The following is a 115,343-nucleotide window of genomic DNA, read 5'->3' on the forward strand; positions in this document are numbered from 1 at the left end:
CTTCAATTTGGTTTATATATTCAATAATAAAATAATAGGAACCATCATTCATCAATGATCCCGAAAAATCGCGACCATCCCAAAGAGCTTTTTGGTCATTTGTTTCATAGATTAAACTACCCCATCGGTTGTAAAAAGAAGATTTTATGATTTGAATATCTGGATTTTCAAAATCAATGAAAAACAAATCATTTTTTAAGTCGTCATTTGGAGTAAATACATTTGGAATTTGTGCAGAAAGATCGCAAGATCGAAAATTGAAATACACACTATCTTTGATTCTCTCACAGCTATTCCAAATTTCTATAGATTTCCACTGTGGCTCCTCAATGAGTAAGAAGCTGTCTTTACTTCCATCATCCCATTGAAAAGAATCTGTAAAGCTGAAATTGTAATTTACAAGATTTAGGATAAAGACCTCTCCATTGCATACTTTAATACTATCTTTTGGAAATGGGAATATAAGGCTATTAGATTGGCTTATAACAATTGAATCTGAATAGGAGCAAAAATCATTAGAGACAGTTAAAATATATGTTCCAGATTTTGAAATAGAAATTTCACTTTGATTTTCACCTGTATTCCATTGGAATTGATATAAGTCTGAAGTGGGGATTCCAATTTCCAACGTTTCCTGTGGACAAATTTCAATAATTGATTCTTCAAATTCAAAAAAAGGAACAGGATGAAAGGTAACGTCAATAGTGTCATAAGCAATTCCACAAGGTTCTGTTGATACCTGAACAAAATACTTTCCCGATTCTGTAACCACAAGAACACTATCTGTAGATCCATCATTCCATAGATAAGAGGCATGTTTCAAACTCACATTTAAAAATAAAGTATCACCTTGACAAAGATTGGTGTCTTCTCCTAATTCTACAGTAGCAAGAGGATTGACTTGCAAATAAATACTATCAGAAAATGTGCAATTGTTTCTAGTAGTATTTAGAATAATAAGCCCTTCTTGGTTGAAAGAATTTGAATATCCAATCGTCCCATCATTCCATTGATATACCACACTATCCTGAAAAGGCATTTTAAAACTAATTTGTTCGCCTTCACAGATAATGGTGTCAGACGATGAAGCATCTAATTGATAAAAGGGTTTTGGGTAGAATCCTACATTAATTGTATCATAAGTAATACAATAATATTGAATCACTTCAACAATATACACTCCTGGTGAATCCACATATCTTGAAACCCCTGTATGACCATCGTTCCATAGGTGAGGAAAAGTACCTTGATGCCCAGTAGAGAGAAATAATTGATCACCGTGGCACAGTATCGTATCATTTCCTAATTCATATTCTTGAATATACAGAGGCACCATAAGTTCAAAAGGAATACTATCTTTTCCGCAGTGATTGGAAATAATTAGGTACTCTGTTCCGAATTCAGAGTATGAGGTAGTATTAGAAGTATCACCATTTGACCACTGGTATGATAGGTTACCACCAGAGGTATTATAAGGAGTGAATGATAAGGTATCGTCTGGACATAGATATTGACCGTTTATAAAGCCTAAAGGACTTTGAAAGTTCTCAACAACAATCGTTTTAATAATTGTATCTGATTCACAAGGGTTGGTTGACGACATAAATACATCATAAATACCTGGAGTATCAAATGCATGGGTTAAGTGTTTGTTTGTCGATACTGGTGTTCCATTGATTTTCCAGATAAAATCTGTTGGATAGTTCGGTGTTGTATTTTCAAAGAAAACACTATCATGGAGACAAAAAATAGTATCAGCTGGAAGATTAAAATCTGAATTTGGATGTTCACAATGTTGTGAGAGCCAAAAGCTATCAACATTATAGTATAGAAAGGCACTGTCACAGGAGTTTGTGAAAGACTCATCATTCGCTTGAATTGTAAAGAAAGCTCTAAACAGAGAGTCTTGAGGTATATAGGTGAACTCAAAAACTTGGTATCCTCCAAATGGGACACTATCTCCGTCAAGTAGTACATCAGGAGTGTCACAAATCAAATATTCACCATCAATTCCTGTGGCAAAAATCGTTACGTCAAAAAAGTCTAGAGCGACATCAAAACAATGACGATAAGAAGTGTCAGAGGTGTATGTACCGTTTTGCTTTGCAACGGAATCAATCATCATGGCAAAACTAAATTTTGTTGGGATTCCAATAGTTAATTTCCTGTCAATTGCTATCCAAATTCCCCCTGTTCTTAATGTGCTAATCCATGTAGTTGGATATCTATTAGAGCCTTCCATACCTAAAGCCCCGCTTCCAGAGTATGGTGTAATCCACCCATTGGAGTCTCCATAATTGTTACAGTTTCCATATCGAACAAGTCCTGTGTGATTAAAAACCCAATCTATACTATCTAAACTCCAAGAAGGGGGAGGATTATTGCAGTCTTGAAAAAAATAATCTTCTAGATTTGGATTTAACATGTAATTTGTGTCATATTGAGCCTTCAGATTAAAAGAGATGAGAAGACTTACAGACCAAATAATAAAATGGAGCTTTGATGGTGTCATAAGATTATTATTGTATTAAAAACTAAGTGTTTGCTGTGAATTTACATATATTTCATTTCTTTTGATGACTTTCTTTTGAAATTTTTTATAAGAATTATTTTGATTCACAGATGTAGTCATTAACAAAATAACAATTGCAATGCTTAATAGAGCTAAACTCACCATGGATTCAAGAAGGCTAAATCCTGAAAAAGTGAAGAGGTGTTTCAACTTTTTTAAAAACTTTGATGATCGATCCATTTTACGATTTTTTTAGTGGATTTAAAATTCGGTAATGACGCTCCAAAAATCTCTTTTCTAATCTTTAACCTATTAATTTCAACATTATAAAGAAGATTAGAATGAATTGATGTCGCATTTTTGTAAAAAAGTTTATTAGTCATTACACTTCCCCATACAGTTCCAGATAGATTCATTTGGAGATTTTCATTGAATATTTGTCCTTGATAGAGGAAGTTTTCATGAAACATCACTTCATTTTCAAGTTTGGAAGTATTATTTGAATTCTTAAAGTAAGCAATCCCCTCCATAGTTCCCTGCCCTAAGCTAGAAAAAGGGACTAGAACTTGATTAGAAGAATTGACATAAATCGATGAAGGGTAGGTTAATTGAACCTCTTGCTGAAGAACAATTTGCTCCGCAATAAGATGAATATCTCCTTGAAAACCTGAGCGAATAACGATTTTGGGGGCTTGAATGATCGCTTGATGAATTTTATTTGACTCTTGAAGTACAATCGTTTGTTTAGATCGTAGAACGATATTTCCTTGTAGTCCCCCTCTAAAAATAGAATCTTCATACATTTCTAAGATTAAGGCAGACTGATCAAAACTTTGATAATAATTTGAGTCGAGATGTACTCTTTCTGAAGAAGTCGTACTCAATTTTTGAACACGTTGACGGAGTTTTTTTTTGAAGGCTAAATTTTGAAAAAAGGTATTTTTACGAAAAGGAATATCAAACACATGACCATCAACCAGATCACTCCCTCCAATATTATTAGAGTTAATATACGCTTTTTGCACCCCTGCTTTTGTAAGATAAGCATTAGGAGCGATAGAAGTCTTTCCAGAGACTTTTAAAGGTTCTCCATTTAAAAAATACAAAGCTGGCATTCGACCTTGATTAATTTCATACCCCACTAAAGCTGTGTATTGTTCTTTTAAATCCGCTGAATAGCCTATAACCGTCAGTTTTTCATAAAGCCCCCAATAATCTGAAGAAATATCAAATTTCATATTTGGAAACTCTTTAAAGCTTACAGATTCGCCTGTTTGAAGGTCTAAATTTTGTTTGAGTAAAACAGATTTAGTGGCTTCTCTTAATGATTGCCGCAGTACCAAACGAGAAGTTCTAATTTGATAATGATAATCCATCCAAATAAAAAGCATCCCCAAAATACTCAATATTGCCAAGATATACAGAGCATAAATCATGGAATAAGCTGGAAGTTTATTTGAAAAACATTTCATACTCAAAAAAATATTTAAGGAAAAATCACCTTTACAGAATCTTTTTGGCGAACCAAAAACGAGTCTTTACAGAGATTATAGACCCATAGGGAGCCGATACTATCACGATTTAATAGCGTATAAGTTTCATTTTTAACCTCGATGAGGTACTTTGTTTTTGATTGAGTTTTAATGGTGCCAATAAATTTAATATCTGGAAAAACGATAGCCTTCTTTTGAGGAGTAATCTTTTTTTTCTCTGAGGTATTTTTATTTTGCTTTTGTAAAGATACGTGTGATTCTTCTGAAAGATTTTCTGTACTTAAATCAAAAGGATTTCGATAGTTTAATTGATAGCGATAGTTGCTCCTTTTTTGAGTTTCCATATCAGTAGGATAGGCCGGTAAATCTTTTGAGAACTCTGGTGAAGAGTTTTCACTTAAATCCATAAACCTCCAGATGACCAATGCCCATACTAAGACCGTTAATCCTAAAAAAAAATAGGTTTTATTACTTTGTTTCATACACTATTGAAATTGAATATGAGCTTTATGCGAACCGGATTCAACACTTTTATTTCCCGCTCGATCTTCCGATTGCACTTTCCAATAATAGGTGCCAGCCTGAGGGATTTTAAATTGATAATTACGATCATTAGCCTCATTAATATCTATAGTAATAGTTTGTGATCCACTGAAGGAACTATTTTGAGAAAAAGTTAAATAATCTCGAATGGGCGCTTGAGAACTTGTCGCAATTTCACCATCCCAAGAGAGATTAAGTAAGGAATCACCGCCAATATTTAAAACATTGATGGTTGTATCTAATGGAATCATATTAGAAGGGGTTGTGGGAACAGTACGATCCACCCAAAGGTTCCTTGTAGGTTCAATAGAAAAAGTTTCACTATTGGCATTAAAAGCTTTTAAAGACCAAGAATAAGCCCCTTCAGGTAGCGTATCAATCACCAAAGAAGTCTGTAAAAGGCTATCATAATTTTGGGTACTTCCGTTTTCCTGCTTTATAGAAAAATAATAGGCAGAAGCATTGTATAAAGCTTCCCAAGAGAAATCTATTGAATTTAATTTAGTGTACGTATCTTTGCTTGGACTAAGGAGAATAGGAGTAATTGCTCTTAAATCAATCGTCGAGTCAATTCTAATAATTCCAGTGATTGCATCGGTCTTGGTAAGTTCATTTTGGGCGTAAATACGCCACTGATACTCCCCTGGTAGTAAGGAAACTGTAAAAGAAGAACCTACGAGATTGGTATCGTAAACTAACTTTTTTGTTTGATTAAAATTAGGACTCACAAGTCTTAAATGATAAGAAGAAGCTTCCTCTAATTCATCCCAAGCAAAATTCACCGTATTTTCACTAGTCACTAAGTTTTGGGAAGGAGCGATAAGCTTAAAGTGGTCATCACTTAAATCTCCCTCAAAGATTTCACTACAAGAAAGCAATGAAAAAATAGAAGCAATTGCTAAAAAGAAATAAGCCTTAGAAAAATAAAAAAATCGTTTCATGATTTGGATTTTAGTTGATGAATATAAATATTGAGCTCTAGGAATTTGGTTTTTTCCATATTCTGTTTAGTTTGGACGATAAATTCAGTAGACAAAACCTCTCCTAGATCAGATCTTTTTTCAATTCTTCTAAGAGATTTTACTAGGTTTTTATAATCACCAATAAGTTTAATGTGATAACTAAAGGAAGTGTAGTTTTGAAATTCTTTGGTTAAAAAAGGTTCAAAAAAACTAATTTCAGTACCTTCCTCTCTCGAAATAATGGTTAATCCTTCCAATAAATTGCGATTAAAAGACTCAATGGATTTACTTGATTCATTTTCGGAAATATTACTGAGTGTTTTTTCAATAAAAACAATTCGGCGTTCAGTATAGGGCTGTTGTTTAAGTTGATTTTGTAATTGATTGATTTCACTTTTATAAAACAAGGTTTTCTTAAAGCCAAAGAGGTAAGCTAAGAAAAAAAGAATCCCTAATCCAAGAAATAAAAACGATATTTTTCGATGATGTCCCATAGATTAGTTTCTAGTAAAAATAATTAAATGAAAACGAGTCTTTTGGTGGGCTTCTACTAAACGGTAATTTTCCGTTTCAATTTTTTCAACCCAAGAAATTTTCTTGATTGCTCCAATCCATTGTTGGTAATAAAAATGAGAATGATGTTGTCCGCTAATTTCAATTTTTTGCGGTGTGATTTGGTACTCAAGACCATCGTCCTTTAAGGGGAAAACCGTAAAACTTTTTAAGGTAATTTTCTTAGGAATCAAAGCACTGATTTGATCTGTGTATTGACTATGTAATCCTCTGTTTTTTAGCTGGGCGATTAAGGTTTTATTCTCTTGAAATTTTTTCTCTAAAGATTCTAATTGCTTTTGTTTAAAGCTCAACTGTGTTTTTTTTCCTTCTAAAGCTTGATATTGTTTAAAATAATAATCGAAGAATAGTGTATTTATTAGTAAGCCAATCAGTAGAACTATTAAAGAGCTAACCCCTATTTTTTTTATAACTGAAGAGACCAATTGATCATCAGAAAACTTTTGAGTAATGTCTTGTGGAAATAATCGAATAATATTGGAGTAATGATACCATTGACCAAGCAATGAACAATAAGCCCAAGCAGCATCGTTTTCAATAGTAGGAGGTAAGGAAAGAAATTCATGATCTTCTTTTGATGATTTTTCTTGAATGAGTATCTGATCATCTTTCCATTCTATTGTCTGATTAGCAAAATAAAAAGTACCCGGAGGATATTGCATTCCTTGTAGATAATTATAGAGCCCACCATTTCCAATATGTAAAAAGCTCGCATTAAGAGCGAATTCATCTAGAAAATCCAAAAGAGGATTTAGAATTTCCTTAGAAATAAATGCAATAGATATATCAGAAGCCGTTCGGGTTGCCTCAAAACAGAATTGATTTTGGTTTCCATAAAAAAAGTCATCTTCGATCCATTTTTCTAATGAAGCAAGACTAAAATCCTTTGAGATTTCATGCTGGAGATCACAAGAAAGTGTTCCAACTTCTTTTCCATGAACTAAAATTCCAAGGTAGGAAGGGGCTGATAATTGATTTTTAAGAGAATCAAAACTAGAATATTCACCAGTTTTCTTTAGTTTAAAAACTTTTTTTAAAGCATGGAATTCAAAACTGTGTAAAATGAGCTTGAGTCCTTTATCTGAAGGAATATATTCCAACACCCATCCTTTTGAGGGAAATAATCGCTGATGTCTATATATTTTTTCTTGCCAAGCCATTAAAGAATGATTGTTGGTTTAATAAAGACCAAAAGTTTAGACTTTCTTTTACTCTTATTTCTAGAACCAAAAATCCATTTAAGTATAGGAATTCTAGAGAGTAAAGGAAGTCCACTAGATGATTCATTTTTAGAAATTTCTTCAAGCCCCCCAAGAAGAATCATATCGTTGTCACGAACTCGAATACTTGAGTTTAGTGAACGGTTTGTTGTACCAGGAGGAGCCGTTGGAGCTATACGTGCTGTAAAGCTTGTTTGATCAAAAGTGATATCGAGGATTACCTCTCTGTTAATGGTAATATGTGGTTTAATTTTAATATTTAAATTAGCCGATACACTTTGCCAATTTTCTGTAGTTTGCACTTGTGGATTTTGTGTTCCAATTGTATTGGTTTGCTGTGTTCGGTAATACTCTTGTCTTCCTACTTTAAAAGAAGCCTCTTTTCCATTGAGAGTGGAGAGCCTAGGAGTAGATTTTATATCTACAATTCCATTGGATTCCAAAGCTTTTAAAGAGAGATAAAAATTCGGAGTTACCCCTCCTAAATTTAAAGTGCTATATCCTGTTATGGATCCTAGAATTTTATTGATAGATTTCGAACCAAAATTATAATCAATTCCAGGGTAGATGCTTCCATTTGAGTTCGTCGGTTTTTCTCCTATTCCTGCTTTGATCCCTGTTTCTAAATCATAGTTATTAGAATAATCAATCACTATAATGTCAATATTAACCACTGGTACAGGAAGATCAATTTCTTTAAGATATTTTTTCAATGCGGCAACATCAACTTTGGATCCACTGACTTGTAAGCTGTTAAGTTCAGTATCTTCTGTGACTTCCAAATTTGCTTTAAGATTTTTTGGAATGAATTTACTAAAACCTTCAGCCTTCCTATAATTAATAGGGATCAATTCATTCTTAACAATCCCTTCCTGTTTTCTTTCTCCAATAATATATACCTCATTTTTTTTGTCATAGTAATATTTTTGGTTGACAAACAATAAAGCAAGGAGCTCTTCTGCAGATCGTTTTTTGGCTTTAAGATTTATCTTCCCTTCTAGGGGAGTATGAACTAAAAAAGGTAAATCTGCTTTTTCTAAAATAGAATAAACAGCATCGTTTAGAGGAGCTTCAGTAATATCTAAAGAAAATTCTTTAGGGTTATTAGGATTAACATCCACAATCACTCCACTATTTTTAATTCGTTTAGAAGATCTTCTTTTAGTGGACTTATTTCCCTTTTGCACTTCTTTAGGACTAAAAACAAAGGTTCCATCCTTTTGTTTGTCGAATTCTAAATGATTTGCAAAAGCCAATTTCTTTAAAGCCTCTTCTGTGGAGAGGTCTTTGACAAATAAATTCACTAATTTTAGATGGATTGACGGATCGACAAGAATGTTATTTCCTGTAAGTTTTGTGATTTGACGGCTCACAGAGAGTAAAGTATCATTCCTTAGATCTAAATCGATTTGCTGATTCAGGTATGTGATACCCCATTCTTTTTCTCGAATGACAACGGGATTTTGATACTTTTTAAGAAACAAGATTCGACCTGATCGTTCAAGGGTTAATTGATATTTTTTACAGAGGTAGAGTAGAATTTCTTGAACAGTAACATTACTGAAATTATTAACGATTTTTTGATCCATTCCTTGCTCGATATCGATATTGACTTTAGATAGATCGGCAAGCTCATTGACAAATAGATCAATAGAGAGATTTCGAAAGTTCAACTGAACCGTATCCAAAAGCCCTGGCTGATCTTTGGCTAAAGAGTCTAGGAGCACCTGAAGTTCATCTATTCGACTCGAGGGTTGAGATTCCTTAATAATGGAACCTGTTTTTACATTTGAAGTAGGCGGTAGATTCTCGGATGCTTTTATTTGACCAATACTTTGTTGGTTAAACAATAAAAAAAGCACTGAGAAAAGGGCTAATATTTTAGTATGAATCGTCATTTAAATAGGGGATATTCTGTATTGTTTTTTATTTATTCCTAAGGATCATTGAATTATAGTCATCTAATGTCTTAGCAAATGTGGGAAAATTTCTTCAAAAGAAGCAAGACCTTGAGCGAATAATTCAAAGGCTTTGTCAGATAAAGTTTGATAAGTAACAGCAATTTTTTGATTATGCTTGATGCTATAAGCCACTTCTTCATTGATTTCTAAGAGCTCAAAAATAGCTTTTCTTCTTTCAATACCTGTATAATTACATTTTGAACAACCTTTAGCTATAAACTGATGTTCCACAGAAGATGGGGGCTTAAAACCTCTTGGATATAAAGACGCATCAAAATCAATCTGCTCTTTACAGGAAGTGCATAAAAGAGCCACTAATCGCTGTGCTAAACTTAAGCGAAGCGTACTGGCTAAAAGATAATCAGGAACTCCCATATCCACCAATCTTCCAATAGTTCCTTGTGCTGAGTTCGTGTGAATCGTGGAAAGAACTAAATGCCCCGTTAAAGCTGCACGGATAGCCATATTAGCTGTTTGAACATCTCGAATTTCCCCAACCATAATAATGTCAGGATCTTGCCTTAGGAAGGTGCGAAGAGCGGTTGAGAAATCCAGTCCGATCTCTTTTTTAAGTTGAACTTGATTCACCCCATCAAGGGTATATTCTATAGGATCTTCAATAGTAAGAATATTACTCGATTCCTCATTAAGTTGCTTTAAAGTAGCATAAAGGGTTGTTGTCTTTCCTGATCCAGTAGGTCCACTAATGAGAAGAATTCCATTATGGTGACTAATATTTTCTCTAAAAACCAAAAGTTGTTCTGAATCCATTCCAACTTTATCAAGTTGTACAACAGCATCATTTTTTACCAGTAGCCTTAAAACAATTTTTTCTCCATAGAGTGTAGGTAGTGTTGAAACTCGAATATCAAAATCAAATTGCTGGTTTACAAAATGAATTCGACCATCTTGTGGTAATCGTCTTTCAGCGATATCGAGTTGAGATTCAATTTTAATTTTATTTACTAATGGAAAATATTCGTCTTCGGTTAGTTTATAACGAGTGTATAAACGACCATTCATTCTCATTCGAATACGATAATGCTCTTTATAAATTTCAATATGGATATCACTACTTCCTATTTGTTGAGCTTCACTCAGAAGTTGGGGAATATATTCGGCGTAATTAGAAAAATCAATTTTTTTATTTTGCATTTGGCTATCAGAGCCCTTTCTATCAAAAAAATGCAAAAAAGCGGGAGTGAAATCTGAAGAGTCTACAACTCTTAAATCAAAAGTTTTTTTTAGAATTTTTTCAGCTTTTCTATGTTCATCATTTTTTTCTTGAACACTATAACAGCTAATGGTATCCCCTGTCTGTTTAAAGGGTAATATTTTTAGCTTCTGAATTAAAGCAGTAGGAAGCACTTCCTTTAATAAATCGTTTGGGTCAATGGTTTGAGTCATATCAAAGATTGTTGAAAAGGAGTGAGAAGATAAATAATTAAAAACAAAGAGAAAAGTCCTGCAAGAGGGATTGTTTTAAAATACTTTTTAAAAATCAAAACCATTAAAATAGAAAAGATTAATCCCGAAAGGTAAATAGCGATAAAAACCTGAAAGGTAAATAAGAAGCATAAACACAGAAAGAAAAAAACATCGCCGATACCAAGCCATTTTTTAAATAGTTGATTTCCTTCTTTATAACGAACCTGTAGATATAAGTACAAGCCAATTAATTGAGTCATCACGAAAATGAGATTATAACCCGTTTCATACAGCCAAAAAGTCCAATCGTATGTTTGAACAGACCACAGTCCTAAGATAAATAAGCTTAGAATACTGAATAGATGAATATAACGTTCTTTAAAGTCTGTCCAGACCATCGATAATAGTATGATAATTAAAACAATTTTTTCCCACATATTTCATTTTAATCTTCTACTAGTTCTTTGAGCTCGTTATCATGATTAATTACCCAAACGTTAAATTGTCCATCTCCATCAAAGTCTACTTGAGCGGTGGCTTTGGCAACATACTGTGTGGTATTGGCTTTTTCGATACTAATAAGATAGTTTGCATTTCCTCCTTGAGTGGTTAATTTGGCTTGCTCAAAACCAATGCTTTTTAATTCTGTGGAATATTTAGAATGTGTATAGCGATACACTTGCTGAAGCTTATGAAGATGCGCTAATTGAGTTTGTGCTTCAACAGATTTTGCTTTGGTTATCATAGGCATTAAAGATGGAAGAGCAATTAAAGCCAAAATTCCTATAATTACTAAAGTAATAAGGACTTCCAGAAGAGATAAGGCCTTTAATTTAAAAATATTGGTAGAGTTTTCCGTTTGTTTCATTTTCGATTTTTGATTATAAATGCATTCCAGCATTGATATTGAATAAAGGAAGGTACATTGAAATGAGTACTAAAGCAACGACCACGCCTAGAAATAAGATGATAAAAGGTTCTAACAACGAAGTTATTAATTTATTTTGATGACTGATTTCTTTTTCTAGCTCTAGAATTAAACTTTCGTAAACTTCTTCAAGTTTATTCCCTTGTTCTCCAACTTTTATTAATGTTTTTATTTTTTTAGAGATAAAATGATCTTCAGTTAAAGCTTCGGAGAGTGATTGACCCTTGATGAGTTGTTGAGAAAGTTGCTGACAAGTATTTTTTAAAGGATAAAAATGGCTACTTTTTTTAATTAACTCAAGGCTTTTTGTTATGGGAACATGAGCTTTTGCCATTAGAAGAAGCAATTGAATAAATCTAAGAAGATTGGTTTTTCTGACTAATAAGCCTATGATGGGAAGTCTTAATAGAATGTGGTCCCAATAGCTCTTTATTTTCGGGATTCTTAAAGCTCTCCAAATAAGGATGACAGACAAGATTAATGCCGAAAAAAGATATAGAAAGTTCTGTGCTAAAAAATCAGAAATAGAAATGACCACTTGAGTAATCATTGGAAGTTCTGAGCCTGTTCTCGAAAACATATCTTGAAACATAGGTACTAAAAAAACCATTAAAAACATCACAACTAAAGAAGTGAAAAGAATAACGATAGCAGGATATGTTAATGAAGAAATAACCAATCTCTTTAATGCTATTTTACTCTGGTAGTATTTTTTTAGATCTTCAAAAACTTCTGAAAGTCTACCACTTTCTTCACCAATTTTGATAGAATAATAATCGAATGGGTGAAATGCCTGAGTTTCTAGAAAACTATCTGAAAGCGTTTTTCCTTCAAGCATAAAACCTGAAACTCGATCAAGAACTTCGATCAAATACTTCTTTTTTTTATCTGAGGTTTCAAGAATTAGTTGAATTCCTGCGTGAATATCTAAGCCTGATTTTAATAAAACAGTTAATTGATTGTAAATTTCTTCAAGATATTTAGGTGAAAGTTTTTTACTTAATCGAATATCTTTATTCAACCAATCACCCCAAGATGAGTCCGATGTTTTTGGCTTTTTAGCATTGAGTTGCTCAATATGTTGTGGGTTAAATGATTTCATTTTCTATAATCTGCTTCATCAATGTAAATAATCTCGAAAGACTCGTCTAAAGCTAGATTTATGACTATACGTAAAGGTGTTTTTTGAATGGAGTTTTCGGGATGGAATGATAAGTCGTTTGCAGTAAAGGTAAATGTAGTTCGATCTTTTTGATGAGTTCTTATTAATTGCTGATCACCAAAGTCATAGGAAATCAATTGATGATTTTTTTCGATAAAGAGAATTTTCTGATCAAGATAAAAAGTATCAGACATAAATAAATCATCGACCATTAATAAGTCGAATAATGCTAGATCTTCGATTTGTTGTTGCGCTTTATTTTTAAGTTTTTGTGTTTGAAGAAAAGAATTGAGAAAAAAAATGACAGCGAAAGCAATAATTGCTGTAATTAAGGAGGCTATTAGCAATTCCAGTAAAGTAAATGCTTTAATTCTGATTTGATAATAGGGGGTTCTTCCCATTTAGGTTTCTTAATTACAGCTGCTGAATCTCAGCAATTGGAGCATTTTCCATTACAGACTGTATTCCATTATCTCTCCCCTGTTTTGTTTCGTACATTTCGCTAGTACCGATAATTTGTCCATTAGTAGCCTTAAGGTTAAAATAATATTTTCCGTTGGAAGATTCCAATCGATCAAAACGATTTTCGTTGGGAGCATTTTTCTTTACAGATTCTATTCCATTTAAAGCTCCAGTTTTATTTACATATCCCTCACTAGCTAAAATGGTTTGTCCATTCTTAGCAGTAAGTCTAAAACGGTATTCTTTAGTTTGATACAATTCAAATTTAGGATGTCTCATAATTCAATTATTTTTGTGAAGGTACGAAAAATTGCCTATTCGAAAATAATTTCAACACAAGTTTTTGGAAATAAGGAAAAATGAGTTCGAGAATCTATAGGAGCTAATATTTACTTTATGAAGCTCTGAATGATGCTGTTTAATTTCGAGTCTAGTCCTAGAGGGGGAGCTTTTTTGGAAAAACCGTCATTTTTGGCGGTTTTTTTTGTTTTTAGACAATTAATTGTTCCTGAGTTAAATAAAAAGATTCTTGTTTATTTGTTGCTTCTCTGTTTTATATTCATGCTGGCTACTAATTAAAAATTGACAGTAGCGATTTTACGGTGTGGTATTCGTTGCGGTAGCTGGGGTATGAGTGTTTACAGGTTTAGCTAATAAAAAACTAATACCATTTATTCCTTTGGTTTTACAAAAATTAGCACACAGCTTTTCAACTTCCTTTAAATACTCCACGGGAAATTCTAATACACTAGTATTTTTACAATCTGCCTTGATTCCAAAACCCATACGATATGTAAAAAATGCATTATTTTTAGGAGATTGATCAATTTTCCTTACATGACTTTTTATAATAGAATACAATTTCTTTCTAAACTCTTGATAATGTTTTCCTCTATAGGCAGAAAAATTATCAAAATGAAATACTGGTGAGCTTAGTATTGTCCATTGCATATCAAATGCTTTTTCAGTATAGGAACATCGGTTAATAATTTTTGCTTGGTAAAGAATACAATTCAAATCATTTATTTGTACTGTATACGTGGAATCAACTATTTCCATTTTAATCAATTCTTTATATTTTGTTAGTTGATGAATTGACCAATCAAAATAGTCATTTAATTTCGTATAATCGGTTTTATAATAATCTTTAGTTATGTTATGAAATTTCAATATCTCTTCGACTGAAGTAGGATGCCGTTTATAGCTATAATAATATGTGTCAATAAATAGACCTAAATTATCAAAATTATATTTTTTATTTTTATATGTATGTTGTTTATTCTCTTCATTTTTACATCCAATATTTATCACAATAAATAGAAGTGTAATAGAGCCCAATAGAAGTAAACCATTTTTCATACTTGTTTAATATAATTTAGTTTCTTGTTTGATGCCATCAATAATGATTTCTGTTCTTGGAATTGGAATCACGCTACCGCCAATTTCTAATTTCCCGCTGCTCGGGACAAGGCGTGGACACACTGATAATCAAACCAAATTTACATGAAATATTGAAAAGAAATGTGTTACTGTTTTGACATTCATACCGGCTACCAAGTCCAACTTCGCGGTAGCGATTTGCGGTGTGTTTTTTTATTCGTGGTAGCTGGGGTTCATGATAGTTTGCATTCCTATCTTGATACTTGATTTATCAATTGAATAGATGTAAAGAAAAGTAGAAATGATAGTAAGTAATGATTTCTAATACAGATACATAATTCATTATACAAAAATAATTATATACTCTATCTAATATTATTAGAAGATAGAAGACCAATGATATCTTAAGGGACTTTTTATATTTCGATCTTCGTATTTCCAAATAGGAACTAAATATGAAAATGTATGATATAAAGAAAATTAAATAATCATTAAACGAAATTGGAAACATAAATAACGTTCCCAATAAATAAAATTCAATTAAAATCCATATTATTGATAATATATATATTGTACTTAAGAAAAATACGATTTTAATAAGCCAAGTAGAAATATTCTCAAAATTCTGTTGCCTCTTTAACCTTTTTAATTTTTCCATTTTTCTTCTTTTTGTATTGAGCCTCATTATATCCATATCCAGGAGTGATAACTTTTGTATTATCTGAACCTTCATTTCTTAATACCAAAGGTCTGTTTATAATAACAAGCTAATATTCGAAATAGGAAACTCTCTCTGTTGTTTTGGTTTTAATAGGTGTGTCCATTTTCCTCGCTACCGCAAATTTCTAATTTTCCGCTGCTCGGGACAAGGTGTAGATACACTGATAATCAACCCAAATTTACATGAATAATCGAAAGGTCATTTAACATATAATGACTAGAAGTTGCTTTTCCTCCTTATTTGCCTGATGCTAGGGAATTTTCCTAGAACCTTTTTTGCTCGAATAGGTTACCTGAGGAAAAAAATACTTGTTATACTTTGTTCATTAGTAACTTACGTATGATTTTGCCTGTTTTCTTGTCAATTTGGTACATGATAGTTTACACCTTCAATTTCCGACTCTATATATTTCCAATAATAAGGCAAGGTGGGTGGTTTTCTTATAGTAAAAACAGGGCTGGGGTGTAATTTATTCAAATAAGAAAACATTCTTACAAATTCAGCAAATTCCCGACTTTCATTCTTGTCTTTATGTTTTGTAATAGGTAATCTACATTGAGCACTATAGAATTTTTCTTTAAAGAAGTCCACAAAAATAATTCTATTATCAAAAGTAGCGGATGAGTTTATATGCTCAACTGTATCAAGATAATTAAGAGATCTATAATCAAAATTTGCTACTTTAGAAAATGACATTGAATCTGTCTGTTTTCTCCAAAATAAACTAATCTTAGCTTTTCCAGCTACATAAGTGTATTTTTTATATTTACCATTTCGAAATAATAGTCCTTTAACAATCGCTCTATTCGTTTTTCTTGACAAAATGAACACAGCAGAATCGCTAGAATTAACTCTCTTATCTTGAGGGATATAATACATTTCTTTTGCCGAGCAGTCTTTTTCTTCCAAAAAAGATTGACCATATAAATTAATCGAAATCATGGACAAAACAATAAATAATTTCATGTATGTGAGTTTAAATTAATTTGCTATATGGTATTTATATGTCATACCTCCTCGCTACCACCAATTTCTAATTTCCCGCTGCTTTGAACAAGGTGTGGACGCACCGATAATCAAACCAAATTTACATGAATAATCGAAAGGTCATTTAACATACAATGACTAGTCGTTGCTTTTCCTCCTTATTTGCCTGAAGCTAGGAAATATTCCTAGAACCTTTTTTGCTCGAATAGGTTACCTGAGAAAAAATCTATTTTATTACGCTCTACTCATTAGTAACTTACGTGTTAAATTACCTGTTTTCTTGTCAATTAGGGACATGATAGTTTGCACTGATATATTACCAACAAAGTTACCAAAAATTGGCAGGAACTGGAGGTGATGGATTATTGCTATTATCTTGTTTAGAGGATCCTAGGTCATCTTTATCAATCAGTATCATTTTAGCTAAAATATCACCTGAAATTCGTCTAACCTCACCCCATGTTATATGTGACAAATCGTCCAAGTCATGAAGACCTAACTCATCTGCTTTATCAATAACAATACATAAATCAACGGTTAATAGTTCGTATATTTCATCTCCATAAATTTTCCATAAATATCGACTATCTTCAAATTCTAATAATAATTCATCAAGATTATGTAATAAGCCATTAAAAAGTTTATTAAGGTATTCTATTTGAAATTCTTTGCTCTGTGATAAGTTGAAAACAACACGTTTTAACTCGTTTTTTTTTCTTCTCATAATTAATAATAATTTGCTGGTACTTCTAGAGCTTGACCTTTACCGTTATTTACTCTCAATATGGTTCACCTCTTTTCTACCAGATTTAGATCCTGGATTAAAACGAATTTGCCTACTAATCCTTTTTCCTGATTAGAAATTTGGAAGAGAGTATATCCACTGCCTTTATTACCTCCTTGTAATAAAGTTCCAACTTGCTAACCTCTGGTAAATTTCTACCCCCGCTACCGCCAATTTCTAATTTCCCGCTGCTCGGGACAAGGCGTGAACACACTGATAATCAAACCAAATTTACCTTTTTGGCTGAAACCTAGAAACAACTTCTTTTTTTGCTGATTATCCAATGGTTGTGGTGTTTTGATATTCATGCTACCAATTAAAAATTGACAGTAGCGATTTACGGTGTGTTTTTTTATTGGTGGTAGCGGGAGCATTAAGACCTAGCTTAGATATTTTGATAAAATTTAGGGTAAAAATATTACCTTAATTGAATCATTAGATTATTATTACCTTTTATACTCGTATTATTTGATCAATAGAATTGTTGCTGCAATTAATACTGGGCTAAATAACTCCCCAAATTTACCTTAGAATTCGTTAGTCCCAATTTCTTTCTCAATCTTGTTCGTGCTTTTTCTAAAGATTCCACTTTTTGACCCGTAAGTTCAGATATGTTTTTAGAAGACATATTCAGTTTTAAAAAGGCACAAAGTCGTTTTTCATTAGGAGTAAGGCTCGGAAATTGCTGATGTAAATTGTTGTGAAAATCGGGATGAACCTCATTGAAATACTTTTCAAAATCGGACCAAATTTGTTTATCCTCGAGTTTTGTAAGCTGCATTGTAATCTGCTTTAACTTGTGTTTCACTTCTGGTTTACTGGCGATTTCTTTAAGTTTTTTAACTTGTTCAGAAAGTTCAGAAATTGAAGACTTTTGTTGCAAAGCACTCAAAATATTTGTAGTAAGTTCTCTATTTTTAAAGTCAAGTTTATTTTGAAGATGATCTAATTTTAGTTTTTTGTATTTTAGTTTTAATCGGTATTTTAAGAATAAAAGCAATAAAATAATAATTCCGGTTACACAACTCAAAATAATAAGATTCGTAAAAAAATTATCTCTTTGTTTTTCTAACCGTGCTTTTTGTTCTTTTTTCTGTAATTGATGTTTAAACTGAAGACTTTTTAGGTTAAGTAAATTACCCGAAATGTTTAAACTATCTTTTGTAGCATGTTCTATAGCTAAGTATTCAAAAGCCTTTGTTGTGTCGGTCTTATTTAGATGAAATTCTTTTAAATAAGAAGAAGATTTATGTAATAATCCCACAAAATTATTGGCTTTAGCTAAGTCGAAAGCTTTTGTCAAGTATAAAAACTCCTTGCTTTCATCTTTTATATCATAATAACAATCAGAAAATTCCAAATAAACCTTAGTAAGCTTTTCAAGTTGATTTAGATCTGTAAAAATTTCTTCGGAAAGGTTTAAATAATAAAATGCCGTATCAAATTTTCCTGCGCGTCCGTTTGCGGAACCTAAATTCAAATAATTTACACCCAGCCAAGACTTTTTATTGAATCTTTTATTAATCAGAATAGCTTTTTTGATGTTCTTTTCAAAATCAATAAATACATTCAAGCTTGCGTAGGCTGCTGCAATATTGTTTAGGTCTCTTGAAATTGAAACAGAATCCTTTATCGATCTTGAAATAGAAATGGCTTCTTCGTACTTCAACAGAGCTTTATCAAAATCTTCTAAATCGAAATAATTAAATCCAATTCGACTTAAAGAAAGACTCATTTTCTTTTTATCCTTAATGTTTTCGGCAATTTGATAAGCTTGATAGTAAATTGAGTTACTCTTTTCAAAATCAGAAACTACAGCAAAAATTCGGGCATAGGCTAAAAGTAAATCGACATGTAATGAAGGATACTCGTCTTTCAGATTTAATTTAATTCCAGCATCAGCATATTTTTTTGCGACTTCATAATTGCTTTTTTGCCAATACAAATTGGTCAAAAGTATAGACGCGTGAAGTTGCGACTTTACATCTTTTTGATCTAAAGATTGTTGATAAGCTTTTTGCGCATAGTTCAAACTTTCGGATGGTGAATTTTGAATTAAACTATCCGCAGAATTCAATAAAAATTGAATGGTGGACGATTGTTTGTTTTGCCCAAATGAATATTGTAATCCGAAAACAATAACGAGGCTAAGTAGATGTAGTTTCATAAAAGAGATATTGAATCCAAGAAACATTTCCTATTCAAAGATAATCAAATTTATTCTACTAAAAATCGGTTCAAAAGTGTATCGTCTATACTTGCAGTGTAAACTTTCTTAAAAAGACTCTTCTCCTTGAGAGTTTTTTAATATGTCTAATTTCAAGCTTTTATGAGGTTTTAGATTCCATTGTCCTAGTTTTGTACTGGTGGTTTTTGGGATCTATACATGTTTTGTCTTGGTGAAAAATATTCGCCGAGATAGTCTTTGTAGGAATTTTGCACCAGACTTCTATATGGTCCAAGTAAATCTTAAACACATAGATTTTATTTTTTTCAAATCGCAAAATATGATTACAAAAACTACAAATTTGGCTTACCTAATAGTATTAGGGCTTTTTACACAATTCAACTCCAACGCTCAAATATTTGGAGATGGAAATATTATTTCTCAAAGTATTTCGACGTCAACTATTGAGCATTTAGAAATACATCCGAGTGTAACCTCATTAATCATAAATGAAGGAAGTACTCAGAATATTTCACTTTCTGGAGATAGTAATATTGTAAATGCATTACTAAATAGTACAAGCGTTGATTCACTCTCTTTAAAGTTTCCAGCGGGAAATACATATTCCAATTATACGCTGAATATCAACATTACTACTCAAAATATTGAGTCCATTCGTTCATTTGGTTCTGGAGAGGTAACCATTAACAATTTTACTAACACAACCTCTTTAGATATTAATAACCTAGGAGCTGCTAACTATAATGTATACGAGTATACAAATGCTTCAAGTTTGCATATAACAAATAATGGTTCAGGAGATATTACGATGAATGAAAATTTTCCGTCCTTGACAAATTATGAAGTGTATAATCATGGTGGAGGAAACTATAACGGATGCGGATTAGAAACAGATTCTGTTTTAGTTCAAAATTTCGGTAGTGGTGATATGAATGTTGGTTCAACAGGATATGTAAATGCGATAATATTCGGATCTGGAAATATTTACTATTACGGAACTCCAAGTTTGTACCAAAATAATTTTGGTATAGGAAGTATTTCTCTAGGTACAAGTACAAATTGTATATCGGGTAATAGTTCAGGAAATGGAGGGAATTCATCAATAAGCTGCATAAATGGTGATGGAAGTTCTGCTACTTCAACAACTTCATTATCGGTTTTTGAGCATATTAAAATATTACCTTCGGTACAAAGTATTACCATTCAACAAGGGACTACTTCAGAAATTTTAGCCACAGGAAATCAAAATATTATTGATAGTTTGGAATATACGATTACCAATGACACTCTATTCATTCACTTCACCGGAGATTCATGTTACGATAATTATGATTTAAATTTAACCGTTACAACTTCCGACATAAAGAATTTTATAATGATGGATTCTGGAAATGCCACCATAGAAGTATTCGATAATTCTTATAGTATTGAAGTCTTTAATTATGGTGCTGGTAATATTTCTGTAAATGAGTTTTCGGATGCCTACTTTTTTAAAGCACATAATTATGGCTCGGGAGATATAACGGTAAATGAGGATTTCTCTTTTGTTTCTTCTTATACTGTTAACAATTACGGATCTGGAAATTATTATGGTTGTCAATTAAACGTAGCATCATGTTATGCTAACAATTTTGGTTCGGGAAATGTTGTAGTGACAGCCTCAGGATATTTGAATGCAGAACTCACAGGAACTGGAAACATTGAGTACTACGAAACACCTACGACTATAGATCAAACCATAACAGGGACGGGGATATTAGTTATTGGAACAGATCCTGATTGTGTAGTTGGTAATCCAATACCAACCAATATTACTGGAGATGGAAATATTATTTCTCAAAGTATTTCGACATCAATAATTGAGCATTTAGATATTGATCTAGAATTTACAAATCTTACCGTAAATGAAGGAAGTACTCAAAGTATTGTAATTTCTGGAGATAGTAATATTGTAACGTCACTTATTAATTCTACTTTGGTGGATACGTTTAGAAGTAATTTTCCAACAGGGTTTATGTATTCGAACTATACTTTAAATATTACAATTACAACACCAAGCATTAAGTCCATTACAACTCACAACAATGGAGAGGTTCTAGTGAATGATTTCTCATCTACCCAACTATTAAATATTAACAATTTAGGAAATGCCAATTATAATGTTTACGCATTTGTTGGTGCTACAGATTTGTATATTAATAACCATGCCGATGGAGATATTAATATGAATGCAAATTTCCCAGCCTTGACAAATTATGAAGTATATAATCATGGTGGAGGAAGTTTTTACGGTTGTGGATTGGAAACAGATTCTGTTTTAGTTCAAAATTTCGGTTCTGGAGATATGTATGTAGCTTCAACCAATTATGTAAATGCGGCAATTTTCGGATCTGGTGATATTTATTATTATGGAAGTCCAGATTTGTATCAAAATACTTTTGGTTCTGGTAGTATAACTTTAGGGTCGGGTACAAATTGTACAACAGGTGGAACTACATTTTCGGATTGTATTCAAGGAGATGGGACAACAACTTCCCACAACTTTAATCTTGGAAGTTTTGATTATATAAATTTGGATCCAGCCGTTACTTCTATTAGTCTAGTGCAGGGTACAACACCTGGAGTTACAGTTTCTGGAGATAATAATATTGTGGATAGTTTACAGGTAGAAGTAATAAACGATACGTTATACATTACTTTCCCTACCGATACATGTTTCGAGAATTATGCTTTGGATTTAAACATAACTGCCACAGGATTTGTTCAATTTGCAATGAGAAATGAAGGAAACAGTACAATATCTGGTTTCGATGGAGAGGAGAATATTGAAATTATTAATTACGGATCAGGAAATATTACAGTAGAATCCTTTCAAGATGTTACAAATTTCTTAATTGAAAATTATGGTTCAGGAGATATTTCAATCGATGGTGATTTTCCAAATTTAGATAGTTATGAAGTTAATAATTATAATTCTGGAAATATTTATGGATGTGAGTTAACTGTAGATAGTTGTTTTGCAAATAATCATTCGGAAGGAACAATTGTTGTGAGTGTTGAAAAGTACTTAAAAGCAACGATTCAGAGTGCAGGAAATATAGAATATTACGGTTCTCCTATTGTTGATGAAACTTTGAATGGAACTGGAAGTGTTAATATGGGTACCGAAGAAAGCTGCATAGCTGCCTTAGATGTTTTTGAACACGAATCGAACGGGATTACTTTTGTTATCTACCCAAACCCTTCTAAAGATATCATTAATCTATCTGGACAATTGGAACAGGGTGGTTTCATTTTCAATACGTTTGGTCAAAAAGTAATGTCGATTTCTGAAAATCAAAATCAAATTGATGTAAGAGGTTTAAATTTTGGTAATTATATTGTGAAAATAGGTCATCAAACCGCTAAGTTTATAAAAACAGAATAGAAAAAAGCATAAACTTACTTTTAAATCCCTTGTTTAGAAAAAGCCAAAGATTTGTTTTTGAGATCTTTGGCTTTTTTTTTCTCATATTTGCAAAACGATGACAATAAGTAGATTACATAAAGACGATTCTATAGCACAAGTTGCGCTAAGCTATGAGCCAAAATACGGTTGTAAAACGCCCCCGTTACCGCCAATTTCTAATTTCCCGCTGCTCGGGACAAGGCGTGGACTCACGATGATCAAACCAAATTTACATGAAATATTGAAAAGAAATGAGTTACTGTTTTGACATACATATCGGCTACCAAGCACAACTTGGTAGTAGCGATTTACGGTGTGCTATTCATTGGCGGTAGCGGGGGCTCATGATAGTTTGCATAGTTTACATTTCAAATCACCTATTTTCTCGTCAATTGGGCTCATGATAGTTTGCAGGGGTAGAATTTGGAACAATTATTTTAGCATATGTGTGTCTTGTTTCATATGTAACTAATGGGGACACTATAGGTTGTCTATTTTTATAAATTAGAATTAATGAAGAGCATTCCGATTTATTATAACTTTCGAATCTTTTGGATGAAAAATTACTCGGTATAAGAAAACAGCTTTGACCTTTCCTATAGTTTAATTCATCAGTTTCACTAGAATATACTTCAATGATCTCATCATTATCTATATTCATTATTAGAAAATGTGAAAAATAAATACAGTTGGTATCGTTTTTTTCTTTCCAGTACGAATAATTTAGAATAACACCCTCCAGGGTATCTTTTAACTCAAAGTAAATATGTGACTCTTTTATTTCAAGATTATAGTACCCCTCTGCAGTGCTTTTTTTTGATAGGAGTCCACAACTGATTGTTAGAGTTGAGAAGATCAGTATACAAATAGTAATAACTTTTTTCATTTTTTTCTTAATTTGGAATAGTCTGTAGAATGATTGGGATGTACACCCCGTTACCGCCAATTTCTAATTTCCCGCTACTCGAGACAAGGTGTGGACACACTGATAATCAAACCAAATTTACATGAAATATTGAAAAGAAATGTGTTACTGTTTTGACATTCATATCGGCTACCAAGTCCAACTTCGCAGTAGCGATTTGCGGGGTGTTTTTCATTGGAGATAGCTGGGGTTACCTGAGAAAAAACCTATTTTATTACGCTCTATTCGTCAGTAACTTACGTATTAAGCCACCTGTTTTCTTGTCAATTGGGCTTATGATAGTTTGCAAGTTTGCACCTTGATTCGCATTATTATTGACGTTTTACGTCTAACTCTATTAATTTTTTCAATATTATTTCAATTTCTTTTTTAACCTCTTGATTAGGTTTACTAATAGAGTTTATCGATTTTAATCGTGCTGCCTTCTCCTCATAGATACTTTGCTGTGGATTTCCCATATAAATACCGCACTCGCAATATTCTAATTCTGCTAACCAAATTTCAATATTATAGGTCACTGTCCCTTCTTTAAAGGAAAAATTAACCGATTTATTCTCACTAAATTTATCTAAGGACAACTCATTTACATATGAGTATTTACTTATTTTTTCTTTAGGTAAATCACCACTAATATTTTCTTCAACAGCTTGTTTCACATCTTCATATTCACAACATCCAAACGTCTCAAAATCAATAAAAGGGTCAATAATAATACTACCTCCATTTGCCGTGATGTTGTACGTAATATTAGGAGGATCAATACTATCGCTACCTACTAATTTAAAATCCTTAATTTTTCCCAAATTCAATAGAGAATATGCTGTAGAAGAATAACCAAAATACTTACTGTTTGTGTGTTCTATTTTAAACACAAGTACCTGATTAGCTTCTCTATTTTGATCAGAACAACTACTGTTAAGAAAAACAATAGCCAACTGTAAAAAATAATATTTCATCTTTCTTAACATTACTATTCCTCTACTGTTCTACTGTTCTACTGTTCAACTCTGGAACTGATTTTAACACTGCGTCAACATTACCTTGATTAACATCTAGTGTAGGACTAATTGTATTTCCGCTTTCATCAACAATTTTATATTTAAATACTCCCCCCGCTACCGCCAATTTCTAATTTCCCGATACTCGGGACAGGTGTGGACACACTGAGAATCAAACCAAATTTACATGAATTATCGAAAAGTCATCCAACATATAATTTCGAGCACTAGAGTATTTCCAATGATATGATTTATTTTGTGAACTAAAATTCGAATAGGTTACCTGAGAAAAAACCCATTTTATTACATTCTATTCATCAGTAACTTACGCGTAAAATCATCTATTTTCTTGTCAATTGGGCTTATGATAGTTTGCAAATTTGCAGCCCTTACTACTCAATGTTTCCAAAAGGCCATAACTGCTTTTCTTCATATAAAATTAAAGGTTCTTCTACCTTAATTTCTTGTTTAGTTAAATCCATTTTAATTATTCTTGAAGAAATAATCCCAAAATTTGGAGCAACTAGAGTTTGCATAAAAAGATAAGGGTTTTTATTATCACCTATATTTTTTGATTCCAAATAATATGAATGAGATGAATTTTCAAAACAATTATTGAGAAAATACGAAATTGTTTTCCCATTATTTAACACTCCTATAACTTGTTTATCCTCGCAATTTAAAAGTGGAACATTTATAATAGAAAAAATTGTATCATTTTTAACATTGATTAAAAGTGAGTCCTTCTGAGAGTCATTGACAAAAAGAGAATACTTCGAATTTTCTTCCTCACCAAAATTATTGCATGAGAATAATAATGCAAACACGATAAATATAATTGAACCTATATTATAACTATAGTTTTTCTGCTGCTTCATTAATTCTTGTTTTCGTTTTTCCAGCTTGAGAATTAGGATTAATATTCTCTAGACTCGGAGAATATCCAGACTTTATTTCTTGTTCAGACAAACCACTAGGGTCATTATCTAAATCAAAATATTCTCTATGTTCTGTTTCTTGGTCTGCTCCAACCCCATTAAGATCATTGCTTAAATGAGCATCAATTTCATGTAGGACTGTTCCAACATTTGATTTCAATCCATTTTTTTCCATATTTTTCTTTGTCACTCCAATGACAAAAACTTGTCGACCTCCATCAACATCACTTATTAATTCTTCTTCAGATAAGCCTACGTTTTTAATTCTCTTACGTGCTATTTTTACATTATTAGCAACACGAGTACCCTGTCTTATTTTCTGATTGTTGGATAGTTTATTCCATTGACTAAGTAACTTACCGTATGATGTGAAATCAGCAGTCGACCCATTTTCACCTCTTCTACTTTTAGCCTGTACTGCTAAATGTACAACATATTTATCAGCTCGTTCGGGATCTTGAATTTCCATTAATGATAAATTTAATACCTGATCAGACTTAATTAGTTCAATTTCTGAGCACATTATTTCACCAAACTCATCAGTAACTTTTAACTCCTCTAAGCCTTCTAGCTCTATATGGGCAATTACTTTATTCCCACTAAACGAATATGGAGTATAATGAGGATATTTTGGTGCCAAAGGATCAACCGCAAAGAACCTACCCAGTCGAGGATCATGCATTCTGAATTTATAATTTACAGAATTACCTTCTCCTTTAATTTCGTTATCAACTTCTTGACCCTGAAATCCGAATCTATACCCATCACCTGATGTGTATTTCCTACCCGGCATCTGCATTCCAAAGACAAAGGCGCTTATACAGTTTTTATCAATTTCTCAAAGAACAGTCAGAAATCCTTTTAATTCCCAAAACAAAGAAACGAAAAACGCAATGATTTTCAAAACCATTGCGTTTATATTTAAATGAGAATATTTTAACCCCTCAAAAATTTAATTCATTCTATAATGTACTTCTTGGGTTTTTCCTTGTTGGAATAATTGACAATATCTGAATACCATTATTTAGACTTTTCTTATAAACTACTTTATAATCCCTAACGATAATTCGCCTATAAGGTTCTCCTAAAAATTCATCAACTTGATACTGATTTATATATTTTATTTCCTTTACTGTAGTTATTATATCTCTAACCACATTTTGAGCTGACCTTTCAGATTTGGTATATCTTTTAATATTTTCAAATATATCTGTTAAGTCTTGATCTGCCATGAATGACCAAGTTATCGATTGAACTAAATTGCTCTTTGTCATTTCTATAAACCACCCAGAAATTTACTTTCTATATCCTGTTGAGTAAGAAAAGCACCATCATCAAGAGATTGCTCCGATTTTTTTATTTTTGCTTTATATGCTTTTATCGTTAAAGGTTGTCCTTTTGGGGTATAACCAACTACATCATCGTCAATTGAAAGCTGAGCCATAAACTGCTCTAGTAATTCGATTTTTTCAGAGTTTCTTATCTTCATAATCTGCTCTATAAATCTATATTTTCGTGTAGTTAAATCCATAATGAGTCTTTGATCTTAAAGCAAATATACGATTTATTACTTGCGGAGAATTTATAAAAGTATGAAATAATCACCGCAAAGGATGAAGCTTCTACACCTCTCGCTACCGCCAATTTCTAATTTCCCGATTGCTCGGGACAAGGTGTGGACACACTGATAATCAAACCAAATTTACATGAAAGATTGAAAAGAAATGTGTTACTGTTTTGACATTCATCCGGCTACCAATTAAAAATTGGCAGTAGCGATTTGCGGGGTGTTTTTTCATTGGCGGTAGCGGGGCATTTGTTCACTTTTGTTTGTTTTACTGGTGTTCACCTGTTCGCTATCGCTCGGGTGCATTCCAAAGACAAAGCCGTTTATGCAATTATTTCAAAGTTCGTGTTACCAAATTACTCTATTTGACTTAAACCACAAAACACCCAACTAAATTGTTGAGTGTTTTTCTTATCTTTTCGAAATGCTTTAGCATTCATGAACTCCGAAAAAACAAACAATTTGTGAACTAAAATTCGAATAGGTTACCTGAGAAAAAACCTATTTTATTACGCTCTACTCATCAGTGACTTACGTGTTGAATTCCTGTTTTCTTGTCAATTGGGGACATGATAGTTTGCAAGTGAACCCTAATTAATACCCTTTTCAGGTTTATAAAAAAGTACATCACCATTTGATCTGACAATCTTACATTGAGATGCAACAATGTAATATTTATTATTATCTTCATCAGTAATGACAAATAAGTTTTCAAATTGCCAATATATAGTTGTACCAATCAATTGTTTATCAATGTAATTAAAATCCTTTTCACAACCAAAGCTAATAATAGGTTCAAATATTGTGCTTGGTATTTGAAGATATGAAACTCCTATAAATACGATTTCTTCGATTTCCATATTTTCATAAGAGGTATTCTTCAATAGTAATTCCTTTAATGAAACAGTGTAATTAGAAATTGTATATGTTCCTGATATTTCCATAATCTATTTTTTTAATGGAGTTGTTGGCTTATAGATTGTTCCTGACCTCACATAAAATGTAGTCCCCGCTACCGCCAATTTCTAATTTCCCGATTGCTCGGGACAAGGTGTGGACACACTGATAATCAAACCAAATTTACATGAATTATCGAAAAGTCATCCAACATATAATTTCGAGCACTGGAGTATTTCCAATGATGTGATTTTTCGACAAATCCTTCGGTAACTGGATTATTATGAACATAGTCAATTTTCTGTTCTAAAACCTTATTACTCCAAAGTTCAATTGGTTTATTGTTGTTTCTCCAAAATTGATAATTCCCTGTTTTGTTATATGTTTTTACGGCTTTTTTAAACATCCATAACATCCATAACATCCATTCTTTTCGGCTTTCTTGGTCGTTTTCTTGTATTGCTTTTATAATTGCCTTGGCAGTACTACTCTTAAAGCTTTGTAGTAATTTTGCAGGTTCTTTCAGTTCCGATGAAAACACCAAATGAACATGATTTGTCATAATGCAATAGGCATATAATATTAATCCTTTTTCTTTCTGTACATATTTCAGATGATCGATGAGAATATTCACATAGGACTCTCGTGTAAAAACACTTATCCAATACACTACCGCAAAACTCACAAAATATAATCCTTCTGGATTATGATATTTATAATTTCTACTCATAGTTCTACCAAATTAATCTTTTTCACTGAAAACCAGAAACTCATTTGAGTTTTTTTTAACTGATTAACTGATGGTTATCGGGGTTTGACATACATACCGGCTACCAAGTACAACTTGGCAGGAGCGATTTACGGTGTGCTATTCATTGGCGGTAGCGGGGGAAATTTTCCTAGAACCTTTTTTTATCAATCAGATGCATGATAGTTTGTTACAAATAATTTATGTCTTTTTAAATCAATATAAGTTCTAAAAAATTCTACATCATCATTCCTATAGTTTAATGACATTATTGAATCTATAATATCCGTATTAACTCCTTTGTCAGCATGAAGTATTATCACATTTGAACCTTTTGAAAAATTTGGGATTTCACTAATTGAAGCTATACGATCATTTAATTGAATTGCAAAACCATTTATTAAATTTGTGCTGTCGACAACAAGGTTATGACTATTTTTTAATTTGCCAATATAAATAATTGCTGAATTAGCATTATGAAAATTTACATAACGTAAATAATTTGACTTTTTGTTGTTAATTGTTTTTGGAACGATTCTGACAGCTAATGCAGCAGATATGTCACTAACAAAAATACTATCTCTATTTGATGATTTAGATCTAATCCATTTATATCCATTTTCAAAGATTATAGAATCTTTTTCTATTTTATATTTAATAGTACCAGGGTTAAAGTTTCCATAATAAGGTAATAAAAGAGATCCATCCGTATATGTTTTTTCAAAAGCCCCACCAACAGATAAATGATTAACAAGTATATCATTTTTATTAACATAATATGTTTCATACACATCTGTATTATAATAATGCCCTTCCCATCTACCTGATATTCGATTATTACTTTTTAAACAAGAGAACAATACAACTATCAGTAAGCATATTCCAAACTTAATAAAACTACTTTTTATTTTTATTCCCATCATGAATCCTTGTTTGTTTCATAGAAGCACCCTTTGACTTCAGAGTATATTTAGATATTTCTATTCCTTTTCGGTAATAAGTTTTTCCAAGTCTTTTTTCGTTTTCTACATTTGCACTATTAAGGTCGAAATGTTCATTTGAAGTATTAGTAGGTGCATATTTCTTTTTATTCTTTAAAGAATAATTCCCGGGATACTTTTCTGATTCAACTAATTTTTTACCAGACACCTTTACTCCATCATAATGAGTTCTCTCATCCAATCCCATTTCTTTTCTTACCTGATTTTCAACCTCTACAGCGTTAACTTCATCTGCTCCTATCCCTCCATTAGGGTAAGCATATCCATTTTCATCTAACAATTGACCGGTTGTTTCACTATTAAAATGAGCTACTTCATGAATTAAAACAGTTTCAGGTGTTTTTTCAACCGCACCGTCTTTATCAGTATAACAACCCTCAGCACTTTCAAAATTTAATGTTAAAACATCATATTCTTGTGTCCCTCTTTTAACAGCGTTTTCTATTGAACCATCTGTCTCTACGATTACTAATGTTCTATCTGAAGCAACAGCATTGCAAATTTGATTTGATGCTGTAGTACTTTTATCACTGAGACTTGAAAGAGTTGCGAGTACTCTTTTTTGAAAAGCTTTACTTCCTATTATTACTATATCCTTACCATCAGGATCTTTTGCAACAGTAGGCATATTCGCCACAAAAGCATAAGTACTCAAACTAGGATATTTATGCTCAAGAGGATCTTTAGCAAACCACCTTCCAAGTCTAGAATCATACATCCTAGCACCAAAATCTACAGAGTTTCCTTCTCCCTTGATTTCGTTATCGTTCTCTTTTCCGTTAAAACCGTACCTATAATCCCCACCATTGAATTTTCTCCCTGGCATTTGTTCACTTTTGTTTGTTTTACTGGTGTTCACCTGTTCGCTATCGCTCGGGTGCATTCCAAAGGGGTAGTAATCTGACAATATAGGTAAATATGAATTCACACACTAAAGATAAGGAAAAATTCCTGATACCGATACTGTGTTTAAGATTGATATTTGATAGATGAAAAGAAGAAGGATAATGATAAAATCTTAGAAAATAGATTGATAATCTAGGTAATAAACTAGGTTTATAGAGAAGATATGTTGTAATTCTTCCCATTTTACTTGGTTTAGCGAGCGGAGATAGTCTTCTGAAGCAATCTTATCTGAGTGAGTAATATTGTTTCTGTATAAAAGCGTGAGAAAACTACCTGGAGCAAAATTCCACTGATATCGTAAATCAAAATTATAAACGGTGTAGTTGATATTTGGGTCTGTGTCTTCTAGGTCGAAGTCACTTTTTTTGAGTGCTCCATTTCCTTGAAGAAGGAAGAAATCGTTGTCATAATAATCTGCCTTAGAATTATAGTGTCTTAGGTTGAGATTAAAAGTGTTTTTTGGGTTGATATTATAAGAAATATTGAGGGTGGAGGTAATATTGGTTCGGTGTCTTTTTCCGAAATACACTTCGGGCGTGCCGGCTGTGTTTGTTTTTTTATCCACCCATCCTAGGTCATTGTAGATTCTGTTATATGTAAAACTCGGGATAATGAGCCATCGATCATTTGGTTGCCATCTTGGGGCTATTCTTGCATTAAATCCGTTGTTTCTAAAGGGCATTTGAAGTTGTTCATTATAACCACCTCTAAAATCAATTGCTAATTTTTTTCGGTAATCTGGGCTCACCCAAAAACTGGTATTGATAAAAGGTTTATAACGGATGTATGCACCTTGAAGTTGCGTGTCAAAATAGTCATAGTTTCCAAAAGGAGTGGTATTAAACCCAAAGCCATAAGAATGAAATTTTTTGGAAGTAAAATTAGCATTTATCCCCGTGTTTAAAGCTGTAAAAATTCCTCTTTTATGATTGATGTCTAAGGGGTTTTCTTGTTCTTTCAGCAAGGCTTCTACATTATACCAATAGCTAATACTTCCGCTATTAAAATTTTTAGTAGGTTTTAATATTCGGTAATTTATAGATCCATAAATAGACTGGATATTGGTTTGAAAATTGTATCCAAAATCATTAATGTCATACTCTTTACTAGAAAAATCATATCCTAAATTAAATTTCCATTCGTCTGCTAATTTTACCAGTTCAATATCTCCATCCCATCCTATTTTATCTTCTGCTTGGTTCACAAAGCTCCTAGTAAGATGTCCGTTGAGGTTGTATTTTCTCGAATTTGAGTTTAGATACCACCACAAGGATCCTACTTGAGCATCTTTAAAGTGCCCTTCTCTAAGAACCAAAGTGTTTAGTAGGGTGATAGAAGAGCTGTTTTTAAGTTGTTTATCAATACTCACCATATTGTATAGAGAGAGCGGATTAAGGAGCGTTTTTCGTTTTGTGCCAGTTTTTTTGTTTTTTATATCGGCATAGGTATTTCCTGTTACTGCGTTTAAAACACCTATACCTATTCCATTTTTTGTTCTACCAGTTATTTTAAAAGCATTAAGAACTTTACTCTTGCTTGGGTTTTCTTCAAATTCTTCCGCTTCTTTAAGGTCTTCTGTGTCTATCGAGACAATGTTGTCTCCACCTATTCTTCTGGAATAAAGAAGATTTCCTTTATTAAAAAGCTCTGTTCCTTCAGTAAAAAACGGTCTTTGATCATTATATATTTGTTCAAATGGACCAAGATTTAAAACGGTATTATCAAAGCCAACTTGCCCGAAATCTGGAATAATGGTCATATCTAGTGTGAAATTTTCACTGATTCCATACTTCAAATCAAGACCTAATTTTAGCTGAGATTCTCGATCTCCATTTTTTTCGGAGTAGTAAGCGGAGGTAAAGGGAAAAAGGCTGAGTCGGAGTGGAGGTTTAATATTTTTAATACCAATTATTTCGCCATGATATTGTCCTATTTCACCTTTGCTTCTGTCTATATAGCTCCAAGAATATTGTTCTCTTTTGGCTCTTATTTGTCTATGAAAATTGATTTTCCAGTTTTGTGTGCCTTCATTGGAGAAACGCAAGGCAGAATAAGGGATTCTGTATTCTATTTGCCATCGATCTTTATGTGTGGTTACGGCAGATTCCCAAACGGCGTTCCAGCTAAAATCTTCTCCAGATGTGGGATTTACAAAAGCATCTCCTTGGTTTCCTGTAATCTGTACAAAGAATTCAAAATCGTTAATATTATCTCCACTAGGGTTTAAGATAACTCCAAAGAAATCTGCATTTCCAAACTGGTCTCTTCCTAAGAGTTGTTTTGGTGCTTTTTCTATTTCAGAATCATAAAGTGTGCAGGCAAAATAAATTGCTTTTTCTGTATAAGCAATTTTTACTTCTGTTTTTTGATTTTTGGGTTCTGGCCCTCCGTCTCCAGGACGAAACATCACAAAATCTTTAGCTTTTGTGGTATTTTGCCATATATTTTCGTCAAAAACTCCATCAATTTTAATTTTGGTATCAGAAAAATACGCTTGAACTTGTTTTGTAGTTTGTGAAAAAGCAGAAAAAGTTAGACAAAGAAATAAAATAAGAAAACGATACATATTAAAGTTAATAAATTTTACAAACCAAATATACAGAAGATATTTTCGATACTGTTATTGAATTTTAAATCTTTAACAAGAATTCTGTGAGATAAATTGCTCCATTTTTTTTTCTTCGAATCATAGCCTGATTCCTCATTTTTAACGAAATTCAAAGTAAAAAATTCCCCTAAAACACCTACTTTTGTAAAAACAAACAACATTCAATGAAAACAATACATCATTTCGATTTTCAAAATAAGAAAGCATTAGTAAGAGTAGATTTCAATGTTCCTTTGAATGCAGATTTCCAAATTACAGACGATACAAGAATTCAAGCAGCATTACCGACAATAAAGAAAATATTGTCAGATGGAGGTTCTGTAGTTTTGATGTCTCATTTGGGAAGACCAAAATCGGGTCCAGAAGAAAAGTTTTCTCTAAAGCACATCGTTGCACATCTTTCAAAAGAATTAGGAACCGAAGTGCAATTTGCTAAGGATTGTGTTTCTAAAGATTCATTTGAACTATCTGCGAATCTAAAAAGTGGAGAGGTGCTCTTGCTGGAAAATCTTAGATTTTATCCTCAAGAAAAAGCAGGAGATAAAACGTTCTCAGAAACACTAGCAAAGCATGGTGATGTTTATGTAAACGATGCATTTGGAACAGCTCATAGAGCTCATGCTTCCACAGCTGTTATTGCCGATTCTTTTAAAGGAAATAAATGCTTTGGAAACGTAATGGCTACAGAGATAGATAATCTTCAAAAGGTACTTTCTGATGGAGAAAAACCTGTTACAGCAATTATGGGTGGAGCTAAAGTATCTAGTAAAATTAGTATTATAGAAAAAATACTCCCAGTAGTAGATCGTTTGATCATAGGTGGGGGTATGAGTTATACTTTTGCAAAAGCACAAGGAGGAAAGATTGGTAAATCTTTAGTAGAAGACGATAAGTTAGAGCTGGCTTTGGAGCTTATGAATAAGGCAAAAGAAAACAATGTAGAGCTTTATTTACCTGTAGATTCATTTAATGGTGATGCTTTCGCAAACGATTGCAAAACGTGTGAAAGTGCCATAGGTGAAGTGCCAGAAGATTGTATGGGGCTAGATATTGCCGCCAAAACAATAGAGCAGTATCAAGAAGTTTTAGCAACATCAAAAACGATTCTTTGGAATGGTCCAATGGGTGTTTTTGAAATGGAAACTTTTTCAAACGGAACCAAAGCAATAGGAGAGGCTGTTGCCAAAGCCACAGAAAACGGTGCCTTTAGCCTTGTGGGCGGAGGAGACTCAGTTGCAGCTGCAAAACAATTTGGGCTTGAAAAACGTGTGAGCTATATTTCTACTGGAGGAGGAGCGATGCTTGAGTATCTTGAAGGTAGAGAATTACCAGGAATAGCAGCTATTTTAAATGACTAAAATTGTTCTTAAATATTTAACAAAAAAGAGAAGCAGAATGCTTCTCTTTTTTTATACAGTTTTCTTATTGTACAGAATGCTGTTTTATGCGTATCCTGGTACAGATAGATTTACTTATCAATATTTTCAATACCAGCTTGTTCCTTTTAAAACACTCATAGAGTTTTTAGGTCCTAATGACCATAAATTTATCACAATAGTGTATAATTTATTAGGTAATATTGTCGTTTTTATCCCAATCGGTTTTTTGTTTTTGTGTACTTATCCACAGTCGAGAAAAAAAATGTGGATAATTTTTTCTGTGAGCTATGTTTTTGTTGTAGAAAGCATCCAGTTTATTTCCAAAAGAGGCGTGTGGGATATCGATGATATTATCCTCAATACAATCGGAATTCTGCTAGGAATACGAATTGCAAAATGGATGGGTTTCTAATAATGTTATTTAGTAATGATTGTTAACGTATCGCAATGAATGTTTTTATTCGAATCGATACATTTTTAAAGCATCCATTTTTATTTTCTCGCCATTATAATACTTGTGAAACATATGCTCTAGTTGGTCATATTTATCGCTCAATTGTGAGAGTTTAAGGATATTGAGTGTTTGGTATTTATTAACTAATTCGTCGTATTCTTTCAAGTTTTTTGCCATATTTTCTAATATATCTCCAAATCTTATTTTTAGGGATTGACAGATATGCATTTGGTGATTGATTTCTTTCTTCGAAAAGGTGTTTATTTTCGTGTCTATATGATTTTTGAGTCGATCTAGGTAATTATGAATTTCGGTAGGATTGGTTTCGTTAAAATAATTATCTTGCATTAAAGAACGTGTTAGTCTAGAGGTTTTTATTACGTCGTTTAAGGCCGTTTTTTGCGTGTTTTCTAGCTGACTAAGTTCATCTGCCAAATCCTGAAATTTTTCGTCTAGAATTTGTTTTTCATTTTCAAATTGTTTTAAGGTAACGATCAATTGAAACATTTTAGCACTTTGGGCTTTTAACCGATTTTTTTTCTTATTGGTTCCCAAAAATTGTATAAACTTTTCTATTGATGATAGAATGACTTCGCTTCCAATAGGGCCTCCTACAATTCCAGATCTTTGAACAATATTTAAAGCGGCATTAAGTAGTACGTCTGTGGAACTTTTTTCATTCAGAAAACTTTTATACTCCTTCATCCATTCTTGATATTCTGTGTAATTGGTAGGGTTGGAAACTTGTTCCAGTAATTTATAATAATTAGTAGCCGAATTATATAAATGTATCGGTTGAATATCTTTTTCTAGAGAAATTAGGTTGATGACAGCTGAGCTATAATTCTCAGATAAAATTTGTTCTCTTTTTTCAATATTATTACTTTCAATTTTTTCTAAAATTTGTACTCTTTCTTTTAAAGCAACAAGTTCTTCTTTGTCACTCTTGGCATTTAGAATGTCTTTGTCAATTCGTTCTATTTGATGCTTGAGTTTTGTAATTTGATTTTCGAGTGTATCTGTTTTGAGTGATGATTCATTTCTATACTTTTCTAAATATTCCTCAGATTGAGTTTGAGCAGAAACTATTCCAGTTAAGGAGAATAAAGCTAGGCTAGTGAGTACTAATAATTTCATGAGTATTTATTTTTTTTGTTATGATACAAAACTAAAATTATAATTTAAATAATTAGTACCCTTATTGAGGTATATTTAGATATAACAATTGTATGTTGCAAAAGAATTCAAAATTGTATTGATAAATTCAGGCATAGAAGATATGTGAACTACTTCTAGTACCAATTTATTGACAGGTATGGGCTTTTATGAGTAGAACAAATTTAGGCAAAACAAGATGTCAGATGAAAAAGTATTATGTATACACTCGGAATTCTGCTAGGAATACGAATTGCAAAATGGATGGGTTTCTAATTTAAACAGGTTTCCTCCAATTTTCCACCGAAATACGATCTAAGTATTGGCTAAAAAAATTAACAGCTATAATTAGAGAATATCTTCATCCACCACAATGATAAAATCGGCTAAACCTTGGTAGGCTTCTTCCCATTCTAAGTTTTTATTGGTTTCTGTGTGAATGGTGAGGATTTCTCCAGTAAATCCATATTTTTTTAAATACCAAATTATACCTTGAAAGACCTCAGAATGCTTATTCCCATTCAGATGAAAATAACGATTCTCACTCTTTTTATCTTTTAGAATAAAATGTGCCATGGTTGCATCTTTTACTGCTTGAGCTTTGGCAAGATTAATCCCTCCATGACCTGAGAATTTTTGAAGTTCTTGATAAACGGCTAAATCTCCATCAAAGGGAAAAGGAAGTGGACAAATCCAATTTTTTGCTTCATCAGAGAGTTTTTCTAGGTGTTCCGCTCCATTTTTATAGACAGCAGAGGCATATCTTCTGGGGATATTTGTTGCAGAAAATGAGAGATTGTTTTCAAAACAAAAATCAAATGTAGGTTTATAGTCGGTTTTGTAATTTGGCCACAGTCTTGCCTCGTTTTCAAATTTCTTTTTAGAAATAAAACCCGAAAAATATTCATCAATCAAAATTTGATTATCTCTTTCAAACATTTCTGCTCCCACTTGAATATTTGAATCCATGGAGAATTGTTTTTTTATGAGTTCAAGAAACACCCAGTGGGCAATGGGATTATTGTGTAATTCACCCAAGAAAACCATCTCCGCTTCTTTTACTTTTTTGTTGAGTTTTTTCCAGTGAATTTCCTTCCCTTTTTTGTTGTATATTTTAAAGGTTTCAAGATGTTTTTGTGCTTGAAGAGAGAAGCTTACGGCAATAAGTAAGGTAATCGTTAATATCTTTTTCATGAGAATGCTTTTAAAGTTCAAGTTTAAGAAAAATGCAATAAAATTTGTCTAGCTAAAGATTGGGATAATCTGAGGTAGGATTCTTTACTCCATCCTGCCACATGCGGGGAGAAAATCACCCTATTACTCTTGAGAAGCTCTTGAAGTCCAAACGAAGTTTTCCCATGAAAAATGTTTTTAAACGAGGACTTTTCAGATTCTAAAACATCTAAACAAGCACCTAAAACTTTCCCTTTTTTAATTGCTAGTGCAAGCGATTCTGTCTTCACTATTTTTCCCCTAGCTGTGTTTACTAAAAAGATTTCTTTTTTGAAGGAATTCAGGTAGGCGTCATCAACAAGGCTAATGGTTTCTTCATTTTGTGGGATATGCAGACTTAGGATATCGGCGTTTTCAAAAATTTCTTCCATGTTTGATTCCTCCACAAAGTCATTTCCAAAACCTGCTTTATATTTATCATAAGCAAGAATACGACATCCAAAAGAACGAAGTTTTTCAGCTAAAGCACTACCATTATTTCCATATCCAATAATTCCGATGGTTTTTCCCATGATTTCAATACCACGGTTGGCTTCTCTTTGCCATACGCCATTTCTTATTTCAATATCTCCATTGTTTAGATTATTAAAAAGAGAAAGCAGCATACCTATTACATGTTCGGCAACCGCATTTTTGTTTGCATAAGGTGCGTTAAAGCATTTTATCCCGATTTTTTCTGCGGTTGCAAGGTCTATATTTTCCATACCCGATCCAGAGCGAGCAATGAATTTTAAATGCGCATTGGATTCCAAGAAATCTTTATCTAGTGGAATTCTAGAGCGAATCACAAGCCCTTCATAATCTTTTGCTTTTGCTTGAATTTCTTCTTTAGAAGAAAAATAATCATGAAAACAAGAAAACCCTTGCTTTACAAGGGTTTTTTCAAGATAATCATGTACTTCATCAATAAATAATACTTTCATGATTTTATACGTTTTTCTACTCACACTCGTAAAAGTATTCTTTTCGAATCATCACGGGATATAATGCGGGAATAAGAGCAGTTTCTGTTTCTTTATCTATGTTTTTTATGGCATCATATTGCTCATCGCAATAGAGTTTTGTTCCTTCGGGGATATCTACTGTTTGACCATTTGCAGCAAATAATAAAGTGTCTTCTACGGCATCATAAGCTTTATAGTATTTAGTACACTTTACACAGTCTTTGGTCTCACAAGACTCGGCAAAAACCGCAAATAGAATAAGGCTAAAGAATAAACTTGACTTAATAATCTTCTTCATAATTATTTTTTCGAGAACTCAAATATAAGTTTTTTTGATGAAAAAGTGGGTGGTTATATGGTGATGATTAGTAAAAAATAAATCACGATTATTTGGTAATTGTCTCTTTTAAAGAATATTTTTGTGTAAAAAGTACACATTATGTTACCAATGCAAAATATTAAGCTTGCTGTAGATGCTGTTGTTTTTGGATATAAAGAGAAGATGTTGCATATCCTTTTAATCAAGCAAAAATTTGGTGAGCAAAAAGGAAAATGGGCACTTCCTGGTGGATTTGTTAAGGATGAAGAGTCGCTTCCATCTGCTGTAGTAAGAGAGCTACAAGAAGAAACAGGAGTTTCTATTTCTTTTCTTGAACAGTTATATACCTTTGGGTCAATAGATAGAGACCCTAGAGGTAGAGTCGTGTCGGTTGCTCATCTAGGATTAATTAATCCTTCAAACTTTGTGATTAAAGCAGATACGGATGCCAGTGATGCGTGTTGGTTTACACTTGATGATATTCCAAATTTAGCATTTGACCACAAAGATATTATCCAAGTAGGTTTAGAGCGTTTACGTAGCAAAATTCGATATCAACCAATAGGGTTTGAGCTTTTGGATCGTGAATTTCCTTTTTCGGATCTTGAGCAGTTGTATCATGTTATACTAGGTGAAGATATCGATAGAAGAAATTTTAGAAAAAAGCTTTTAAGTTATGACTTTATTAAGGATACGAATAAAAAAAATGTAAACAAACCTGGTCGTCCTGCTAAAATTTATTGCTTTGATAAAGAGGTTTATGAGAGATTAGAGCGTAGTGGATTTTACTTAGAAATAAAGTTTGTGTAAAAAATACACATTAAAAATTTCATTGTGTTTCTGAAAATATATACATTTGTGTAAAACATACGCAAAATGATATTGAACTTAGATACAAATTTTAAGCCCTTTGGAGAAAATAATGCTCTTGTGTATGAGAGTTTTGTTTTTCCTGGTGGTGAACCACATATACGTATTGTATCAGACCTTAGTTTGATTGATAAAGTTTTGATTACAATAAGAGCTTGTAATTTTCAAGATATGGGGCTGTTGCTAGTTGCTGTGGATGCACTAAGGAGAAGTAATGTTGCTGATATTGAATTATTTATACCTTATCTACCCGGTGCTAGGCAGGATAGGGTTGTTGTGAATGGAGAGCCATTAACATCTAGTGTGTATGCATGTCTTATAAATTCTATGTCTTTCAGTAAAGTAACGATTTTTGATCCGCATTCCGATGTAGCTCCTGCGCTTATTGATCGTTGTAATATTATAGATAATAGAAGTTTTGCAAAGCGAGTGATGAATGAAATAGGAAGTATTCCTTTACTTGTGGCTCCAGATGCAGGTTCTATCAAAAAAGTTAATAAGATTGTGACTGATGTTGAAAGTCGAAACCCAATTTATTGTTTAAAAAAAAGAGATTTAAAGACAGGAAAGCTCAACGGTTTTCAGGTGATTGCTGATGATTTAGAAGGAAAAGACTGTTTGATTATTGATGATATTTGTGATGGGGGAGGAACTTTTATAGGTATTGCAAAAGAATTGAAAAAGAAAAATGCTGGAAAGTTATTTTTAGCTGTGAGTCATGGAATATTTAGTAAAGGTTTTGATGTATTATTTGAACATTACGAGAAGGTGTTTTACACAAACTCTTTTGCTGATTTCTCTTATGAAAGCAAGCGTCTTGTTCAAATAGAGTTGTCTAATATTTTAAAATAGAAAAGCTATGAATTCATTATTGATGACAGATGGTTACAAAGTAGATCATCGAAGACAATATCCAGAAGGAACAACCTTGGTTTATTCAAACTGGACACCAAGAAAAAGTAGAATATCGGGAGTGGATAAAGTGGTGTTTTTTGGTTTGCAATATTTTATCAAAAAATATATGATTGAAGATTTTAATAAAAATTTTTTCAATTTGCCCAAAGAAGAAATAACAAAGCAATATCAAAGAAGGATTAATAACTATTTGGGAGAAAATAATGTGGGGATTGATCATATAGAGGCATTGCATGATCTTGGATATCTTCCGATCGTTATAAAAGCGCTTCCTGAGGGTGCTCTTGTTCCACTTCGAGTTCCAATGCTTACTATTTTTAATACCAAGCCTGAGTTTTTTTGGCTAACGAATTATTTTGAAACGATACTCTCAACAACTATTTGGATGATGTGTAATTCGGCTACTATTGCAAGAGAATATAGAGGGATTTTACAGAAATATGCAGAAATTACATCTTCCAATTTAGATTTTGTCGATTGGCAAGGGCATGATTTTTCAATGCGAGGTATGGCAGGTGTTGAAGCATCAATGATGAGTTCTTCGGGTCATTTATTAAGCTTTTTTGGGACTGATACAATTCCTGCAATAGATTTCTTGGAAAATTATTATTTAGCAAATTCCGATGAAGAAATTATAGGAGGTTCTGTGCCTGCAACAGAGCATTCAGTAATGTGTATGGGTACCAATGCTGATGAACAAGGAACCTTTAAGAGATTGATAACGGAAGTTTATCCTACGGGAGTCGTATCAATTGTATCAGATACTTGGGATCTATGGAAGGTATTAACAGAATATCTACCAAATTTGAAAAAGGAAGTATTAGCTAGAGATGGAAAAGTTGTAATAAGACCCGATAGTGGTGATCCTGTAGATATTTTATGTGGAAATCCCGACGGCGATAGTGAGGAGGTTCGAAAAGGAGTTGTGGAATTACTTTGGGATACTTTTGGAGGGCACATTAATAAAAAAGGTTTTAAAGAGCTTAACTCGCAAATTGGTGCAATTTATGGTGATAGCATTACCTTGGAAAGGGCAGAGAATATTTGTGAACGATTGAAAAATAAAGGCTTTGCATCTACCAATGTGGTTTTGGGAATTGGTTCTTTTACTTATCAATACAATACCAGAGATACTTTTGGTTTTGCAATGAAAGCTACTTATGGCGAGGTAAAAGGAGCAGCAAGAGAGATCTATAAAAACCCAATTACAGATGACGGGACAAAAACCTCAGCGAAAGGTTTACTTCATGTAAGTCAAGTTAATGGTGTGTATAAATTGGTAGATCAAGTTTCTTGGGAGGAGGAAAATAAAGGGGCTTTGAAAGAAGTTTATAGAGATGGTGAACTTTTGACAGAATGGAGTCTTAAAGGTATTCGGGAAAGATTAAAGCGAACTTATTAAACCCCACCCAACATCATTTTTGCCAAAAGAAAATAGATACACAATCCAAAAATATCATTGGCGGTAGTTATAAAAGGCCCAGTAGCAAGTGCTGGGTCAATTTTAAATTTATTAAGCGTAAGCGGAACTAATGTCCCGAAAAGTGCTGCAAAAATTATTACCGCTACCAATGCCAAGGCTAATACCTTAGAGAATTGCCAGTCTCCGATGATAAAATAAGAAGCAAAATAAGCTAATATGGCTAATACCACTCCGTTAATTAATGCAATAATAGTTTCTTTAAACATTCTTTGGGCAGTAGTTTGTCTTCCCAGATTATTTCCAGCCAATCCTTGAACGATAATTGCAGCCGATTGAACGCCTACATTTCCTCCCATAGCAGCTATAAGAGGGGCAAAGAAAGCTAATTCAATATGTTTTTCGATCCCAAAATATTCCATTACTTCAGCACCTAATAATCCTCCAATAAGACCTATAAGAAGCCAAGGTAAGCGTGCTTTTGTGATATCTTTTATACTGTCATCAGACTCAATATCATCTGCCAAACCTGCCGCCATTTGATAATCCTTTTCAGCTTCTTCTCTTAGTACTTCTACGGCATCATCTATGGTTACTCTCCCTATCAGACGGTTGAGTTCATCTACAATTGGTAAGGCTACCAATTCGTATTTTTCCATGATTTGAGCAATGTCTTCTGCCTTATTTTTGGCTTTCGCCGATATTACTTTTGGATTAAAAATATCGGCAACAAGAGTATTGTCAGCAGAGAGAAGAAGGATTCTTAAAGAAAGAATTCCTTTGAGTTCATTGAATTCATCTACTACGTAGATGGTGTAAATTTTTTCAACATCAATAGCTTGCTGGCGTATTTCTTTGAGACACTGTTGAACAGACCATTCTAGCCGGGCCATAATGATCTCTTTTTCCATGATTCCACCTGCTGTATCTTCATCATAAGAAAGAAGATCTGCAATATCACTTGCATGCTCTTTGTCTTCAATATGAGAAAGAACCTCACCTTTTTGTTCTTCTTCCAGCTCGTTGATTACATCGGCAGCGTCATCGGTGTTTAGGTTGTCTATAAAACTTCGGGCAATTTCCTCAGAACTGAGTTCGCTCAATAGTTTTTCTCTTACATCTTCCTCAAGGTCTGTAAGAATATTTGCAGCAATCTCTTCATCTAGTAAAGTGAAAACATATTTGGCTTTATTAAAATTTAGATCATCTAAAATTTCGGCAATATCAGCATGGTGCAACTCGCAAATAAGATCCCTTATCTCTTGATTGCTTTCTTGTTCTATCAGCTGAATTATTTGCTCCAGAAAAGCCTTTCTGTTTTCTATAGACTTCATTGCGTTTTATTGTTTTTTAGATGCTTGGTAAGATTCTAATATATGATCAGCTACTTGCTCATTGAGGTCTTGGATGTATGAAGTAAGGTCATCTTTTCCCGTTTGAGCAATAGAGGAGGTTCTAAATGTTTTGGGTAATGATTCCCAGTGTTCTAAAAATTTTCGGGTATATTTTTGAAGGTTTTTCACTAATTCAGAACTTGATAATTTATCCAGTTTTGTGAAAACCAAACTAAAAGGAACACGTTTTTTACCTAGCCATTCCATAAATTCAAGATCTACTTGTTGAGGTGTATGCCGGCTATCTACCAGTACAAACACATTGACCAAGTTTCTCCTGTTTTCAATATAGTTGAAAATCATCTTCTTGTAAGCCGCACGATTTACTTTTGACGTTCGGGCATAGCCATAACCTGGTAAATCTACTAGATACCAAGAATCATCAATCAAAAAATGATTAATCAAAGTGGTTTTACCTGGTGTACTAGATGTTTTTGCCAATTTTTTATGATTACAAAGCATATTAATCAAAGAGGATTTACCCACATTAGATCGTCCAATGAATACATATTCTGGCAAATGAGGTGTAGGACAGTCCTTTAGTTCGGTGCTGCTTTTTATGAAATTAGCATTTTTGATTTCAGGCATAAGAATGGTTTTCAATAAATCTTGGCAAAAATACGCCATATAAATTAACTCAAGGTAAAATGTATGAGCTAATTCAATATTGATGAAAAATATCTAGTTTCCAATCGTTATTTTTTGGTGAAAGGAATAATATGTTGAATATTTATTCGTTGTTGAAGTATATAAGAGAGCATATTAAAAGTTTAGAATTTATTAGAGGGTAAAATATTATCTAAAATAATAGGTATAAGTCAATTCCTAACAAAATATAAGGAGATAAAATGAAGTTTTTTTTTAGAATACAAGTATATGTATTAGTTTTTGTGCTTTTTTCATGCGGTTCAAAGGGAGACTATTTCTTGAGTGCAAACAAAGCACTGATAGAATGTCACGGCTCTGATTATTCCATAGGGAATATTGTCGATTCGGTAGGTTTTAGATCGGATTCTTCAGTAGGTGTTAGTGAAAAATCCCCTTATGGTCTTACCTTAGATATTGAAGATCTTAAAGCTGGTGAGCTTGTAAGTGCAAGTGTTTTTGTTAGAGATAATAATAATTCAAATATAGGTTTAGTTGCAGATGGAAATTGGAAAACACATTATGTAAAATCAAGAGAAGGTACAATAAGTGTGGGAGCTTGGAGACAGTTAAGTATTCGTGTTCGAGTACCGGAGCATATTTCAAACGGGAAGATCCGTTTCTATGTTCATAACGAGGCAAAACAACTAGCTTTTGCTGATGAATTAGAGGTCAAACTGGAGAAGTCAAATGAGAGTTTGGAGTTGCCACAATATGTCTTTTTTGCTTTTTTGTACGATTTAATAGATGATTATCATATTCGTTATTTTAAACCCATTCCCTATGATTCTATTGTAGTGTATGCAGGTTCAGATCAGATGATAGAATTGATGGATAAGCAAACTATTTTACCTAAAGAATTTCATATTACTTGGCAGAAATTACAAGAAGAACTCGGAGGCGAGGAGCGTTTTTGGGAATGGATGAAACGTGAGGCAAAAAAAAGATCTACTGCCACCGTGAGTTTCGTGGCGGAAGATAATATGAAAGAAGTGCGACCATCTGGATATGTAAGAAATATGTTCTGTTTTCCACTAGATACAGCGGTGTTTATTATTGAGGGTAAAGAGCTATTAAGCGAAATCAGTTTATTCAAAGTCGGTAAGAACTACAAGATTAAAAAAATAGAAGAAATTGATTGGTTTTGGAAAAAGGCAAAGCTTTTGATTCCTTGCGAGAATTTGAGATCAGGTGTTTATAAATTAGAACTAAAGGGAAAACACACATTTGAAATTCCATTAGTGATTGTTGATAAAGATCCCAAGCCTGTGGTTGTAATTGCTCCATTTTCTACCTGGCATGCTTATAATTCTTACGGAGGTAAATCATTTTATAGAAACGGTATCGATTCTCAAAATGTCTATTCTCTTAGTACGCATCGTCCTTTGAATTCTATTTGTTTTGAGCCCAAAAATAAAGGTCATGATATAGGAATGTTGGCGCATACTTTTGAGTGGTTTAATGAGCAGTGGGGAGCAAGAATATTACCAGATTATTGGTTGGAAAATAGGCAAGAAGCATTTATGGAATCAAAAACTTTAGTATTGGCTCATCATTGTGAGTATTTTTCACCCAAAATGATGAGTAATTTTATAAAAATAACAAAAGATAGAAATATTCTTTCCTTAGGAGGAAACCAGCTTTATTGGAAAGTAAAATGGAATAAAGAGTACGACGAAATATTTTGTAGAAAAGATGGTTCATTTTATAAAGACAGTGATGAGCCAGGTGGCTTGTGGAGGAACGGACTTATTTCAGAAGCAAGAATTTTAGGAAATGCGTTTGATACTAAAGGTTATAAAACATTTGCTCCTTATGAGGTGTTAAATGAAAGTCATCAACTATTTAGAAATACCCATGTAAAAAACGGTCAATTGTTTGGGCAAAAAGGCGCTCATGGTCAGGCAATATGTGGAGGAGAAACAGATAAAGTATCAAAATATTCTCCAAAAAATATTGAGATTTTGGCAAAAGGTGTAAATCCCAATCAAGGAGGAGGAGATATCGTGTTTCTAAAACGAAAAAATGTAGCCACGCTTTCATTCGGTTCCATCGTTTCGGCTGGCGGATTAGGAGTTGATTCTGTTTTTACACAAGTTATTGATAATTTTATGCAGGATTTTAAGTAGTTTTTTTAACGTATATTTGATAGATAATCAAATGAATATATGAAATATGAAAAAGAAGATTCTAACTGTATTAGTCGCTTTTCTTTTCCTTGCGGTTGCACATCTGTATTCGTCATTTACACAAATGAAGAATTATAAAGAAAGCGCAATAGAGACTTGCGAAGGTCGGCTGATGTCCTACAAATATCAAGGAGGCTTTTTCGGTTATGGTAAATGTGAAATAGCTTGTACGAATAATAAACAGAAAATCCTTAGTGAAGAATAGCCTATAATTGGAAGAGAATATGAAAACAAAAACAATTTTACTCAGTATATTCATAAGTATCTTAACCATGTCTTGTTCAAAAGAAAAGCTAAACCCCAATAATGAATTTATTGGGAAGTGGAAACTTAATAGTGTTAACATTGGGTCAGGATATCACTATCCCGAGAACTCAGTCTGTAGGTTGGAAATCGCTTCAGATTTCGGTATTGAATTTCAAGTTTGCAGTATATTACCCGATACCACTTGCGTTCTAGAAAATATCACTCAAAGTGGTGCTCGTGTTTCATTTTCTGGCAGAGAGGATTCTTATTCCTGCTGGTTTTACGTAGAAGGAGATACTTTGTTTTTAGAACACTTTGCTAATTATGATGGCGGTGGATCATTGCTAATCTTTAATGAGCGGTATATTAAAGAATAATACCGTCTACGGTGTTATTTCACTCATAAATATAAGCCCCCTTTGAAGGGGGGAAGGGGGATGTTACACAACGAAATACCCCGAAAAAGAGACTGAAACCTTTGAGTAAATTAACACCGTAAATGGTATAAGAGCGATTATTCTTAAGCTTTTGAAATCTTACTTGATTAAAGAATGTATAACCCAAAACTCCTTTTTATCAAGAGATATGTGAGTTTTTACAAATATATTATGAAGAAAATTTTATTGACATCGTTTTTGCTCAGTATACTAATAAGTATCTTAAGCATATCTTGTTCAAAAGAAGAGCTAAACCCCAATAATGAATTTATTGGGAAATGGAAGCTTTATAGCACAAAAGTAGGTTTTGATGGAGAGGAGTCTGTTTATCAAGCTAGTCAAAGCAATGAAACTGTCACTAAAGATGCTTTGATATTTACTCAAGATTTAGAATTTACTTGGAAAAACCTTTCAGGTTCTCTTTCGGAAGAGGGGGTTTATACTTTAAGCAATCCAAAATCTGGGGATTTGATTTTTCCGTACCAAGTTAATTTAGGTGGAACTGTTATTAATGAGGTAAATATTAAAAATGACACTTTGCATTTTTTTAGATATAGCTATGACGCTAACGCCAATGTTTTTCCATTCTTTAGAAAATTTGTCCGTGAATAGTTTGTGTGATCTCAGTTTTTAATAATAAAACAAATGTTAATACGTTATTGATGTTGTAGTTAATTATTAAATAAAAGAATACATGCTCTATCGAAACCTTTTAATATTAGTATTTCTCATTTGTAGTCAAGCTTATGCCCAATCTTTCGGAGACGAGAAGAAATACGCCATTTACACGAAGTTAAATATAGAGCTTAGAGGAGACGGAAAGAAAAGTAATATTCAAGGAGATTTCCATCCAAATATACTGCCTGCTTTTTCGGGAGCTATAGGATTAGATTATCAAAGAAATTTCTCCGATAAATGGTTCTATTCAGTGGGACTTAATCTTAGTGTGCATTGTAATTTAGTAGTTTCACGTAGAGGATTAAAGTCACAGTTTACTGATGATTATAGTTTTAATGCTTTTGATACTCACGTAAATGGAATTCGCTTGAATGCCCCTGTATCAATTATTAGAGAGCTTTATACAAACAATAGATTTACGTTAAATGCGAAACTTGGAATAAACTCTTCATTGGTTGTCGATAGAAGAGGTGCAGCATCTACTGTAGGTTATATTTTCTTAGGGCACAAGGAGGAGTATATAATTCGAGATATACAACCCAATATAGAACACCTATTCGAATATGCTCCCTTACTGGGTTTTCAGTTTGAGTTTCCAAGGATGATCTATGAGTTAGAAGCGTCTTATAGTCCTAAATACCGTTTTAAGACCAGTTATTATCTGGATTATCAAATAGATAATGTAGTACAAAAGTTCGGTTCTGCCGATGTGGAAACCAGTCCATTTCTTTTTTCTTTTAGGGTTGGGTATCGGCTTTGGTAAGTCGTTAGTGGTATTTTAGTATCGTAAAATGATTTTGAATTAAAACCTATAGAAAAAAAACAAAAATTTCTATAGTTTTTTTTGTTATCCTTTTATTATTCGGTTACTTATCGGTGAAGTATTATTATTTATCGAATATAAGTTTTTATTGTTGTTGTTATTTGGTTAATTTTTGATAATCAAAAGAAAGGGTAGATTAAGGAAGAACGAATTATAAGTCTCACTTTCCTCATGGCGTGTTAAGTTATAAATACGAAGGAGGAGTATGTGGTAATGGAGATTGAGATTATAGTTGCATAGAGCCTTTCAATTAAAAATTAAAAAAAGATGAGTAAGAAACGAGTACTTTATTGGATTTTGTCTATAACATTTTCATTGTTATTTGCAAATGTCTATTTATCTATGAATCAAAGAAAGAATTGTGAAAAATCAGTTCAAAGAATTTGCGGAGAAGAATTAAAGGCCTATCATTATGATGGAGGTTTCTTCGGTTGCGGAACTTGTAAAATAACTTGTCAGTAGATTGAACCTTTCAACAATCCTAGCGGGTTTTAGGTATTGTGGAATAATTAATAGGAGGCTAATCCGAAACCCTTTTTATCAAGAAGTAGGGGGATTAATTTTTTATAAAAATGAAATAGATAATCAAGTATTTACTGTTTTTTTACTATTTGCACCTACATCTGTTAAAAGCACAGGTAATACCATTTATGGTGTAAATTTACTCATAGGTATAATGCCGATACATTGCTAAAAGCCAGTTGTAAACGCAGTGAAATAAGTGGGTAATTTTAGCACGTAATCGGTATAATAGCTGATTATGATAAATATAAAGATTATTCGAATGAAAATATATCTGTGGTAAATGGGGTAATTTGCTCAATTAGTCTTAACCCAGTACTTGTAATTGATGGAGTTGTTTCAGATATGATTAACTTTACAAAACTTTAAAATATGAAAACAAAAACAATTTTACTCAGTATATTCATAAGTATCTTAACCATGTCTTGTTCAAAAGAAGAGCTAAACCCCAATAATGAATTTATAGGGGAGTGGAAGCTTTATAGCACAAAGGTAGGTTTTGATGGAGAGGAGGCTATTTATCAACCTAGTCAAAACGATGAAATATTCATAAAAGATGCTTTGGTATTTACTCAAGATTTAGAATTTACTTGGAAAAACCCTTCGGGTTCTCAGACTGCCGAGGGAACTTATACTTTAAGCAACTCAAAATCTGGGGATTTGATTTTTCCAAATCAAATAAATTCAGACGCAACCCTTATCAATGAGGTGAATATTAAGAATGATACCTTGCGTTTTTTTAGGCATGGTTATCACGCTAGCACCACTTTTTTACCCATTTTTAGAAAATTTGTCCGTGAATAGTTTGTGATTTTTAGAGCTTTAATATTGAGATATGGTTTTATAATTACTGTAAACCTATAGAAAAACAAAAATTTCTATAGGTTTTTTTTTGTTACAGATTGTTTGACAAAAACAACGACCAAGAACTTTAAAAAGTACCATAAAAGAGATTAGTTTTTTAAAACAAAAAATTATCTAAAATTATTTATTTCAGGGGTTTGTATTGTGGGTTTTTATTCCTACATTTGCAGACCCTAATTAGTTTTAGGGAGCGGTATGTTTAATTCTTAACAAAACAAAAAACGAATGCCTACTATTCAACAGTTGGTTCGTAAAGGACGCACAACGTTCACAAAGAAGTCGAAATCAGCGGCTTTGAACTCATGTCCTCAACGACGTGGAGTATGTACGAGAGTATATACTACGACACCTAAAAAGCCAAACTCGGCTATGAGAAAGGTAGCCCGTGTACGTTTAACAAACGGAAACGAGGTGAATGCCTACATCCCAGGAGAGGGACACAATCTTCAAGAGCACTCTATCGTACTAGTACGTGGAGGAAGGGTAAAAGATTTACCAGGGGTACGTTATCACATTGTGCGTGGAGCACTTGATACTGCCGGTGTAGAAGGTAGAACCCAAAGACGTTCTAAATACGGAGCGAAAAGACCTAAGAAGTAAAAAATTTAACTTTTCAATTAAGAAACAAAAATGAGAAAAGGAAGAGCCAAAAAAAGAGTCTTATTACCAGATCCAAAGTTTAATAATACTACAATCACACGATTTGTAAACATGATTATGCTTGATGGTAAAAAGAGTACTGCTTTTAAAATTTTCTATGACGCAATGGAAATTGTAGATCAGAAGAGCGGTGACGAAGAGAACCCAGTGGAAGTATTCCAAAAAGCGCTTGAGAACGCTACACCTCACGTAGAGGTGCGTTCTAAAAGAGTTGGAGGAGCAACATTCCAGGTTCCAATGATGATTCGTCCTGACAGGAAGACCTCTATGGCGATGAAGTGGTTAATTGGTTTCGCAAGAAAGCGTAACGAAAAAACAATGAGCCTACGTCTAGCAAATGAGATCTTAGCTGCATACCGTGAAGAAGGAGCGACTATCAAAAAGAAAACAGACGTGCATCGTATGGCTGAAGCCAATAAAGCATTCTCAAACTTTAGATTCTAATATATACCATGGCAAAGAGAGACTTAAAATATACGCGTAACGTAGGAATTATGGCCCACGTAGATGCTGGTAAAACAACTACCACAGAGCGTATTCTTTACTACACAGGTATCACTCACAAAATTGGAGAGGTACACGATGGAGCTGCTACGATGGACTGGATGGAGCAAGAGCAAGAAAGAGGGATTACCATTACTTCTGCTGCCACTACTACCTTCTGGAAATATCGTGGAGACGAATACCGTATGAACATTATCGATACTCCAGGTCACGTTGACTTTACCGTAGAGGTAGAGCGTTCTTTGAGAGTATTAGATGGTGCCGTAGCACTTTTCTGTGCTTCATCGGGAGTAGAGCCACAATCAGAAACTGTATGGAGACAAGCAGACCGTTATGGAGTACCAAGAATTTGTTTTGTAAACAAAATGGACCGTATTGGAGCTGATTTCTTCTCAACAGTTGCACAAATCAAAGAAAGACTCGGTGGAAACCCAGTACCACTTCAAGTACCTATCGGTGCAGAAGATGATTTCAAAGGTGTGGTTGACTTGATTACCATGAAAGGAATCGTATGGAACGAGGAAGACAAAGGAATGACTTATACAGAAGTTCCAATTCCAGATGACTTAGCTGAAGACGTAGAAGAGTGGAGAAATAACCTTATCGAAGCTGTTGCAGAATCAGATGATGCATTGATGGAGAAATTCTTCGAAGATCCAGATTCTATCACAGTAGAAGAAATGGAAAAAGCAATCCGTGTAGCTACATTGAACATGAGTGTTCAACCAGTTATGTGTGGATCTGCCTTTAAAAACAAAGGAGTTCAAACCATGCTAGATGCGGTAATGGAATATATGCCATCACCACTAGATATTGGAGCCGTAGAAGGTACTGAAATGGATTCTGATAAAGTACTTAAGCGTGAGCCTAAGAACGACGAACCAATGTCTGCACTTGCATTTAAAATTGCTACTGACCCATTCGTAGGAAGACTTTGTTTCTTCAGAATGTACTCAGGAAAGCTAGACGCAGGTTCTTATGTATATAACCCACGTACGGACAAAAAAGAACGTATTTCACGTATCTTCCAAATGCACTCAAACAAACAAAACTCTATCGATTTTATCGAAGCAGGAGATATTGGAGCAGCAGTAGGATTTAAAGATATCCGTACAGGAGATACACTTTGTGCACAAGATGCACCAATCGTTTTGGAATCTATGGAATTCCCAGATCCAGTAATCGGTATCGCTATCGAACCAAAAACGAAAGCAGATATGGATAAAATGGGTGTAGGGCTTTCTAAACTTTCAGAAGAGGATCCTACATTTACCGTAAAAACAGACGAAGACTCCGGACAAACAGTAATCTCAGGAATGGGAGAGCTTCACCTAGAAGTCTTGATTGACCGTTTGAAGCGTGAATTTAAAGTTGAAGTAAACGAAGGTGCCCCACAAGTATCGTACAAAGAAGCGATCAACCAAGGGACAGAGCACAGAGAAGTTTATAAGAAACAAACTGGAGGTCGTGGTAAATTCGCCGATATCCAAGTGAAAATAGAACCACAAGACGACAAAGAAAAAGTAGGTTTAGAATTCATCAACAATATCAAAGGAGGATCAATTCCAAGAGAATTTATCCCTTCAGTTGAAAAAGGATTCAAAGATGCTATGTCTAACGGGGTTCTTGCTGGATACCCAATCGACAGCTTGAAAGTGACATTATTTGATGGATCTTTTCACGCAGTTGACTCGGATCAGTTATCATTTGAGCTTGCAGGACGTTTGGCATTTAAATCTGCCATCCCAAAATGTAAACCAGTATTACTAGAGCCAATCATGAAATTGGAAGTAGTAACACCAGAAGAGAGCATGGGAGACGTTATCGGAGACTTGAACAAAAGAAGAGGTCAAGTATCAGGAATGGACGACAGAAATGGAGCCAAAATTGTAAACGCTACCGTACCATTATCAGAAATGTTCGGTTATGTAACAACGTTGAGAACCATCACTTCAGGTCGTGCAACTTCTACAATGGAGTTTTCTCACTATGACCAAACTCCAAGAGGAGTTCAAGACGAAGTAGTAGCAAAAGTAAAGAACGCTTAATTTTTAACAGATGAGTCAAAAAATTAGAATCAAATTAAAATCATACGATTACAACTTGGTGGACAAGTCTGCTGAAAAGATCGTTAAGACGGTAAAGGCGACAGGTGCTGTAGTAAATGGACCAATCCCATTACCAACACACAAAAGAATATACACGGTTCTACGTTCCCCACACGTAAACAAAAAATCAAGAGAGCAGTTTGAGCTTTCGAACTACAAGAGACTTTTAGATATCTATAGTTCGTCATCAAAAACTGTAGACGCCTTGATGCGTTTGGAGTTGCCAAGTGGAGTGGAAGTAGAAATTAAAGTTTGATAGAACTTCCTAGACTGATACCGAGGGTGCAACCCTTGGTGTCAGTTTTTAATCTTATCAATCGATTAGAAAACCAATTAAATTAATTTCCAGAAAATGTCAGGAATTATTGGAAAAAAAGTAGGAATGACAAGTTTATTTGACGAGAATGGGAAAAATATCCCATGTACCGTTATTCAAGCAGGTCCTTGCTACGTAACACAAGTTAGAACCCTCGAAACAGATGGTTACGAGGCAATTCAATTAGCCTTCGATGACAAAAAAGAGCATCGTGAAACAGCTCCTTTGAAAGGACACTTCAAAAAGGCAGGAGTTTCTCCAAAATATATTGTGAGAGAATTCGGAGACTTTGAAGCAGAATTAAACATGGGAGATGCAGTAGATGTATCAATTTTTAGCGAAGGTGAATTCGTAGATGTATCAGGAACATCTAAAGGAAAAGGATTCGCAGGGGTTGTAAAAAGACACAACTTCCGTGGAGTAGGAGATGCAACTCACGGTCAGCACAACAGACTAAGAGCACCAGGTTCTATTGGAGCCGCTTCTTATCCAGCAAGAGTATTCAAAGGAATGCGTATGGCAGGACAGATGGGTGGAGCAAAAGTGAAAGTATTGAACCTACAAGTTCTTAAAATCGACACTGAGCATAATTTATTAATCGTTAAGGGTTCTGTTCCTGGAGCTAAAAACTCTTACGTAACTATCGAGAAGTAATGGAGATAGCAGTATTAGACATCAGCGGAAAAGATACCGGACGTAAAGTATCTTTGAACGATAGTATCTTTGGAATTGAGCCAAACGAGCACGTACTATATTTAGACGTAAAGCAATATTTGGCAAACCAGAGACAAGGAACACACAAAGCCAAAGAAAGAGGAGAGATTCAAGGATCTACAAGAAAGATCAAGAAACAAAAAGGAACAGGTACTGCCCGTGCAGGTTCTCGTAAGTCTCCTGTTATGGTTGGTGGAGGACGTGCTTTTGGACCAAGACCAAGAAACTACGGATTCAAATTGAACAAAAAAGTGAAAACTTTGGCTCGTAAATCAGCCTTGAGTTCAAAAGTAGCTTCAAGCGAAGTAATCGTTGTAGAAAACTTCGAATTGGCAAATCCAAGCACTAAAGAATTCCGCGGAATCCTAGCAAATTTGGGACTTACAGATGCTAAGTCTTTGCTAGTGTTAGGAAATGAAAATAAAAACGTATATTTGTCGTCCCGAAATTTGCCAAAGGCAAAAGTATTAGTAGCTTCAGACATAAACGCTTACGCTGTATTGAATGGTGGAAAGATTGTTTTGACAGAAGGTGCTTTGGAGTCGATTGAAAATCTTTTAAGCTAAAATTTGGTTATGGATATCATTATTAGACCAATTATTACAGAAAAAATGGACCAAGCAAGCGAACAGAATTGCTTCGGTTTTGTAGTTGATAAAAGAGCTAACAAGATTCAAATAAAATCGGCTGTAGAACAAAAATACAGTGTAACAGTAGAATCAGTTAGAACGATGATTACTCCCGTTAAACGAAAATCACGTTATACACGTGCAGGTATGGTTACTGGGAAAATCGGTTCAACAAAGAAAGCAATTGTGAAACTTGCAGAAGGAGATGTAATCGACTTCTACAATATTTAAGACGTAAAATGGCAGTAAGAAAGTTAAAACCTACTACTCCAGGTCAAAGATTTAAGGTGATTTCTGCCTTTGATGACATTACAGCATCAAAGCCAGAAAAAAGCCTTTTAGCACCTAAGAAAAGATCAGGTGGACGTAACAATCAAGGTAAAATGACTATGCGCTACATTGGTGGTGGTCATAAGAAACGTTACAGAATCATTGACTTCAAGAGAGATAAGCATGGAATGTCAGCTGAGGTGAAGACCATAGAATATGATCCAAACCGATCAGCAAGAATTGCTTTAGTAGAGTACAGCGATGGTGAAAAACGCTATATCATCGCCCCTAATGGATTAAAAGTTGGGGAGAAAATTGAATCTGGAAAAGGCGTAGCTCCAGAAGTAGGAAATGCACTGATCTTATCAGAAATTCCTTTAGGATCTATCATTCACAACATTGAGCTTCACCCAGGAGCAGGAGCTGTAATGGCTCGTTCTGCTGGAACATTTGCTCAGCTTGTTGCAAAAGAAGGAAAATTTGCAATCGTAAAATTACCTTCAGGAGAAACAAGAATGGTGTTGTTGACATGTATGGCAACAATCGGAGCTGTATCAAACTCTGAGCACGCATTGATCGTATCTGGTAAAGCAGGACGCTCACGTTGGCAAGGAAGAAGACCAAGAACAAGAGGGGTTGCAATGAACCCAGTAGATCACCCAATGGGGGGTGGAGAAGGACGTCAGTCTGGAGGTCACCCAAGATCGCGTAAAGGTCTTCCTGCAAAAGGATACAAGACACGTGCGAAGAAGAAAGCTTCGAATCGTTATATCGTTGAACGTAGAAAGAAATAAGCCATGGCAAGATCACTAAAAAAAGGGCCATACATTCACTTTAAGCTAGAGAAAAAAGTATTGGCAAATGTAGAAGCCGGAAAAAAAGATGTCATCAAGACATGGTCTAGAGCTTCTATGATTTCTCCAGATTTTGTAGGACAAACCATTGCCGTTCATAACGGACGTCAGTTCGTACCTGTGTACGTAACTGAAAACATGGTAGGTCACAAATTGGGTGAATTCTCTCCAACAAGAACCTACAGAGGTCACGGAGGGAAAAAAGATAAGAGAAGATAATTGTTAATTTCCAATTAAGAACAAGATGTCTATAGTAAAAGAAAACAGACGTACAAAGAAAAGCGAAAGAGCAAAAGCACTTAAAGCTGCTAAGAGCTCTGTAGCTTTCGCAAAATTGAACAATTGTCCTACATCACCAAGAAAAATGAGACTTGTAGCTGATATGATCAGAGGAATTGAAGTGAACAAAGCTTTAGCTCTTTTGAAATATAGCAAAAAAGAAGCCTCAGGAAGATTGGAAACATTGTTGCTTTCTGCCCTAGATAACTGGCAGAAGAAAAATGATGGTCAGCGTGTTGAAGACGTAACTCTTGTTGTAAAATCTATTAACGTAGATAGTGCAAGAGTTCTAAAAAGACTTCAAACAGCACCACAAGGGCGAGCTCATAGAATTAGAAAGCGCTCGAATCACGTAACATTAGAAGTAGGAACAGCAGAAGCTTAAAAAGATATGGGACAAAAAACGAATCCAATAGGTAACAGATTAGGTTTCATCAAAGGATGGGATTCTGCATGGTATGGTGGAAACGACTACGGAGACCGTATTGCCGAAGATGACAAGATCAGAAAGTATATTTATAAACGACTAGCAAAAGCCAGTGTATCAAAAATTATCATTGAGAGAACACTGAAACTTGTTACCGTTACTATTTGTACTGCAAGACCAGGAATTATCATCGGTAAAAAAGGAGCTGAAGTAGATCGCTTGAAGCTAGAGCTTAAAAAAATGACCAACAAAGAAGTTCAAGTGAACATCTTTGAAATCAAACGACCAGAAACTGATGCACGTCTAGTAGGAGCAAGTATTGCACGCCAGCTAGAAGCCAGAGTTTCATACCGTAGAGCTATTAATATGGCAATATCTTCGGCAATGAGAATGGGAGCAGAAGGAATCAAAGTTCAAATTTCAGGACGTTTGAATGGAGCAGAAATGGCTCGTTCGGAAATGTATAGTGAAGGTAGAACACCATTGCATACTTTCCGTGCCGATATCGATTATGCTGTATCTGAAGCACTAACTACTTACGGAATCATAGGAATAAAAGTATGGATCTGTAAAGGAGAAGTGTATGGTAAAAAAGATCTTACACCAGTAGAAACCGTTCTTAAGAACAAGAGAGGTGGAAAACGTGGCGGATCAAGAAGAAAAAAATAAGAAATCTGAGATTTCTCAAAGAAATTATTAATTATGTTACAACCTAAAAGAACAAAGTTCCGTAGAGTGCAAAAAGGACGCATGAAAGGAAATGCCGACAGAGGTAGCCAAATTGCGTACGGTTCTTTTGCGATAAAATCTTTACAGTCTCACTGGTTGACTTCACGTCAAATTGAAGCTGCACGTATCGCCGCTACACGTTATATGAAGCGTGAAGGTCAGTTGTGGATCAGAATCTTCCCAGACAAACCGATTACCAAAAAACCATTGGAAGTACGTATGGGTAAAGGTAAAGGGGCACCAGAATATTGGGCAGCCGTTGTTAAGCCAGGAAGAGTCCTATTCGAACTTGATGGAGTACCTTATGAGGTAGCAAAAGAAGCCTTGAGATTGGCAGCACAAAAATTGCCAGTTACAACAAAATTTGTTGTTCGAAGAGATTTCGAATTCTAGGAATCACTGTTAATCCTTAAAAGAAAGAAACATGAAATTTTCAGAACTGAAAAATCTATCAACTGAGGAGTTGACAGAAAAGTTAGCGGAAAGTAAAGCAAAGTTGCAATCAATGAAAACAACTCACGCTATATCACCGCTTGAGAACCCTGTAGAAATCCGTAATTTGCGTCGCGATATCGCACGTATTCTTACAGCTATCACAACAAAGTAAACATTCTACCCATTATGGAAAGAAATTTAAGAAAAGAAAGAGTAGGGGTTGTTGTTAGTAATAAAATGGACAAATCGATCTCTGTTAAAATAGAGCGTAGAGTAAAACACCCGATTTACGGAAAATTCGTAAACATGAGCAAGAAATTTACTGCTCATGACGAAAAAAACGATTGTAATATCGGAGATACCGTACGTATCATGGAAACAAGACCTCTAAGTAAAAACAAACGTTGGAGATTGGTTGAAATCCTAGAAAGAGCTAAGTAAAATGTTACAACAAGAATCAAGAATCAAAGTAGCAGACAACACAGGAGCAAAAGAAGTATTAGTAATCCGTGTACTAGGTGGTACAAAGAAACGCTATGCTTCTATTGGTGACCAAGTAGTCGTTACTGTAAAAGAAGCTTTACCTTCAGGAAGTGTAAAGAAAGGGCAAGTATCAAGAGCTGTTGTAGTTCGTACAACCAAAGAGATCAGACGTCCAGATGGATCGTATATCCGCTTTGGAGAAAATGCTTGTGTATTGTTAAATGCCGCTGGAGAAATGAGAGGTACTCGTGTATTCGGTCCTGTAGCTCGTGAGTTAAGAGACAGAGAATTCATGAAGATTGTATCATTGGCACCAGAAGTACTATAATCAGAAAATAGTTTACAAATGGCTAAATTACATGTAAAATCAGGTGACACAGTAAAAGTACTATCCGGAGAAGACAAAGGTAAGATCGGGAAAGTAACTTCTGTAAACCCTGCAAAAGGAAAAGCCATTGTTGAAGGAATCAACATGGTAAAGAAGCACATCAAACCTAGTGCTACAAACCCTCAAGGGAAAATTGAGGAAACAGAAGCTCCAATTTATCTATCAAAATTGATGGTAGTTGACTCAACAGGTCAAGCATCAAGAATAGGTCGTAAAGAAGGAGAAAATGGAAAGTTAGTTCGTTATTCTAAAAAATCAGGGGAGGTACTAAACTAATGGCTTACACACCAAGACTCAAAGAAAAGTATAGTAATGAGGTTAAGGATAACCTTATGAAAGAATTTGATTACAAAAGCGTAATGCAAGTTCCAAAACTAGAGAAAATCTGTATTAGCCAAGGTATCGGAGCTGCAGTAGCCGACAAGAAATTGATCGAAGTTGCAGTAAACGAAATGACTGTTATTGCAGGGCAAAAAGCAGTACCTACTTTGTCAAAAAGAGACATCTCGAATTTTAAACTAAGAAAAGGAATGCCTATCGGTGCCAGAGTTACTCTTAGACGTGAAAAAATGTATGAATTTTTAGATCGTTTAATTTCTGTATCTTTGCCAGCCGTACGTGACTTTGATGGAATCAAAGCAAATGGTTTCGATGGAAGAGGTAATTACACTTTAGGAATTAAAGAACAAATTATCTTCCCAGAAATTTCTGTAGATAAAGTGAACAAAATCACTGGAATGGATATTACTTTCGTAACATCTGCCGAAACAGATAAAGAAGCATTTGCCCTTCTAAAAGAGTTAGGTTTACCTTTTAAAAAGAAATAATCATGGCTAAAGAATCAATGAAGGCGCGTGAAAGAAAGCGTCAAAAACTTGTAGACAAGTATGCTAAGAAAAGAGCAGAGCTTTTGGCTGCAGGTGATTATGAGGGATTACAAAGACTGCCTAAAAATGCATCTCCTGTACGTTTACACAACAGATGTAAAATTACAGGAAGACCTAAAGGATACATGAGACAATTCGGAATTTCTCGTGTAACATTTAGAAAAATGGCAAACTTTGGATTAATTCCAGGTGTTAAAAAAGCGAGTTGGTAACCGTTAATTTTTAAAAAAGATGGTAACAGATCCAATTGCAGACTTTCTAACGAGAATTAGAAATGCTGTACAGGCAGGACACAAAGTAGTTGAGATTCCTGCATCAAAAATGAAAAAAGAACTATCTAGAATCCTATTGGAGAAAGGATATATCTTGAACTATAAAGTAATCGAAGGTAACCACCAAGGAGCAATCAAAATCGCTCTAAAGTATCATCCTGAGACTAAGTTATCGGCAATCACTAAAATGAAAAGAGTGAGTAAGCCAGGACTTAGAAAATATGCCTCTGCTGGTGAACTTCCAAGAGTCCTTAATGGACTAGGAATAGCCATCGTATCAACTTCAAAAGGTGTTATGACCGATAAAGAAGCTAGAACGATGAACGTTGGTGGAGAAGTATTGTGTTTCGTGTATTAATCCATTTAAAGCAAATTAATCATGTCTAGAATAGGAAAAGCACCCATAAACGTACCTAATGGAGCAACCGTTACTATAGAAGGTAAAGTGGTTACTGTAAAGGGAAAATTGGGAGAACTAAAACAAGAACTTTCTGACCTAGTTGATATCAAGCTAGAAGATGGGGTAATCACTTTGACTCGTGTAAACGAATCAAAAGATGCGAAAGCACAACACGGATTATTCAGAGCCTTGGTAAACAATATGGTAGAAGGTGTGACAAACGGGTATAAACTAGAATTAGAATTGGTAGGGGTTGGATTTAGAGCCTCAAACCAAGGACAAACACTAGATTTAAGCCTCGGTTTCTCACATAATATCATAATGAAACTTGCTGACGAAGTTAAAATAGAAACTAAGTCTGAGAAAGGTAAAAATCCGATTATTATCTTATCTTCGCACGATAAACAACTTTTGGGAATGGTTGCTGCAAAAATCAGATCATTCCGTAAACCTGAACCTTACAAAGGAAAAGGAGTTCGTTTCGTTGGGGAAGAAGTTAGAAAGAAAGCAGGTAAAACTGCCTAATTTAAAAGTTGCATAAATTATGGCAATCGATAAAACAAATAGAAGACAAAGAATCAAGTTCCGTATCAGAAAAACGATTAACGGAACTGCTCAAAAACCACGTTTAGCTGTATTCAGATCTAACAAAGAGATCTACGCTCAGCTAATTGATGATGTAAATGGAGTGACTCTTTGTTCAGCTTCTTCTCGTCAAAAGGACATCGCTGCTGCTTCAGGTTCAAAATCTGAAATAGCCGCCCTTGTAGGAAAAGCTGTAGCTGAAAAAGCTGTGAAAGCAGGTATCGAAACAGTATGTTTTGATAGAGGTGGATATTTATATCACGGACGTGTAAAATCTCTTGCAGATGGAGCACGTGAAGGTGGTCTTAAATTCTAAGAAAAGTTATGCTAAAAGGAATAAGACATATAGAAAAAGTGAAGCCTACAGGGCTAGAACTTAAAGAAAAGCTTGTAAGCATCCAACGTGTTACTAAGGTAACAAAAGGAGGACGTACTTTCAGTTTCTCTGCCATCATGGTTGTAGGAGACCAAAATGGAGTTGTGGGAATCGGTCTTGGTAAAGCCAATGACGTAGTATCGGCTATCTCAAAAGGAGTGGAAGAAGCTAAGAAAAGCTTAGTAAGAGTAAAACTTACAAACGGTACTGTTCCTCATGAACAGTACGGGAAATACGGTGGAGGATACGTGTATATCCGTCCAGCATCACACGGTACAGGAGTGATTGCTGGGGGTGCGATGCGTGCGATCTTCGAATCTGTAGGAATCCACGACATCCTTGCTAAATCAAAAGGATCTTCTAACCCTCATAACGTTGTAAAAGCAACAATGAGAGCACTTATGCACCTTAGAGATGCAAAAACAGTTGCTGAAGATCGTCAAGTAAGCTTGTCAAAAGTGTTTAACGGTTAATTTATTGAATCATGGCAAAAGTAAAAGTTACTCAAGTACGTAGCTCTATCAAGAGAAAAGCCAACCAAAAAGCTACTTTGGTGGCTCTTGGTCTGCGTGGAATCAATAAATCTGTTGAGCATGAGCTTACAGATAATGTAAAAGGAATGCTAAATGTTGTAAAACATTTAGTTGTCGTAGAAGAATTAAACTAATAAACCCTATTTACCATGGAATTATCCAACCTAAGACCAGCCAAAGGTGCTGTCAAATCAGGGAAAAGAGTAGGACGTGGACAAGGGTCTGGTAAAGGTGCTACCTCTACCAGAGGACACAAAGGTGCTAAGTCTCGATCAGGATACTCAAAGAAAATCGGATTTGAAGGAGGGCAAATGCCACTTCAAAGAAGAGTACCAAAATTTGGTTTTACAAATCCAAACAGAGTGGAATACAAACCACTTAACTTGGAAACGATCCAATCTTATGTAGAGAATGGAAAGTTGAACGAAACCATCACGGTTGAGAATTTGATTCATGCCGGATTGATTAAGCACAATGACCTTGTTAAAATCCTAGGAAACGGTGAATTCACAACAAAAGTGAACATCACTGCACACAAATTTTCTAAAACAGCGCAGGAAGCCATCGAAAAAAATGGTGGAACTGTAACAACTTTGTAAGAAAAATTTCAATGAATAAGTTAGTCGAGACTTTAAAGAACATTTGGAAAATCGAAGAGCTAAAGAGCAGAATCCTAATTACATTAGGATTCCTGCTTATTTATCGTTTTGGTTCTGCCGTAGTACTACCAGGAATAGACCCTGAAGGACTACAAGCTTTTTCAGATAAGGCGTCATCTGGTTTACCAGGTATTTTGAATATGTTTACGGGAGGTGCTTTTGCCAAAGCATCTATTTTGGCTTTAGGTATTATGCCTTATATCTCTGCTTCCATCGTTGTACAACTGCTAGGTATGGCCGTGCCATATATGCAAAAACTACAACGTGACGGAGAAAGTGGAAGAAATAAGTTGAATCAAATCACGAGATATTTGACCATCGCTATTTGTTTGGTCCAAGCTCCAGCATTTTTGCAGATTTTACCTAAAGAAGCTTTTATAGAATTCGACTCAAGTTTCATGAATGTATTCGTACCAGCACTTCGTACATTAATCCTGATTACAGGAACAATGTTCGCTATGTGGCTCGGTGAGCGTATTACTGATAAAGGAATTGGAAATGGAATTTCAATTCTTATTATGGTAGGTATTATCGCTGCAATGCCAGTAGCTATGGTAATGGAATACGTAGAAAGAACTACAGGACACAATGGAGGAATTCTTGTGTACTTTATCGAAATTGTGATTTTGTTGATTGTTATCGCATTCACAATTTTGATTATCCAAGGAGTAAGAAAAATCCCTGTACAAGTTGCAAAAAGAGTAGTAGGTGGTGTAAACCCAATTGGAGGTGTGCGTCAATACCTTCCTCTAAAAGTAACTGCAGCAGGAGTAATGCCTATAATCTTTGCTCAAGCAATCGTATTCTTACCATCAGTAACGGTGCAAGCCTTTACAGACGGAGAACCAAATGCATTTGTAACAGCAATGTCTAATCCACAAGGATTTTGGTATAACTTCGTATTCGCCGTATTAATTATTGTATTTACTTTCTTCTATACTGCAATGACAGTAAATACAAACAGAATGGCAGAAGACTTAAAAAGAACAGGAGGATTTGTACCAGGAGTAAAACCAGGAAAAGATACAGCAGACTATTTGGATAAAATCCTTACAAGAATTGTATTTCCAGGATCATTATTCCTAGCACTTATTGCTATTCTTCCAGCCTTCGTAATGAAAGCAGATGTGAACCCACAATTTGCACAATTTTTCGGAGGAACTTCTCTATTGATTATAGTTGGTGTAATTTTGGACACTTTACAGCAAATAGAAAGTTATTTATTGGCACGTCATTATGACGGAATGATGAAAACTGGACGAATCCAAGGTCGAACTTCAACTGGCGGATCAGCAATCTAAAACATTGTATGATTAAATTAAAAACAGAAGAAGAAATCGATCTAATTCGAGAAAGCTCTTTGCTTGTTGCAAAAACTCATGCCGAAGTAGCTCAGTGGATAGAACCTGGAGTTACCGGAATGAAATTAGATAAAATAGCAGAAGAATTCATCCGTGATAACGGAGGAATTCCTGCTTTTAAAGGGTATGGAGGTTTTCCAGGAACACTTTGCATCTCACCAGATGACGAAGTAGTACATGGAATACCAAATAACAAACCCTTTGAGGAAGGAACCATCCTCTCACTCGATTGTGGAGTAAAAATGAATGGTTATTTTGGAGATTCAGCATTTACTTATGCAGTAGGGCAAATATCTCAAGAAGACCAAAAACTCTTGGATATCACAAGAGAATCACTTTATAAAGGAATTGAGCAAGCCGTAGAAGGAAATCGCATTGGCGATATTTCCTATGCAATTCAACAACACGTAGAACAATACGGATATGGAGTTGTAAGAGAACTGGTAGGTCATGGAGTAGGAAAAGAACTACACGAAGACCCTCAAGTACCAAACTACGGAAAAAGAGGACGAGGACCTAAACTCAAAAATGGTCTGGTAATTGCTATCGAACCGATGATAAACCAAGCGACAAGAAAAGTGAAGTTTTATCCTGATGGTTGGACAGTGAAAACTCATGACAATAAAAAGTCAGCTCATTTTGAGCATACTATTGTAGTGAGACAAGACCAAGCAGAGATTTTATCAAACTTTGACTTAATTGATCAAGCAATAAATAAAAAGAAGAATGGCTAAACAAGCATCTATAGAACAAGATGGAACTATAATTGAAGCATTGTCAAACGCAATGTTTCGTGTTGAGTTAGGAAACGGACACGTACTTACTGCTCATATCTCAGGGAAAATGCGAATGCATTATATTAAATTGCTTCCAGGAGATAAAGTAAAACTCGAGATGTCTCCTTATGACTTATCAAAGGGAAGAATCACTTACAGATACTAAACTGTGAATGAAGCCAAAAACTGAATAGAAATATTGAGTAAGCGGCAAATTCCATCTGAAACAACAAATTAAACTCAAAACAGATGAAAGTAAGAGCATCTATTAAAAAGCGCAGTGAAGACTGCAAAATCGTTAGAAGAAAGGGACGTTTGTACGTAATCAACAAAAAGAACCCTAAATTCAAACAAAGACAAGGTTAATTAACTTATTAAACTAAACAAACTAGTATGGCTAGAATTGCAGGAGTTGACATTCCAAAAAACAAGCGAGGAGTAATCTCTTTGACTTATATCTTTGGAGTAGGTAACAACAGAGCAAAGGAGATCCTTGCACGTGCAGAAGTTTCTGAAGACACACGCGTACAGGATTGGACTGATGAAGAATTGTCAAAGATTCGTAACGTAGTTTCTGAGTATAAAATCGAAGGAGAACTACGTTCAGAAGTTAGACTTAACATCAAACGATTGATGGATATCGGATGTAACCGAGGAATCCGTCACCGTGTAGGATTACCATTAAGAGGACAGAGAACAAAAAACAACTCACGTACTCGTAAAGGTAAAAGAAAGACCGTTGCCAACAAAAAGAAAGCAACTAAATAAACCAACTAACTTCAATCTATTATGGCAAAGTCAAACAAAACAAAAAAGATTAATGCAAAAGTTGAAGCGGTTGGTGAATTGCATATCCACTCGTCTTTCAACAACATTATTATCTCAATTACAAACAAGCAAGGACAAGTTATCGCTTGGTCTTCAGCTGGTAAAATGGGATTCAGAGGTTCGAAGAAAAACACACCTTACGCTGGACAATTAGCAGCTGAGGATGCTGGAAAAAGAGCATTAGAACTTGGTTTAAAAAAGGTGAAAGCTTACGTAAAAGGACCAGGAAATGGTAGAGAATCTGCTATCCGTGCTTTACACAACTTAGGAATTGCGGTAACAGAAATTATCGACAAAACGCCAATTCCACACAACGGATGTAGAGCCCCTAAACGTAGAAGAGTTTAATCTTATTTTAAACAGTAAAAAGAAAAAGTTATGGCAAGATATAGAGGACCAAAAACTAAAATAGCTCGTAAATTCGGAGAACCAATTTTTGGGGCTGATAAGTCTTTTGAAAAAAGAAATTTCCCTCCAGGACAACACGGATTAGCTTCTAAAAGAAGAAAAAAATCTGAATACGCTGTTCAGTTGAGCGAAAAGCAAAAAGCAAAATATACTTACGGAATTCTTGAGAAGCAATTCTCAAACTTGTTTAAGAAAGCATCTAGAGCTAAAGGTATTACCGGTGAGGTTTTACTTCAATTCTGTGAAAGACGTCTTGACAACGTAGTTTTCCGTATGGGAATTGCAAAAACACGTGATGCTGCACGTCAGTTTGTATCACACAAGCACATTACCGTAAACGGATCGGTGGTAAATATACCATCTTATACCCTTAGAGCTGGTGATGTTGTAGCAGTAAGAGAAAAGTCAAAATCAATGGAAGAGATTACTTCATCTTTGACAAACCGTACTGACTATGAATGGATCGAATGGGATGTAGCAAGCATGTCAGGGAAGTTCATCGCTATTCCAGAGCGTGTTCAAATTCCAGAAAACATCAAAGAACAATTGATCGTCGAGTTGTATTCAAAATAATCTATTTCCTTATAAATTTAAGATATGGCCATTTTAAAATTCCAAAAGCCTGATAAGGTATTCATGGTAAACTCCACTGATACAAAAGGTCAGTTTGAGTTTCGTCCGCTAGAGCCAGGTTACGGACTTACAGTCGGAAACGCACTTCGTAGAGTATTATTATCTTCACTTGAAGGTTATGCCTTCTCGTCTATTAAAATAGAAGGAGTAGAGCATGAGTTTAGCACTATTGATGGTGTAAAGGAAGATGTAACCGATATTATCTTAAATGTTAAGAAAATTAGGTTGAAGAAACTTGTTGAAGATGCAGAAGAAGAAAGTATCCACGTTTCTTTCACAGGTAAAGACCAACTTACAGCTGGTGACCTAGGAAAGTTTATCTCTGGATTCCAGATTCTTAATCCAGACTTGGTAATCTGCAGAATGGACAAAAAAGTTTCATTGGATATCACCATGACAATTGCTAAAGGTAGAGGATTTGTTACATCTGAGGAGCATGACTTTGAAGAAATGCCAATAGGAACTATAGTAATAGACTCTATTTTTACACCAATCAAGAACGTTAAATACTCGATAGAAAACTTTCGAGTTGGACAAAAAACGGACTACGAAAAACTAATTCTCGAGATCGAAACAGACGGGTCTATTTACCCAAAAGATGCCCTTACAGAAGCTGCAAAGATTCTTATTCACCACTTCATGCTATTCTCTGATGAGAGAATAACCCTAGAAGATAGTGAAACAAGTTCTGCAGATGAATACGATGAGGAATCACTACACATGAGACAATTATTGAAATCACGTTTAGTTGACCTTGATCTTTCAGTAAGAGCATTGAACTGTTTGAAAGCTGCCGAAGTAGAAACTTTGGGTGATCTTGTTCAATATGCTAAATCAGACTTGATGAAATTTAGAAATTTCGGAAAGAAATCACTAGCAGAACTTGATCAATTTGTAGAATCAAAAGGACTTGAGTTTGGTATGGACGTAGCCAAGTATAAACTAGACAAGGAATAAGGTTATGAGACACGGTAAAAAAAATAACCACTTAGGAAGAACAGCAGCTCATAGAAAAGCAATGCTTTCCAATATGGCTGGATCACTGATTCTTCACAAGCGTATCAATACGACAGTAGCCAAGGCAAAAGAACTTAGAAAATATGTTGAGCCTTTGATTACAAAAGCAAAAACGGATACCACTCACTCAAGAAGAATAGTATTCAGTTACCTTAAACAAAAAGAGGTAATGAAAGCACTTTTTGGAGAAGTAGTAAACAAAGTTGCTGACAGACCAGGAGGATACACAAGAATCATCAAAACTGGTTTCAGACAAGGAGATGGAGCCGAGATGTGTATGGTTGAACTGGTTGACTTCAACGAAATTTACACTTCAGGAACTGAAAAAGAGGAAAAGAAAACTCGCCGTTCTAGAAGAAGTAAAAAAGACAACACTGCAACAACAGAAGCTCCTGTAGAAGCAGTTGAAGAAACAAAAGCGGAGGAAACTTCAGCTGATGAATCAACAGAAGAAAAAGATGCTTAATATATTTTTGCAATATATAAGCTAAATTTTAAAAGGATAAAGTTCTTAGCTTTATCCTTTTTTTTTACTTTGTACTGAAAGAGACTATACAACATGAAATACCAACCAAAAAAAGATGCAAAAATCGTCCTAGAGGATGGGACTGTTTTTTATGGAAAAGCTGCCGGACACATCGGAACAGCTTTCGGAGAAATTTGTTATAATACTGGAATGACAGGGTATCAAGAAGTATTTACAGATCCTTCTTACCATGGACAATTAATGGTATTGACCAACGTACATATCGGAAACTACGGTGTGCATGATGCCGAAGTAGAATCTGATGAAGTACATATTACTGGGCTTATCTGTAGAGATTTTCAAACTACATTTTCTCGCCCAAGATCAGAAGATAGCCTTCAAGACTATTTCGAAAAACATCAAATAGTTGCCGTTACAGATGTAGATACTAGAGCTCTTGTTAGTTACGTGAGAGATCAAGGTGCGATGAATGTCGTAATTTCAAGTGACGAAAACTTATCGGTAGAAGAACTTCTTGCCAAAGTAAAAGAATATCCTTCAATGGAAGGGCTTTCTCTTGCTCCAAAAGTATCTACCAAAGAAACTTATACACTGGGAGACGAAAACTCTGATATTCGTATTGCCGTGATGGATTACGGGGTAAAGAAAAATATCCTTAACTGTCTGGCAGATAGAGGAGCTTTCCTAAAAGTGTTCCCTTACAATACAAAAATTGATGAGGTAAAAGACTTTAATCCTAATGGTATTTTCCTTTCTAATGGACCTGGAGATCCAGGAGCGATGACCGAGGAAATTGAAGTTGTAAAACAGCTAGTTGATCTTGAAAAACCACTTTTTGGGATCTGTCTAGGACACCAACTTTTGGCGCTAGCCAGCGGATTAACCACTTATAAAATGCACAATGGACATAGAGGAATCAACCATGGTGTACTAAACTTAGAATCAGGAAAAGCCGAAGTAACTTCTCAAAATCATGGTTTTGCAGTAGATGATAAAAGCCTTGATGCTTGCCAATCTGTAATACTTACCCACAAAAACCTAAATGATAACTCTGTAGAAGGGATTAGAAGAACAGATAAAAATGCTTTTTCAGTTCAATATCACCCAGAATCGAATCCTGGACCACATGATTCTAGATATCTTTTTGACCAATTTATCAACAATATAAAACAAGCAAAATAGTCATGGGAATTATTACTGACATACACGCAAGAGAAATATTAGATTCAAGAGGTAATCCAACAGTTGAAGTTGATATCCTTACTGATTCAGGTGCTTTTGGACGTGCTGCTGTACCTAGTGGAGCCTCTACAGGAGAACACGAAGCAGTAGAACTTAGAGATGGAGATCAGAATCGTTTTTTAGGAAAAGGGGTTCTTCAAGCTGTTGCCAATGTAAATGACAAAATAGCCGATGCCGTTTTGGGAATGGATATAGAAGATCAAGTTGGTGTGGATCAAACCATGCTAGAATTAGATGGAACACCAAACAAAGCGGTACTTGGAGCTAATGCAACACTAGCAGTTTCTATGGCAACAGCTAGAGCAGCAGCTATGGAAACAAACCAGATGCTTTATAACTACATAGGAGGAGTGAATGCGAGAGTATTGCCTGTTCCAATGATGAATATCCTAAATGGAGGAAGCCATGCAGATAACTCAATCGACTTCCAAGAGTTTATGATTATGCCTACTGGTGCAACAAGCTTTGCGGACAGCCTAAGAATGGGTACTGAAGTATTTCACCATCTAAAAGCAGTACTTAAAAAAGGTGGTTATGCTACAAATGTAGGAGATGAAGGTGGATTTGCTCCAAACTTATCGTCAAACGAACACGCAATGGAAGTAGTTCTTCAAGCGATAGAAAAAGCAGGTTACCGTCCAGGTGAAGACATCGGATTTGCACTGGATGTAGCTTCATCAGAATTTTTCAAGAAGGACGAAAATATCTATCATTTGACGCATTCAACTGGAGATAAATTATCAGCCAATGATATGATTTCTTTATATGCCGACTGGTGTAAAAAATACCCAATCCTTTCAATAGAAGATGCTCTTGATGAAAATGACTGGGCAGGTTGGGCAGAGCTTACGAAAATCCTTGGAGACAAAGTACAATTAGTAGGTGATGATTTATTTGTAACAAACTCTACGAGACTTGCAAGAGGAATAGAAGAGAATATTGCCAATTCTATTTTAGTAAAAGTAAACCAAATAGGAACACTTACAGAAACTATGGAAGCTGTAGAGTTAGCACATAGAAATAACTATACTTCTGTTATGTCTCATAGATCTGGAGAAACTGAAGATTCTACTATTGCAGATTTAGCTGTAGCATTAAATTGTGGACAGATAAAAACAGGTTCTGCCTCACGTTCTGATAGAATGGCTAAGTATAATCAGTTACTTAGAATAGAAGAAGCTTTAGGAAATACTGCAGTTTTTGGTAAAAAATATATGAAATTTTTATAAATAGCCGTAATTTCGAGGTTATGAACAAGATTAAAGATCAATTCGCAGCCAAAATAGGACCTGCGATTCAAGAGAGAAGAGAGATTCTCACAAAATATGGTGATGAAGTTGTTGGAGACATCAAAGTTCGTCAAGTTTATGGAGGAATGAGAGGAATGTTGAGCATGATTTGTGAAACATCTAAACTAGATCCAGAAGAAGGAATCCGTTTTAGAGGATACTCAATTCCTGAATTACAAGAAAAATTACCTTCTTACCCAGGAGGAAATGAACCTTTACCAGAAGGTATTTTTTATCTAATGTTGATGGGAGAACTACCAACAGAAGATGATGTAAGACGTTTGTCTAACCAATGGGTACGAAGAGCTGTTGTTCCACCACATGTGTTTAAGGTAATTGATGCTTTACCAGAGCATACACATCCAATGACACAATTCTCGGCAGCCATTATGGCTTTGAGAACAGAGTCTGAGTTTTCTAAGGCTTACCGTGACGGAATTAACAAAAAAGAATATTGGGATCCTACTTATGAAGATGCAATGAACTTAATTGCACGTTTACCAAGAGTAGCAGCCTATATTTATAGAAGAACGTACCACAACGGAGATCATATTGAGCCAAATACAAGTCTTGATTGGGCAGGTAACTTTGCGCACATGCTTGGATTCGAAAATGAAGAATTTCGTGAGCTAATGCGTCTTTATATGACCATTCACTCTGACCACGAAGGAGGAAATGTTTCTGCACATGCTACGCATCTTGTAGGATCAGCACTTTCTGATGTATATCTTTCATTTGCCGCAGGTATGAACGGATTAGCAGGACCACTTCATGGTTTAGCAAATCAAGAAGTTGTACGTTGGTTACTGAATATGAAAGCAGAATTGGGTGGAGGACAGCCAACCAAAGAGCAAATTGCCGCTTACTGTAAGAAAACATTGGCAGACGGAAAAGTAATTCCAGGATTCGGTCATGCAGTTCTTAGAAAAACAGACCCAAGATATACTGCACAAAGAGAGTTTGCATTGAAACACATGCCAGATAATGAACTTTTCCAAATTGTATCTAAAGTTTATGAGGTAGTTCCTCCAATCTTAGAAGCAACAGGGAAAGTGAAAAACCCTTGGCCAAATGTAGATGCTCACTCTGGAGTTCTATTAATGAAATACGGATTGGTAGAATATGATTTCTACACAGTATTATTCGGTGTTTCAAGAGCTCTTGGTGTACTTACCAATCTTATTTGGGATCGTGCAACAGGATCGCCAATCGAAAGACCAGGATCTACATCAACTCGTTTGATGAAAGAAATGATGGAAAATCGTTAAGCAATAATCCATTTTATAATATATATCACCATTCAAAGGTAATTCCTTTGAATGGTGTTTTTTTTACTTTAAACTTAAAAATGATCATGAAAAAATATCTACTCTTTTTATTATTTTCTTTTTTGATATCCACACTTCAAGCTCAGGAAAAGATTCAAGGAAATACAGACGAAGAAGTTCACAAAAATATGATGAAATTACTTGAAGAACTTCCTGACAGAAAACAAAAAGAGTTTGGCAAAAGTATATTTTTACTTGGATATGCTTATGAAAAAGTCGATTCCCATAAAGTATATGGTTTGAGAAATGGATTTAGATTAGATGAAATAGAAAATTTAAGAACCTCGATTTTTTTTGTGGGAAAAACGCCTGAAGAAATCATGCAAACAGCCGAAGAACTATTCCTGAAAAATAAGGCTAAAAAAATAGAAGAAATAAAGGCTAAAATAGCAAGAGCCGATAGAATCATTGAAACAGCCAAAGAAGACTCTGTTAAACTAGCCAATGGCTGGAGTAAGGAATTAAAACGCATTGAACTTAAAAAATCCTATTTTACTTTTGAACACCACCCAATGCTAAATTCCAATGACACTACGCATTATCAAATAATTAATTTGGAATACAAAAATAGAAGTAGAGAATTTAAAAATATCAAACACCTGCTCATAGATTATGAGCTCATAGAAACATCAACAAAGAAAATATTACGATCAGAAAAAAGTTTAGCCGTAAAGTTTAAAGAGAAAGAAAAAACAGGTAAGGTAAAACGACTTTTCTCCACTTCCACGAAACGTCATCCATTGGCGGAAGATGATAGAATAACCTTAAAAGACTTTTTAGAAAACGGAAAGTATCAAATCAATATGAAAATAACTCAAATTGATTTTTATGGAGACCGAAAACCTTTTAGACCAGATTATAAAGAGAAAATCGCTAACCAAGTGTATCAAAAAAAATACTATATCCGTGACCTCCGAGAGAGAGAAACAATGACGTGGGAACGTCTTATTCACGAATAATATTTCTGTCTACCTGTCAGTTCGAGTGATTTCTTTGTAGAAAAAAGTATGTCAGTTCGAGTGATTTCTTTGTAGAGAAACGGAAAAGAACTTGTATCGAGTATGTCAGTTCGAGTGATTTCTTTGTAGAGAAACGGAAAAGAAATTGTATCGAGAACATTTCCCTATGGCAACCACAAATCAAGCTCTTCAAAGGGGGCTTATTGGGAATATTACCCATGGCAATCACAATTCAAGCCCACTTTGAAGAGCTTGTCCCGGTTTTCGGGAGGGGAAGGGGAATGTTGCAACTTTTTGAGAAATCGACTAAGAAGTTTTATTTTGTTTATACACTCTGTGTAACATCCCCCTTCCCCCTTCAAAGGGGGCTTATTGGTGAAAAAACACTGGAATTGACAAATTGATACAATTTTAATTGATTATCTTAGCTTCACCACTTATGAAAACGAAATTCCAAAAATATTGGCAAAACGAAATCCTGCCATATCTCCAGGGCAAGCAAATTTATCTTGCTTGTAGCGGGGGAGTGGATTCGGTGGTTTTATTTTATTTGTTGAAAGAGCATCATATTTCCTTTGAAGTACTTCATGTAAATTACCAGTTAAGAGGGGACGATTCCGATTCCGATGAAAATTTTGTGAGCCAACTTTGTGTAGCAAATAATATTGTTTTTCACTCAAAAAAAGTAGATACGCAGGCTATTAAAAAACAAGAAGGGGGAGGAATCCAAGAAATTGCTAGAGAGATTAGATATCAGTGGTTTCAAGAGTTTACCAGTAAAAATGGTGCGATATTAACAGCACACCACCTCAATGACCAAATTGAAACGGTATTGTTTAGATTGGCAAGAGGAAATGGTTTTTCTGCATTGGATGGAATTTCAAATAGAGTAAAGGCAGACATTTTTAGGCCCTTATTGACTTTTTCCAAAGAAGAAATACAACAGTTTGCTCAGGACAAAAAACTTGCTTTTAGCGAAGATCTTTCTAATGCCAAGAATGATTATTCTAGAAACAAAATAAGAAACCTTGCGATTCCAATATTCAAGGAAATTTTTCCCAATCTAGAAATCCGTTTTAAAGAATCACTTGAAGATATAGCTCAAAAGAAAGCCCTTTTGGAATTGCAACAAGAAGAATGGAATCATCGTTTTTTAGCAAAAGAGCCCTTTGGTTTTAGTATCGAAAAAAGAACAATAGGACAAAATAAACTCATTTTAAGCAATTTTTTCTTTCAATTTGGTTTTAAAGATCAGCATAGTTTAGAAAAACTGCCCTTTTTAGAAACCGGGAAAAAACTGTTATCAACAAGTTTTGAGCTCATTGTTGGAAGGCAAAAATACTATCTAAAAAATTTATCGATAACAGAAAAAAACAGTTTTACCATTTGTGAAAACGAGTTAAAAGCCACGGAAAACGAATTTCAACTTCCTATAGAAAGTCGTATTTTGGTCGAAGACTTGAGTATTCGTTTGGATAAAACGAAACTGGTATTTCCATTGGAAATAAGAAAAAGAAAATCAGGAGATTATTTTTACCCTGAAAAGTTTCATGGGAAAAAGAAATTGAAAGATTTTTTAAACTCTTTGCAAATGGATATTCCACAAAAAGATGCTACTTGGTTACTCTGTGATCAAGAGAAAATTCTTTGGGTGATAGGTTACCGAAAAGACAAACGAGCTTTAGCAAATTTGAAAGAAGGTGAAATTTTGGAACTAAAAATTTCGAAAGACTAAAAAGAACATATATCTTAACCAATTATTTTCCGAAGGAAATAAAACCATTAAAACATTATTCTATGAAAAGAATCCTTACGCTATTAGTACTGCTCACTACTTGGGTATCCTTTGCACAAGTGGGAAAAGTAGTGGATTGGACTTTTGACAGCCAAAAAACAGGTGAAGGCGAATATAATTTAATTATCAATGCCGAAATTAAAGATCATTGGCATCTATATTCATCAGATTTGGGTGGAGCAGAAGGACCTATTCCTACAGAAATTGCTATTGAATCTCAAGGGACTGTGGAAACTGTAGGTTCTTTAAAAGAATCTGGAACACTCAAAAAAGAGTATGATCCAAATTTTGAAATGGAATTACGCTTCTTTGAGCATGATGCAAAATTTGAGCAGAAAATTAAGATAATCAACCCTGATAGCCTCGTAAAAGGATATATCTATTTTATGGTTTGTGATGACAAACAATGTCTTCCACCAGAATATGTAGATTTTATCTTTAACCCAAAAACAGAGAAACTTACATTAAAAGAACTAGTAGGTGGAATTGAATTTAAAGAAGGGGAGAAGAATCCATTTGTTGTTGAGAGTATTGATTTAAAAAAACCAGTAATTGAGTGTACCGTAAAAGCTGAAGAAACAAAAGGTAAAGGTTTTTTTGGAGTATTCTTTTTGGGGTTTTTGGGAGGTCTTTTGGCATTGTTAACACCATGTGTTTTTCCAATGATACCTTTAACAGTTAGTTTTTTCACAAAGGGATCAAAAGATAAAAAGAAAGGAAAGAAAAATGCATTTTTATATGGTTTTTTCATATTTGCTATTTACTTAATCCTGAGTATTCCTTTCCATGTTTTAGATAATATCTCACCAGATATTCTTAACCAAATATCAACGAGCGTAACACTCAATGTGATTTTCTTTGTTGTATTTATTGTCTTTGCAATATCTTTCTTTGGGTATTTTGAAATTACTATGCCGTCAAGTTTAGCGAATAAAGCAGACACTGCTTCTAATTCTGGAGGGCTGATAGGAATCTTCTTTATGGCATTGACCTTGGCAATAGTATCATTTTCATGTACAGGTCCGATATTAGGATCCTTATTAGCGGGTTCTTTATCAAGTGATGGTGGAGCAATGTTGTTAACGGCAGGAATGGGTGGATTCGGTTTGGCTCTTGCTTTACCTTTTGCTCTATTTGCAATGTTTCCAGGTATGTTAAATTCATTGCCTTCATCTGGAGGATGGCTAAACTCAGTAAAGGTAATTCTAGGTTTTGCCGAAGTAGCTTTAGCATTTAAATTTTTATCAAACGCAGATTTGGTTCAGCATTGGGGCTTAGTAAAATACGAGGTTTTCTACGCAATTTGGATATTGTGTGCTTTAGGTGCAGCTGTTTATCTATTCGGTTGGATAAAATTTCCACATGATTCTCCTTTGAAAAAGATTACACCAACTCGTTGGATTATCGGGGCGTCATTTTTCCTTTTCGCTGCATATCTTGTTACAGGATTTAGAGTAAGTGAGCAAACAGAAACGTATATTCCAAAAAGTTTAATGAGTGGTTTGGCACCATCTCCAGGATATAGTATCTTTTATCCAAAACATTGTCCTCAAGGGTTAAACTGTTTTCATGATTATGAAGAAGGGTTGGCTTACGCTAAGCAGGTAAATAAACCTGTCTTGATCGATTTTACGGGACATGCATGTGTTAATTGTAGAAAAATGGAAGATAATGTATGGCCAGAAAATGGAATTAAAGATTTAATAGCTCAAGATTATGTTCTGATATCTCTTTATGTTGATGACAAAGTAGAGCTACCTAAGGACGAACAAATGGTTTATAAAATGAAAAGTGGAGCTGTTAAAAACATCAAAACAATAGGAGATAAATGGAGTACACTTCAAACTGAATCTTATGGAAACAACTCTCAACCATGGTATTGTCTTATCTCACCTGATGAAAAGTTATTAACATCCCCTGTGGGTTATACACCCGATGTGGAAGAATATAAACAATTCTTAGAGTGTGGTTTAGAGGGTTTTAAAAAGTCTAAACACTAGTTATCAACAATTGTTGATAAGTATAAAACTAATCCTCATCAGAATGTCATTCTGATGAGGATTTTTTTGTTGTACCGTTTACGTGTTAAAATTACCTACTTACTTCACTGCGTTCATAACTGGCTTTTAATAATGTAACGGCATTATATTATACCAATGAGTAAATTAACAACGTAAGCGGTATTATTTGTTTTGGAGCGTTGTGTTTATGATAAAAACCCAATAGTTTGTGGTTTAGTCGATACATATTGTGTTTTTATCAAATAATTTCTAGATTTATTGCGGCTAGTATAATTTTTGAGCTGTTTATTGTTGAAAATCAGAATTATAATAAGTTTTGATATCAAATTTTAATTCGAACACTAAATATTAAAAGTGTTATGGATATAGTCTATAAAACCATTAAATTTTTAAAATTATAAAACCTTTATTTATTTTACTAGTTATTATTCTGAGTCTTGATCTTCAGGCTCAGAATATACATTTTCAGTTTTTTGATTACGGAATCACGGATTATGAAAAAGAAAAGTGGACTCCTGAAAACGACTTAACTTATCGAGACCATAATGATGGAGTGAGAACCCATTTTAGTTTAGGGCTTTCTTTTAGGAAAAGACAAATAAACCATACCCTCCTATGGGAGTTTTATTATGAAGACCTTAAGAGTAATCATACAACAATCCAGCAAGGCGTCTTAAGAGCTCAGCGAGTAAGCAGTCGTCGTTTTTTAAGACATGGTTTGAATTATATAAGAAGCAAAGAGCACAAAATCACCCCTAGTATTATTCTGGACTATGGATTTAATCTAAGCTTATTATTGCAACCCAATTCTGTGTTTTTGAGTGAATATATAGATAAAACCGAAGAATTGTTTGATTTCAGTAGAGCGGTGGGGACAGTAAATCAACTGGGAGTAAGAACAGGACTAAATATAAGAGTGAGTTATCGACTCAATAAGTTCCGATTGGGCTTACATCTAGATTCTTATTTAGAGGGTATTTATGAATCAAATGTAGATATCATGGAGACTTTTTATTTGAAAAATATTCAACAATTCTCAAAAAACTATCCTAATACTTATACTACCACATGGACATTTATTCCGTACAGAATGGGAATTCATTTAGAATATCATATTAAATGAAAAGAGTTCTATATATAATTGTTTTGTTGTATTCTTTTCAGATACAAGCACAAAAATATGAGCTAAATACGTCTTTAGGAGTTCTATCTTATACTTCAGAGAAAAATGAATTAGAAAATACGATTTTAGTTAATGAAAAATATTTGTCTAGTGAAATGTTTTATGAAATAAGACGGTATAAGAACAAAAAGTATTGGTCTTTCAATCTAATACACTTCTTTGGTCGAAACCAAAGAATAATGAGAATCCATGAATTGGGACAGACAAGGAGTTATTTATCAAGAGGTTTACATCATAATTTTGGTTTTAAAATTTTTAGAGGAAGAAGTTTTGAAGTGCCAAATACACGTTTTAGTATGAGTCATGGCTTGGGTATCGCCTATCGTTTTGAACACATCCAAAAAAATGAGCAAACAGAAATATATTTAGATAAGGATAAGAATATCGAATATATTCAAAGAATTACTGAAGAGTTTCCTGATAGCCCTCAGTTTCATAAATTTCAAATAATTTACAGATTCACTTGCTTTTATCAATTAAATAAATCTTTTCGATCTTTTCTATCTATGGAAAATGATTGGTCTTTTTTAGTTACTAGAGCAGAAGGATATGGGCAACGCATTGATCAGGACTTTAAGTACAATAAATTTAAACAGATTCATTGGGTTCTAAAAGAAAACAGAACATCTTCAAATTTTAATTTTTTCAGACTTTCTATAGGAATCAGTTATACTTTTAAGTAATATATTTTTAGAGTATCATGCAGATCCACCGCTAATTTTGTTACCATAGTAAAATATGTGAACAAAAGAGTATTGTATCGGCATTATTTCATTATTTTAGCAAACCACTGTTTAATCATTATGGTTAAATAGTTAATTTCGATAACAAAAGCTATTCATAATTTCTGAGATCAGTTTTTTTGAAGAGACGATAATAACACTAATAAAGGAAATGAGAATTATTTAGAGCCTACCTACTTGGGTACTTACAAACCTAGATATGGTTATGCTGATGCATCTAATGTTCTTTATTATTCTCTGGGATTAGGTTTTATGTTATACTACCTAATTTGCTCACAGATTATATTGAAAGGTGAAAAATCTATTTCGCTAAAAAAAAATCCCCAACAAATCAAAGGTTGATTGTTGGGGATTTTTTGTAATCAGATAGTTAGTGATTATAGCAAAACACCATAAATGGTATCATATCATTTATGCCATCGTGGTACTATACCATTTATGGTGTTAATTTACCCAAATGCAAAAGCCCTCCCGAAATGTCGGGACAAGCTATTTGAAGTGGGAAAGGGGGATGATCCACTACGATAGCACTCCAAAAGAAGCTAAAATAAATGGGTAAATTTACGCCGTAAACGGTACTACATCATATCATTAGCTTGCATTTTTCTTACTAAAGTATCAAACTCTTCACGCATAGTGTCAGTTCTGTCCATTTCGAAAGTTCGGTATTTTACATTACTCAATTTTGTAAGAACCGTTTCCATGGCTTCCACATTTTTTGTGAGTTTGGCAATATCATATATTCCATAACAAAGTGCAAAAAATACTTTACGGTTTACACGAGATTTTTTGTCTTCCAAATCGGCTTCTTCCAAAAGCTCTAACCAAATATCAATTGCAGAATCCAGTTTTTCTGGGAAAAGCGTGTTTTTAAGTTTATCAACACCGCTATTAATCATTTCAATTGTTTGTTCGCTCTCCGTAAAATCACGTTTTTTTGTGATCGGTATTTTAATCTTAATTTTTCTTTTTTCTGGGGTAAACCCAATCAAATCATTGATAAAATCATTTGTCAGTTCAAGAGACTCATTGATATTTCTAGCTTCAATGGATTTTACGTCTTTTACAATATTTTGGTCTTTGCTCCAAGTAGAGGAATACTCTGTGGTTTTAGGAACCATTCCTCTATAGAATTCTTCACCCTCAACCATAATAGTTACTTCTACCCTAGAGCGGTGGTTTCTTTGCCAAACCTTATCGGTTGTAGTTGTATTGTTTAATTTTTTTGGTGCGTAAACCATGTCTGTGATATCAAAATCATGAATAAAAACCTTGATTTTCACTTGATCCGTAGGTTCTTTTTGAACCAAACCTTTTAGTTTTAGATAAGAATTTTTTTTAGATTTATGGTTTAAAAAGTTTACATTTTTAAGATTCGGTTTTCGATACTTAGGAACTGTAGGTGTTCTATAAATCGGTTTTCTAGGCAGAACGAGTTTGGGTTTATTGTCTTGTTGAAGAAGTTTTTGCATTCCCGACAGCTTATTGAATTCTGCCATCTGTATTTTATATTCTTCTTTTCTTCTTGCCGTTTCGGCTTGATATTCTTTTACAGCAACTTCATGATTTGCTTTGTGCTCCACAAGGTAATTATCCCAGTTTGCAACCAGTTCATTGTGCTTACTTCTTGCCATCATTTCAGCCTGTTTTGAGTTTTCAGGATAATTTGATCGTAAACTTAACTGATAACCACCTTCCCAATCTTCAATGGGTTTACTAGGTAAAATGGTATCAATAAAATTAAATTTAATTTTTTCAAACTTTTGTGCGTGCAAACCAAAAGAAATAAAAATTCCCGCGATTAATAAAGTGTTTTTCATTTTTAAAGATTGTTTTAAATTTAGGTAAAGATAAAATAAAAAGCCAGTATTGTGAACGCAGTGAAATTGGACTTTTCCTTTTTGTCCAATGCCAATATATTGTGAAAATTTACTTATGAAGAAATGAAGTAAATGGTATTGAACAAGTAATCGGTATTACATTTTGTTTTTATATCTAATATTTGGTTTCCTAAGAACAATAAAACTATTTTTCCACTTCGATCACAAGGAGCGTAATACGCTAATAAAAAAAAGAGCCTCAAAGGCTCTTTTTTTATTATTCTATCAAAAATGTTTCACCATTTTCGATCATTTTTTTAAGAATCGGCGAAGGGCGATAGCGGTCTTCATGGTATGTTTCGTAGAGATCCATCAGACCATTATACACATTTTCTATTCCCCATTCATTAGCCCAAGCAAGCAATCCTTTTGGATAGTTTACCCCTTTGGCCATAGCTAAATCAAGGTCTTTTGCGGTGGCAATATTAAGGAAAAGAGCATCGGCAGCTTCGTTTATGAGCATCAAAACCACTCGGTTGACAATTTCTTTTGCCAATTTTTCATCCTCAATAGCTGTTGGGTTTTCAGCACCTTCGGTATAATTGTAGAATCCATGTCCTGTTTTACGCCCATATCTTCCCGCTTCTACCAGTCGTTTTTGCGAAAAAGAAGGCTTATATCTTGGGTCGTAGAAAAATTCTTTAAAAACCGTTTCGGTTACCACATAGTTTACATCATGTCCAATAAAATCGGTGAGCGTAAAAGGTCCCATACGGAATTCTCCATGCTCTGTAAGTGCCCAATCAATGGTAGCAATATTGGCTTTCCCTTCTTCTAATATACGGATGGCTTCCCCATAAAAAGGTCTTGCCACACGGTTTACGATAAATCCAGGAGTATCTTTTGCCAAAACAGTTACTTTTCCCCAGCTGTCGATCATATTTCTTGCATCTAGGGTCGTTTGTTCGGCAGTTTGAACCGCAGGAACAATTTCTACGAGTGGCATGAGCGGAGCGGGATTGAAAAAATGAATCCCGATCACTCTTTCAGATTTTTCGCATGCCGCAGCAATAGATGTTACGGAGAGGGAAGAAGTATTGGTGGCTAAAATACAATCATCGGAAACGATTTGCTCAAGTTTTCCAAAAACCGATTTTTTAATCTCTAAGTTTTCGATAATTGCTTCAATGATCAATCCACAATCTTTGAACGCTTCCATATTTTCCACATATTCGATATTGTTGTGGATGGCATCTGCTTTTTCTTGACTGATTTTCCCTTTTTCCACCAGACGAGCAAGGATTTTTAGGAGTTTCTTTTCAGAAGTTTCCAATGCCGCTTTTTGGGTGTCAAAAAGTACTACTTGGTGCCCCGATTGTGAAGCTACTTGTGCAATACCAGATCCCATGGCTCCTGCACCTACTATTCCTATTTTTTGCATGATTACTTTCCTTTAAATTCTGGTTTTCTTTTTTCTAAAAATGCGGCAACGCCTTCATTAAAATCATGACTTTTTCCTGCCATAGTTTGAAGTTTACCCTCAAGATCAAGTTGTTCTTGGAGATTATTAGAATAGCTTTCGTTTAAAGCTTTTTTTGTCAGTCCGATTCCATAAGTAGGCATTTTGGCCAATTTTTCAGCCATTTTATTTACAGAGCTTTCGTACTCTTCATCAGAAAGGCATTGGTAAATCATTCCCATAGCTTCAGCATCTTTGGCAGAAACTTTATCTCCCAGCATCATCAATGCACTCGCTTTTTGGAATCCGATAATTCTTGGTAAAAAGAAAGTTCCTGCTGAATCTGGAATTAATCCAATTTTTGAAAAAGCTTGAATAAAAGAAGCATTTTCGTGTGCCAAAACAATATCACAAGCCAAAGCAATATTGGCTCCAGCACCCGCAGCCACACCGTTTACGGCGGCAATTATGGGTTTTTCTATCTCACGGATTTTCAAAATGATTGGGTTATAATGTTGCTCAACAATATCTTTTAGAGCAGGTCCGTCTTCTGCAGTAGCTTCTGCCAAATCTTGTCCTGCACAAAAGGCTTTTCCTTCCCCTGTGAGTATAATACAACGAACCTCGTCATTGTTTTTGGCTTCATCAATGGCTTCTTGTAAAGCCATTGCCATCGCTCTGTTAAAGCTATTGAATACTTTTGGTCTATTGAGTTTGAGGGTCAAAACCCCATTTTCTATATTTGATATAATCATCTTGTACTTTTTTTACTTGGAAGTCAAAGATAGGGAAAAGAAAAAACGGGACAAAGAAAGAAGTGTTCCTAACCAATGTTTCTATTAAGAAAAACTTAAGCTTAAACTGATATTTCAGCGATAGAAAAATATGTAATCTTAGGTTGTTAGGGGGAAGGTATCCCTATTTATGGTAAAAACTGTTATTAATCCTGCTGTTGCACTATCAGGAAACCAAGGCAAAACACCTGTTTTTTTCACCTTTTACGTTGTTAATTTCTCATTGTTTAAGCCCCCTTTGAAGGGGGAAGGGGGATGTTACACCAAGTAAACGCACCCGAAGTAGCTAGAACTTATGGGTAAATTAACACCGTAATCGGTATTACTCAAAAATGAAATACAAAAAAAGCCCCATAAAAATGGAGCTTGTTTTATAAAAAAGAGTGGATTTATGAATACAAAGCCAATCTTTGTTCTTTTATTTTTTCATCGGCAAGATAATCATCAAAAGGCATCATTTTGTCAATCATACCATTGGGTCCTATTTCGATAATCCTGTTGGCGATGGTTTGGATAAATTCGTGATCGTGTGAGTTGAAAATAATCGTACCCTTAAAGTCTTTCAAGCTGTTGTTGAGTGCTTGGATAGATTCTAGATCTAAGTGGTTTGTTGGGTCGTTCATCAAAAGGATATTCCCTTGTTCAAGCATCATTTTTGAAAGCATACAACGCACTTTTTCTCCTCCCGAAAGTACCGAACAGGATTTAAGAACTTCCTCACCAGAGAATAACATTTTTCCTAAAAACCCACGGATAAATACTTCGTCTCTTTGGTCTTCTGGAGAATACTGGCGAAGCCAATCTACAAGATTATCATTGCTCTCAAAAAAGTGATGGTGATCTACGGGTAAATAGGTTTGCTTGGTGGTAACTCCCCATTTAATTTCTCCTTGATTATGAGCTTCTTCACCCGCAATCATTTGGAAAAACTGATTGACAATCATTCCATCCTTAGACATAATAGCTACTTTGTCTCCACGATTTAGGTTGATGTTTACATCTTTGAAAAGATTGGATTCTAAGTGTTCTACATTCAATATTTGATCTCCTGCTTCTCGTTCTTGTTCCCAGATAATGGCAGGATATCTTCTTGAAGAAGGCTCAATGTCTTCTATATTCAATTTTTCTAATACTTTCTTACGTGAAGTAGCTTGTTTAGACTTAGAGGCATTGGCAGAAAAACGCTGGATAAAATCCTGAAGTTCTTTCTTTTTGTCCTCCATTTTTTTGTTTTGCTGTTGACGCTGTTGTAGTGCCAACTGGCTTGAGTGGTACCAGAAAGAATAGTTTCCTGTAAATTGTTTTATTTTACTGAAGTCGATATCTACAATATTGGTACACACATTATCTAAGAAGTGACGGTCGTGAGAAATAACGATTACCGTGTTTTCAAAATCCGCCAAGAAATCCTCTAGCCAAGAAATGGTTTCAATATCCAAGTCGTTTGTTGGCTCATCCATTAATAAGATATCAGGATTTCCAAAAAGTGATTGCGCTAGTAGAATCCTTACTTTAAGATTTCCAGAAACATCACTCATTTGACTATAATGAACCTCTTCTGAAACACCTAGGTTTGAAAGAAGCGTTGCGGCACCACTTTCGGCATTCCATCCGTCCATTTCTGCAAATTCAGCTTCAAGTTCGGCTGCTTTTACCCCATCCTCGTCAGAGAAATCGGGTTTCATATAGATGGCGTCCTTTTCTTTCATGATGTCATACAGTTTTTTGTATCCCATCATCACGGTGTCCATTACAGAAAACTCGTCGAACTCGTAGTGATCCTGTTTAAGAACCGCCATACGCATCCCTTTTTCTATAGATACATTTCCTTTGGTAGGATCTTGTTCTCCTGAAAGGATTTTAAGAAAAGTAGATTTTCCAGCACCATTGGCACCGATTATACCATAGGTATTTCCTTTGGTAAATTTGATGTTTACTTCATCAAATAAAACACGTTTTCCAAACTGTAAAGAGAGGTTATTTACTGAAATCATGAATTGTCGAAAATTGAATTTGGTGCAAAAATAACTAATTCATTGTGAATGATGATAGGATTTGTTTTAAGAGATGGCAAGTTCTTTTTTATTCTGGCATATATCTATCATTTTTAACAGAAAAGACTTGTTTAGTTTTTTTATTATTGATAATATTACTCCTTCATATTAAGTGAATTATTTAAAAAAAATGATTAAAATATATTTTGAAAATACAGGTGTATTTACATTGTACCGATATTGAGAACCTTTTATTAGTGAGCAATATTTTTGAATACAAATACGTTGAAATAAAGTTGTAACAATTACTTTTTGAGTACCATAGATGGTATATCATTGTTAATGATGAAATTTTAAAACAAATTATGAAAAAGTATCTTATTCTACCCATTGTGTTTACTTTATTGCTTTCTTCGTGTAATAAAGAATTACAAGGAGAAAATGATAATGTTAAAACAGAATTTCAGCTTAAAAGTATTTCCAAATTAGCAAATATGCTAGATAAAGAAGGAAAACAAGTCTATTCAGCCTTTTTTGATTACGATCATATTTTGACCGTTATTGATCATGCAAATCACGGAAAGTCCTTACCCGCAAACCAAAATATGGTAAATGCTCTTGCAGGAAAGGCTACCGACAATTTAGAAGTTTATCTGAACGAAAAAAAATATACTTCAAATTCTGATGGAGGTCATTTTACTTATAAAAATGAGAATTTTAGAGAATATTTTGGGAAAGAAATTTCGCTAAAAATTAAAGAGAATTCAGATGAAAAAACCTATAAAATATATGTGCCAAAATCGATTAAAGTTTCTAATTTAGTGAGTGAGCAAAAACCTCAAATTTCTAAAAGTGGAAATAAAATGAGATGGTCTGTTGACGAAAAAACACCTGGAAATCATATTTTGGTGCATTTTAAATCTCATGAAAAAGCTACAATGAAAGTAAAAAGATCGATAGTTCGTCTAATACCTAATACTGGAGAGTTTATATTAGATGAATTAATAGAGTTAGGTGATGAATTGGTTAGTGTAAAATTTTATTCGGGTAATGCTATTAGCCATGAAATGCAAAACGGTGACAAATTGAATTTCAATTTCCGTTCAGTAGACTATCATTTATATTCAATAAAAACTGACTAAGACTAAATTTTAACTAAGAAAAAAAACAAACCCTTTTCCATTGTGGTGATTCTACAATGAAAAAGGGTTTGTTATGATTAAGAAAATATCTATTACACTTACTTGAATTTACTCTTTCACTAACTTAGTGTTCTTAAGTGTTCCATCCTGTAGAGTAGAATGAATAAAATAGATGCCTTTAGGCAAGCGTTGAATATCAATTTCATTTTTAGAAGAAATCAAAAGGATACGCCCAGCTTCATCACTAATGGTAGATTCTTTTAGTTGATCTTGTTCAATATTTAAGAGGATGCGGTCTTTGGCAGGATTTGGGCTTACCCAAAAAGTATGAGCGTCAAGTTCTGTTAATCCGATATGAGAATCAAAAGATTTAATACTTCCATTTTTTTGACTAAAGACCAATTTTGTTGCTCCTCCTCCAGATACAAGTGCCGCACCTTCAAGTCCGTTTATTCCATCGCAAATAAGTTCCTTGTTATAGTTGTTTGTTCCATCCAAGAAATAGATTGCATCATCTGTAAGGGTTAGAATACCGGCTTTTCCTTTGTAGGTTACTTTATCAAAAACACTGGTAAGTTTAGTAAGTCCTGTAGTAATGGTCTGAGGATAATAGAAGGTTCCAGATCCCGAAGTATTTATTTTATAATATTGAAGTTTTCCGCTTCCTGTGATCTCCAAAAGATTGAGTTTAGAGTCTCCATTGGCATCTACTAATTCTGTTCTGGCAAAATTACTTACGGCTGAGGCAATTGTTTTTTCGGCACCAAAAGTTTTATTTCCGAGGTTTTCGAACCACAAATCAGAATAACCTGAAATAGCCACATCAGGGTATCCATTACCAGAAATATCTCCAACAGCTAAATCATTAAGGAGATTATAAGTGCCTTGGGTGACAAGTGCGCTAGATAAATTTGTTCCTGTGTTAAAAACGGCAAGAGCACGGTAAGCAAAAGAAGACATCAATTTGCTTTCAGACCCAATAACGAAACCATCGTATCCATCTTTATCAAAATCGGCGATGGCAATAGAAGTAAATTTCTGAGAAGTAGGTGCATTTAGCAGTTCTTTGAATTCTATTGAGGTTTGAGATCCTGTTCCAGTATAAAACATATAGTATAAGAGGGATGAAGTCCCGAAAAGAATTTCTTCTTTTCCATCATTGTTGAAGTCTATTTTTTCTATGATCTCAATTTTTGCTCCCCCAACAAGCCTTTCTGCGTTTGAAAAACCTGATGGACTATTTTTCATCCAACTAAGGTGAAATCCTAAAGAATCTAGAAGTACAATGTCTTCGTATCCATCACCGTTGAAATCAGCGGAGATAATATGTTTGTTATTGTCGAGGTTGTTTTGTAATGTACTGGTATTACAGTTTTGAGATTTTCCTTCTTGAATAGGAAATAATAAAAACACGAAAAGTGATAAAATAATTTGTTTCATAACAAAAGAAAGTTTAAAAATAATCTCAAAGTTAAGATTTATTTAATACCAAAAGTGTTTATGATGTAATTTTAACTTTTGTGTTTAATGGTTTACGGCAGCTAGAGTTTCTTTAAAAAATGAAACCCAAAAATCTCATAACCTTCTCTATAATAGAACTTATGTGAGCGACGGTTTTGAGTATAAGTATTCAGTTCTAGGTTTTGGCAAGATTCAGATATAGACCATTGTTCTAGTGCTTTTAAAAACTTTTTTCCAACCCCTTTTCCTTGCATAGAATCATCAACCACAAAATTGTCTATTTCGGCTTGTTTTCCAGAGTACAGTCTTAGGCTAATCCACACACTGCTTACGGCAACCAATTTATTATCTTCCTTCCATCCAAAGCAATGATAGTTTTCCATGGGAAACATCTGTTGAAAATATTCTTGGAGCGTTTGGTCGTCGATTTTATTTCCCAGTTGCTTTACTAGTGGGATAATTTCAAGAATATCATTTTGAGTAAGTTTGATGAAGTTCATGGTTTTATTTTAATCGTTAATCTTCTCCAATAACTCCAAGAAAGTCTCACAGAAATAAGTGATTTCTTCTTTGGAAATAATCAAAGGAGGGCTGAGTCTAAGTGCGTTTTTATTAAATAAAAAGAAAAAAGTAATAATCTGTTTTTCCAGCAAGGCGTCAAACATTTTTTGAACCAAAGCTTCATTTTTCAATTCTATTCCCAGTGCCAGTCCTTTTCCGTGTATTGCTTTTATTTTAGGATGAACCAAAAGTTTTCTAAACAACGCTTCTTTTTCGAGAATGGAATCCATCATTTTTTCATCCAAAATACTATTCCATGTAGCTAGGGAAGCTGCACAACAAACCGCATTTCCGCCAAAAGTGTTAATGTGTCCAAGACTGGGTTGATCACTGAGTTGAATCATATTTTCATAAGAACTAATAAAAGCCCCAATAGGCATTCCGCCCCCCATTCCTTTGGCAATACAAAGTACATCAGGGATAATTCCATAAGTTTCGAAACCGAACATCGTACCGAGTCTTCCAAAACAAGTCTGGATTTCATCAAAAATGAGTAGAGTTCCTGTTTCGTTGCATTTTTTTCTTAAAGCTTGTAGAAAATCTTGGGTAGGATTTATAAATCCCGATGCTCCTTGAATGGGTTCGATGATCACTCCTGCCGTTTTTGTAGTAATAATTTCTAAGCTATCAATATTATTATACTCTATCTGATAACACTCGGGAAGTAGTGGGCGGAATTTACTTTTCAAATGTTCTGTACCCATAATACTCAATGCCCCATTGGTGCTTCCATGATAGGAGTTTTTACAAGAAACTATTTGTGGCTTTCCTGTAACTCTTTTGGCAAGTTTTATTGCCGCTTCAATGGCTTCTACACCCGAGTTTACAAAAAAAGTAGTGTGAAGGTTTTTTGGAAGATATTCTTTAAAAGTAAGTGCTAGATTCAGTTGAGGCTCTTGAATGAATTCGCCATAAACCATGGTATGCATATACTGTTCTGCTTGGTTTTTTACGGCTTCCACCACTTTTGGATGACTATGTCCCACAGAACAGGCAGAAACACCAGCCACCATGTCCAAATATTTTTTTCCATTGTGGTGGGTTATATACATTCCTTTGGCACTTTCTACCTCAAAAAGCATCGAATAAGGCGTGGTTTGTCCTTGGTGTTTTAAGAATTGTTGTTGTGTTTTATTTATTGTCGCCATTTTTTGAGTTCTTGATTAAAACGTGCCATGGGAAATCCCATAACATTATAGTAACATCCTTCTATTTTATGGATATATTTTTTTCCAAAAGAATCTTGAATTCCATATCCGCCAGCTTTATCTTTCCAAGATAGCGTAGCAATGTATTGATCCATTCCTAAGGAATCTATTGGATAAAAATACACTTTTGTTTGCTCATAAAAACAATAAAAATTCTCATTTTGATAGATGCAAACTCCCGTTACGACTTCATGGAAAGAATCAGAATAGGCTTTGAAAAAAGCTTTTGCTTCATCCTCATTTTTTGGTTTTCCCAATATTTTTCCATCTTGAAGAACAATAGTGTCGGCAGTTACAAGAATATGACCTTTTGGTAGTTTTGAAACTAATACTTCTGCCTTTCTCTTGGCAATATCCATTACTCCCTCTATTGGTGTCAAAGTCTTATTAAAAGTCTCATCAATAGATTGGCTGAGTATTTCAACAGAAAAACCACAAGTTTCAAATAGCTCTTTCCTTCTAGGAGATTGAGATCCGAGAATGATTTTGGGAATGGATGTCATATTTTTTTTAGCAAAATAACATAGTTTTTTAGAAAGTATGATCAATCTCAAATAAATATTAAGTTCAACTTTGATGATGTTATAATCCATTCATAATTTTCAAATAGTTATTCCGTTTTAAAAAATTGTTTTAAAGTTGTAGAACCAAATGGAATTCAGAGAAACGAAATATCATACGTACTTTGAATTTTTAGATACAAACCTTTTTTCCAACAAATTTGTATGAAATTTTTGTTTTCAAAGTCACTTTCACTTTTTGTACTTTCTTTTCTGCTCCTTACGGCAAAGGCACAAGAGACAAGTTTGGAAATCAAAAAGAAAGAAAATCCACATATAGAATCTTTTAGAGATAAGCTGATTCTAAGAATGGCATTACAACAAGGTTTTGATGCACTTGAAGTGGAAACGCAAGATGAAAAATTGGAATTTAAGTCCAATGAAAATTTGCGATTACGTTTCACCGTTCAGCATGATTTTTTAGCAATTACGGTAGGTTTTGCTCCCGACTATTTACCATTTAATAACGATGATTTAGAAAAAGGAGAATCCTCAACTTTTAACTTTGGGTTGAATGTATTTGCAAATCGATTTTTTGGACGCATCCAACTGGATAATGTTACAGGTTTTTATCAGTCTAACCACAATGCTGAGAATCCAAACATAATAGAATCTTATACTATTTTTAAGGACCTTAAAAAAACACATCTTCATGCGGAGCTGGCGTATAGTTTTAATCCGAAATTTTCAAACAGATCTTATATCATGTTTAATGAACGACAGAAAAAAACTATGGGATCTTGGTTGTTGAGAGCGTATTTTATTCGTTCACGATATGAGAATGTAGTAGATGAAGATTATAAGCTTAGACTTAGAAATCAATTTTCTTTGCTCGGTAGTTATGTGCATAATCATGTTTTTAATGAAAAATTCAATCTTTTAGTAGGTTTAGGTTTTGGAGCAGGAGTTTCCAAGGTTGAAAATAGATTTGATGATCATTCTTTATCAGAGCGGCTAAGATACCCTGTATTTCAAAGTAATTTTATCGCCCAGTTTGGTTACCACTCAGAATATTTTTTTTCAGGAATTGCATTAACGGCTTTGAGTAATGCCGATATAGACCCTAAAAAAGATTATGCCTTTAATGATGTCCAGTTGGAATCTAATATTTACTTTGGATACCGATTAAAAGCACCAAAATTTATTAGTAATACCTTTAAAAAATTCGGATCCCTACTGAAGAGTAAATCCTAGTTTTAGATTGTTTTTGTGGGTTTTACATGTTTTTTTAGTAAATTAGATTGCTCATAATATATATAATATGCCTAAAAAACTCCCCATAAATAAATGCCACTTGAATCTTTCGGACATGGAAATCGACCAAGAACGAATCCATTGTGGAGGTTGTAATAAGAACCTTGTAGATTTTAGAGGAAAGTCGGTTGAGGAAACCATCGAAATTCTAAAAAAATCCCAAAACCAAGTTTGTGGAGTTTATCATAAAAAAGATATAGTGGTAAAAAGCTATGTATTTCCTAAGTTTTCATTTACTAAAAGATTTGTGGCGGCTGCTTTATTGGCTTTAGGCTTGTTTCCCACTTGGGCGGAGGCGCAGTTGGTGGAAAAAGATTCTACGGCACAGTATCAGATTACTCAAAGTTCTAATACAAAGAATGATATTGTTGTTATTACAGGGAGTGTAAAAGATAGTACAGCCGAAGTGCTTTATGGAGCCAATGTTGTCTTGTTTAAAGGTGAAGACATAATCAAAGGCACCGCTACGGATATAAATGGTTCTTTTAGGCTTGAGCTTCCCAAAAAAGAATTAGGAAAGGAAATTAGGGTAGAAGTGTCTTTTATTAGTTTTGAAACCAAAAAAATTGAACTAAAATTAAAAGCGACTAATAATATTTCTGTAGAGCTTGTCGAAGGTTTTCTAGGAGAACCCGTAATAGTAGGCTTAAAGGATTGGACAGATCAAAAAAACTTTGACAAAATGTGGAGTGGGAGAATTTTCACAAGAGAAGAATTAAACAGAGAATAATATGAAAAAACTCCCCATAAACAAATGCCATTTACATCTTTCGGACATGGAAATCGACCAAGAACGAATCCATTGTGGAGGTTGTAATAAGAACCTTGTAGATTTTAGAGGAAAGTCGGTTGAGGAAACTGTGGAGATTATTGCACAATCTGGCAATGATATATGTGGAGTTTATGACGAGCACAAAACAGAAGCAAAAGCATATATTTTCCCCAAGTTTTCATTTACCAAAAGATTTGCGGCGGCTGCTTTATTGGCTTTAGGCTTGTTTCCCACTTGGGCGGAGGCTCAGTTAAATAAACACCAGCACAACCAAGTAGAATACGTATCTGTAAAAGAAAATGATAAAGAAGTATTCAAGATTAAGGGAAAAGTCAAGAATTTGTTGAATGGTAACGTAATAAAGAGCGCAGTGGTGAAGATAATCTTCAAAAAAGAATTGATTATTAAAACTTATACAGATGCTTATGGGGAGTTTGAACTTGATTTACCCTTTACAAGAAGAGAAGAATTATTATTAGAAATAGAAGCCGAGCAAGGATTGGCTATTTTGAATTTCCCTTTGTACCTAGAAAAAAAGACTTTTGTTCTTAATGTATTTCTCGCATCCAACAAATTGGGTGAGGTGATCATATTAGAAGATGCCAGCGACTTTCCTATAACAGATATCGTAGGAAAAGTTCCTTTGCATAATTCTCGAACGAAAAAAGATATAAACAAGAACAAAAGGAGAAATCTTTCAGCTACTTGCGGAAGACCTAGTAGGGATCCCATTGACGATTATTATGACAAAATGTGGAGCGGAAGAACCTACACAAGAAAAGAGAACAATTGGTTTTAGCTCATGATACCTTATGAGGATAGGTCACCAAAAAACTCAGAAAATTCTATCAGACAAAAATATTAACATCCTATTGACAACACACAACGAGATATCGGCTTTTAAAGAGTATTTACTCATAGAAAAGAATTATAGCGAGCATACTGCCGTAGCTTATATTAAAGATATAGAGCAGTTTTTGCTTTTCCTTTCATCTGAGCTAGAGTTGGCACAAGAAAATGTATCCAATAAAGAGATGCGATATTGGATCGTGTGGATGCGGAAAAAAGAACTGGCAATACGAAGTATTAATAGAAAAATAGCTTCGGTAAAAGCTTATTTCAAATTTCTTCAACAAATAAATACAAGAATAGATAATCCCGCCAGAGGTTTAAAAGCTCTGAAAGTTCCCAAAAGACTCCCAAGTTTTTATCATAATGATGAAATAGCAAAACTATTAGAAATGGAAATCTATGGAGAAGGGTTATTGGCAAAGAGAGATTACTTAATCATACTTCTGCTGTATTCCACGGGCATTCGTAGGGCTGAGTTAATCAATCTTAAAGAAAGAGATATAGATTTTTCGAGACAACAGATAAAAATATTAGGAAAAGGAAATAAAGAAAGATATGTATATCTTACAAATGAGCTCATTAGAGCCTTGAGGCTTTATTTAGAAGAAAAAAAGGCATCAGATTTCTCCAGCTGCGAAGCATTATTTTTTACTAAAAAAGGTAAAAAGATGTACCCAAAATTTGTTTATGATCTCGTAAATGACTATCTTAGTTACGTCGCTAAAGGAAGAAAAAAGGGGCCACATGTTCTTAGACATAGTTATGCAACCGAGATGATGAACCAAGAGGTGGATCTTCAATCCATCAAAGAAAGCATGGGGCATTCCAGTATAAGCGCCACCCAAGTTTATACGCATAATTCTAAAGAGCGATTATTAAAAGAATATAAATCCTTTCACCCTCGTGGTGGAACTAAAAAATGACACAGTATGAAAATAAACGTACAACCAGACGGATTTACAGTAGATCAAAAATTAGTAGATTTTATCCAAGTAAAGCTAGATAAGCTTGAAAAGTTTTATGATAAGGTTGTTGATGCTAATGTTTACCTAAAATTAGAATCACCAAATGAAAAAGAAAATAAAGTAGTAGAAATAAAAATGAATGTGCCCGGAAATGAGTTTGTGGTAAAAAAGCAGAGCAAATCCTTTGAAGAATCGGCAGATATGTGTTCTGAAGCCCTCAGAAGAATGCTGATAAAACACAAAGATAAAATGTCAGTTTAAAAAATGTTGAAAAAAATAATTTTCAATGTTTGTTGGAAAATAAATCTTTTGTAGATTTGCAGTCCCTATTAGTAGGGACTTTTTTTGTGCCGATGTAGCTCAGCTGGCTAGAGCAGCTGATTTGTAATCAGCAGGTCGGGGGTTCGAGTCCCTTCATCGGCTCATAAAACACTAAAGCAAGCCTAAGAAATTGGGATGCAATGGTGGGATACTCAAGCGGTCAACGAGGACGGACTGTAAATCCGTTGGCTACGCCTTCGCAGGTTCGAATCCTGCTCCCACCACGATTGTTGATCTGTCAAACAATTTAGCCTGACAGACCAATTATTAGTTTAATTTTTGTATAATCATTAAGAACACAATCATGGCTAAGGAAACTTTTCAACGTAACAAACCACACTTAAACGTTGGTACGATTGGTCACGTTGACCACGGTAAGACAACACTTACTGCTGCCATTACATCAGTATTGGCTAATAAAGGTCTTGCAGAGCAAAGAGACTTTGATAAGATCGATAACGCTCCAGAAGAAAAAGAGCGTGGAATCACAATTAACACATCACACGTAGAGTACGAAACTGACAATCGTCACTATGCACACGTTGACTGTCCAGGTCACGCCGATTATGTAAAGAACATGGTAACGGGAGCTGCACAGATGGACGGAGCTATCTTGGTAGTTGCTGCAACAGATGGGCCAATGCCACAAACACGTGAGCACATCCTTCTTTGTCGTCAGGTAGGTGTACCACGTATCGTTGTTTTCTTGAACAAAGTAGATATGGTAGATGACGAAGAACTTCTTGAACTAGTTGAGATGGAAGTACGTGAACTACTTTCTTTCTACGAATTCGACGGAGACGAGTCACCAGTAATCATGGGATCTGCTCTTGGAGGATTGAATGGAGAAGACAAGTGGGTTAAAACAATCGAAGAATTGATGGATAACGTTGATGCTTGGATTGAAGAACCAGTACGTGACAACGAGAAGCCATTCTTGATGCCAGTAGAAGACGTATTCTCAATCACAGGACGTGGAACGGTAGCTACAGGACGTATCGAAACTGGAGTTGCTAACACAGGAGATGCTGTTGAATTAATCGGTATGGGAACTGAAAAATTAACTTCTACAATCACAGGAGTTGAGATGTTCCGTAAGATCCTTGATAGAGGAGAAGCTGGAGATAACGTAGGACTACTATTGAGAGGGTTGGATAAAGATCAAATCAAAAGAGGTATGGTAATCTGTGCCCCTGGATCAATTACTCCACACGACAAATTTAAAGCTGAGGTATATATCTTGAAAAAAGAAGAAGGTGGACGTCACACTCCATTCCACAAGAGATATAGACCACAATTCTACATCCGTACGACAGACGTAACAGGAGAGATCGGTCTTCCTGATGGAGTAGAAATGGTAATGCCTGGTGATAACTTGACAATTAATGTTGACTTGATTAGCCCAGTAGCACTTAACATTGGATTGCGTTTCGCTATCCGTGAAGGTGGTAGAACTGTAGGTGCAGGTCAGATCACAGAAATTTTGTAAGAAATAACTTACAAAAAATAATTTTGGGGAGCAAAAATAATTTACTATCTTTGCTCCCCGATTTTAGAAGTAAAAAACAAACACGGGTATGGTGTAATGGTAACACGTCGGTCTCCAAAACCGTTATTGAGAGTTCGAGTCTTTCTACCCGTGCAAAACGAACAATACAAAAAGATAAGTTATGTTAGAGTATATCACAGCATCTTTTAACGAATTAAAAGAAAACGTTACTTGGCCAACACAACAAGAGTTGGTGAGTAGTACCGTAGTCGTAGCGATTGCTACACTTATCTTTGCACTTGTGATATATGGAATGGATCAAGGCGTATTGTTTGTGTTAAAAACAATTCTCGGCTTTTTGAAATAATCTTATCAATTTTACTCTTTTAAAAGCATGGCTGAGATAAAAAAAAGATGGTACGTTGTACGTGCTGTTTCTGGAAAAGAAAAAAAAGTAAAGGAATATATTGAGAAAGAAATATCTCATTTAGGAATGGGAGACTATGTTTCTCAAGTATTAGTTCCTTTAGAAAAAGTATATCAAGTACGAGACGGGAAAAAGATAGTTAAAGAAAGAAACTATTACCCAGGATATGTACTAATAGAAGCTGCCCTTGTAGGAGAAGTAGCTCATATTATTAAAAGCATTACAGGAGTTATCGGCTTCTTAGGAGCTGTGAAAGGAGGAGACCCTGTGCCATTAAGACAAAACGAGGTGAATAGAATCCTTGGTAAAGTAGATGAACTATCTGCTAAAGTTGAAATGGTAGGAATCCCTTACACAATTAACGAAACTGTAAAAGTAACCGACGGACCATTTAATGGATTTGTCGGAGTCATCGAAGATATCGATGAAGAAAAGAGAAAACTCAAAGTAATGGTGAAGATTTTCGGAAGAAAAACACCATTGGAGTTGAACTTTATGCAAGTAGAAAAAGAGTCCTAACTATATTATTTTTAACAAAAAAGAATCATGGCAAAAGAAGTCAGTGGTCTTATTAAGCTTCAAATAAAAGGAGGAGCTGCAAACCCATCACCACCAGTTGGACCTGCATTAGGGGCAAACGGTGTGAATATCATGGAGTTTTGTAAGCAGTTCAACGCCAGAACACAGGATAAAGCTGGGAAAGTACTTCCAGTTGTTATTACTGTATATTCTGACAGGTCTTTCGATTTTATCGTAAAGACACCTCCAGTTGCAGTGCAAATAAAAGAAGCATGTAAGCTAAAAAGCGGTTCATCAGAACCAAACAGAAAAAAGGTTGCTAAAATGACTTGGGATCAAGTTAAAGCAATCGCAGAAGACAAAATGCAAGACTTAAACTGCTTTACCGTAAAATCAGCAATGACTATGGTAGCAGGAACAGCAAGGTCTATGGGAGTTACCGTAACAGGTGACATGCCAGCATAAACATATTATTAAACATACACATGGCACGTTTGACTAAAAAACAAAAAGAGGCTGCATCTAAATTCGATAGTACTAAATTGCATGGTTTAGGAGAAGCAGTAACAATCGTAAAAGAAATCTCTACAGAGAAGTTTGATGCTTCAGTAGATTTGGCAGTACGATTAGGAGTGGACCCTCGAAAAGCCAATCAAATGGTAAGAGGTGTCGTAACTTTACCTAACGGAACAGGTAAAGATAAAACAGTTTTAGTACTTTGTACACCAGACAAAGAGCAAGAAGCTAAAGACGCAGGGGCAGATTATGTAGGATTAGACGACTATATCACCAAAATCAAAGGAGGATGGACTGATGTAGATGTAATCATTACAATGCCTTCAGTAATGGGGAAAATTGGACCAATCGGACGTATTTTAGGACCACGTGGATTGATGCCAAACCCAAAAACTGGAACTGTTACAATGGACATTGCAAAAGCAGTAAAAGAAGTAAAAGGTGGAAAAATCAACTTTAAAGTTGATAAAACTGGAATCGTTCACACTACAGTAGGTCGTGTATCATTTGATGCACAGAAACTAGAAGAGAATGCTGCAGAAGTAATGGCTATGATCATGAAACTTAAGCCAACAACTGCTAAAGGTACTTACGTAAAAAGCGTAGCCGTATCTAGTACGATGGGAGCTGGAGTGAAAGTAGACACTAAGTCATATTAATTAAACCTCTAAATCGGATACTAAGATGGCAATGACTAAAGAACAAAAGCATCAAGAAGTTGTAGCTCTAAAACAGATTTTAGAGGACAACAAAATTATATATCTAGCAGATATAGGTGAAATGGATGCCGTACAATCAAGTAATCTTCGTAGAGCTTGTTTTGATAGCGGAATCTCAATCCAAGTAATTAAGAATACCTTACTTCGTAAAGCCATGGAGCAAATCGAAGACAAAGAATTCGAAGAATTATACGGATCACTTAAAGGAAATACATCTTTGATGGTTTGCGAAACAGCAAACTTACCAGCAAAGATGATTCAAAACTTTAACAAAAAGAACAAAACAGAAAAACCTTTGTTCAAAGGGGCTTGGATAGAGGAGTCGGTTTACATAGGAGTAGACCAGCTTTCGACTCTTGCTAGTCTTAAGTCTAAGGAGGAGCTTATTGGAGAAATCGTTACATTACTTCAATCTCCTGCTAAAAACGTTATCTCTGCACTTTCTTCAGGTGGTAGTACACTTGCAGGAATTGTTAAAACGCTTCAAGAGCGTCCAGAATAACAACCCTATAGTGTACGCACTCTAAAACAAAATAAATCATTGTTTAAACAAACTTAAAAACAGAGTCATGGCAGATTTGAAAGAATTCGCAGAACAATTAGTTAACCTTACAGTAAAAGAAGTAAACGAGTTAGCTGAAATCCTAAAAGAAGAGTACGGAATTGAGCCTGCAGCAGCAGCTGTAGCAGTAGCTGGACCAGCTGCTGGAGGTGGAGATGCCGCTGAAGAAAAAACAGAATTTGATGTTATCTTGAAAGCAGCAGGTGGATCAAAACTTAAAGTAGTTAAGCTTGTAAAAGAACTTACAGGTCTTGGACTAAAAGAAGCTAAAGGAATCGTTGATGGTGCACCAGCTCCAATCAAAGAAGGAATTCCAAAAGACGAAGCTGAAGCTTTGAAAACTCAGCTAGAAGAAGCTGGAGCAGAAGTAGAGTTGAAATAAGCCCTCACTGCCCAAAATCTCAAGGTTTAGGAGTCTCTATGACTCCTAAACCCTTTTGTGTTTAAAAACACGCCGTTCTCAATTTACACCTATAAATTTTTGTCAATTGAATACAAATTCGACCTTACAACGTCAGCGTTTCAGCTTCGGAACCGTAAAAACGGAACACCTTTTTCCGGATTTATTGGATATCCAAATCAAGTCTTTCCAAGACTTTTTTCAGCTGGACACCAAAAATGAAGCAAGAACCTCAGAAGGACTCTACAAAGTATTTATGGAGAACTTCCCGATTACCGATACTCGTAATCAGTTCGTTCTTGAATTCTTGGATTATTTCGTAGATCCACCAAAATACACCATCGAGGAATGTATAGAACGTGGACTTACGTACAGCGTTCCATTAAAATGTAAGCTAAAACTATATTGTACAGACCCAGAGCATGAAGACTTTGAGACAATCGTACAAGAAGTTTATCTAGGAACTATTCCATATATGACTCCTAGAGGAAGTTTTGTTATCAATGGTGCCGAACGTGTTATTGTATCTCAATTACACCGTTCTCCTGGAGTTTTCTTCGGACAAAGTTACCATGCTAACGGAACCAAACTTTACTCAGCAAGAGTAATTCCATTTAAAGGATCATGGATCGAGTTTGCTACAGATATCAACTCGGTAATGTATGCCTATATTGACAGAAAGAAAAAACTTCCTGTAACAACCCTTCTTAGATCTATTGGTTTTGAAAGAGATAAAGATATCCTCGAAATCTTTGACCTTGCAGAAGAAATAAAAGTCAATAAATCTTCTCTAAAGAGAGTTAAAGGAAGAAAATTGGCAGCTCGTGTACTCAAAACGTGGTTTGAAGACTTCGTAGATGAAGATACAGGAGAAGTAGTATCTATCGAAAGAAACGATATCCTTTTGGATCGTGATGTAGAAATCGATAATGATACAGCAGAAATCATCCTTGAAGCAGATATCAAAACAATCTTGGTTCATAAAGATGATGCAAACAGTGCTGAATACGCCATTATTCATAACACCCTACAAAAAGATCCTACCAATTCTGAAAAAGAAGCGGTAGAACATATATATAGACAACTGCGTAATGCAGAACCGCCCGATGAAGAAACAGCTCGTGGAATCATCGAAAAATTATTCTTCTCAGAGACTCGTTATAGTCTAGGAGAAGTAGGACGTTACCGTATCAACAAAAAAATGGGAACAGATATTCCTTTTGATCAACAAGTATTGACACAAGGAGATATCTTGAACATCATTAAAATGTTGATTCGTTTGATTAATTCAAGAGAAGAAGTAGATGATATTGATCACTTGAGTAACCGTCGTGTACGTACCGTTGGAGAGCAACTTTACAACCAGTTCGGAATCGGATTGGCTCGTATGGCTCGTACCATCCGTGAAAGAATGAACGTAAGAGACAATGAAGTCTTTACACCTATTGATTTGATTAATGCAAAAACATTATCATCGGTTATTAATTCTTTCTTCGGAACAAACCAGCTTTCTCAGTTTATGGATCAAACCAATCCACTTTCTGAAGTAACTCACAAAAGAAGAATGTCTGCCCTAGGGGTTGGAGGTCTTTCTAGAGAAAGAGCCGGTTTTGAGGTTCGAGATGTTCACTATACACACTACGGAAGACTGTGTCCTATTGAAACACCTGAAGGACCAAACATTGGTTTGATTTCTTCACTATGTGTGTTTGCCAAAGTAAACAAAATGGGATTCATTGAAACTCCTTACCGCCCAGTTAGAGATGGTATTATAGACATCAATGAAACACCAAGATATCTTAGTGCAGAAGAGGAAGAACAAAAGAAATTTGCACAAGCAAACCTTGCTTTTGATGAAAAAGGAAACTTTATAGAGCAAAGAGTAAAAGGTAGAGAAATGGGAGATTTCCCAATTATCACACCTCAAGATGTTGATTATATGGATATCGCTCCAAATCAAATCGCCTCTGTATCTGCCTCATTGATTCCTTTCCTAGAACACGATGATGCCAACCGTGCCTTGATGGGATCAAACATGATGCGTCAGGCAGTACCACTTCTTAAAGCCGAGGCTCCAATTGTAGGAACAGGTCTTGAAAAGCAAGTAGCACTCGACTCTAGAATCTTGATAAAAGCTGAAGGAAATGGTGTGGTTACTTTTGTGGATGCCAATAAGATTGTGATAGATTACGATAGAACAGAAGAAGAAGAATTAATCAATTTTGATACTTCTGTTGTAGAATATAAATTGATCAAATTCCAAAAGACAAACCAAAGTACCTCAATTAACCAAGTACCTATTGTAAGTGTTGGTGAAAGAGTAACAAAAGGTTATGTTCTTACAGAAGGATACTCTACCCAAAATGGAGAACTTGCTTTAGGTAAAAACCTTAAAGTAGCCTTCATGCCTTGGAAAGGATACAACTTTGAGGATGCCATCGTAATTTCTGAGCGTGTAGTTAGAGAAGATCTATTTACTTCTATCCATATTGACGAATATACTTTAGAAGTAAGAGATACTAAACTTGGACCAGAAGAACTTACTGCGGATATTCCAAACGTAAGCGAAGAAGCAACCAAAAACTTGGATGAAAATGGAATGATTAGAGTAGGTGCTCATATCAAACCAGGAGATATCCTTATCGGAAAAATTACACCAAAAGGAGAATCAGATCCAACACCAGAAGAAAAATTACTAAGAGCAATCTTTGGAGACAAAGCTGGTGATGTAAAAGATGCTTCTTTAAAAACTTCTCCATCATTAAGAGGGGTTGTTATTAACAAAAAATTGTTCTCACGTTCTATCAAAGATAGAAAAAGTAGAGCAAGAGATAAAGAATTATTGCTAGAGCTAGATGCTGAATTTGCAGCTCAGTTTGCAGCACTAAAAGATACTTTGGTTGAAAAATTATTTAAGATCCTTAGCGGAAAAACTTCTCAAGGAGTAGTGAATACTCTTGGAGAAGAAATTATCCCGAAAGGAACAAAATTCACCCAAAAACTACTTCATGCAATTGAAGATTATAACTCTGTTCTTACTTCAGGATGGACTACAGATGATAAAAAGAATGAATTAGTTGACCAATTGATTTACAATTATCGTAAGATGAAAAGTGAAATCAAAGGGGAAAAGAAAAGACGTTCTTTTGTAATCTCAGTAGGAGATGAACTACCAACAGGAATCTTGAAATTGGCAAAAGTATATATTGCTAAGAAAAGAAAACTGAAAGTAGGAGATAAGATGGCAGGTCGTCACGGAAACAAAGGTATTGTTGCCCGTATCGTAAGAGAAGAAGACCTTCCTTTCTTAGAAGATGGAACAACTGTAGATATCGTATTGAACCCACTTGGGGTACCATCACGTATGAACCTTGGACAGATCTATGAAACTGTACTAGGTTGGGCAGGAGAGAAGCTCGGAATGAACTTCGCAACGCCAATATTTGATGGAGCTTCATTGGATCAAATTACCGATTATACAAAAGAAGCAGGTGTACCAGAATTTGGACACACGCATTTGTATGATGGATCTACAGGAGAAAGATTTGACCAACCAGCTACCGTAGGTATTATCTATATGTTGAAACTAGGACACATGGTAGATGATAAAATGCACGCACGTTCTATTGGTCCATACTCGTTGATTACACAACAACCACTTGGAGGTAAAGCCCAATTTGGAGGTCAGCGTTTTGGAGAAATGGAAGTTTGGGCACTCGAAGCCTTTGGAGCCTCTAATATTCTTAGAGAAATTCTTACGGTAAAATCAGATGATGTAATCGGAAGGGCGAAAACTTACGAAGCAATCGTAAAAGGAGATATCATGCCAGAACCACGTATCCCTGAGTCATTCAACGTATTGCTACACGAACTTCAAGGGTTAGGACTTAAAATAACCTTTGAATAACGATGACTGTGCTAGGTGCCTTCGGGCACCTAGATATAGCTCTTTTTAATTATTAAGCTTCAAGACTATGGCAAGAAAAGAAGATAAATCAGCGGTAAACAGCCGTTTCAATCAAATAACAATTAGTTTATCATCTCCAGAGGATATCATCGAGAAATCAAAAGGTGAAGTTCTTAAACCAGAGACGATTAACTACCGTACATATAAACCAGAACGTGAAGGTCTTTTCTGTGAAAGAATTTTTGGTCCAACCAAAGATTATGAATGTCACTGTGGGAAATACAAAAGAATCCGATACAAAGGAATCGTTTGTGACCGCTGTGGGGTAGAAGTAACAGAAAAGAAAGTAAGACGTGAGCGTATGGGACATATCCAGTTAGTGGTACCTGTTGCTCATATCTGGTATTTCCGTTCGTTGCCTAACAAAATAGGATATTTATTAGGACTTCCTTCAAAGAAGTTGGATCAAATTATCTACTATGAAAAATATGTAGTAATTAATCCAGGTATTGCAAAAAATGCCGAAGGTGAGCCATTGACAAGATTGGAATTCCTTTCAGAAGAAGAATATCTAGATATTTTAGATACGCTTCCAATGGAAAACCAATACTTGGAAGATAATGACCCTAATAAATTTGTTGCAAAATTAGGAGCTGAGGCATTAATCGATTTATTATCAACAATAGATCTAGAGAAAACTTCATACAATTTGCGTCACCAAGCAAATAACGAAACTTCTCAACAAAGAAAAGCCGAAGCACTAAAAAGACTTCAAGTAGTAGAAGGGTTTGTAGATGCAAACAAACGTATTGTAAACAAACCAGAATGGATGATCTTAAAGGTGATTCCTGTAATTCCACCAGAATTACGTCCTCTTGTACCACTAGATGGTGGTCGTTTTGCTACTTCAGATCTAAATGATCTTTACCGTAGAGTAATTATCCGTAACAACCGTTTGAAGCGTTTGATGGAAATCAAAGCTCCAGAGGTAATCTTGAGAAACGAAAAACGTATGCTCCAAGAAGCGGTAGATTCTCTATTAGATAATACTAGAAAATCATCGGCAGTAAAATCGGATTCAAATAGACCATTGAAATCCCTTTCTGATAGTTTGAAAGGTAAACAAGGGCGTTTCCGTCAAAACTTACTTGGTAAGCGTGTAGATTATTCAGCTCGTTCGGTAATTGTTGTAGGACCAGAACTTAGAATGTATGAGTGCGGGATTCCAAAAGATATGGCAGCCGAACTTTACAAGCCTTTTATCATTAGAAAACTAAGAGAAAGAGGAATTGTAAAAACCGTAAAATCTGCAAAGAAAATTATCGATAGGAGAGATCCTGTTGTATGGGATATTCTAGAAAATGTTATTAAAGGTCACCCAGTATTACTAAACCGTGCTCCAACACTGCACAGATTGGGTATCCAAGCATTTCAACCAAAACTTATAGAAGGTAAAGCAATCCAACTTCACCCATTGGCATGTTCGGCATTTAACGCCGATTTTGATGGGGATCAGATGGCCGTTCACTTACCGCTAGGACCAGAGGCTATTTTGGAAGCTCAAATATTGATGCTCGGTTCACACAATATCTTGAACCCTGCAAACGGAGCACCTATAACAGTACCTTCTCAGGATATGGTATTGGGGCTTTACTATATGACAAAAGGTAGAAGAAATACTCCTGCATACCCAATTAAGGGAGAGGGAATTAAATTCTACTCAGCTGAAGAAGTAAGAATAGCTTACAACGAAGGAAAAGCAGACTTAAACGCTATTATTGAATGTAAAGTAAACGTTCTTGAAGATGGTGAGTTGAAGTTTAAATTGATTGAAACTACAGTAGGTAGAGTACTCTTTAATGATGTAGTACCTAGAGAAGTAGGGTTTATCAATGAAGTATTGACTAAGAAAGCTTTAAGAAATAATATTGGTAAAATATTAAAAATTACCGATGTACCTACCACATCTAATTTCCTAGACTCTATTAAGAACCTTGGATATTATATGGCATTTAAAGGTGGACTTTCTTTCTCATTGGGAGATATCATTATCCCAGAAGTGAAAGCTAAAATGGTGGCAAATGCTACAGACACGGTAAACGGAATTATCGATAACTATTCGATGGGTCTTATTACCAACCAAGAAAGATATAATCAAGTAGTTGATGTTTGGACAAAAACCAATGCCGAACTTACAGAAACAGCTATGAATATTCTGAGTACAGATCAACAAGGATTTAACTCAGTTTACATGATGCTAGATTCTGGAGCAAGGGGTTCTAGAGAGCAGATTCGTCAGCTTACAGGAATGAGGGGACTAATGGCAAAACCACAAAAATCAGGATCTGATGGTGGAGCTGTTATCGAAAACCCAATCCTTTCAAACTTTAAGGAAGGTCTTTCGATCCTTGAGTACTTTATCTCTACCCACGGTGCGCGTAAAGGTCTTGCCGATACCGCCCTTAAAACAGCCGATGCAGGATATCTTACTCGTCGTCTTGTAGATGTATCACAAGATGTTATCATTAATGAGCAAGATTGTGGAACGCTTAGAGGACTTGTAGAAACTGCCTTGAAGAAAAACGAGGAAATCGTTGAAACGCTTTCTGAAAGAATCATTGGTCGTGTATCACTACACGATATAGAACACCCAGAAACAGGAGAAATCATTGTAACTGAAGGTGGTGAAATTACTGAAGAAATTGCTGCAGAAATAGAAGCTGCAGATATCGATTCTGTTGAAATCCGTTCTGCACTTACTTGTGAATCTAAATCAGGAATTTGTGGAAACTGTTATGGACGTAACCTTGCCACAAACCGTATGGCTCAACAAGGTGATGCCGTAGGAGTTATAGCAGCGCAGTCTATTGGAGAACCAGGAACACAGCTTACACTTCGTACCTTCCACGTTGGAGGGGTTGCCGGAGGTTCGGCACAAGAAAATACGATTGCTGTAAAACGTGCCGGTATTATTCAGTTTGAAGATGTTCGTACTGTTGAAACAAAATCTGAAGATGGTAAGAAAGGTAATGTAGTTATCGGTCGTACTGGAGAAATGAGATTAGTGGATGAGAAAACAGGAATTGTACTTGCCAATAACTTGATTCCTTATGGATCTTTCTTACAAGTGAAGAATGGAGACAAAGTGAAAAAGGGTGATGTAATCTGTGAGTTTGATCCATTTAATGCCGTAATCCTTTCAGAATTTAAAGGAACTGTTGAATATTTGAATCTTCAAAAAGGAATTACCTTCTCTGAAGAAACAGATGAGCAAACAGGATTTACCCAAAGAATTATTAAGGAAAATCGTGATAAGAAAAAAGTTCCAACGATTAATATCGTAGATTCTAAAGGAGAACTTATCCGATCATATAACCTACCAGTAGGTGCAAATATCAACGTAGATGAAGGAGAAAAAGTAGGCGCAGGACACATTCTTGCAAAGATGCCAAGATCTACTTCTAAAGCGGGAGATATTACCGGGGGTCTTCCACGTGTAACAGAACTCTTTGAAGCACGTAACCCATCGAATCCTGCTGTTGTATCTGAAATTGATGGAATGGTTTCTTACGGAAAAATCAAAAGAGGTAACCGTGAGGTAATTGTAACATCAAAAACAGGGCAGATTAAGAAATATCTGGTATCGCTTTCTAAACAGATTCTTGTACAAGAAAATGATTATGTTCGTGCAGGTAGAAAAATTTCTGATGGAGCAATCACTCCAAAAGATATCTTAGCTATTGAAGGACCTACAGCAGTACAACAATACCTAGTAAATGAAATCCAAGAGGTTTACCGTCTACAAGGGGTAAAAATCAACGATAAGCACTTTGAGGTAGTTGTTAGACAAATGATGCGTAAGCTTCAAATTTTGGATGCTGGTGATACTAAATTCTTAGAAAATTCATTGGTACACAAAAATGATTTCTTGGAAGAAAATGATATGATCTTTACAATGAAGGTAATTACAGACCCAGGAGGTTCTGAAGAACTTCATGCAGGTCAGTTGATTTCTCTAAGAGAGTTGAGAGATGAAAACTCAAAATTAAGAAGAAAAGATTTAGCACTTGTGGAATACAGAGATGCACAGCCAGCAACGGCAATGCCAGTATTACAAGGTATTACAAGAGCTTCTCTTCAAACAAAGAGTTTCATGTCTGCAGCATCTTTCCAGGAAACAACAAAGGTACTGAACCAGTCAGCTGTTAGAGGACAAGTAGATTACTTAGAAGGTCTTAAAGAAAACGTTATTGTAGGACATAAAATTCCTGCAGGAACTGGTTTCAAGCATTATGAAGAACTTAAAGTTTCTCGTGCAGAAGACTAATAAAAAAAGTTTACCCATAATAAAAAAACAATCCATGAATCATCTTCATGGATTGTTTTGTTTTAAGGCTATTTTTCGCATTTTGTCCGTGAAATAGGATTGTTTATCGAAGTTTCTGTTATTCCTATTCCTATTATTATTTAATTTATAACCAAAATAATTTATTATGAGAACTATTTTTATAGGCATTACTATATTATTTACCTCAATGTTATCTATTCAATCATGCTCTAAAGAAGTAATAGAAACATCAACAGAATCTTCTACGCTTATCAAAAGAAATCTGCAGAAGAATCTCTAAGCAGCACTCCTAGTACTTGTGGGCTTAGAAGCGGAGAAAAATTAGCCATGACATTTCCTTTTAGTCTTGGTAAAGAGCGTTTTAAGGATATTTTCTCAGGTACTTTTAGATTTTTGGAACCAGGGAAACACTATCTTAGGTTTACTGTAAATAAGGAAGAAGGGAAACTAAAAATAAGTGTAAATAATTTTCCACAACCTGTTACCACTCCGCCTTCTTCCGATCAAGTGTTGTATGAAACAAAGTCTGATGTGCTGGCACATGAGTATTTACTTAATTATACTTGGAATCTTCATTTTAATCCAGAGATGGGTTTGTCTCCTTGTGAGAATGATTTTGAACTTATTATATTGTAAATTTGTTGTTAAGACATGAATAAATAAAGGCTAAATCCTTCTATTCAAAAGAGATATCGATATAGAGAATTGTTGTAGACAATTATGATATTTAGAAAAGGTTATCTATTTTACTAGGTAGCCTTTTTGTTTTTAAGAAATAATGTAAATTCGGAAAACGAAAAAAAACGATTAATAAATCAATCATGTCAGATAACAAAAACGAAAACAATATCAGCATAGAGCTGACAGAAGAAACAGCAAATGGACAATACAGCAATTTGGCAATCATCAATCATTCGCCATCAGAGTTTGTATTAGATTTTGTAAATATGATGCCTAATGTCCCTAAAGCAAAAGTTCAGTCAAGAATGATTATGGCTCCTATTCATGCCAAAAGATTACTTGCGGCACTTCAACAAAATGTTCAAAACTATGAACAAGCTTTTGGTGTAATTGAGGATAAAGTTCCTGCTGGAAGTGGTGTGCCAAACACAATGAATATGCCTTATATGGGGACCAAAGGAGAAGCTTAAAAGGTTACGATGCTATTATTAGGTGCTATATTTATTCTTTTCAGAATGCTTATTCGCAACACCTATTAGGAATCCTCAATCTTTTGATACAGTTCAATTTTCCAAAATATAGGAAAAACAAAAACACCACCAAAAAAATCTATTTTTTTGGTGGTGTTTTTGTTTTTATTCTTACAGTATTATCGATTTTTTTCTTCTCGGTAAGACTGAGTATATCGATCAAAAATATGTTTGTGAATATCATCTATAGTCAGTAAAATTCCCGTTTCTTCCACATTTCCAAAATCGGGATTTGAAGCTGTACCGAAAGTTTTCATAGTATCTGAAAGATGCATATAAGAGTTGATAAGTGGGGGTACCATTTCTTTGCGTTCTCTTACAAAACTCTTCAAGAATTTATACCCTTCCTTAAAGTTACTTACATTCTGAAGAGCGCCCTTAAATTGAGTAATATTGGAAGTCAGCCCTCTACTCATTTTCGGTTCTACCAAATGATCTTTATCAGGGAAAAAATATTTCATTACATAAAGCAATGCATCACGGCATTCTGCTTGGTAATCCTTGTACATGGTTACTTTCCCAAATAAATAACGAATTTCGTCTTGATGTCTCACCACTAAAGCTCCCAGTCCGTCCCAAAGATTATCTAAGGCAAAAAGCCCTTTTTTGGGATTTTGATTTGGTTGATATTCTGGACGAATCCAAGATCTTCCTAGCTCTATGGTATAAGGAAGATACAATCGTTTAAAATCCTCAGAAAAATCAAAATAATTGATAGTAGAAAGCTCAAGAGGCTTAGTATCTAGTACATCTTTACAGAGAATATAACGATACCCTCCAATAATTTCTTCTTCTTCTGGAGACCAAACGATCAATTGTTGATAGCAATTGGCAGAAGTATCATAAGAATCTAGGTCCAATTCTTTACCTGTTCCTCCTCCAGAAGAGGCAAAGGTGATTTCTCGTAAGCGACCAATTTCCTTTAAAGTATTAGGAGCATTCTGGGCATTAATAATATAAATTTCGTTATCAAGCTTATTCGTTTTTCTTACGAAGCGTTCTTGGTTAAGCTCTTTTTTTATGAGGGCTTTATCTATGGGAGGATGTATATAACTTAAATCTGTTTCTTGGGTAGTCATCTTGTTTTTCTTTTATTGATAAACAATTTCTCTAACATGGTTTGCCCATTCTTTATCCGTTTTACTTTTATCAAAAGTAGTATGAGGAATAGGTTTTCCAAAACGAACTTTTACGGTTTTCCCTTTGAGTTTAAAAAGTTCATGAGCCAAATAGAGCATTTCAATATTCGCCTTTATTCCAAGAAAGGTACGGATATTTGCTAAGCGATAAAAGAAATTACTCAGTTTTCCATCTATAAACACAGGAACTACGGCTTTATCATAACGCTTGGATCTTGAAACAAAAGTCTTTTGCCATTCAAAATCTCTTACTTTTCCCTTAATTTTTCTACTCACAAATCCAGAAGGAAAAAGAAAAATAGCTTTGTCTGAGGCGAAAAGTTCATTGACTTTCTCTAGGCTTTTAGCCGATTTTTTACCGTGTAAATTCACACCTACAAACATTTCTTTAAGGTTCTCTAGATTTAAGAGTAAATCATTCACAATAAAATTAATGTCCTTTCTTATAGGTTTAAGAATCGTAACAATAGCTAAGGCATCCATTCCACCAAGTGGATGGTTAGCAGCTAAAATAATACCACCTTTAGTAGGAATATTTTCTATACCTTCTACTTCTAGGTTAATTCCAAATCTTTGAATAATATTTTCACAAAAAGCCTCATTTTTGAGTTTTTTGTTTTCTATAATGATTTGATTAATTTCTTCTTGATGAAGAATTCTTTTGAGATAACGAATGATAAAACCTGGAATTTTTTTGGTAATTCCTGGGTTTTTGGATTCCATTAATTTTTCTAAATCAATAAAACGATCCTCAACAGCGATGTCTTTTTTTTGCTCCATTTTGTATCCTTTTGAGATAGATATTCCCCTTCGAGAATCTTATTTTTGGTCTGAAGAACTGAAATATAAAGTACAGTATTCTGTAAGTCAAATAAAAAGGATATTCTCGAAAAGTTATTGTAAAAAAAAACCGATTAATTGATTAATCGGTTTTCAATTTCGTTCATTAAAAATAAACTAATTTCTTCTTCTACGTCTTCTTTCGGGACTTTTTCTTCGTCCTGGACGAGATTTTTTTTCTTTCGTAAGTTCTACACTCACATTTCTGCCTTTCCAGGTAGAACCATTAAATTTATCAAAAACAAGTTTTTCGTTTCTTGATGCTACAGTAAAGAAAGAGAAAGTTTTCATTACATCTACATGAGTGAAATCATCTTTTCCAAGACCTGTAGTTTCTCTCAAGACGTCTTTAAGTTCTGTCCAAGATTTAAAACCATCTTTTTCTCCAATGCTGATATAGAATCTTTTTCTATCTCCTTTTCCGCTTCCTCGTTCATCATTTCTTTGTCCTTTGTGGTTGATATCATCATCAGATACCCCCTTCAAGAAGATTTCCATTTCCATGGTAACGAATTTTTGAAGCAATTCTTCTTTGGATACTGCATCAAATTCTTCACTAAGGTAAGAAGTGTATTTGGAAATTAATTCTTCGTTGATTTCTTGGTTTTTAAGCTTGTTAACTACCTGCATCAACTTGTTGTTCGCTACATCTTTTGACGATGGAAGGAGAACTTTATCAAATTCTTTTTTGATAACTCTTTCAATAGCTTTAATCTTTTTTCTTTCACTAGAAGTCGTAATAGAAATCGAAATTCCGCTTTTACCTGCTCTTCCTGTTCTACCAGATCTATGTGTGTAAGATTCAATTTGTTCAGGGAGTTTGTAGTGAATTACGTGTGTAATATCATTTACATCTATTCCTCTGGCTGCCACATCTGTTGCTACTAGAAATTGGATATTTCTTTTTCTGAAATGCCCCATTACGGTATCTCTTTGAGCCTGAGATAAATCACCATGAAGAGGACCTGCGTTATATCCATCATTGATTAATTTTGCAGCTACATCTTGTGTTTCATGACGTGTTCTACAAAAAATAACACCAAACATATCTTGTTGGAAATCAATCAATCTTTTGAGAGCTTGATAACGATTGAAGTTTTGAACAACCACATACTGGTGTGCTACATTATTACTTCCTTCGTTTTTTCTACCACAAGTAATTTCAAAAGGATTGCTCATATATTCTTTAGCAATTCTTGATACTTCTGGTGGCATAGTTGCCGAGAATAACCATGTATTTCTTTCTTCACCGCATCGGTCTAGAATAAAATCAAGATCATCTTTAAAACCCATATTAAGCATTTCGTCAGCTTCATCGAGAATACAAACCTTGATTTCTTCAAGTTTAATCATTCTTCTCTTGAGCATATCTTTTAATCGACCTGGTGTGGCAACTACGATTTGCGGGTTTCTTTTAATATCGCGATATTGGTTTTCAATACTTGCTCCACCATAAACAGTTGCCACTTTTATTTTTGGTAAGTACTTGGAAAAGCTTTTGATGTCTTCTGCAATTTGCAATGCCAATTCTCTTGTTGGCGAAAGAATAACACCTTGTATGTGCTTTTTGCTCGTGTTGATGTGTTGCAATAATGGGAGAGAAAACGCTGCGGTTTTTCCTGTTCCTGTTTGTGCCAATGATACAAGATCCGACTGATCTTGAAGTAGATGAGGAATGGCTTTTTGTTGTACTTCCGACGGTTTTTCGTATCCTAAGTCTCCAACTGCTGCCACCAAACGTTCATCCAAGCCTAATGCTAAAAATGGGTTGTCCATTGTGGTTGTTTAAAATTAATCTGCAAAGGTACGATTATAATTAGGTAAAAGTTTTTTTTGATTCATTTTTGATTCATTTTTGATGAAAATATTTAAAATTAATAGTTTATTGCCTTTGTGGTATCATCTATTTATTTAACAGATTAGTAAGGAGGGTCTTATTGTTTTGGATATTTTTAAACTCGGTATTTTTTGCTTAAAATTGTCTTCGAATTAAAATTTAATTAGAATGAAATTATCATATTATTCTCTTTTGGTTTCTCTGGCTATCATATTTTTACAGGTTAGTTGCACTTTTGAAGAAGATTCAGACCAATATTTATTGGAAAAAGATAAGAAAGAATTAGCGGGCAGTTTAAAATCTGATAAAATTCTGATTTATAAATTTGGTAAAATAGCGATAAGATCCTCGGCTGTAAAAGATCCTCTTTCTGATGATTTAAAAGATTTTCAAAAGGATCTTCAGTCTGTTTCAGAGGTGATGTTAGATAACGAAGTTGATGATCTAGAATCCTTAACTGTTTTGGATTATCTAAAAATGTATCGAACTTATCGCAGTTTAAAAAAGTTTGTTATACAAACGGATGAAGATATTTTCCCGACGCTTATAGAGTCCTTAAATTTTGTTTATGGAGATTCGAATCTAAGATCAGAGCCTTTTATGCAGGGTGAAGAAAGAATTCAAGCTCAAAATATAGAGCACGCTTTATTGAGTATTATGGTGTTGTTTAGTAAAGACTTAGGGAAAGAGGTTTCGTTATATGAGTGTTCGAAGACTAACCCCGAGTCATTACCTGATTCTGAAATTAAAGGATTATTACAATTCTGTAGAGCATTCTTGTTTTTTGAAAAAGGTCTATTTTACTTGTCAGAGGATGAGATATCTAGAAATATTAATTGGTTAAACGAAAACCAAAAAATGGACTTACGTTATACGCGAATGTTTTTCAGATGGGGGCATCTGAATGACGAGACTACTTATAAAAAATTTCACGCTATTAACCATTTATTTAGAGGGATGAATAGACTGATGATGGAGAGAGAAATAGATGACAAAAGGGCTTTAGAAGATTTTGAGGTAGTAATAAATGACGCTCATGCGTTAGGTGTGGATAATGAGTTAATATGGGGAGTGGAAACGTATTTTTATTTAAAAAATGACGAGCCTGAAAAGGCAATTTTGGCAATGAGTAAACTCGAAAAAAGTAAATTTTTTTCTCAAAGGGAGAAAAAACATTTTCGTGAATCTATTGAATATGTAAAGAATCGGAAGAGTGACGATATGCTTAATGGAGTTTTTGATAAATATTTTTTAAGCAAAGTAGCCAGTAAATATCTCTTTTCTATATTGGCAGAGGTGAATTGGGAAAAGGTCTTAAAAGATGAAAAAGTTCCACATGTCGAAAAAATATTTGAAAATAAAAGAAGAGTAGAAAAAATTATTCAAAAAATAGAAAAGTATTCCAGCGCAGAAGGTATTGAAGAAAAAGGAGAACAAATCAAACAGGAAAGTAAGAGAATCTGGGAAAAAGCTAAGGGACTGTTAGAATAACTTTCTATAACAAACCAAAATATCTACGAATAAACCACTCGAGTAATGCAAGGGTGAGAATGATGAGTAGTATTTCCCAAAAGTCAAATAAACTTTTAGCACTCGTAAGAGTATAAGATTCATTTCTGATGTCTTGACTTTCTAAGAATTTAATGAGTTCTTTTTTGTTTTTGAAACTGAAAAATAGTCCATTAGTTTCCTTGGAAATTAGACGTAATAATTGATGATCAGCTTGAAGGTTTTCAAGTTCTAAATCGTTTTTTAAAGACTCAAAAGTACCAGAGTAAATCGTTTTCTTATTTTTTATAATGTGATAAGTATAGATTCCGATTTCTTCAAAGATCAAGTTTTTCTGATATTTTCCATCAAGTTTATCGAGTGTTTGATTAATCTTATTTCCTTTTGGAGAAGTGATTTTGAGCTCCAAAATATCTTTATTTACGGCTTCATACGAATCATTGTAAGTCAAAACTTCTAGGATATTCTCCGTATTCACGAAGCTTCTTTTTGGAAATTGAATATAGATTTTTCTTTTGTTCTTTTGAATCCCTAGTAACCTGAAAATATTTTGGAATAATAAATCAAAGTCTTGATGATTTTCTTCTTTTTGAAAATAGTTCATTCGCCATTTCCAAAAACCTTCTCCTTCAATTATGGCAAATGCATTTTGGTTGTTTTTACTAAAACTAATTAAAGGCTTATTGGTTTTTTGTCCAAAGGCTTTTTGAGAGAGCAATGTTGTGGTAGGTGCCGTGGTCTGGATCGGGATAAATGGACTTAGAAGAGGTGGGAATTCGTCGAGTTTTTTATTCCAAATTTTTGGGATTTCAAATTTCTTAAAATCTTTTTCAAGCGCTGCTTCCGTTTGGCTCGTAATAAAAGTAGTTTGTGCAGGTTTTACAAACTCTGGAGCACTTTTTTGTAAGCTTTGTCTATCTGAGTGTGAGGAAAGCTTTAATAAAAAAGGCTTTTTTAGTTCCAATGTTTTTTGAAAGAGTGGGATCGTATTTTTTTTGAATCCCAAAAAGCTAATAATGTCATATTTTTTAAGATCTATACTTTCAAACTCTTTTGATACAAGATCTGTTTTGAAATCAAGATTTCCTTTTAGAGAATTAATAAGCACCAAGTGATCTGGGTGAATTTCCGACGCCACAAATAGTACTTTAAATGAAGCATCGATTACCTCAATTTGGATGTTTTTAATATTGTTTTTAATATTTTTTTCGCCATCAAGAATTTCTATAGAAACTTGATATTTTTGTTTTCCTTTTTCTTTGGCTTCTATGAAAATTTTTTCGCTAAAGAAATCCTGTTCTTTTTTTGGTTTCCATTTTTTAGAATATATCGTTTTTCCCTTTTGATTTTTTACAGAAATATGAGCTGCTTGCTTTGTGTAATCTTGTATTTTTAGATCAAATTCTAAAGGAAAATCATTGCCCAAAAATGCTAACTGATTTGCAAATAATCTAGAAATGCTTCGGTCTGGGTGTTTGGTAGTATCTCCCATTCCGATAGTGTGAACAGGGAATAAAGGTTTCGGCGAAAGCCATTTTGGATGATATCCTTGGTTGTAAATCCCATCGGAAACGAGAACTACTCCAGCTATTTCGTCTTGATGATAACGCTGATTTAGCTCATTGATAGCATGGGATATGTTTGTGAAGTCGCCGTTTGTTTTTGTAGAATCTTTGGAAATATCTTCTCCAAAAAATAGCGAAACAACTTCTGGGGAAGTAGCCTTATTTCTAAACTTAGTTTTGTTTAGAAACGGCTTCCAGTCAAAAAAGCGGTTCTGAAGTGTAGATTTGGAAATATCTTCCAAAACAATCAGCTTCTTTCTAAACTGTTCTGTTTGTTCCTGTGTTATTTCCCATGGGAAAAGAAGAAGGGTAATAAAATAGAATACGAATGCTCTCAATAAAATTAGAATTGACTTGAGAACTTTTCCCAGCTTTTTCTTCGAGAAAAAGTGATAAAATAAAAAAGATACTAAAAGGGACAATAGAAATATCAATATTCCTGTTGTCCCCAAAAAACTTGTTAAAGCCGTATTCATGCTTTTAGCTTAGTATGAGGATTTTGTTTTTTTTGAAATAGAAATAAAAATGGCAATCAATTCCGAAGCTTCAGAGCTGAATTCATTGAAGTCGTCTTCTGCTATTTGATCAAGATCATACAAAAGTTCTAGCCAATAAATGCAAGTATCTGCATTTTGGATAATATTTTTCAACTTTGTTTGAAAATCACCACTATTTCTACTCTTAAAAGCTAAGCGAGTAATCAATCCTATTTCTGTGGCATGATTCATTAATCGTCTCCAAATATGTTGATCAACTTCATTCGTTTTCAAATTATTCCTACAAAATT

Annotated in this window: 119 protein-coding genes and 3 tRNA genes (1 of these 122 running past the window's edge); 74 read left to right on the forward strand and 48 right to left on the reverse strand. The window is 34.5% G+C overall.

Translation table 11 applies throughout. The annotated features are described in order from the left end of the window. The 17 genes from N4A45_10780 to N4A45_10860 all read right to left on the reverse strand — a co-directional run. Nucleotides 1–2,512, reverse strand: a 2,512-nt coding sequence (locus N4A45_10780; protein ID MCT4665706.1) for a gliding motility-associated C-terminal domain-containing protein, incomplete at its 3' end; no start/stop codon positions are given. A gap of 215 nt (nucleotides 2,513–2,727) precedes the next feature. Next, nucleotides 2,728–3,984: a hypothetical protein gene (locus N4A45_10785; GenBank protein ID MCT4665707.1), complete on the reverse strand. Its 1,257-nt coding sequence runs from the start codon at nucleotides 3,982–3,984 to the stop codon at nucleotides 2,728–2,730. Nucleotides 3,985–3,998: 14 nt separating this feature from the next. Beyond that, entirely contained in the window at nucleotides 3,999–4,487 is a 489-nt protein-coding gene (locus tag N4A45_10790; GenBank protein ID MCT4665708.1) for a hypothetical protein, read from the reverse strand. 3 nt (nucleotides 4,488–4,490) lie between these two features. Then, nucleotides 4,491–5,489 carry a hypothetical protein gene (locus tag N4A45_10795; GenBank protein ID MCT4665709.1) on the reverse strand — a complete coding sequence of 333 codons (999 nt, stop codon included), beginning with the start codon at nucleotides 5,487–5,489 and terminating at the stop codon, nucleotides 4,491–4,493. Then, nucleotides 5,486–6,004 carry a hypothetical protein gene (locus N4A45_10800; GenBank protein ID MCT4665710.1) on the reverse strand — a complete coding sequence of 173 codons (519 nt, stop codon included), beginning with the start codon at nucleotides 6,002–6,004 and terminating at the stop codon, nucleotides 5,486–5,488. Before N4A45_10800 ends, N4A45_10795 begins: the two co-directional genes overlap by 4 nt. A gap of 3 nt (nucleotides 6,005–6,007) precedes the next feature. Further along, nucleotides 6,008–7,243 (reverse strand): hypothetical protein, encoded by a 1,236-nt coding sequence (locus tag N4A45_10805; GenBank protein MCT4665711.1) that lies wholly within the window; start codon nucleotides 7,241–7,243, stop codon nucleotides 6,008–6,010. Continuing rightward, nucleotides 7,243–9,201 carry a type II and III secretion system protein gene (locus N4A45_10810; protein MCT4665712.1) on the reverse strand — a complete coding sequence of 653 codons (1,959 nt, stop codon included), beginning with the start codon at nucleotides 9,199–9,201 and terminating at the stop codon, nucleotides 7,243–7,245. The genes N4A45_10805 and N4A45_10810 overlap by 1 nt, the downstream gene beginning before the upstream one ends. Before the next feature lie 63 nt (nucleotides 9,202–9,264). Next, nucleotides 9,265–10,671, reverse strand: coding sequence for a GspE/PulE family protein (locus N4A45_10815; GenBank protein ID MCT4665713.1), 1,407 nt, complete (start codon nucleotides 10,669–10,671; stop codon nucleotides 9,265–9,267). Then, nucleotides 10,668–11,129, reverse strand: coding sequence for a hypothetical protein (locus N4A45_10820; GenBank protein ID MCT4665714.1), 462 nt, complete (start codon nucleotides 11,127–11,129; stop codon nucleotides 10,668–10,670). Before N4A45_10820 ends, N4A45_10815 begins: the two co-directional genes overlap by 4 nt. 8 nt (nucleotides 11,130–11,137) lie before the next feature. Then, entirely contained in the window at nucleotides 11,138–11,560 is a 423-nt protein-coding gene (locus N4A45_10825; protein MCT4665715.1) for a prepilin-type N-terminal cleavage/methylation domain-containing protein, read from the reverse strand. Between the two features lie 13 nt (nucleotides 11,561–11,573). Beyond that, entirely contained in the window at nucleotides 11,574–12,722 is a 1,149-nt protein-coding gene (locus N4A45_10830; protein ID MCT4665716.1) for a type II secretion system F family protein, read from the reverse strand. Next, nucleotides 12,719–13,183 (reverse strand): hypothetical protein, encoded by a 465-nt coding sequence (locus N4A45_10835; GenBank protein MCT4665717.1) that lies wholly within the window; start codon nucleotides 13,181–13,183, stop codon nucleotides 12,719–12,721. Before N4A45_10835 ends, N4A45_10830 begins: the two co-directional genes overlap by 4 nt. A 13-nt stretch (nucleotides 13,184–13,196) precedes the next feature. Then, nucleotides 13,197–13,523 (reverse strand): YegP family protein, encoded by a 327-nt coding sequence (locus tag N4A45_10840; protein MCT4665718.1) that lies wholly within the window; start codon nucleotides 13,521–13,523, stop codon nucleotides 13,197–13,199. 318 nt (nucleotides 13,524–13,841) lie between these two features. Further along, nucleotides 13,842–14,603: a hypothetical protein gene (locus N4A45_10845; GenBank protein MCT4665719.1), complete on the reverse strand. Its 762-nt coding sequence runs from the start codon at nucleotides 14,601–14,603 to the stop codon at nucleotides 13,842–13,844. A 1,102-nt stretch (nucleotides 14,604–15,705) separates the two neighbouring features. After that, nucleotides 15,706–16,311 carry a hypothetical protein gene (locus N4A45_10850; protein ID MCT4665720.1) on the reverse strand — a complete coding sequence of 202 codons (606 nt, stop codon included), beginning with the start codon at nucleotides 16,309–16,311 and terminating at the stop codon, nucleotides 15,706–15,708. Nucleotides 16,312–16,660: 349 nt separating this feature from the next. After that, nucleotides 16,661–17,056 (reverse strand): hypothetical protein, encoded by a 396-nt coding sequence (locus tag N4A45_10855; GenBank protein MCT4665721.1) that lies wholly within the window; start codon nucleotides 17,054–17,056, stop codon nucleotides 16,661–16,663. A 553-nt stretch (nucleotides 17,057–17,609) separates the two neighbouring features. Continuing rightward, a complete protein-coding gene (locus N4A45_10860) occupies nucleotides 17,610–19,283 on the reverse strand; it encodes a hypothetical protein (GenBank protein MCT4665722.1) in 1,674 nt (557 codons plus the stop codon). A gap of 340 nt (nucleotides 19,284–19,623) precedes the next feature. On the opposite strand from N4A45_10860, the gene N4A45_10865 reads away from it, so the two are divergent. After that, nucleotides 19,624–22,731: a DUF2807 domain-containing protein gene (locus tag N4A45_10865; GenBank protein ID MCT4665723.1), complete on the forward strand. Its 3,108-nt coding sequence runs from the start codon at nucleotides 19,624–19,626 to the stop codon at nucleotides 22,729–22,731. Nucleotides 22,732–23,140: 409 nt separating this feature from the next. On the opposite strand, the gene N4A45_10870 is transcribed toward N4A45_10865, so the two are convergent. From N4A45_10870 to N4A45_10925, 12 genes are all read right to left on the reverse strand, one after another. Beyond that, a complete protein-coding gene (locus N4A45_10870; protein ID MCT4665724.1) occupies nucleotides 23,141–23,638 on the reverse strand; it encodes a hypothetical protein in 498 nt (165 codons plus the stop codon). Nucleotides 23,639–23,988: 350 nt separating this feature from the next. Next, a complete protein-coding gene (locus tag N4A45_10875; protein ID MCT4665725.1) occupies nucleotides 23,989–24,633 on the reverse strand; it encodes a hypothetical protein in 645 nt (214 codons plus the stop codon). 22 nt (nucleotides 24,634–24,655) lie between these two features. After that, nucleotides 24,656–24,802 carry a hypothetical protein gene (locus tag N4A45_10880; protein ID MCT4665726.1) on the reverse strand — a complete coding sequence of 49 codons (147 nt, stop codon included), beginning with the start codon at nucleotides 24,800–24,802 and terminating at the stop codon, nucleotides 24,656–24,658. Nucleotides 24,803–25,067: 265 nt separating this feature from the next. Further along, nucleotides 25,068–25,553, reverse strand: coding sequence for a hypothetical protein (locus N4A45_10885; protein ID MCT4665727.1), 486 nt, complete (start codon nucleotides 25,551–25,553; stop codon nucleotides 25,068–25,070). After that, entirely contained in the window at nucleotides 25,531–26,406 is an 876-nt protein-coding gene (locus tag N4A45_10890) for a hypothetical protein (GenBank protein ID MCT4665728.1), read from the reverse strand. The genes N4A45_10885 and N4A45_10890 overlap by 23 nt, the downstream gene beginning before the upstream one ends. A gap of 169 nt (nucleotides 26,407–26,575) precedes the next feature. Next, a complete protein-coding gene (locus tag N4A45_10895) occupies nucleotides 26,576–26,845 on the reverse strand; it encodes a type II toxin-antitoxin system RelE/ParE family toxin (protein ID MCT4665729.1) in 270 nt (89 codons plus the stop codon). Between the two features lie 44 nt (nucleotides 26,846–26,889). Beyond that, a complete protein-coding gene (locus tag N4A45_10900) occupies nucleotides 26,890–27,144 on the reverse strand; it encodes a hypothetical protein (GenBank protein ID MCT4665730.1) in 255 nt (84 codons plus the stop codon). Nucleotides 27,145–27,770: 626 nt separating this feature from the next. Next, complete coding sequence (locus N4A45_10905) at nucleotides 27,771–28,124, reverse strand: hypothetical protein (GenBank protein MCT4665731.1); 354 nt, start codon at nucleotides 28,122–28,124, stop codon at nucleotides 27,771–27,773. A gap of 125 nt (nucleotides 28,125–28,249) precedes the next feature. Beyond that, on the reverse strand, nucleotides 28,250–28,807 hold the full coding sequence (locus N4A45_10910) for a transposase (GenBank protein MCT4665732.1): 558 nt from the start codon (nucleotides 28,805–28,807) through the stop codon (nucleotides 28,250–28,252). A 185-nt stretch (nucleotides 28,808–28,992) separates the two neighbouring features. Continuing rightward, on the reverse strand, nucleotides 28,993–29,748 hold the full coding sequence (locus N4A45_10915; GenBank protein ID MCT4665733.1) for a hypothetical protein: 756 nt from the start codon (nucleotides 29,746–29,748) through the stop codon (nucleotides 28,993–28,995). Next, nucleotides 29,723–30,709, reverse strand: coding sequence for a M91 family zinc metallopeptidase (locus tag N4A45_10920; GenBank protein MCT4665734.1), 987 nt, complete (start codon nucleotides 30,707–30,709; stop codon nucleotides 29,723–29,725). Before N4A45_10920 ends, N4A45_10915 begins: the two co-directional genes overlap by 26 nt. 135 nt (nucleotides 30,710–30,844) lie before the next feature. After that, nucleotides 30,845–33,298 carry a carbohydrate binding family 9 domain-containing protein gene (locus N4A45_10925; protein MCT4665735.1) on the reverse strand — a complete coding sequence of 818 codons (2,454 nt, stop codon included), beginning with the start codon at nucleotides 33,296–33,298 and terminating at the stop codon, nucleotides 30,845–30,847. 206 nt (nucleotides 33,299–33,504) lie between these two features. Between N4A45_10925 and N4A45_10930 the strand changes: the two genes are divergently transcribed. Together N4A45_10930 and N4A45_10935 are read left to right on the forward strand one after the other, a co-directional pair. Then, the gene (locus N4A45_10930; protein MCT4665736.1) at nucleotides 33,505–34,698 is read left to right on the forward strand and encodes a phosphoglycerate kinase; all 1,194 of its coding nucleotides are present in this window, start codon (nucleotides 33,505–33,507) and stop codon (nucleotides 34,696–34,698) included. Between the two features lie 37 nt (nucleotides 34,699–34,735). Continuing rightward, on the forward strand, nucleotides 34,736–35,131 hold the full coding sequence (locus N4A45_10935; protein MCT4665737.1) for a VanZ family protein: 396 nt from the start codon (nucleotides 34,736–34,738) through the stop codon (nucleotides 35,129–35,131). Between the two features lie 45 nt (nucleotides 35,132–35,176). Here the strand turns inward: N4A45_10935 and N4A45_10940 are convergent, their stop codons facing one another. From N4A45_10940 to N4A45_10955, 4 genes are all read right to left on the reverse strand, one after another. Beyond that, nucleotides 35,177–36,310: a hypothetical protein gene (locus tag N4A45_10940; GenBank protein MCT4665738.1), complete on the reverse strand. Its 1,134-nt coding sequence runs from the start codon at nucleotides 36,308–36,310 to the stop codon at nucleotides 35,177–35,179. A 366-nt stretch (nucleotides 36,311–36,676) separates the two neighbouring features. Then, complete coding sequence (locus tag N4A45_10945) at nucleotides 36,677–37,522, reverse strand: ChaN family lipoprotein (protein MCT4665739.1); 846 nt, start codon at nucleotides 37,520–37,522, stop codon at nucleotides 36,677–36,679. Between the two features lie 23 nt (nucleotides 37,523–37,545). Continuing rightward, on the reverse strand, nucleotides 37,546–38,484 hold the full coding sequence (locus tag N4A45_10950) for an NAD(P)-binding domain-containing protein (protein MCT4665740.1): 939 nt from the start codon (nucleotides 38,482–38,484) through the stop codon (nucleotides 37,546–37,548). Between the two features lie 16 nt (nucleotides 38,485–38,500). After that, the gene (locus tag N4A45_10955; protein MCT4665741.1) at nucleotides 38,501–38,803 is read right to left on the reverse strand and encodes a hypothetical protein; all 303 of its coding nucleotides are present in this window, start codon (nucleotides 38,801–38,803) and stop codon (nucleotides 38,501–38,503) included. Between the two features lie 141 nt (nucleotides 38,804–38,944). On the opposite strand from N4A45_10955, the gene N4A45_10960 reads away from it, so the two are divergent. The 3 genes from N4A45_10960 to N4A45_10970 all read left to right on the forward strand — a co-directional run bounded on the left by N4A45_10960 (nucleotide 38,945) and on the right by N4A45_10970 (nucleotide 42,011). After that, nucleotides 38,945–39,634, forward strand: a complete 690-nt coding sequence (locus N4A45_10960) for an NUDIX hydrolase (protein MCT4665742.1) — start codon at nucleotides 38,945–38,947, stop codon at nucleotides 39,632–39,634. Nucleotides 39,635–39,700: 66 nt separating this feature from the next. Continuing rightward, nucleotides 39,701–40,546 carry a ribose-phosphate diphosphokinase gene (gene prs / locus N4A45_10965; GenBank protein ID MCT4665743.1) on the forward strand — a complete coding sequence of 282 codons (846 nt, stop codon included), beginning with the start codon at nucleotides 39,701–39,703 and terminating at the stop codon, nucleotides 40,544–40,546. A 7-nt stretch (nucleotides 40,547–40,553) separates the two neighbouring features. Further along, the gene (locus tag N4A45_10970) at nucleotides 40,554–42,011 is read left to right on the forward strand and encodes a nicotinate phosphoribosyltransferase (GenBank protein ID MCT4665744.1); all 1,458 of its coding nucleotides are present in this window, start codon (nucleotides 40,554–40,556) and stop codon (nucleotides 42,009–42,011) included. Here N4A45_10970 and mgtE read toward each other — a convergent pair. Together mgtE and yihA are read right to left on the reverse strand one after the other, a co-directional pair. Next, the gene (gene mgtE / locus N4A45_10975) at nucleotides 42,008–43,363 is read right to left on the reverse strand and encodes a magnesium transporter (protein ID MCT4665745.1); all 1,356 of its coding nucleotides are present in this window, start codon (nucleotides 43,361–43,363) and stop codon (nucleotides 42,008–42,010) included. The genes N4A45_10970 and mgtE overlap by 4 nt on opposite strands. Nucleotides 43,364–43,369: 6 nt before the next feature. Beyond that, nucleotides 43,370–44,011, reverse strand: coding sequence for a ribosome biogenesis GTP-binding protein YihA/YsxC (yihA, locus tag N4A45_10980; protein MCT4665746.1), 642 nt, complete (start codon nucleotides 44,009–44,011; stop codon nucleotides 43,370–43,372). A 260-nt stretch (nucleotides 44,012–44,271) separates the two neighbouring features. Here yihA and N4A45_10985 point away from each other — a divergent pair, with 260 nt between their 5' ends. From N4A45_10985 to N4A45_11215, 47 genes are all read left to right on the forward strand, one after another. After that, complete coding sequence (locus tag N4A45_10985) at nucleotides 44,272–46,197, forward strand: hypothetical protein (GenBank protein MCT4665747.1); 1,926 nt, start codon at nucleotides 44,272–44,274, stop codon at nucleotides 46,195–46,197. A gap of 284 nt (nucleotides 46,198–46,481) precedes the next feature. Beyond that, entirely contained in the window at nucleotides 46,482–46,880 is a 399-nt protein-coding gene (locus N4A45_10990) for a hypothetical protein (GenBank protein ID MCT4665748.1), read from the forward strand. A 231-nt stretch (nucleotides 46,881–47,111) separates the two neighbouring features. Further along, on the forward strand, nucleotides 47,112–47,552 hold the full coding sequence (locus N4A45_10995; protein ID MCT4665749.1) for a hypothetical protein: 441 nt from the start codon (nucleotides 47,112–47,114) through the stop codon (nucleotides 47,550–47,552). 82 nt (nucleotides 47,553–47,634) lie between these two features. Next, nucleotides 47,635–48,381: a hypothetical protein gene (locus tag N4A45_11000; protein ID MCT4665750.1), complete on the forward strand. Its 747-nt coding sequence runs from the start codon at nucleotides 47,635–47,637 to the stop codon at nucleotides 48,379–48,381. 327 nt (nucleotides 48,382–48,708) lie between these two features. Then, nucleotides 48,709–48,903, forward strand: coding sequence for a hypothetical protein (locus N4A45_11005; protein MCT4665751.1), 195 nt, complete (start codon nucleotides 48,709–48,711; stop codon nucleotides 48,901–48,903). Between the two features lie 432 nt (nucleotides 48,904–49,335). Further along, nucleotides 49,336–49,767 (forward strand): hypothetical protein, encoded by a 432-nt coding sequence (locus N4A45_11010; GenBank protein MCT4665752.1) that lies wholly within the window; start codon nucleotides 49,336–49,338, stop codon nucleotides 49,765–49,767. A gap of 285 nt (nucleotides 49,768–50,052) precedes the next feature. Next, nucleotides 50,053–50,427 (forward strand): 30S ribosomal protein S12, encoded by a 375-nt coding sequence (rpsL, locus tag N4A45_11015; protein ID MCT4665753.1) that lies wholly within the window; start codon nucleotides 50,053–50,055, stop codon nucleotides 50,425–50,427. 30 nt (nucleotides 50,428–50,457) lie between these two features. Continuing rightward, on the forward strand, nucleotides 50,458–50,931 hold the full coding sequence (rpsG, locus tag N4A45_11020) for a 30S ribosomal protein S7 (protein MCT4665754.1): 474 nt from the start codon (nucleotides 50,458–50,460) through the stop codon (nucleotides 50,929–50,931). A gap of 8 nt (nucleotides 50,932–50,939) precedes the next feature. Further along, nucleotides 50,940–53,039 carry an elongation factor G gene (gene fusA / locus N4A45_11025; GenBank protein ID MCT4665755.1) on the forward strand — a complete coding sequence of 700 codons (2,100 nt, stop codon included), beginning with the start codon at nucleotides 50,940–50,942 and terminating at the stop codon, nucleotides 53,037–53,039. Nucleotides 53,040–53,049: 10 nt separating this feature from the next. Then, nucleotides 53,050–53,355, forward strand: a complete 306-nt coding sequence (gene rpsJ / locus N4A45_11030) for a 30S ribosomal protein S10 (GenBank protein ID MCT4665756.1) — start codon at nucleotides 53,050–53,052, stop codon at nucleotides 53,353–53,355. A 96-nt stretch (nucleotides 53,356–53,451) separates the two neighbouring features. Then, a complete protein-coding gene (gene rplC, locus N4A45_11035) occupies nucleotides 53,452–54,069 on the forward strand; it encodes a 50S ribosomal protein L3 (protein ID MCT4665757.1) in 618 nt (205 codons plus the stop codon). Continuing rightward, the gene (gene rplD / locus N4A45_11040; protein MCT4665758.1) at nucleotides 54,069–54,695 is read left to right on the forward strand and encodes a 50S ribosomal protein L4; all 627 of its coding nucleotides are present in this window, start codon (nucleotides 54,069–54,071) and stop codon (nucleotides 54,693–54,695) included. Before rplC ends, rplD begins: the two co-directional genes overlap by 1 nt. A gap of 9 nt (nucleotides 54,696–54,704) precedes the next feature. Then, nucleotides 54,705–54,989, forward strand: a complete 285-nt coding sequence (rplW, locus tag N4A45_11045) for a 50S ribosomal protein L23 (GenBank protein MCT4665759.1) — start codon at nucleotides 54,705–54,707, stop codon at nucleotides 54,987–54,989. 8 nt (nucleotides 54,990–54,997) lie between these two features. Beyond that, nucleotides 54,998–55,822: a 50S ribosomal protein L2 gene (rplB, locus tag N4A45_11050; protein ID MCT4665760.1), complete on the forward strand. Its 825-nt coding sequence runs from the start codon at nucleotides 54,998–55,000 to the stop codon at nucleotides 55,820–55,822. 3 nt (nucleotides 55,823–55,825) lie between these two features. Then, nucleotides 55,826–56,101: a 30S ribosomal protein S19 gene (gene rpsS / locus N4A45_11055; GenBank protein ID MCT4665761.1), complete on the forward strand. Its 276-nt coding sequence runs from the start codon at nucleotides 55,826–55,828 to the stop codon at nucleotides 56,099–56,101. A gap of 25 nt (nucleotides 56,102–56,126) precedes the next feature. Then, a complete protein-coding gene (gene rplV, locus N4A45_11060) occupies nucleotides 56,127–56,546 on the forward strand; it encodes a 50S ribosomal protein L22 (GenBank protein MCT4665762.1) in 420 nt (139 codons plus the stop codon). A 6-nt stretch (nucleotides 56,547–56,552) separates the two neighbouring features. Next, nucleotides 56,553–57,257 carry a 30S ribosomal protein S3 gene (rpsC, locus tag N4A45_11065; GenBank protein MCT4665763.1) on the forward strand — a complete coding sequence of 235 codons (705 nt, stop codon included), beginning with the start codon at nucleotides 56,553–56,555 and terminating at the stop codon, nucleotides 57,255–57,257. Nucleotides 57,258–57,290: 33 nt separating this feature from the next. After that, a complete protein-coding gene (rplP, locus tag N4A45_11070) occupies nucleotides 57,291–57,710 on the forward strand; it encodes a 50S ribosomal protein L16 (protein ID MCT4665764.1) in 420 nt (139 codons plus the stop codon). Nucleotides 57,711–57,741: 31 nt separating this feature from the next. Next, complete coding sequence (gene rpmC, locus N4A45_11075; GenBank protein MCT4665765.1) at nucleotides 57,742–57,924, forward strand: 50S ribosomal protein L29; 183 nt, start codon at nucleotides 57,742–57,744, stop codon at nucleotides 57,922–57,924. Nucleotides 57,925–57,938: 14 nt separating this feature from the next. Continuing rightward, nucleotides 57,939–58,193 carry a 30S ribosomal protein S17 gene (rpsQ, locus tag N4A45_11080; GenBank protein MCT4665766.1) on the forward strand — a complete coding sequence of 85 codons (255 nt, stop codon included), beginning with the start codon at nucleotides 57,939–57,941 and terminating at the stop codon, nucleotides 58,191–58,193. A gap of 1 nt (nucleotide 58,194) precedes the next feature. Beyond that, nucleotides 58,195–58,563, forward strand: coding sequence for a 50S ribosomal protein L14 (rplN, locus tag N4A45_11085; GenBank protein ID MCT4665767.1), 369 nt, complete (start codon nucleotides 58,195–58,197; stop codon nucleotides 58,561–58,563). 18 nt (nucleotides 58,564–58,581) lie between these two features. Further along, nucleotides 58,582–58,899, forward strand: a complete 318-nt coding sequence (gene rplX / locus N4A45_11090; protein ID MCT4665768.1) for a 50S ribosomal protein L24 — start codon at nucleotides 58,582–58,584, stop codon at nucleotides 58,897–58,899. Continuing rightward, nucleotides 58,899–59,450, forward strand: coding sequence for a 50S ribosomal protein L5 (gene rplE, locus N4A45_11095; GenBank protein MCT4665769.1), 552 nt, complete (start codon nucleotides 58,899–58,901; stop codon nucleotides 59,448–59,450). The genes rplX and rplE overlap by 1 nt, the downstream gene beginning before the upstream one ends. A 2-nt stretch (nucleotides 59,451–59,452) precedes the next feature. Beyond that, nucleotides 59,453–59,722 (forward strand): 30S ribosomal protein S14, encoded by a 270-nt coding sequence (gene rpsN, locus N4A45_11100; protein ID MCT4665770.1) that lies wholly within the window; start codon nucleotides 59,453–59,455, stop codon nucleotides 59,720–59,722. A 19-nt stretch (nucleotides 59,723–59,741) separates the two neighbouring features. Beyond that, a complete protein-coding gene (gene rpsH / locus N4A45_11105) occupies nucleotides 59,742–60,140 on the forward strand; it encodes a 30S ribosomal protein S8 (protein ID MCT4665771.1) in 399 nt (132 codons plus the stop codon). Nucleotides 60,141–60,161: 21 nt separating this feature from the next. After that, nucleotides 60,162–60,707, forward strand: a complete 546-nt coding sequence (gene rplF / locus N4A45_11110; GenBank protein ID MCT4665772.1) for a 50S ribosomal protein L6 — start codon at nucleotides 60,162–60,164, stop codon at nucleotides 60,705–60,707. A 19-nt stretch (nucleotides 60,708–60,726) separates the two neighbouring features. Further along, entirely contained in the window at nucleotides 60,727–61,083 is a 357-nt protein-coding gene (rplR, locus tag N4A45_11115) for a 50S ribosomal protein L18 (protein MCT4665773.1), read from the forward strand. Nucleotides 61,084–61,091: 8 nt separating this feature from the next. Continuing rightward, nucleotides 61,092–61,616 carry a 30S ribosomal protein S5 gene (gene rpsE / locus N4A45_11120; protein ID MCT4665774.1) on the forward strand — a complete coding sequence of 175 codons (525 nt, stop codon included), beginning with the start codon at nucleotides 61,092–61,094 and terminating at the stop codon, nucleotides 61,614–61,616. Nucleotides 61,617–61,627: 11 nt separating this feature from the next. Continuing rightward, complete coding sequence (gene rpmD, locus N4A45_11125; protein MCT4665775.1) at nucleotides 61,628–61,810, forward strand: 50S ribosomal protein L30; 183 nt, start codon at nucleotides 61,628–61,630, stop codon at nucleotides 61,808–61,810. Nucleotides 61,811–61,825: 15 nt separating this feature from the next. Beyond that, nucleotides 61,826–62,275: a 50S ribosomal protein L15 gene (gene rplO / locus N4A45_11130; GenBank protein MCT4665776.1), complete on the forward strand. Its 450-nt coding sequence runs from the start codon at nucleotides 61,826–61,828 to the stop codon at nucleotides 62,273–62,275. 11 nt (nucleotides 62,276–62,286) lie between these two features. Next, the gene (gene secY / locus N4A45_11135; protein ID MCT4665777.1) at nucleotides 62,287–63,636 is read left to right on the forward strand and encodes a preprotein translocase subunit SecY; all 1,350 of its coding nucleotides are present in this window, start codon (nucleotides 62,287–62,289) and stop codon (nucleotides 63,634–63,636) included. An 8-nt stretch (nucleotides 63,637–63,644) separates the two neighbouring features. Further along, nucleotides 63,645–64,430: a type I methionyl aminopeptidase gene (gene map / locus N4A45_11140; protein MCT4665778.1), complete on the forward strand. Its 786-nt coding sequence runs from the start codon at nucleotides 63,645–63,647 to the stop codon at nucleotides 64,428–64,430. After that, the gene (gene infA / locus N4A45_11145) at nucleotides 64,423–64,638 is read left to right on the forward strand and encodes a translation initiation factor IF-1 (protein MCT4665779.1); all 216 of its coding nucleotides are present in this window, start codon (nucleotides 64,423–64,425) and stop codon (nucleotides 64,636–64,638) included. The genes map and infA overlap by 8 nt, the downstream gene beginning before the upstream one ends. 83 nt (nucleotides 64,639–64,721) lie before the next feature. Then, nucleotides 64,722–64,838: a type B 50S ribosomal protein L36 gene (ykgO, locus tag N4A45_11150; protein MCT4665780.1), complete on the forward strand. Its 117-nt coding sequence runs from the start codon at nucleotides 64,722–64,724 to the stop codon at nucleotides 64,836–64,838. Nucleotides 64,839–64,865: 27 nt separating this feature from the next. Further along, nucleotides 64,866–65,240, forward strand: a complete 375-nt coding sequence (gene rpsM / locus N4A45_11155) for a 30S ribosomal protein S13 (protein ID MCT4665781.1) — start codon at nucleotides 64,866–64,868, stop codon at nucleotides 65,238–65,240. Between the two features lie 21 nt (nucleotides 65,241–65,261). Beyond that, entirely contained in the window at nucleotides 65,262–65,648 is a 387-nt protein-coding gene (gene rpsK, locus N4A45_11160; protein MCT4665782.1) for a 30S ribosomal protein S11, read from the forward strand. 30 nt (nucleotides 65,649–65,678) lie between these two features. Then, on the forward strand, nucleotides 65,679–66,281 hold the full coding sequence (gene rpsD / locus N4A45_11165) for a 30S ribosomal protein S4 (protein MCT4665783.1): 603 nt from the start codon (nucleotides 65,679–65,681) through the stop codon (nucleotides 66,279–66,281). 24 nt (nucleotides 66,282–66,305) lie between these two features. Continuing rightward, nucleotides 66,306–67,298 (forward strand): DNA-directed RNA polymerase subunit alpha, encoded by a 993-nt coding sequence (locus tag N4A45_11170; protein ID MCT4665784.1) that lies wholly within the window; start codon nucleotides 66,306–66,308, stop codon nucleotides 67,296–67,298. Nucleotides 67,299–67,302: 4 nt separating this feature from the next. Beyond that, a complete protein-coding gene (gene rplQ / locus N4A45_11175) occupies nucleotides 67,303–67,824 on the forward strand; it encodes a 50S ribosomal protein L17 (GenBank protein MCT4665785.1) in 522 nt (173 codons plus the stop codon). 93 nt (nucleotides 67,825–67,917) lie between these two features. Beyond that, nucleotides 67,918–69,027 (forward strand): glutamine-hydrolyzing carbamoyl-phosphate synthase small subunit, encoded by a 1,110-nt coding sequence (gene carA, locus N4A45_11180; protein MCT4665786.1) that lies wholly within the window; start codon nucleotides 67,918–67,920, stop codon nucleotides 69,025–69,027. A 2-nt stretch (nucleotides 69,028–69,029) separates the two neighbouring features. Then, on the forward strand, nucleotides 69,030–70,316 hold the full coding sequence (gene eno, locus N4A45_11185) for a phosphopyruvate hydratase (GenBank protein MCT4665787.1): 1,287 nt from the start codon (nucleotides 69,030–69,032) through the stop codon (nucleotides 70,314–70,316). 20 nt (nucleotides 70,317–70,336) lie between these two features. Then, on the forward strand, nucleotides 70,337–71,644 hold the full coding sequence (locus N4A45_11190) for a citrate (Si)-synthase, eukaryotic (protein MCT4665788.1): 1,308 nt from the start codon (nucleotides 70,337–70,339) through the stop codon (nucleotides 71,642–71,644). A gap of 86 nt (nucleotides 71,645–71,730) precedes the next feature. Beyond that, nucleotides 71,731–72,663, forward strand: a complete 933-nt coding sequence (locus tag N4A45_11195; protein ID MCT4665789.1) for a hypothetical protein — start codon at nucleotides 71,731–71,733, stop codon at nucleotides 72,661–72,663. Nucleotides 72,664–73,102: 439 nt separating this feature from the next. Next, nucleotides 73,103–74,398, forward strand: coding sequence for a tRNA lysidine(34) synthetase TilS (gene tilS / locus N4A45_11200; protein ID MCT4665790.1), 1,296 nt, complete (start codon nucleotides 73,103–73,105; stop codon nucleotides 74,396–74,398). A gap of 62 nt (nucleotides 74,399–74,460) precedes the next feature. After that, entirely contained in the window at nucleotides 74,461–76,458 is a 1,998-nt protein-coding gene (locus tag N4A45_11205; protein MCT4665791.1) for a thioredoxin family protein, read from the forward strand. A gap of 574 nt (nucleotides 76,459–77,032) precedes the next feature. Beyond that, nucleotides 77,033–77,602: a hypothetical protein gene (locus N4A45_11210; protein ID MCT4665792.1), complete on the forward strand. Its 570-nt coding sequence runs from the start codon at nucleotides 77,033–77,035 to the stop codon at nucleotides 77,600–77,602. Beyond that, the gene (locus tag N4A45_11215) at nucleotides 77,599–78,345 is read left to right on the forward strand and encodes a hypothetical protein (protein ID MCT4665793.1); all 747 of its coding nucleotides are present in this window, start codon (nucleotides 77,599–77,601) and stop codon (nucleotides 78,343–78,345) included. The genes N4A45_11210 and N4A45_11215 overlap by 4 nt, the downstream gene beginning before the upstream one ends. Before the next feature lie 638 nt (nucleotides 78,346–78,983). Here N4A45_11215 and N4A45_11220 read toward each other — a convergent pair. The 4 genes from N4A45_11220 to N4A45_11235 form a co-directional block, all read right to left on the reverse strand. Further along, complete coding sequence (locus N4A45_11220) at nucleotides 78,984–80,225, reverse strand: hypothetical protein (protein MCT4665794.1); 1,242 nt, start codon at nucleotides 80,223–80,225, stop codon at nucleotides 78,984–78,986. A gap of 277 nt (nucleotides 80,226–80,502) precedes the next feature. Further along, nucleotides 80,503–81,666 carry a 3-hydroxyacyl-CoA dehydrogenase NAD-binding domain-containing protein gene (locus N4A45_11225; GenBank protein MCT4665795.1) on the reverse strand — a complete coding sequence of 388 codons (1,164 nt, stop codon included), beginning with the start codon at nucleotides 81,664–81,666 and terminating at the stop codon, nucleotides 80,503–80,505. Nucleotides 81,667–81,668: 2 nt separating this feature from the next. Further along, nucleotides 81,669–82,439, reverse strand: a complete 771-nt coding sequence (gene paaG / locus N4A45_11230) for a 2-(1,2-epoxy-1,2-dihydrophenyl)acetyl-CoA isomerase PaaG (protein ID MCT4665796.1) — start codon at nucleotides 82,437–82,439, stop codon at nucleotides 81,669–81,671. A 428-nt stretch (nucleotides 82,440–82,867) separates the two neighbouring features. Next, nucleotides 82,868–84,472 (reverse strand): ATP-binding cassette domain-containing protein, encoded by a 1,605-nt coding sequence (locus N4A45_11235; protein ID MCT4665797.1) that lies wholly within the window; start codon nucleotides 84,470–84,472, stop codon nucleotides 82,868–82,870. A 365-nt stretch (nucleotides 84,473–84,837) separates the two neighbouring features. Between N4A45_11235 and N4A45_11240 the strand changes: the two genes are divergently transcribed. Further along, complete coding sequence (locus N4A45_11240) at nucleotides 84,838–85,614, forward strand: hypothetical protein (protein MCT4665798.1); 777 nt, start codon at nucleotides 84,838–84,840, stop codon at nucleotides 85,612–85,614. Nucleotides 85,615–85,722: 108 nt separating this feature from the next. Here the strand turns inward: N4A45_11240 and N4A45_11245 are convergent, their stop codons facing one another. From N4A45_11245 to N4A45_11260, 4 genes are all read right to left on the reverse strand, one after another. Then, nucleotides 85,723–87,054 carry a T9SS type A sorting domain-containing protein gene (locus N4A45_11245; protein ID MCT4665799.1) on the reverse strand — a complete coding sequence of 444 codons (1,332 nt, stop codon included), beginning with the start codon at nucleotides 87,052–87,054 and terminating at the stop codon, nucleotides 85,723–85,725. Between the two features lie 101 nt (nucleotides 87,055–87,155). Beyond that, nucleotides 87,156–87,575 (reverse strand): GNAT family N-acetyltransferase, encoded by a 420-nt coding sequence (locus N4A45_11250; protein ID MCT4665800.1) that lies wholly within the window; start codon nucleotides 87,573–87,575, stop codon nucleotides 87,156–87,158. 9 nt (nucleotides 87,576–87,584) lie between these two features. Continuing rightward, nucleotides 87,585–88,784 (reverse strand): aspartate aminotransferase family protein, encoded by a 1,200-nt coding sequence (locus N4A45_11255; protein MCT4665801.1) that lies wholly within the window; start codon nucleotides 88,782–88,784, stop codon nucleotides 87,585–87,587. Beyond that, nucleotides 88,772–89,347, reverse strand: coding sequence for a Maf family protein (locus tag N4A45_11260; protein MCT4665802.1), 576 nt, complete (start codon nucleotides 89,345–89,347; stop codon nucleotides 88,772–88,774). The genes N4A45_11255 and N4A45_11260 overlap by 13 nt, the downstream gene beginning before the upstream one ends. A gap of 222 nt (nucleotides 89,348–89,569) precedes the next feature. Between N4A45_11260 and N4A45_11265 the strand changes: the two genes are divergently transcribed. From N4A45_11265 to N4A45_11355, 19 genes are all read left to right on the forward strand, one after another. Further along, the gene (locus tag N4A45_11265) at nucleotides 89,570–90,598 is read left to right on the forward strand and encodes a DUF4421 domain-containing protein (GenBank protein MCT4665803.1); all 1,029 of its coding nucleotides are present in this window, start codon (nucleotides 89,570–89,572) and stop codon (nucleotides 90,596–90,598) included. Nucleotides 90,599–90,665: 67 nt separating this feature from the next. Beyond that, the gene (locus tag N4A45_11270; protein ID MCT4665804.1) at nucleotides 90,666–91,388 is read left to right on the forward strand and encodes a carboxypeptidase-like regulatory domain-containing protein; all 723 of its coding nucleotides are present in this window, start codon (nucleotides 90,666–90,668) and stop codon (nucleotides 91,386–91,388) included. Between the two features lies 1 nt (nucleotide 91,389). Next, nucleotides 91,390–92,229, forward strand: a complete 840-nt coding sequence (locus N4A45_11275) for a hypothetical protein (GenBank protein ID MCT4665805.1) — start codon at nucleotides 91,390–91,392, stop codon at nucleotides 92,227–92,229. Between the two features lie 73 nt (nucleotides 92,230–92,302). Next, on the forward strand, nucleotides 92,303–93,205 hold the full coding sequence (locus tag N4A45_11280) for a tyrosine-type recombinase/integrase (protein ID MCT4665806.1): 903 nt from the start codon (nucleotides 92,303–92,305) through the stop codon (nucleotides 93,203–93,205). A gap of 6 nt (nucleotides 93,206–93,211) precedes the next feature. Next, nucleotides 93,212–93,508 carry a ribosome-associated translation inhibitor RaiA gene (gene raiA / locus N4A45_11285; protein ID MCT4665807.1) on the forward strand — a complete coding sequence of 99 codons (297 nt, stop codon included), beginning with the start codon at nucleotides 93,212–93,214 and terminating at the stop codon, nucleotides 93,506–93,508. An 88-nt stretch (nucleotides 93,509–93,596) separates the two neighbouring features. After that, nucleotides 93,597–93,670 (forward strand) — tRNA-Thr (locus N4A45_11290). Between the two features lie 40 nt (nucleotides 93,671–93,710). Continuing rightward, nucleotides 93,711–93,792: transfer RNA gene (locus N4A45_11295), tRNA-Tyr, on the forward strand. Nucleotides 93,793–93,872: 80 nt separating this feature from the next. Next, entirely contained in the window at nucleotides 93,873–95,057 is a 1,185-nt protein-coding gene (tuf, locus tag N4A45_11300; GenBank protein ID MCT4665808.1) for an elongation factor Tu, read from the forward strand. Nucleotides 95,058–95,139: 82 nt separating this feature from the next. Then, nucleotides 95,140–95,210, forward strand: a tRNA-Trp gene (locus N4A45_11305). A gap of 28 nt (nucleotides 95,211–95,238) precedes the next feature. Further along, entirely contained in the window at nucleotides 95,239–95,424 is a 186-nt protein-coding gene (gene secE, locus N4A45_11310) for a preprotein translocase subunit SecE (protein ID MCT4665809.1), read from the forward strand. A 27-nt stretch (nucleotides 95,425–95,451) separates the two neighbouring features. Further along, complete coding sequence (gene nusG / locus N4A45_11315; GenBank protein ID MCT4665810.1) at nucleotides 95,452–96,003, forward strand: transcription termination/antitermination protein NusG; 552 nt, start codon at nucleotides 95,452–95,454, stop codon at nucleotides 96,001–96,003. 27 nt (nucleotides 96,004–96,030) lie between these two features. Beyond that, a complete protein-coding gene (gene rplK, locus N4A45_11320; protein MCT4665811.1) occupies nucleotides 96,031–96,468 on the forward strand; it encodes a 50S ribosomal protein L11 in 438 nt (145 codons plus the stop codon). Between the two features lie 20 nt (nucleotides 96,469–96,488). Then, entirely contained in the window at nucleotides 96,489–97,178 is a 690-nt protein-coding gene (gene rplA / locus N4A45_11325; protein ID MCT4665812.1) for a 50S ribosomal protein L1, read from the forward strand. 31 nt (nucleotides 97,179–97,209) lie between these two features. Further along, on the forward strand, nucleotides 97,210–97,740 hold the full coding sequence (rplJ, locus tag N4A45_11330; protein ID MCT4665813.1) for a 50S ribosomal protein L10: 531 nt from the start codon (nucleotides 97,210–97,212) through the stop codon (nucleotides 97,738–97,740). Nucleotides 97,741–97,807: 67 nt separating this feature from the next. Further along, nucleotides 97,808–98,182 (forward strand): 50S ribosomal protein L7/L12, encoded by a 375-nt coding sequence (gene rplL, locus N4A45_11335; protein MCT4665814.1) that lies wholly within the window; start codon nucleotides 97,808–97,810, stop codon nucleotides 98,180–98,182. A 106-nt stretch (nucleotides 98,183–98,288) separates the two neighbouring features. Beyond that, complete coding sequence (rpoB, locus tag N4A45_11340; protein ID MCT4665815.1) at nucleotides 98,289–102,107, forward strand: DNA-directed RNA polymerase subunit beta; 3,819 nt, start codon at nucleotides 98,289–98,291, stop codon at nucleotides 102,105–102,107. Between the two features lie 67 nt (nucleotides 102,108–102,174). Next, the gene (gene rpoC, locus N4A45_11345) at nucleotides 102,175–106,434 is read left to right on the forward strand and encodes a DNA-directed RNA polymerase subunit beta' (protein MCT4665816.1); all 4,260 of its coding nucleotides are present in this window, start codon (nucleotides 102,175–102,177) and stop codon (nucleotides 106,432–106,434) included. Nucleotides 106,435–106,782: 348 nt separating this feature from the next. Next, entirely contained in the window at nucleotides 106,783–107,091 is a 309-nt protein-coding gene (locus N4A45_11350; GenBank protein MCT4665817.1) for a hypothetical protein, read from the forward strand. A gap of 185 nt (nucleotides 107,092–107,276) precedes the next feature. Then, the gene (locus N4A45_11355; GenBank protein ID MCT4665818.1) at nucleotides 107,277–107,606 is read left to right on the forward strand and encodes a DUF3467 domain-containing protein; all 330 of its coding nucleotides are present in this window, start codon (nucleotides 107,277–107,279) and stop codon (nucleotides 107,604–107,606) included. A gap of 179 nt (nucleotides 107,607–107,785) precedes the next feature. Here N4A45_11355 and N4A45_11360 read toward each other — a convergent pair whose 3' ends face one another. From N4A45_11360 to N4A45_11370, 3 genes are all read right to left on the reverse strand, one after another. After that, the gene (locus N4A45_11360) at nucleotides 107,786–108,745 is read right to left on the reverse strand and encodes a GNAT family N-acetyltransferase (protein MCT4665819.1); all 960 of its coding nucleotides are present in this window, start codon (nucleotides 108,743–108,745) and stop codon (nucleotides 107,786–107,788) included. A gap of 12 nt (nucleotides 108,746–108,757) precedes the next feature. After that, a complete protein-coding gene (locus tag N4A45_11365; protein ID MCT4665820.1) occupies nucleotides 108,758–109,585 on the reverse strand; it encodes a 1-acyl-sn-glycerol-3-phosphate acyltransferase in 828 nt (275 codons plus the stop codon). 177 nt (nucleotides 109,586–109,762) lie between these two features. Further along, the gene (locus N4A45_11370; protein MCT4665821.1) at nucleotides 109,763–111,421 is read right to left on the reverse strand and encodes a DEAD/DEAH box helicase; all 1,659 of its coding nucleotides are present in this window, start codon (nucleotides 111,419–111,421) and stop codon (nucleotides 109,763–109,765) included. A 229-nt stretch (nucleotides 111,422–111,650) separates the two neighbouring features. On the opposite strand from N4A45_11370, the gene N4A45_11375 reads away from it, so the two are divergent. Continuing rightward, nucleotides 111,651–112,973 (forward strand): short-chain dehydrogenase, encoded by a 1,323-nt coding sequence (locus N4A45_11375; protein ID MCT4665822.1) that lies wholly within the window; start codon nucleotides 111,651–111,653, stop codon nucleotides 112,971–112,973. A gap of 4 nt (nucleotides 112,974–112,977) precedes the next feature. On the opposite strand, the gene N4A45_11380 is transcribed toward N4A45_11375, so the two are convergent. Together N4A45_11380 and N4A45_11385 are read right to left on the reverse strand one after the other, a co-directional pair. Beyond that, a complete protein-coding gene (locus N4A45_11380) occupies nucleotides 112,978–115,032 on the reverse strand; it encodes a hypothetical protein (GenBank protein ID MCT4665823.1) in 2,055 nt (684 codons plus the stop codon). 9 nt (nucleotides 115,033–115,041) lie between these two features. Continuing rightward, on the reverse strand, nucleotides 115,042–115,343 hold the 3' portion of the coding sequence (locus N4A45_11385) for a four helix bundle protein (GenBank protein ID MCT4665824.1). Its footprint extends 61 nt past the window's final position; the window shows 302 of its 363 coding nt (coding positions 62–363); its start codon lies off the right edge, out of view — the gene reads right to left on this strand; it ends in the stop codon at nucleotides 115,042–115,044.

The organism is Flavobacteriales bacterium (genome assembly GCA_025210805.1).
Lineage (GTDB): Bacteria > Bacteroidota > Bacteroidia > Flavobacteriales > CAJXXR01 > JAOAQX01.

Bases quoted from the DNA above. Each gene is read 5' to 3' on its own strand.
- rplV (MCT4665762.1), top strand. From the start codon at position 56,127: ATGTCTATAGTAAAAGAAAACAGACGTACAAAGAAAAGCGAAAGAGCA.
- N4A45_10995 (MCT4665749.1), top strand. From the start codon at position 47,112: ATGAAGAAAATTTTATTGACATCGTTTTTGCTCAGTATACTAATAAGT.
- rplW (MCT4665759.1), top strand. From the start codon at position 54,705: ATGGATATCATTATTAGACCAATTATTACAGAAAAAATGGACCAAGCA.
- rplD (MCT4665758.1), top strand. From the start codon at position 54,069: ATGGAGATAGCAGTATTAGACATCAGCGGAAAAGATACCGGACGTAAA.
- rpsG (MCT4665754.1), top strand. From the start codon at position 50,458: ATGAGAAAAGGAAGAGCCAAAAAAAGAGTCTTATTACCAGATCCAAAG.
- N4A45_10875 (MCT4665725.1), bottom strand. From the start codon at position 24,633: ATGAAATATTATTTTTTACAGTTGGCTATTGTTTTTCTTAACAGTAGT.
- rplC (MCT4665757.1), top strand. From the start codon at position 53,452: ATGTCAGGAATTATTGGAAAAAAAGTAGGAATGACAAGTTTATTTGAC.
- rpsQ (MCT4665766.1), top strand. From the start codon at position 57,939: ATGGAAAGAAATTTAAGAAAAGAAAGAGTAGGGGTTGTTGTTAGTAAT.
- rplL (MCT4665814.1), top strand. From the start codon at position 97,808: ATGGCAGATTTGAAAGAATTCGCAGAACAATTAGTTAACCTTACAGTA.
- rpsN (MCT4665770.1), top strand. From the start codon at position 59,453: ATGGCTAAAGAATCAATGAAGGCGCGTGAAAGAAAGCGTCAAAAACTT.
- rplJ (MCT4665813.1), top strand. From the start codon at position 97,210: ATGACTAAAGAACAAAAGCATCAAGAAGTTGTAGCTCTAAAACAGATT.
- N4A45_11170 (MCT4665784.1), top strand. From the start codon at position 66,306: ATGGCCATTTTAAAATTCCAAAAGCCTGATAAGGTATTCATGGTAAAC.
- rpsJ (MCT4665756.1), top strand. From the start codon at position 53,050: ATGAGTCAAAAAATTAGAATCAAATTAAAATCATACGATTACAACTTG.
- N4A45_11225 (MCT4665795.1), bottom strand. From the start codon at position 81,666: ATGCAAAAAATAGGAATAGTAGGTGCAGGAGCCATGGGATCTGGTATT.
- N4A45_11245 (MCT4665799.1), bottom strand. From the start codon at position 87,054: ATGAAACAAATTATTTTATCACTTTTCGTGTTTTTATTATTTCCTATT.
- rplB (MCT4665760.1), top strand. From the start codon at position 54,998: ATGGCAGTAAGAAAGTTAAAACCTACTACTCCAGGTCAAAGATTTAAG.
- rplR (MCT4665773.1), top strand. From the start codon at position 60,727: ATGGCAATCGATAAAACAAATAGAAGACAAAGAATCAAGTTCCGTATC.
- N4A45_10860 (MCT4665722.1), bottom strand. From the start codon at position 19,283: ATGAAACTACATCTACTTAGCCTCGTTATTGTTTTCGGATTACAATAT.
- rplP (MCT4665764.1), top strand. From the start codon at position 57,291: ATGTTACAACCTAAAAGAACAAAGTTCCGTAGAGTGCAAAAAGGACGC.
- N4A45_10940 (MCT4665738.1), bottom strand. From the start codon at position 36,310: ATGAAATTATTAGTACTCACTAGCCTAGCTTTATTCTCCTTAACTGGA.
- rplQ (MCT4665785.1), top strand. From the start codon at position 67,303: ATGAGACACGGTAAAAAAAATAACCACTTAGGAAGAACAGCAGCTCAT.
- secY (MCT4665777.1), top strand. From the start codon at position 62,287: ATGAATAAGTTAGTCGAGACTTTAAAGAACATTTGGAAAATCGAAGAG.
- eno (MCT4665787.1), top strand. From the start codon at position 69,030: ATGGGAATTATTACTGACATACACGCAAGAGAAATATTAGATTCAAGA.
- N4A45_11375 (MCT4665822.1), top strand. From the start codon at position 111,651: ATGAAATTATCATATTATTCTCTTTTGGTTTCTCTGGCTATCATATTT.
- N4A45_10810 (MCT4665712.1), bottom strand. From the start codon at position 9,201: ATGACGATTCATACTAAAATATTAGCCCTTTTCTCAGTGCTTTTTTTA.
- rpmD (MCT4665775.1), top strand. From the start codon at position 61,628: ATGGCAAAAGTAAAAGTTACTCAAGTACGTAGCTCTATCAAGAGAAAA.
- rplX (MCT4665768.1), top strand. From the start codon at position 58,582: ATGGCTAAATTACATGTAAAATCAGGTGACACAGTAAAAGTACTATCC.
- rpsK (MCT4665782.1), top strand. From the start codon at position 65,262: ATGGCAAAGTCAAACAAAACAAAAAAGATTAATGCAAAAGTTGAAGCG.
- N4A45_11240 (MCT4665798.1), top strand. From the start codon at position 84,838: ATGAAAAAGTATCTTATTCTACCCATTGTGTTTACTTTATTGCTTTCT.
- N4A45_11380 (MCT4665823.1), bottom strand. From the start codon at position 115,032: ATGAATACGGCTTTAACAAGTTTTTTGGGGACAACAGGAATATTGATA.
- paaG (MCT4665796.1), bottom strand. From the start codon at position 82,439: ATGATTATATCAAATATAGAAAATGGGGTTTTGACCCTCAAACTCAAT.
- N4A45_10945 (MCT4665739.1), bottom strand. From the start codon at position 37,522: ATGAAAAAGATATTAACGATTACCTTACTTATTGCCGTAAGCTTCTCT.
- N4A45_10795 (MCT4665709.1), bottom strand. From the start codon at position 5,489: ATGAAACGATTTTTTTATTTTTCTAAGGCTTATTTCTTTTTAGCAATT.
- raiA (MCT4665807.1), top strand. From the start codon at position 93,212: ATGAAAATAAACGTACAACCAGACGGATTTACAGTAGATCAAAAATTA.
- N4A45_11235 (MCT4665797.1), bottom strand. From the start codon at position 84,472: ATGATTTCAGTAAATAACCTCTCTTTACAGTTTGGAAAACGTGTTTTA.
- N4A45_10985 (MCT4665747.1), top strand. From the start codon at position 44,272: ATGAAGTTTTTTTTTAGAATACAAGTATATGTATTAGTTTTTGTGCTT.
- rplN (MCT4665767.1), top strand. From the start codon at position 58,195: ATGTTACAACAAGAATCAAGAATCAAAGTAGCAGACAACACAGGAGCA.
- carA (MCT4665786.1), top strand. From the start codon at position 67,918: ATGAAATACCAACCAAAAAAAGATGCAAAAATCGTCCTAGAGGATGGG.
- N4A45_11255 (MCT4665801.1), bottom strand. From the start codon at position 88,784: ATGGCGACAATAAATAAAACACAACAACAATTCTTAAAACACCAAGGA.
- N4A45_11190 (MCT4665788.1), top strand. From the start codon at position 70,337: ATGAACAAGATTAAAGATCAATTCGCAGCCAAAATAGGACCTGCGATT.
- fusA (MCT4665755.1), top strand. From the start codon at position 50,940: ATGGCAAAGAGAGACTTAAAATATACGCGTAACGTAGGAATTATGGCC.
- N4A45_10820 (MCT4665714.1), bottom strand. From the start codon at position 11,129: ATGTGGGAAAAAATTGTTTTAATTATCATACTATTATCGATGGTCTGG.
- N4A45_10920 (MCT4665734.1), bottom strand. From the start codon at position 30,709: ATGCACCCGAGCGATAGCGAACAGGTGAACACCAGTAAAACAAACAAA.
- N4A45_11005 (MCT4665751.1), top strand. From the start codon at position 48,709: ATGAGTAAGAAACGAGTACTTTATTGGATTTTGTCTATAACATTTTCA.
- N4A45_10815 (MCT4665713.1), bottom strand. From the start codon at position 10,671: ATGACTCAAACCATTGACCCAAACGATTTATTAAAGGAAGTGCTTCCT.
- N4A45_11220 (MCT4665794.1), bottom strand. From the start codon at position 80,225: ATGAAAAACACTTTATTAATCGCGGGAATTTTTATTTCTTTTGGTTTG.
- N4A45_10825 (MCT4665715.1), bottom strand. From the start codon at position 11,560: ATGAAACAAACGGAAAACTCTACCAATATTTTTAAATTAAAGGCCTTA.
- infA (MCT4665779.1), top strand. From the start codon at position 64,423: ATGGCTAAACAAGCATCTATAGAACAAGATGGAACTATAATTGAAGCA.
- secE (MCT4665809.1), top strand. From the start codon at position 95,239: ATGTTAGAGTATATCACAGCATCTTTTAACGAATTAAAAGAAAACGTT.
- N4A45_11215 (MCT4665793.1), top strand. From the start codon at position 77,599: ATGAAAAGAGTTCTATATATAATTGTTTTGTTGTATTCTTTTCAGATA.
- N4A45_11000 (MCT4665750.1), top strand. From the start codon at position 47,635: ATGCTCTATCGAAACCTTTTAATATTAGTATTTCTCATTTGTAGTCAA.
- rpsL (MCT4665753.1), top strand. From the start codon at position 50,053: ATGCCTACTATTCAACAGTTGGTTCGTAAAGGACGCACAACGTTCACA.
- rpmC (MCT4665765.1), top strand. From the start codon at position 57,742: ATGAAATTTTCAGAACTGAAAAATCTATCAACTGAGGAGTTGACAGAA.
- N4A45_11355 (MCT4665818.1), top strand. From the start codon at position 107,277: ATGTCAGATAACAAAAACGAAAACAATATCAGCATAGAGCTGACAGAA.
- tilS (MCT4665790.1), top strand. From the start codon at position 73,103: ATGAAAACGAAATTCCAAAAATATTGGCAAAACGAAATCCTGCCATAT.
- N4A45_10990 (MCT4665748.1), top strand. From the start codon at position 46,482: ATGAAAACAAAAACAATTTTACTCAGTATATTCATAAGTATCTTAACC.
- tuf (MCT4665808.1), top strand. From the start codon at position 93,873: ATGGCTAAGGAAACTTTTCAACGTAACAAACCACACTTAAACGTTGGT.
- N4A45_11195 (MCT4665789.1), top strand. From the start codon at position 71,731: ATGAAAAAATATCTACTCTTTTTATTATTTTCTTTTTTGATATCCACA.
- N4A45_10930 (MCT4665736.1), top strand. From the start codon at position 33,505: ATGAAAACAATACATCATTTCGATTTTCAAAATAAGAAAGCATTAGTA.
- N4A45_10785 (MCT4665707.1), bottom strand. From the start codon at position 3,984: ATGAAATGTTTTTCAAATAAACTTCCAGCTTATTCCATGATTTATGCT.
- map (MCT4665778.1), top strand. From the start codon at position 63,645: ATGATTAAATTAAAAACAGAAGAAGAAATCGATCTAATTCGAGAAAGC.
- N4A45_10950 (MCT4665740.1), bottom strand. From the start codon at position 38,484: ATGAAAGTATTATTTATTGATGAAGTACATGATTATCTTGAAAAAACC.
- N4A45_10895 (MCT4665729.1), bottom strand. From the start codon at position 26,845: ATGGCAGATCAAGACTTAACAGATATATTTGAAAATATTAAAAGATAT.
- rpoC (MCT4665816.1), top strand. From the start codon at position 102,175: ATGGCAAGAAAAGAAGATAAATCAGCGGTAAACAGCCGTTTCAATCAA.
- N4A45_11370 (MCT4665821.1), bottom strand. From the start codon at position 111,421: ATGGACAACCCATTTTTAGCATTAGGCTTGGATGAACGTTTGGTGGCA.
- N4A45_10955 (MCT4665741.1), bottom strand. From the start codon at position 38,803: ATGAAGAAGATTATTAAGTCAAGTTTATTCTTTAGCCTTATTCTATTT.
- N4A45_10850 (MCT4665720.1), bottom strand. From the start codon at position 16,311: ATGAAATTATTTATTGTTTTGTCCATGATTTCGATTAATTTATATGGT.
- N4A45_10890 (MCT4665728.1), bottom strand. From the start codon at position 26,406: ATGCCGGGTAGGAAATACACATCAGGTGATGGGTATAGATTCGGATTT.
- rpsH (MCT4665771.1), top strand. From the start codon at position 59,742: ATGGTAACAGATCCAATTGCAGACTTTCTAACGAGAATTAGAAATGCT.
- N4A45_11360 (MCT4665819.1), bottom strand. From the start codon at position 108,745: ATGACTACCCAAGAAACAGATTTAAGTTATATACATCCTCCCATAGAT.
- rpsE (MCT4665774.1), top strand. From the start codon at position 61,092: ATGCTAAAAGGAATAAGACATATAGAAAAAGTGAAGCCTACAGGGCTA.
- N4A45_10835 (MCT4665717.1), bottom strand. From the start codon at position 13,183: ATGGGAAGAACCCCCTATTATCAAATCAGAATTAAAGCATTTACTTTA.
- N4A45_10800 (MCT4665710.1), bottom strand. From the start codon at position 6,004: ATGGGACATCATCGAAAAATATCGTTTTTATTTCTTGGATTAGGGATT.
- N4A45_10970 (MCT4665744.1), top strand. From the start codon at position 40,554: ATGAATTCATTATTGATGACAGATGGTTACAAAGTAGATCATCGAAGA.
- mgtE (MCT4665745.1), bottom strand. From the start codon at position 43,363: ATGAAGTCTATAGAAAACAGAAAGGCTTTTCTGGAGCAAATAATTCAG.
- N4A45_11010 (MCT4665752.1), top strand. From the start codon at position 49,336: ATGAAAACAAAAACAATTTTACTCAGTATATTCATAAGTATCTTAACC.
- N4A45_10960 (MCT4665742.1), top strand. From the start codon at position 38,945: ATGTTACCAATGCAAAATATTAAGCTTGCTGTAGATGCTGTTGTTTTT.
- rplA (MCT4665812.1), top strand. From the start codon at position 96,489: ATGGCACGTTTGACTAAAAAACAAAAAGAGGCTGCATCTAAATTCGAT.
- rplO (MCT4665776.1), top strand. From the start codon at position 61,826: ATGGAATTATCCAACCTAAGACCAGCCAAAGGTGCTGTCAAATCAGGG.
- N4A45_10790 (MCT4665708.1), bottom strand. From the start codon at position 4,487: ATGAAACAAAGTAATAAAACCTATTTTTTTTTAGGATTAACGGTCTTA.
- N4A45_10905 (MCT4665731.1), bottom strand. From the start codon at position 28,124: ATGGAAATATCAGGAACATATACAATTTCTAATTACACTGTTTCATTA.
- N4A45_10910 (MCT4665732.1), bottom strand. From the start codon at position 28,807: ATGAGTAGAAATTATAAATATCATAATCCAGAAGGATTATATTTTGTG.
- ykgO (MCT4665780.1), top strand. From the start codon at position 64,722: ATGAAAGTAAGAGCATCTATTAAAAAGCGCAGTGAAGACTGCAAAATC.
- N4A45_10855 (MCT4665721.1), bottom strand. From the start codon at position 17,056: ATGAGAAGAAAAAAAAACGAGTTAAAACGTGTTGTTTTCAACTTATCA.
- rplE (MCT4665769.1), top strand. From the start codon at position 58,899: ATGGCTTACACACCAAGACTCAAAGAAAAGTATAGTAATGAGGTTAAG.
- rpsS (MCT4665761.1), top strand. From the start codon at position 55,826: ATGGCAAGATCACTAAAAAAAGGGCCATACATTCACTTTAAGCTAGAG.
- N4A45_10925 (MCT4665735.1), bottom strand. From the start codon at position 33,298: ATGTATCGTTTTCTTATTTTATTTCTTTGTCTAACTTTTTCTGCTTTT.
- prs (MCT4665743.1), top strand. From the start codon at position 39,701: ATGATATTGAACTTAGATACAAATTTTAAGCCCTTTGGAGAAAATAAT.
- rpsD (MCT4665783.1), top strand. From the start codon at position 65,679: ATGGCAAGATATAGAGGACCAAAAACTAAAATAGCTCGTAAATTCGGA.
- N4A45_10840 (MCT4665718.1), bottom strand. From the start codon at position 13,523: ATGAGACATCCTAAATTTGAATTGTATCAAACTAAAGAATACCGTTTT.
- N4A45_10915 (MCT4665733.1), bottom strand. From the start codon at position 29,748: ATGATGGGAATAAAAATAAAAAGTAGTTTTATTAAGTTTGGAATATGC.
- rpsM (MCT4665781.1), top strand. From the start codon at position 64,866: ATGGCTAGAATTGCAGGAGTTGACATTCCAAAAAACAAGCGAGGAGTA.
- N4A45_10865 (MCT4665723.1), top strand. From the start codon at position 19,624: ATGATTACAAAAACTACAAATTTGGCTTACCTAATAGTATTAGGGCTT.
- N4A45_10845 (MCT4665719.1), bottom strand. From the start codon at position 14,603: ATGAAAAATGGTTTACTTCTATTGGGCTCTATTACACTTCTATTTATT.
- nusG (MCT4665810.1), top strand. From the start codon at position 95,452: ATGGCTGAGATAAAAAAAAGATGGTACGTTGTACGTGCTGTTTCTGGA.
- N4A45_11350 (MCT4665817.1), top strand. From the start codon at position 106,783: ATGACATTTCCTTTTAGTCTTGGTAAAGAGCGTTTTAAGGATATTTTC.
- rplK (MCT4665811.1), top strand. From the start codon at position 96,031: ATGGCAAAAGAAGTCAGTGGTCTTATTAAGCTTCAAATAAAAGGAGGA.
- rplF (MCT4665772.1), top strand. From the start codon at position 60,162: ATGTCTAGAATAGGAAAAGCACCCATAAACGTACCTAATGGAGCAACC.
- N4A45_10805 (MCT4665711.1), bottom strand. From the start codon at position 7,243: ATGGCTTGGCAAGAAAAAATATATAGACATCAGCGATTATTTCCCTCA.
- rpsC (MCT4665763.1), top strand. From the start codon at position 56,553: ATGGGACAAAAAACGAATCCAATAGGTAACAGATTAGGTTTCATCAAA.
- N4A45_11365 (MCT4665820.1), bottom strand. From the start codon at position 109,585: ATGGAGCAAAAAAAAGACATCGCTGTTGAGGATCGTTTTATTGATTTA.
- N4A45_11260 (MCT4665802.1), bottom strand. From the start codon at position 89,347: ATGACATCCATTCCCAAAATCATTCTCGGATCTCAATCTCCTAGAAGG.
- N4A45_11270 (MCT4665804.1), top strand. From the start codon at position 90,666: ATGCCTAAAAAACTCCCCATAAATAAATGCCACTTGAATCTTTCGGAC.
- N4A45_10900 (MCT4665730.1), bottom strand. From the start codon at position 27,144: ATGGATTTAACTACACGAAAATATAGATTTATAGAGCAGATTATGAAG.
- N4A45_10885 (MCT4665727.1), bottom strand. From the start codon at position 25,553: ATGAAGCAGCAGAAAAACTATAGTTATAATATAGGTTCAATTATATTT.
- yihA (MCT4665746.1), bottom strand. From the start codon at position 44,011: ATGCCTGAAATCAAAAATGCTAATTTCATAAAAAGCAGCACCGAACTA.
- N4A45_11265 (MCT4665803.1), top strand. From the start codon at position 89,570: ATGAAATTTTTGTTTTCAAAGTCACTTTCACTTTTTGTACTTTCTTTT.
- N4A45_11205 (MCT4665791.1), top strand. From the start codon at position 74,461: ATGAAAAGAATCCTTACGCTATTAGTACTGCTCACTACTTGGGTATCC.
- N4A45_10830 (MCT4665716.1), bottom strand. From the start codon at position 12,722: ATGAAATCATTTAACCCACAACATATTGAGCAACTCAATGCTAAAAAG.
- N4A45_10870 (MCT4665724.1), bottom strand. From the start codon at position 23,638: ATGAAAAAAGTTATTACTATTTGTATACTGATCTTCTCAACTCTAACA.
- N4A45_10935 (MCT4665737.1), top strand. From the start codon at position 34,736: ATGCTTCTCTTTTTTTATACAGTTTTCTTATTGTACAGAATGCTGTTT.
- N4A45_11275 (MCT4665805.1), top strand. From the start codon at position 91,390: ATGAAAAAACTCCCCATAAACAAATGCCATTTACATCTTTCGGACATG.
- N4A45_11250 (MCT4665800.1), bottom strand. From the start codon at position 87,575: ATGAACTTCATCAAACTTACTCAAAATGATATTCTTGAAATTATCCCA.